Source organism: Cupriavidus taiwanensis (assembly GCF_900250115.1).
GTDB lineage: Bacteria > Pseudomonadota > Gammaproteobacteria > Burkholderiales > Burkholderiaceae > Cupriavidus > Cupriavidus taiwanensis_B.
This window is the reverse complement of the sequence record NZ_LT984804.1, coordinates 2694566-2795658: the sequence shown is the minus strand read 5'-3', so window position 1 is coordinate 2795658 and position 101093 is coordinate 2694566. Positions and strand designations below refer to the sequence as shown.

Annotated in this window: 89 protein-coding genes and 2 pseudogenes (1 of these 91 cut by a window edge); 55 read left to right on the top strand and 36 right to left on the bottom strand. The window is 69.5% G+C overall.

What is annotated here, in order from left to right; all coding sequences use genetic code 11:
* Positions 1 to 1491: 1491 nt before the first annotated feature.
* Positions 1492 to 1695, bottom strand: a complete 204-nt coding sequence (locus CBM2586_RS29200) for a cold-shock protein (protein WP_010811149.1) — start codon at positions 1693 to 1695, stop codon at positions 1492 to 1494.
* 426 nt (positions 1696 to 2121) lie between these two features.
* On the opposite strand from CBM2586_RS29200, the gene CBM2586_RS29195 reads away from it, so the two are divergent.
* The 3 genes from CBM2586_RS29195 to CBM2586_RS29185 all read left to right on the top strand — a co-directional run bounded on the left by CBM2586_RS29195 (position 2122) and on the right by CBM2586_RS29185 (position 6140).
* Entirely contained in the window at positions 2122 to 3486 is a 1365-nt protein-coding gene (locus CBM2586_RS29195) for an NCS2 family permease (RefSeq protein ID WP_115665870.1), read from the top strand.
* 690 nt (positions 3487 to 4176) lie between these two features.
* Positions 4177 to 4647 (top strand): hypothetical protein, encoded by a 471-nt coding sequence (locus CBM2586_RS29190; protein WP_115691333.1) that lies wholly within the window; start codon positions 4177 to 4179, stop codon positions 4645 to 4647.
* A gap of 125 nt (positions 4648 to 4772) precedes the next feature.
* On the top strand, positions 4773 to 6140 hold the full coding sequence (locus CBM2586_RS29185; protein WP_115665872.1) for a sigma-54 dependent transcriptional regulator: 1368 nt from the start codon (positions 4773 to 4775) through the stop codon (positions 6138 to 6140).
* A gap of 142 nt (positions 6141 to 6282) precedes the next feature.
* Here the strand turns inward: CBM2586_RS29185 and CBM2586_RS29180 are convergent, their stop codons facing one another.
* The 3 genes from CBM2586_RS29180 to CBM2586_RS29170 form a co-directional block, all read right to left on the bottom strand.
* Positions 6283 to 6690, bottom strand: coding sequence for a hypothetical protein (locus tag CBM2586_RS29180; RefSeq protein WP_240987947.1), 408 nt, complete (start codon positions 6688 to 6690; stop codon positions 6283 to 6285).
* 99 nt (positions 6691 to 6789) lie between these two features.
* Positions 6790 to 7011 (bottom strand): hypothetical protein, encoded by a 222-nt coding sequence (locus tag CBM2586_RS29175; protein WP_231942660.1) that lies wholly within the window; start codon positions 7009 to 7011, stop codon positions 6790 to 6792.
* 428 nt (positions 7012 to 7439) lie between these two features.
* The gene (locus CBM2586_RS29170) at positions 7440 to 7637 is read right to left on the bottom strand and encodes a hypothetical protein (protein ID WP_231942661.1); all 198 of its coding nucleotides are present in this window, start codon (positions 7635 to 7637) and stop codon (positions 7440 to 7442) included.
* Between the two features lie 204 nt (positions 7638 to 7841).
* Between CBM2586_RS29170 and CBM2586_RS29165 the strand changes: the two genes are divergently transcribed.
* Together CBM2586_RS29165 and CBM2586_RS29160 are read left to right on the top strand one after the other, a co-directional pair.
* Positions 7842 to 8810, top strand: coding sequence for a YihY/virulence factor BrkB family protein (locus tag CBM2586_RS29165; RefSeq protein ID WP_231942662.1), 969 nt, complete (start codon positions 7842 to 7844; stop codon positions 8808 to 8810).
* A 188-nt stretch (positions 8811 to 8998) separates the two neighbouring features.
* The gene (locus tag CBM2586_RS29160) at positions 8999 to 10600 is read left to right on the top strand and encodes a peptide chain release factor 3 (protein ID WP_115665876.1); all 1602 of its coding nucleotides are present in this window, start codon (positions 8999 to 9001) and stop codon (positions 10598 to 10600) included.
* A gap of 84 nt (positions 10601 to 10684) precedes the next feature.
* On the opposite strand, the gene CBM2586_RS29155 is transcribed toward CBM2586_RS29160, so the two are convergent.
* On the bottom strand, positions 10685 to 12865 hold the full coding sequence (locus CBM2586_RS29155; RefSeq protein WP_115691329.1) for a TonB-dependent receptor family protein: 2181 nt from the start codon (positions 12863 to 12865) through the stop codon (positions 10685 to 10687).
* Between the two features lie 320 nt (positions 12866 to 13185).
* Between CBM2586_RS29155 and CBM2586_RS29150 the strand changes: the two genes are divergently transcribed.
* From CBM2586_RS29150 to CBM2586_RS29140, 3 genes are all read left to right on the top strand, one after another.
* The gene (locus tag CBM2586_RS29150) at positions 13186 to 14433 is read left to right on the top strand and encodes an MFS transporter (RefSeq protein ID WP_115691327.1); all 1248 of its coding nucleotides are present in this window, start codon (positions 13186 to 13188) and stop codon (positions 14431 to 14433) included.
* Positions 14434 to 14635: 202 nt separating this feature from the next.
* Positions 14636 to 15514, top strand: coding sequence for a helix-turn-helix domain-containing protein (locus CBM2586_RS29145; RefSeq protein ID WP_115691325.1), 879 nt, complete (start codon positions 14636 to 14638; stop codon positions 15512 to 15514).
* A gap of 305 nt (positions 15515 to 15819) precedes the next feature.
* Positions 15820 to 16767 (top strand): mechanosensitive ion channel family protein, encoded by a 948-nt coding sequence (locus CBM2586_RS29140; protein ID WP_115665880.1) that lies wholly within the window; start codon positions 15820 to 15822, stop codon positions 16765 to 16767.
* Here CBM2586_RS29140 and edd read toward each other — a convergent pair.
* Entirely contained in the window at positions 16764 to 18611 is a 1848-nt protein-coding gene (gene edd / locus CBM2586_RS29135; protein WP_115691323.1) for a phosphogluconate dehydratase, read from the bottom strand. The genes CBM2586_RS29140 and edd overlap by 4 nt on opposite strands.
* Positions 18612 to 18827: 216 nt before the next feature.
* Between edd and zwf the strand changes: the two genes are divergently transcribed.
* The 6 genes from zwf (at position 18828) to CBM2586_RS29105 (ending at position 24906) form a co-directional block, all read left to right on the top strand.
* Positions 18828 to 20285, top strand: a complete 1458-nt coding sequence (gene zwf, locus CBM2586_RS29130; RefSeq protein WP_115665882.1) for a glucose-6-phosphate dehydrogenase — start codon at positions 18828 to 18830, stop codon at positions 20283 to 20285.
* A 34-nt stretch (positions 20286 to 20319) separates the two neighbouring features.
* Positions 20320 to 21000 (top strand): 6-phosphogluconolactonase, encoded by a 681-nt coding sequence (gene pgl / locus CBM2586_RS29125; RefSeq protein WP_115665883.1) that lies wholly within the window; start codon positions 20320 to 20322, stop codon positions 20998 to 21000.
* A gap of 46 nt (positions 21001 to 21046) precedes the next feature.
* Positions 21047 to 22060 (top strand): glucokinase, encoded by a 1014-nt coding sequence (gene glk, locus CBM2586_RS29120; protein WP_115665884.1) that lies wholly within the window; start codon positions 21047 to 21049, stop codon positions 22058 to 22060.
* A gap of 2 nt (positions 22061 to 22062) precedes the next feature.
* Positions 22063 to 22776, top strand: coding sequence for a response regulator (locus tag CBM2586_RS29115; RefSeq protein WP_115665885.1), 714 nt, complete (start codon positions 22063 to 22065; stop codon positions 22774 to 22776).
* The gene (locus tag CBM2586_RS29110) at positions 22776 to 24101 is read left to right on the top strand and encodes a sensor histidine kinase (RefSeq protein WP_115665886.1); all 1326 of its coding nucleotides are present in this window, start codon (positions 22776 to 22778) and stop codon (positions 24099 to 24101) included. Before CBM2586_RS29115 ends, CBM2586_RS29110 begins: the two co-directional genes overlap by 1 nt.
* A gap of 349 nt (positions 24102 to 24450) precedes the next feature.
* On the top strand, positions 24451 to 24906 hold the full coding sequence (locus CBM2586_RS29105) for a YccF domain-containing protein (protein ID WP_115665887.1): 456 nt from the start codon (positions 24451 to 24453) through the stop codon (positions 24904 to 24906).
* A gap of 4 nt (positions 24907 to 24910) precedes the next feature.
* Here CBM2586_RS29105 and CBM2586_RS29100 read toward each other — a convergent pair whose 3' ends face one another.
* The 3 genes from CBM2586_RS29100 to CBM2586_RS29090 are packed head-to-tail and all read right to left on the bottom strand — an operon-like array spanning position 24911 to position 27286.
* A complete protein-coding gene (locus tag CBM2586_RS29100) occupies positions 24911 to 25384 on the bottom strand; it encodes a MarR family winged helix-turn-helix transcriptional regulator (RefSeq protein WP_115665888.1) in 474 nt (157 codons plus the stop codon).
* On the bottom strand, positions 25381 to 25608 hold the full coding sequence (locus CBM2586_RS29095) for a hypothetical protein (RefSeq protein ID WP_115691321.1): 228 nt from the start codon (positions 25606 to 25608) through the stop codon (positions 25381 to 25383). Before CBM2586_RS29095 ends, CBM2586_RS29100 begins: the two co-directional genes overlap by 4 nt.
* A complete protein-coding gene (locus CBM2586_RS29090) occupies positions 25598 to 27286 on the bottom strand; it encodes an FAD-dependent oxidoreductase (RefSeq protein ID WP_115691319.1) in 1689 nt (562 codons plus the stop codon). The genes CBM2586_RS29095 and CBM2586_RS29090 overlap by 11 nt, the downstream gene beginning before the upstream one ends.
* A 180-nt stretch (positions 27287 to 27466) precedes the next feature.
* On the opposite strand from CBM2586_RS29090, the gene CBM2586_RS29085 reads away from it, so the two are divergent.
* From CBM2586_RS29085 to CBM2586_RS29075, 3 genes are all read left to right on the top strand, one after another.
* Complete coding sequence (locus tag CBM2586_RS29085; RefSeq protein WP_115665891.1) at positions 27467 to 29248, top strand: OPT/YSL family transporter; 1782 nt, start codon at positions 27467 to 27469, stop codon at positions 29246 to 29248.
* Between the two features lie 125 nt (positions 29249 to 29373).
* Positions 29374 to 30531, top strand: coding sequence for an acyl-CoA dehydrogenase family protein (locus CBM2586_RS29080; RefSeq protein WP_115665892.1), 1158 nt, complete (start codon positions 29374 to 29376; stop codon positions 30529 to 30531).
* Between the two features lie 30 nt (positions 30532 to 30561).
* Positions 30562 to 31134 carry a hypothetical protein gene (locus CBM2586_RS29075; RefSeq protein WP_115665893.1) on the top strand — a complete coding sequence of 191 codons (573 nt, stop codon included), beginning with the start codon at positions 30562 to 30564 and terminating at the stop codon, positions 31132 to 31134.
* Positions 31135 to 31213: 79 nt separating this feature from the next.
* Here CBM2586_RS29075 and CBM2586_RS29070 read toward each other — a convergent pair whose 3' ends face one another.
* Positions 31214 to 31588, bottom strand: a complete 375-nt coding sequence (locus CBM2586_RS29070) for a PHA-granule associated protein 4 (RefSeq protein WP_115665894.1) — start codon at positions 31586 to 31588, stop codon at positions 31214 to 31216.
* 141 nt (positions 31589 to 31729) lie between these two features.
* Entirely contained in the window at positions 31730 to 34567 is a 2838-nt protein-coding gene (locus tag CBM2586_RS29065) for a M16 family metallopeptidase (RefSeq protein ID WP_115691317.1), read from the bottom strand.
* A gap of 119 nt (positions 34568 to 34686) precedes the next feature.
* Here CBM2586_RS29065 and CBM2586_RS29060 point away from each other — a divergent pair, with 119 nt between their 5' ends.
* Genes CBM2586_RS29060 through thpR form a run of 3 tightly spaced genes read left to right on the top strand, consistent with a single transcriptional unit; the run spans position 34687 to position 37262 of the window.
* Positions 34687 to 36168 carry a DNA-3-methyladenine glycosylase 2 family protein gene (locus CBM2586_RS29060; RefSeq protein ID WP_115691315.1) on the top strand — a complete coding sequence of 494 codons (1482 nt, stop codon included), beginning with the start codon at positions 34687 to 34689 and terminating at the stop codon, positions 36166 to 36168.
* Positions 36165 to 36665 (top strand): methylated-DNA--[protein]-cysteine S-methyltransferase, encoded by a 501-nt coding sequence (locus CBM2586_RS29055; RefSeq protein WP_115665897.1) that lies wholly within the window; start codon positions 36165 to 36167, stop codon positions 36663 to 36665. The genes CBM2586_RS29060 and CBM2586_RS29055 overlap by 4 nt, the downstream gene beginning before the upstream one ends.
* 15 nt (positions 36666 to 36680) lie before the next feature.
* Positions 36681 to 37262: an RNA 2',3'-cyclic phosphodiesterase gene (thpR, locus tag CBM2586_RS29050; protein ID WP_115691313.1), complete on the top strand. Its 582-nt coding sequence runs from the start codon at positions 36681 to 36683 to the stop codon at positions 37260 to 37262.
* Here the strand turns inward: thpR and CBM2586_RS29045 are convergent.
* Positions 37246 to 37869: a LysE family translocator gene (locus tag CBM2586_RS29045; protein WP_115665899.1), complete on the bottom strand. Its 624-nt coding sequence runs from the start codon at positions 37867 to 37869 to the stop codon at positions 37246 to 37248. The two genes, thpR and CBM2586_RS29045, sit on opposite strands and share 17 nt — an antisense overlap.
* Positions 37870 to 38001: 132 nt before the next feature.
* Here CBM2586_RS29045 and CBM2586_RS29040 point away from each other — a divergent pair, with 132 nt between their 5' ends.
* From CBM2586_RS29040 to CBM2586_RS29030, 3 genes are all read left to right on the top strand, one after another.
* Positions 38002 to 38880 carry a LysR family transcriptional regulator gene (locus tag CBM2586_RS29040; protein WP_115691311.1) on the top strand — a complete coding sequence of 293 codons (879 nt, stop codon included), beginning with the start codon at positions 38002 to 38004 and terminating at the stop codon, positions 38878 to 38880.
* Positions 38881 to 39089: 209 nt separating this feature from the next.
* The gene (locus CBM2586_RS29035) at positions 39090 to 39854 is read left to right on the top strand and encodes a flagellar brake protein (RefSeq protein WP_373456965.1); all 765 of its coding nucleotides are present in this window, start codon (positions 39090 to 39092) and stop codon (positions 39852 to 39854) included.
* Between the two features lie 95 nt (positions 39855 to 39949).
* Complete coding sequence (locus tag CBM2586_RS29030) at positions 39950 to 41125, top strand: NAD(P)/FAD-dependent oxidoreductase (RefSeq protein ID WP_115691306.1); 1176 nt, start codon at positions 39950 to 39952, stop codon at positions 41123 to 41125.
* Positions 41126 to 41149: 24 nt separating this feature from the next.
* On the opposite strand, the gene CBM2586_RS29025 is transcribed toward CBM2586_RS29030, so the two are convergent.
* From CBM2586_RS29025 to CBM2586_RS29010, 4 genes are all read right to left on the bottom strand, one after another.
* Positions 41150 to 41998: an IclR family transcriptional regulator domain-containing protein gene (locus CBM2586_RS29025; RefSeq protein ID WP_115665903.1), complete on the bottom strand. Its 849-nt coding sequence runs from the start codon at positions 41996 to 41998 to the stop codon at positions 41150 to 41152.
* Positions 41999 to 42090: 92 nt separating this feature from the next.
* Entirely contained in the window at positions 42091 to 42516 is a 426-nt protein-coding gene (locus CBM2586_RS29020) for a DUF6691 family protein (protein WP_115691304.1), read from the bottom strand.
* Positions 42517 to 42519: 3 nt separating this feature from the next.
* Positions 42520 to 42954 carry a YeeE/YedE family protein gene (locus CBM2586_RS29015; protein WP_115691302.1) on the bottom strand — a complete coding sequence of 145 codons (435 nt, stop codon included), beginning with the start codon at positions 42952 to 42954 and terminating at the stop codon, positions 42520 to 42522.
* A 235-nt stretch (positions 42955 to 43189) separates the two neighbouring features.
* The gene (locus CBM2586_RS29010; protein ID WP_115691300.1) at positions 43190 to 45487 is read right to left on the bottom strand and encodes a patatin-like phospholipase family protein; all 2298 of its coding nucleotides are present in this window, start codon (positions 45485 to 45487) and stop codon (positions 43190 to 43192) included.
* A 246-nt stretch (positions 45488 to 45733) separates the two neighbouring features.
* Here CBM2586_RS29010 and CBM2586_RS29005 point away from each other — a divergent pair, with 246 nt between their 5' ends.
* From CBM2586_RS29005 to CBM2586_RS28995, 3 genes are all read left to right on the top strand, one after another.
* Positions 45734 to 45958 carry an oxidoreductase-like domain-containing protein gene (locus tag CBM2586_RS29005; RefSeq protein WP_115691298.1) on the top strand — a complete coding sequence of 75 codons (225 nt, stop codon included), beginning with the start codon at positions 45734 to 45736 and terminating at the stop codon, positions 45956 to 45958.
* Between the two features lie 11 nt (positions 45959 to 45969).
* The gene (locus CBM2586_RS29000) at positions 45970 to 46833 is read left to right on the top strand and encodes an NAD-dependent protein deacetylase (protein WP_172587145.1); all 864 of its coding nucleotides are present in this window, start codon (positions 45970 to 45972) and stop codon (positions 46831 to 46833) included.
* Positions 46834 to 47211: 378 nt separating this feature from the next.
* Positions 47212 to 48129, top strand: a complete 918-nt coding sequence (locus tag CBM2586_RS28995; RefSeq protein ID WP_115665909.1) for a DMT family transporter — start codon at positions 47212 to 47214, stop codon at positions 48127 to 48129.
* Positions 48130 to 48175: 46 nt separating this feature from the next.
* Here the strand turns inward: CBM2586_RS28995 and CBM2586_RS28990 are convergent, their stop codons facing one another.
* From CBM2586_RS28990 to CBM2586_RS28980, 3 genes are all read right to left on the bottom strand, one after another.
* A complete protein-coding gene (locus CBM2586_RS28990) occupies positions 48176 to 48730 on the bottom strand; it encodes a DUF1439 domain-containing protein (RefSeq protein ID WP_115666531.1) in 555 nt (184 codons plus the stop codon).
* A gap of 101 nt (positions 48731 to 48831) precedes the next feature.
* Complete coding sequence (locus CBM2586_RS28985) at positions 48832 to 49035, bottom strand: SlyX family protein (RefSeq protein ID WP_115665910.1); 204 nt, start codon at positions 49033 to 49035, stop codon at positions 48832 to 48834.
* A 95-nt stretch (positions 49036 to 49130) separates the two neighbouring features.
* Positions 49131 to 49556 carry a VOC family protein gene (locus tag CBM2586_RS28980; RefSeq protein WP_115691294.1) on the bottom strand — a complete coding sequence of 142 codons (426 nt, stop codon included), beginning with the start codon at positions 49554 to 49556 and terminating at the stop codon, positions 49131 to 49133.
* 290 nt (positions 49557 to 49846) lie between these two features.
* Between CBM2586_RS28980 and CBM2586_RS28975 the strand changes: the two genes are divergently transcribed.
* On the top strand, positions 49847 to 50794 hold the full coding sequence (locus CBM2586_RS28975; RefSeq protein ID WP_115691292.1) for a LysR family transcriptional regulator: 948 nt from the start codon (positions 49847 to 49849) through the stop codon (positions 50792 to 50794).
* 15 nt (positions 50795 to 50809) lie between these two features.
* Here the strand turns inward: CBM2586_RS28975 and CBM2586_RS28970 are convergent, their stop codons facing one another.
* From CBM2586_RS28970 to CBM2586_RS28960, 3 genes are read right to left on the bottom strand one after another with little or no spacing between them, the layout of a single operon-like run.
* Positions 50810 to 51586: an enoyl-CoA hydratase gene (locus CBM2586_RS28970; RefSeq protein WP_115691290.1), complete on the bottom strand. Its 777-nt coding sequence runs from the start codon at positions 51584 to 51586 to the stop codon at positions 50810 to 50812.
* A 15-nt stretch (positions 51587 to 51601) separates the two neighbouring features.
* Positions 51602 to 52561: a Bug family tripartite tricarboxylate transporter substrate binding protein gene (locus CBM2586_RS28965; protein ID WP_115691288.1), complete on the bottom strand. Its 960-nt coding sequence runs from the start codon at positions 52559 to 52561 to the stop codon at positions 51602 to 51604.
* Between the two features lie 44 nt (positions 52562 to 52605).
* Positions 52606 to 53769: a CaiB/BaiF CoA transferase family protein gene (locus tag CBM2586_RS28960; RefSeq protein WP_115691286.1), complete on the bottom strand. Its 1164-nt coding sequence runs from the start codon at positions 53767 to 53769 to the stop codon at positions 52606 to 52608.
* Between the two features lie 323 nt (positions 53770 to 54092).
* Here CBM2586_RS28960 and argG point away from each other — a divergent pair, with 323 nt between their 5' ends.
* From argG to CBM2586_RS28940, 4 genes are all read left to right on the top strand, one after another.
* Positions 54093 to 55418, top strand: a complete 1326-nt coding sequence (gene argG, locus CBM2586_RS28955; protein WP_112776192.1) for an argininosuccinate synthase — start codon at positions 54093 to 54095, stop codon at positions 55416 to 55418.
* A gap of 228 nt (positions 55419 to 55646) precedes the next feature.
* The gene (locus CBM2586_RS28950; RefSeq protein WP_115665916.1) at positions 55647 to 57020 is read left to right on the top strand and encodes an MFS transporter; all 1374 of its coding nucleotides are present in this window, start codon (positions 55647 to 55649) and stop codon (positions 57018 to 57020) included.
* A 19-nt stretch (positions 57021 to 57039) separates the two neighbouring features.
* A complete protein-coding gene (locus CBM2586_RS28945) occupies positions 57040 to 57633 on the top strand; it encodes an RBBP9/YdeN family alpha/beta hydrolase (protein ID WP_115691284.1) in 594 nt (197 codons plus the stop codon).
* 67 nt (positions 57634 to 57700) lie between these two features.
* Positions 57701 to 58864, top strand: a complete 1164-nt coding sequence (locus CBM2586_RS28940) for a porin (protein ID WP_115665917.1) — start codon at positions 57701 to 57703, stop codon at positions 58862 to 58864.
* Between the two features lie 50 nt (positions 58865 to 58914).
* Here the strand turns inward: CBM2586_RS28940 and CBM2586_RS28935 are convergent, their stop codons facing one another.
* Positions 58915 to 59922: an AraC family transcriptional regulator gene (locus CBM2586_RS28935; protein ID WP_115691282.1), complete on the bottom strand. Its 1008-nt coding sequence runs from the start codon at positions 59920 to 59922 to the stop codon at positions 58915 to 58917.
* A 117-nt stretch (positions 59923 to 60039) separates the two neighbouring features.
* Here CBM2586_RS28935 and CBM2586_RS28930 point away from each other — a divergent pair, with 117 nt between their 5' ends.
* From CBM2586_RS28930 to CBM2586_RS28920, 3 genes are read left to right on the top strand one after another with little or no spacing between them, the layout of a single operon-like run.
* Entirely contained in the window at positions 60040 to 61098 is a 1059-nt protein-coding gene (locus CBM2586_RS28930) for a 3-keto-5-aminohexanoate cleavage protein (protein ID WP_115691280.1), read from the top strand.
* A gap of 60 nt (positions 61099 to 61158) precedes the next feature.
* The gene (locus CBM2586_RS28925; RefSeq protein WP_115665920.1) at positions 61159 to 61350 is read left to right on the top strand and encodes a DUF1289 domain-containing protein; all 192 of its coding nucleotides are present in this window, start codon (positions 61159 to 61161) and stop codon (positions 61348 to 61350) included.
* Between the two features lie 10 nt (positions 61351 to 61360).
* A complete protein-coding gene (locus CBM2586_RS28920; RefSeq protein ID WP_115665921.1) occupies positions 61361 to 62335 on the top strand; it encodes a tripartite tricarboxylate transporter substrate binding protein in 975 nt (324 codons plus the stop codon).
* 737 nt (positions 62336 to 63072) lie between these two features.
* Here the strand turns inward: CBM2586_RS28920 and CBM2586_RS28915 are convergent.
* Together CBM2586_RS28915 and CBM2586_RS28910 are read right to left on the bottom strand one after the other, a co-directional pair.
* On the bottom strand, positions 63073 to 63921 hold the full coding sequence (locus tag CBM2586_RS28915) for a TauD/TfdA dioxygenase family protein (RefSeq protein ID WP_115665922.1): 849 nt from the start codon (positions 63919 to 63921) through the stop codon (positions 63073 to 63075).
* Between the two features lie 23 nt (positions 63922 to 63944).
* Positions 63945 to 64925: a quinone oxidoreductase family protein gene (locus tag CBM2586_RS28910; RefSeq protein ID WP_115665923.1), complete on the bottom strand. Its 981-nt coding sequence runs from the start codon at positions 64923 to 64925 to the stop codon at positions 63945 to 63947.
* Positions 64926 to 65124: 199 nt separating this feature from the next.
* Here CBM2586_RS28910 and CBM2586_RS28905 point away from each other — a divergent pair, with 199 nt between their 5' ends.
* On the top strand, positions 65125 to 66123 hold the full coding sequence (locus CBM2586_RS28905) for an AraC family transcriptional regulator (RefSeq protein ID WP_115665924.1): 999 nt from the start codon (positions 65125 to 65127) through the stop codon (positions 66121 to 66123).
* A gap of 12 nt (positions 66124 to 66135) precedes the next feature.
* Here CBM2586_RS28905 and CBM2586_RS28900 read toward each other — a convergent pair whose 3' ends face one another.
* The gene (locus tag CBM2586_RS28900) at positions 66136 to 67266 is read right to left on the bottom strand and encodes a tRNA-dihydrouridine synthase (protein WP_115691278.1); all 1131 of its coding nucleotides are present in this window, start codon (positions 67264 to 67266) and stop codon (positions 66136 to 66138) included.
* Positions 67263 to 67660 (bottom strand): annotated as a pseudogene (locus CBM2586_RS28895) (RidA family protein). Before CBM2586_RS28895 ends, CBM2586_RS28900 begins: the two are co-directional and overlap by 4 nt.
* Before the next feature lie 144 nt (positions 67661 to 67804).
* Here CBM2586_RS28895 and CBM2586_RS28890 point away from each other — a divergent pair.
* The 4 genes and pseudogenes from CBM2586_RS28890 to CBM2586_RS28880 all read left to right on the top strand — a co-directional run bounded on the left by CBM2586_RS28890 (position 67805) and on the right by CBM2586_RS28880 (position 70704).
* Complete coding sequence (locus CBM2586_RS28890; protein WP_231942663.1) at positions 67805 to 68704, top strand: LysR substrate-binding domain-containing protein; 900 nt, start codon at positions 67805 to 67807, stop codon at positions 68702 to 68704.
* A 12-nt stretch (positions 68705 to 68716) separates the two neighbouring features.
* Positions 68717 to 68970, top strand: a pseudogene (locus tag CBM2586_RS32255) (MOSC domain-containing protein); the annotation flags it as partial.
* Between the two features lie 73 nt (positions 68971 to 69043).
* Complete coding sequence (gene pip / locus CBM2586_RS28885; protein WP_115691276.1) at positions 69044 to 70000, top strand: prolyl aminopeptidase; 957 nt, start codon at positions 69044 to 69046, stop codon at positions 69998 to 70000.
* A 50-nt stretch (positions 70001 to 70050) separates the two neighbouring features.
* Positions 70051 to 70704 carry a glutathione S-transferase family protein gene (locus tag CBM2586_RS28880; RefSeq protein ID WP_115691274.1) on the top strand — a complete coding sequence of 218 codons (654 nt, stop codon included), beginning with the start codon at positions 70051 to 70053 and terminating at the stop codon, positions 70702 to 70704.
* On the opposite strand, the gene CBM2586_RS28875 is transcribed toward CBM2586_RS28880, so the two are convergent.
* Complete coding sequence (locus CBM2586_RS28875; protein WP_115691272.1) at positions 70662 to 71969, bottom strand: SGNH/GDSL hydrolase family protein; 1308 nt, start codon at positions 71967 to 71969, stop codon at positions 70662 to 70664. The genes CBM2586_RS28880 and CBM2586_RS28875 overlap by 43 nt on opposite strands.
* 133 nt (positions 71970 to 72102) lie before the next feature.
* On the opposite strand from CBM2586_RS28875, the gene CBM2586_RS28870 reads away from it, so the two are divergent.
* Positions 72103 to 73008, top strand: a complete 906-nt coding sequence (locus CBM2586_RS28870) for a LysR family transcriptional regulator (protein WP_115665930.1) — start codon at positions 72103 to 72105, stop codon at positions 73006 to 73008.
* A gap of 22 nt (positions 73009 to 73030) precedes the next feature.
* Here the strand turns inward: CBM2586_RS28870 and CBM2586_RS28865 are convergent, their stop codons facing one another.
* From CBM2586_RS28865 to CBM2586_RS28850, 4 genes are all read right to left on the bottom strand, one after another.
* On the bottom strand, positions 73031 to 74248 hold the full coding sequence (locus CBM2586_RS28865; RefSeq protein WP_115691270.1) for a cation:proton antiporter: 1218 nt from the start codon (positions 74246 to 74248) through the stop codon (positions 73031 to 73033).
* Positions 74249 to 74309: 61 nt separating this feature from the next.
* Complete coding sequence (gene fabG, locus CBM2586_RS28860; RefSeq protein ID WP_115665932.1) at positions 74310 to 75041, bottom strand: 3-oxoacyl-ACP reductase FabG; 732 nt, start codon at positions 75039 to 75041, stop codon at positions 74310 to 74312.
* A gap of 58 nt (positions 75042 to 75099) precedes the next feature.
* Complete coding sequence (locus tag CBM2586_RS28855) at positions 75100 to 76329, bottom strand: NAD(P)/FAD-dependent oxidoreductase (RefSeq protein ID WP_115691268.1); 1230 nt, start codon at positions 76327 to 76329, stop codon at positions 75100 to 75102.
* 143 nt (positions 76330 to 76472) lie between these two features.
* Complete coding sequence (locus CBM2586_RS28850) at positions 76473 to 77789, bottom strand: MFS transporter (RefSeq protein WP_115665934.1); 1317 nt, start codon at positions 77787 to 77789, stop codon at positions 76473 to 76475.
* 164 nt (positions 77790 to 77953) lie between these two features.
* On the opposite strand from CBM2586_RS28850, the gene cyoA reads away from it, so the two are divergent.
* From cyoA to CBM2586_RS28815, 7 genes are all read left to right on the top strand, one after another.
* Positions 77954 to 78958 carry a ubiquinol oxidase subunit II gene (gene cyoA / locus CBM2586_RS28845; protein WP_172583382.1) on the top strand — a complete coding sequence of 335 codons (1005 nt, stop codon included), beginning with the start codon at positions 77954 to 77956 and terminating at the stop codon, positions 78956 to 78958.
* 95 nt (positions 78959 to 79053) lie between these two features.
* Positions 79054 to 81057 carry a cytochrome o ubiquinol oxidase subunit I gene (gene cyoB, locus CBM2586_RS28840; RefSeq protein WP_115691266.1) on the top strand — a complete coding sequence of 668 codons (2004 nt, stop codon included), beginning with the start codon at positions 79054 to 79056 and terminating at the stop codon, positions 81055 to 81057.
* Positions 81050 to 81724, top strand: coding sequence for a cytochrome o ubiquinol oxidase subunit III (gene cyoC, locus CBM2586_RS28835; protein WP_231942664.1), 675 nt, complete (start codon positions 81050 to 81052; stop codon positions 81722 to 81724). The genes cyoB and cyoC overlap by 8 nt, the downstream gene beginning before the upstream one ends.
* The gene (gene cyoD, locus CBM2586_RS28830; RefSeq protein WP_115665937.1) at positions 81721 to 82110 is read left to right on the top strand and encodes a cytochrome o ubiquinol oxidase subunit IV; all 390 of its coding nucleotides are present in this window, start codon (positions 81721 to 81723) and stop codon (positions 82108 to 82110) included. The genes cyoC and cyoD overlap by 4 nt, the downstream gene beginning before the upstream one ends.
* Complete coding sequence (locus CBM2586_RS28825; protein WP_115665938.1) at positions 82107 to 82949, top strand: SURF1 family protein; 843 nt, start codon at positions 82107 to 82109, stop codon at positions 82947 to 82949. The genes cyoD and CBM2586_RS28825 overlap by 4 nt, the downstream gene beginning before the upstream one ends.
* Before the next feature lie 65 nt (positions 82950 to 83014).
* Positions 83015 to 84064: an aldo/keto reductase gene (locus CBM2586_RS28820; RefSeq protein WP_115665939.1), complete on the top strand. Its 1050-nt coding sequence runs from the start codon at positions 83015 to 83017 to the stop codon at positions 84062 to 84064.
* A 227-nt stretch (positions 84065 to 84291) separates the two neighbouring features.
* On the top strand, positions 84292 to 87567 hold the full coding sequence (locus CBM2586_RS28815; RefSeq protein ID WP_115691264.1) for a transglycosylase domain-containing protein: 3276 nt from the start codon (positions 84292 to 84294) through the stop codon (positions 87565 to 87567).
* Here CBM2586_RS28815 and CBM2586_RS28810 read toward each other — a convergent pair.
* Positions 87540 to 87791 carry a GlsB/YeaQ/YmgE family stress response membrane protein gene (locus tag CBM2586_RS28810; RefSeq protein ID WP_018005820.1) on the bottom strand — a complete coding sequence of 84 codons (252 nt, stop codon included), beginning with the start codon at positions 87789 to 87791 and terminating at the stop codon, positions 87540 to 87542. The genes CBM2586_RS28815 and CBM2586_RS28810 overlap by 28 nt on opposite strands.
* Positions 87792 to 87925: 134 nt before the next feature.
* Positions 87926 to 89479, bottom strand: coding sequence for a methyl-accepting chemotaxis protein (locus CBM2586_RS28805; protein ID WP_115691262.1), 1554 nt, complete (start codon positions 89477 to 89479; stop codon positions 87926 to 87928).
* Positions 89480 to 89821: 342 nt separating this feature from the next.
* Between CBM2586_RS28805 and chrA the strand changes: the two genes are divergently transcribed.
* From chrA to CBM2586_RS28770, 7 genes are all read left to right on the top strand, one after another.
* Complete coding sequence (gene chrA, locus CBM2586_RS28800; RefSeq protein WP_115666535.1) at positions 89822 to 91045, top strand: chromate efflux transporter; 1224 nt, start codon at positions 89822 to 89824, stop codon at positions 91043 to 91045.
* 229 nt (positions 91046 to 91274) lie between these two features.
* Complete coding sequence (locus tag CBM2586_RS28795) at positions 91275 to 91931, top strand: PepSY-associated TM helix domain-containing protein (protein WP_115691260.1); 657 nt, start codon at positions 91275 to 91277, stop codon at positions 91929 to 91931.
* Positions 91932 to 91987: 56 nt separating this feature from the next.
* Positions 91988 to 92512, top strand: a complete 525-nt coding sequence (locus CBM2586_RS28790) for a DUF2271 domain-containing protein (RefSeq protein WP_115665943.1) — start codon at positions 91988 to 91990, stop codon at positions 92510 to 92512.
* 18 nt (positions 92513 to 92530) lie between these two features.
* A complete protein-coding gene (locus CBM2586_RS28785) occupies positions 92531 to 93370 on the top strand; it encodes a DUF4198 domain-containing protein (RefSeq protein WP_115691258.1) in 840 nt (279 codons plus the stop codon).
* A gap of 14 nt (positions 93371 to 93384) precedes the next feature.
* Positions 93385 to 94392, top strand: coding sequence for an FAD:protein FMN transferase (locus CBM2586_RS28780; RefSeq protein WP_373424229.1), 1008 nt, complete (start codon positions 93385 to 93387; stop codon positions 94390 to 94392).
* Between the two features lie 11 nt (positions 94393 to 94403).
* Positions 94404 to 95987, top strand: coding sequence for a sulfite reductase subunit alpha (locus tag CBM2586_RS28775; RefSeq protein WP_115691254.1), 1584 nt, complete (start codon positions 94404 to 94406; stop codon positions 95985 to 95987).
* Positions 95988 to 96122: 135 nt separating this feature from the next.
* Positions 96123 to 98561 carry a penicillin acylase family protein gene (locus CBM2586_RS28770; protein ID WP_115691252.1) on the top strand — a complete coding sequence of 813 codons (2439 nt, stop codon included), beginning with the start codon at positions 96123 to 96125 and terminating at the stop codon, positions 98559 to 98561.
* Between the two features lie 101 nt (positions 98562 to 98662).
* Here the strand turns inward: CBM2586_RS28770 and CBM2586_RS28765 are convergent, their stop codons facing one another.
* Positions 98663 to 99340 (bottom strand): type 1 glutamine amidotransferase domain-containing protein, encoded by a 678-nt coding sequence (locus tag CBM2586_RS28765; RefSeq protein WP_115691250.1) that lies wholly within the window; start codon positions 99338 to 99340, stop codon positions 98663 to 98665.
* 116 nt (positions 99341 to 99456) lie between these two features.
* Here CBM2586_RS28765 and CBM2586_RS28760 point away from each other — a divergent pair, with 116 nt between their 5' ends.
* Entirely contained in the window at positions 99457 to 100422 is a 966-nt protein-coding gene (locus tag CBM2586_RS28760; protein ID WP_115691248.1) for a LysR family transcriptional regulator, read from the top strand.
* Here the strand turns inward: CBM2586_RS28760 and CBM2586_RS28755 are convergent.
* Positions 100409 to 101093, bottom strand: partial view of an SDR family NAD(P)-dependent oxidoreductase gene (locus tag CBM2586_RS28755; protein ID WP_115691246.1) — the 3' portion only. The gene runs 8 nt beyond the window's last position; only the last 685 of its 693 coding nucleotides appear in the window; its start codon lies beyond the right edge, outside the window; its stop codon occupies positions 100409 to 100411. The two genes, CBM2586_RS28760 and CBM2586_RS28755, sit on opposite strands and share 14 nt — an antisense overlap.

Below are 101093 nucleotides of genomic sequence, written 5' to 3'. Positions count from 1 at the left end.
CGGGGTTGTTGCCAGCCGGAAGGATCTAATGGCTGGTCGCATGGTGGCGGACGGTGGGCAACCCGCCAGGGTTGTCCACCGTCCGCCAGCCATCAGCTACCAGTAAACGATACCGATACGGGTTAACTACTTGTAAACCGTATACGTGAAGCCAAGCCCGTTGATTCGTAAGGGGAAATCATCGCCCGGCGAACCCGATTCTGCGGCCATCCGTACCCGATTCAGCGAAGGGCCGAACCCGTATCTGCGACCACCCGAACCTGTATCTGCGGCCGGCGCGAACCGGATTCTGCGGGGATAACCGCCGTCCCCCACAGGCTTCTCCACAGGCAAGACCCGGCAAAGCGTACCCGATTCTGCGAGGCCGTTGCCTGTGAGGCGTGTCGGAGCGCTGGTTCCTGGCCGAAAACGGTGGATAACTGCCGCGACAGGCGGTTATCCACGCAGAAACAAGTTCGTCCCAGCGTACGCAGCTGGCGCGCGGGACCGGGTCGCGTACCCATTTCTGCGAAAAGCTCCGCCAAAGCGTACCCGATTCTGCGTCAGCCTTGGATCGGCCGCGGCTGACTGGGCAGCGTACCTGTTTCTGCGGCGTACCCATTTCTGCGACCGGGCCTGGCGCGCGGATTTCGCCCGTGAGCGTACCTGTTTCTGCGTGCCCGGATGATCAGGCGAGCTCGCGGGGAGTACCCGTTTCTGCGTCAGTTCCGACCGTGGCATCGGCGGACCTTTCACCAAGTTTCCATTATATACCGCCATTAGCTTAAAAGCAAGTGCTTACACTCAACGTATACGTGATGAGATAACGCTCAGCTGCAGCGTACCCATTTCTGCGATCCTGGCGAGATGAGCCTTGTCGTCCCCGACTTGCCTCATGGCGATGTTTCGTCGATGCGTACCCGATTCTGCGAACGCGCGTGCCGGTCGATCGCCCCAAAGCCGTACCCGATTCTGCGCACGTACGGCACGAGCAGGCAGAAGAGGAGGGCTTCCGCGTCGCAACATGGTGCGTACCCGTTTCTGCGCTGGCTGTCGCAGGCCAGGGATGTGGATAGATCGCAGCCTGCACGGCCCGCGCGAGCGCTAACGAGCCGCAAAAAATTTTCGACGCGTACCCGTTTCTGCGTTGTCGAGCTAGGCGCGGAGCGCGGCGCGGGGCCTATGCGTACCCGTTTCTGCGTGGCAATTTGTCCAAACCCAGGTGAGCCCGGGGGATGATGCGTACCCGATTCTGCGAGCGCCGGCCAAGGGCCAGGTCGACACGCGGCGCAATATTGCGTACCCGTTTCTGCGAGTCGGGTGGCCGCGGCGACGAGCGGCTTCCGCTCAGGCGAGGAGCGCGCGGAGACGAAAAAGGGGCGGGGAGGGAGGAGGAATAGAGCAGGGAACCTGCGTCGCGCCGTGAAGCCGCGCCAGAAAACAAAAAACCCCGCCGTGGCGGGGTTTTTACGCTGTGCGGCGCACACCAGGTGCGCCGGGGCGGGTCAACGCTTACAGCGGGGTGATGTTCGCGGCCTGCAGGCCCTTCGGGCCATTCTTGACTTCGAACTGCACGCGCTGGTTTTCCTGCAGCGACTTGAAGCCGTCGGCGCGGATTTCCGAGAAGTGAGCGAAGAGGTCGTCACCACCTGCGTCCGGCTTGATGAAGCCGAAGCCCTTGGCGTCGTTGAACCACTTGACGATACCGGTTTGCATGATTTGCTTTCCAGAAAAAGGACAAAAAAGATCGCATGACGAGCACGTCATCCGACACGGGGAACTCAAGGAAAGGACACCATGGACAACCGAAGTACCAGACGGTGGCTAACGAATGAACTGTTGCCTCGTCGCTTGAATCTAGCCGCGTTTATACGGGGGATTGCCGCCAGCGTCAAGATGGGGAGGGCCCCATGGCCCTGCTAGCCGCGAGCGGGCCGGGACTGGCCCGCCCCGTGCGCATCATGGGATCATCACGCCTTTTGCATGTTGCTTATTCGTGCCCGCCGTGACGGCGCCGGGCCGCGCGGTACAGAGTACGCCTGCCGGTCGGGCATGCGCAGCCGCAGGCCCGGCCCGATCGGCAGCGCTACTGGCCCACGGGTTCCAGTTGCCGCGGACACGATAAGACACAGGAGACCATTTATGTCGATGCCGGATCCCGCTTCCAAGCCGGGCACATCCACCCCTGCAGCGTCCCACGCCGCGCCGTCGCTGCTCGAGCGGCTGTTCAGGCTGCGCGAGCACCATACCGATGTCCGTACCGAGATCCTGGCCGGCATCACCACGTTCCTGACGATGGCGTACATCATCTTCGTCAATCCCTCGATCCTCGGCGACGCGGGCATGCCCAAGGACGCGGTGTTCGTCGCCACCTGCGTGGCCGCGGCGATCGGCACGCTGATCATGGGCTTCTACGCCAACTATCCGATCGCGATGGCGCCCGGCATGGGCCTGAACGCATACTTTGCGTACACCGTGGTCAAGGGCATGGGCTTCCCGTGGGAAGCGGCGCTGGGCGCGGTCTTTATCTCCGGCTGCCTGTTCCTGCTGGTAACGCTGTTCCGCGTGCGCGAGATGATCGTCAATGGCATCCCGCATTCGATTCGCGTGGCGATCACCGCGGGCATCGGCCTGTTCCTGGCCATCGTTGCGCTGAAGAACGCCGGCATCGTCACCGCGAGCCCGGCCACGCTGGTGACCCTCGGAGACCTGCACCAGCCTGCGGCGGTGCTCGCGATCGTCGGCTTCTTCGTGATCGTGGCGCTGGACCACCTGCGCGTGAAGGGTGCCATCCTGATCGGGATCCTGCTCACCACGCTGCTGAGTTTCGCCTTTGCCGGCAACACCTTCCAAGGTGTCTTTTCCGCGCCGCCGTCGCTGAGCCCGACGCTGTTCAAGCTCGATATCTCCGCGGCCCTGTCGATCGGCATCATCAACGTGGTGCTGGTGTTCTTCCTGGTGGAGCTGTTCGATGCGACCGGCACGCTGATGGGCGTGGCCAATCGCGCGGGCCTGCTCAAGGCCGGCAAGATGGACCGTCTCAACAAGGCGCTGATGGCCGACAGCACCGCCATCATGGCGGGCTCGTTCCTGGGCACGTCGTCCACCACCGCGTATATCGAAAGCGCCTCGGGCGTGCAGGCGGGCGGACGTACCGGCCTGACCGCGGTGACGGTGGCCGTGCTGTTTCTCGCGGCACTGTTTATCGCGCCGCTTGCAGGAACGGTGCCCGCCTATGCCACCGCGCCGGCGCTGCTGTACGTGTCTTGCCTGATGTTGCGCGAACTGCTGGAAATCGACTGGAACGACGTCACCGAGGTGGTGCCCGCGGTGATGACGGCGCTGGGCATGCCCTTCACTTATTCCGTCGCCAACGGCGTGGCGTTCGGCTTTATCAGCTATGCGGCACTCAAGCTGCTGACCGGGCGCGCACGCAGCGTGCCGGTGATGGTGTGGATCATTGCCGCCGTGTTCATCTTCAAGTTCTATTACCTCCCGGGCCACTGACCGGCCCGCGCGGGCTCAGGACAAGTCTCGCTGGCAGGGCGGCCCCAGGGCCGCCCTTTTTATCGCGGTGATGGCGCGCAGCGCAGTCCGCGCGATGCTGTTGCGTACCCGTTTCTGCGCGCGTCCGATGCTGCGCGGCCGGGGAAGCGTACCCGATTCTGCGTGCCGGCCGGGGCTGCCGATACATGGCTATCCATGAGCGATCCACGGTCGCAGCGGGCGCCGTGTCCCTGCCGCGGTAGGGTGTCGGAGCGTACCCGTTTCTGCGTAGTATGTTCGAGCCAATGCACGCTCGAGCGCGCTGCGGCGTGCCGCTGCCTGCGCTCTCGCGTGTGTGCGCGAGGGCTCATACCAATGGATGAGATTGGCTGTAAGTCACCCACACGGGGCTGGACAAACCGCCGCAAATGCACTGAACTATAGGCGTGGCAAAGAGGGGCGCGGCAAGCGCCCCTTCTTGACTCCGGTGTATGCGGCAGGGTGCCGGAGCCACGAGCGGAAGCGCGTCGACGCAATGCGCCAGGACGGCAGCGCCTTCGCGACAGAGACCGTCAATATCAATGACGGCGCCGTCCACAATCCGGGAGCGTGCGGACAACATGCGCGCCACGCAGACAAGAAAATTCCAAAACCGAAAAGTGGTAAACGTAGACGTGCAGTGCCGGGGGATGTTGTTCAACGGGGATAATCATGACCGCAGGAGAGATCCGGCGACCCGTCATCGGGCCTGTCAGGGAGTCCAGTAACCGATCCATCCGATCTATGCATCCAGCCTGGGCTGCCGTGGGGGAAGCCGCAGGCGAAGTGCCCGCCAAACGGGCCGTGAGCGAGGCGGCCACCGCGGATGTTGCCGCGCTGCTTGCCGAAGACAGCGAACTCAGCGACAGCGCCCGTGCGGCGGTGTCCAACCTGCTGCGCCGCCATCGGCTGCTCGAAGGGGAACTGGCGCGCCAGCGCACGCTGCTGCAGGAATGGATCCTGAGCCAGCTGACCTACAAGGCGCTCTACTACCAATACTCCGGCCAGTCGCCCCAGGCGCCGCGCGTGGAATTGATGCGCGAGAAGGAGGCCGTACGGCGGCGTCTCCGCGAGCAACTCCAGCCGGGCACGGATTACCTCGCCGCGCCTGACGAATCCGCCCGCAGTCTGTCCAGCTCGTGACACCGACGTCGACCGCGGGCCCCTGCCCGCAGCCAGTTCTGCCCCACCGTCCGCCACGGACGCGCGCCGCTGCGGCGGCCACGGGTGCCGGCACCAAGAACAAGCCTAACGTCCGGGAGATCGTGATGGACCGACTGTGCAAGGCGTCACGCACTGCACAGCTCGTGGTCGTGTCGCGTCATGAAGATTTTGGTTTTGACCCTGCCGTGATCGGCACGGAATGGGAAATCCGCCGCGTCGCGCAGGTTCGCGACGCCGAGCGCGCGGTGCGCGCCTGCCCGCCCACGGCCGGCGTGATCGACCTGCAGTCCGACTACAGCGAGGCCGAGTTCGCACAGTTGGAACAGGCGCTGCAGTACCTGCATATCACGTGGGTGGCGATTACCTCCGATGCGATGCTGGCGGACGAGCGCGTACGGCGGATGATCCGCGACTATTGCACCGACTACGTGCGTCTGCCGTTCTCGATGCCGGAGCTGCTGTACACGCTGCGGCATGCGCGCGGCATGGCGTCGCTGCACGGCACCCGTCCGCAGGAAAGCGCGTCGCGCGGCACCATGATCGGCGAATGCGTGGCGATGCGAGCGATGTTCCGCTCGCTCGCCAAGGTCGCGCACAATGAAGCGCCGGTGTTTATCTCGGGCGAATCCGGCACCGGCAAGGAGCTGGCGGCGCAGGCGATCCACGATGCCTCGAGCCGGCGCAAGGGCCCGTTCATTGCCATCAACTGCGGCGCCATTCCCTCGCACCTGGTGCAGTCAGAGCTGTTCGGCTATGAAAAGGGCGCGTTTACCGGGGCCAACCAGCGCAAGATCGGCTGGATCGAACAGGCCGAGGGCGGCACGCTGTTTCTCGACGAAATCGGCGACCTGCCGCTGGAAAGCCAGGTGGCGCTGCTGCGCTTCCTGCAGCAGGGCACGATCACGCGGCTGGGCGGCCACCAGTCGATCCCGCTGAACCTGCGCATCATCTCGGCCACGCACGTCGACCTGGTCGCGGCGCAGGCCGACGGGCGCTTCCGTTCGGACCTGTTCCACCGGCTGTGCGTGCTGACGCTGTCCATCCCGGCGCTGCGCGAGCGCGGCGAGGACATCCTGCTGCTGGCCAATGCGGTGCTGGCCCAGCACGGCCACGAGGCACACCGGCGCATCCGCGGGTTCTCCGCGTGCGCAACGCAGGCAATGATGCAATACGCCTGGCCGGGCAATGTGCGCGAACTGATCAACCGCGTGCGCCGCGCCATCGTGATGACCGACAACCGCAAGATCACCGCCGAAGACCTGCAGCTGCACAACGGCGCCGAACTGCCGCGCAAGACCCTCGATGCGATCCGCGAAGAGGCCGAGCGCGAAGCGATCCGCACCGTGATGGCCAGCCACGGCTTTCACGTGGTGCCGGCCGCGCGCGAGCTCAACGTGTCACGCGTGACCCTGTACCGGCTCATGCACAAGCACAATATCCGTGTGGAGAGCCAGGCCTCGGCGGGCGAATAAGGGCAGCAGCGTCAGTCACGCGTCCCGGTCACCGGCATGCCCGGTACCACCACCGGGACCACGCCGGGTCGGGCGCCAGCGGGAAAGGGGAACCGGCGACGTCCGCTCGCCGGTTCCGCCTTTCCCCGTGCCGGCCGGCACGTCAGCGCACCACCCGCGGGGGCCTTGGGGCCCACTTCCCGTCCGCGAACCCGCCCGCGAACCCGCCGCCGGCCTGCGCGGGCGCGGTGGCGAGGTTCATGCTGATCTTGCCGCGCGCCCGCCGCGGCGGCTCGCAGCCATCCTGCGAAGGCCACGGCACGAGGTCGCGGCGGCGCTCGCCGTCGCGTGCGTGCCGCGTGGGCGGCGCCAGCGCTTCACCGCCCGTCGTGTCCGGATCCAGCCGCAGTTCTCCCCAGGCCCAGCCGAAGCCGCGCACATAGACATCATGACTGACCGCGGCGTGACTGTTCGGGTCGTTCGCGTCCGGACGGTCGAACCACGCGTAGCTGGCCGCCGCCGCGCTGCCCGAGCCGATCGCCAGCGCCGTGGCGAGCATTGCAGCTTTCATGGTCGGCATCTCCCTGTGGAAAAAAAGTGTCCGCCGGGGGACGGAACACTAATCGGCGCGGTCACGCTGGCTCTCGTGCCCGCTTGTTATGTCAGTCCGTCATGCGCGCCGCTTGCCCGCGTGGCGGCGGCAGGCCGGACTCGCCTGCGCCAGTCTGCGGATCGCCACGCAAGCCATGCCGTGCGCGCTGCGCGCAACTTGCACCCGGGCGCGCGGATAGGGCAGCAGCGGCGCCGACACCAGGTCCATCTCTGACGGCGGTGGGCCGGCCAGGCGGTATGCGCGCCGGCGCGCCGTCATGCGTGAAGGCGGGTGACGCATGTGGTGATCTCCAGCGCGCTACGACGGTTGTACGGAACTGGCGCAGGCATGCACCGTGCACCTTGGTCAAGCCAGAGCGACAAGTGTGCCAAGGGCCGCAAAGGCTTGTGCCACGCGGCTTTGCGAGACGGTTCGCAGGGCTTGGCGGTCACTGTGCAGTGGCGCCGGACCAATCGGTTGCGTCACTGCAACGCGCTGCGCCAGCGGCGTGGCGGCGCAGGCATGGCGCCGGCGTCCGCGGGCCGGCGCTGGCCGGCGCTTTGCCGTGCGCCCGAGGCGTGCGCCACAGCCTCGCAACCCGTTGCACGATTGAAACCGGCCTTATATCAGTCATGCACGGGAGTAACCGCGGTGCATCGCGCCGACCCGGGGCAGCGGTGGGTGTCCACGCAGAAACGGGTACGGCATGGAGTGCGGCCCGGGCGGCGTCAGCGGGGTTGGCCCGAGGTGCCAGAGGGATTGGCGGGGCCGGACGGTGTCGCAGCGGGGGCTGCCGCGGGCATGGCGCCCGATGCGGTGCCGGAGATGGGCTTGGGGCCGGGCTGGCTGCGCTCGCAGCCGGCGCAGCCCAGCGCGGCGATGATTGCCAGCACGGCCGCCAGGCGTGCGCGGAGGTTGCAGGTCACGGGTGCCTCCTTGCGCCGGCGCGCGGGCAAGGGATGCGCCGGCAGGTATGCCTGGTCTTACTGTAGCAGGTCGCCTGCGGGGCGCCGCGCCGGGCCCGCCTTGGGCAAGCGGCGCAATGCGCAGTATGATGAACGCAGCGCCCGCCGCGCGGGCGGGCGCAATCCATCCGCGGTCCCCGCGCCGGATCGCGCCAGCACCAGGCCGTGACTGACAAAACCGAACCTTCCTCCTCGCCTGCCGCCGAAGGCGTGCCGCCGCCGCGCCGGCACCGCCCGCACTGGCTGCCGGACCGCCACACCGGTGCGCGCACGCTGCGCGTCGTGGGCGCCGCCATCACCTCGTGGTTCGCGCACCGCGCCGCCAGCAAGGGCGCGGCGCTGTCTTTCTACATGCTGTTCTCGCTGGCGCCGATCCTGGTGCTGGTGATCTCGATCGCCGGCCTGTTCTTCGGCGCCGAGGCGGCGCGCGGCGAGATCTTCGCGCAGCTTGAAGGGCTGGTCGGCGACCGGGGTGCCGCCGCCATCGAGGGCATTCTGGCCGCGACGCACCGCGCCGGCGGCAGCGGCATGGCCGCGCTGATCGCGACCGGCATCCTGTTCGTCGGCGCCACCAGCGCCTTTGCCGAGCTCAAAAGCAGCCTGGACGACATCTGGCACGTGCCGGTGCCCGACACTGCCGGCTGGCGCCAGTTGCTGCGCACGCGCCTGCTGTCGTTCAGCCTGGTGCTGGTGCTGGCGTTCATGCTGCTGGTGTCGCTGATCGTCAATGCGGCGCTGGCGGTGGTCGAGCGCATCTGGGGCCAGTTGTGGACGCAGTCGTGGTTTGCGCCGGTGGCCGAAGCGATCTCCTCGCTGTTCTCGTTCGCGGTGGTGACGGCGCTGTTCGCGGTGATCTTCAAGATGCTGCCCAATGCGCGCATCGCCTGGCGCGACGTCACCATGGGCGCGGTCATCACGGCGCTGCTGTTCTCGATCGGCAAGCGCCTGATCGGCCTGTACCTGGGCAACAGCGCGGTGGCCTCATCCTACGGCGCAGCCGGGTCGGTGGTGGCGCTGATGCTGTGGGTCTATTACTCGGCACAGATCTTTTTCTTCGGCGCCGAACTGACGCGCCAGTACGCGCTCCAGTTCGGCAGCCTGCGCGGCAAGGCTGCGGACCAGCTGGCCGAATAGAGGCAGCGCCGCGACAGGGAAGGGCCGGGACAGCACAAATCCCGTAGCGGCGCCCAAACCGGTAAAATACCGCCCCATTCCCTTCGCGTGCCCGCTGGGCCCAGCCCTGCGGCCGCCCGCGGCGCTGCCGGTCCTGGTTCCGGCTACCGCCGGGCCATCCCAATATTTCCCAGTCTGATTCCGCTGCCGTGAGCTCGCTCGTTCCTGAAATTGCGCGTCGACGCACCTTCGCCATCATCTCCCACCCCGACGCGGGCAAGACCACCCTGACCGAAAAGCTGCTGTGGTTCGGCGGCGCGATCCAGGTCGCGGGCGAAGTGCGCGCGCGCAAGGCCGACCGCCATGCCACCTCGGACTGGATGGAGCTGGAAAAGCAGCGCGGCATTTCGGTGACGTCGTCGGTGATGCAGTTCCCGTACCGCCGCGACAGCGCGGACGGCAAGGCGCAGGAGAACATCGTCAACCTGCTCGACACCCCGGGCCACGAGGACTTCTCCGAAGACACCTACCGCACGCTGACAGCGGTGGACTCGGCGGTGATGGTGATCGACTCGGTCAACGGCGTGGAAGCGCAGACGATCAAGCTGCTGAACGTCTGCCGGCTGCGCGACACCCCGATCCTGACCTTCATCAACAAGCTCGACCGCGAGGGCCGCTCGCCGATCGAACTGCTCGATGAAATCGAGGACGTGCTGCAGATCCAGTGCGCGCCGATGACCTGGCCGATCGGCATGGGCAAGGCCTTCCGCGGCGTGTATCACCTGATCGACGACAAGGTGCAGCTGTTCGACCCGCACGGCGACAAGGGCACCTCCGCGATCCTGGACGGCCTGGACAATCCGGAACTGGACCGCATCCTCGGCAGCCAGGCCGAAGAGCTGCGCATCGAGATCGAGCTGGTGCGCGGGGCCTCGCACACCTTCGACAAAGAGGCCTTTCTCAACGGCAAGCAGACGCCCGTGTACTTCGGCTCGGCCATCAACAACTTCGGCGTGCAGTCGCTGCTGGATGCGCTGTGCGAGCTGTCGCCGCCGCCGCTGGCGCGCAATACGGATTCGCGCGTGGTCGAGCCGCAGGAGCCGAAGTTCACCGGTTTCGTGTTCAAGATCCAGGCCAATATGGATCCGCGCCACCGCGACCGCATTGCCTTCGTGCGCGTGTGCTCGGGCCGCTTCGAGCGTGGCATGAAGCTGCTGCATGTGTCGGCGGGCAAGACCGTGGCGATCAACAACGCCATCACCTTCATGGCGCAGGACCGCAACACCACCGAAGAGGCCTACGCCGGCGACATCATCGGCGTGCCCAACCACGGCACCATCCGCCTGGGCGATGTCTTCACCGAGGGCGAGCCGCTCAAGTTCACCGGCATCCCGTCGTTCGCGCCGGAATTCTTCCGCCGCGCGCGCCTGAACAACCCGCTCAAGGTCAAGCAGCTGCAGAAGGGCCTGCAGCAGCTGGCGGAAGAGGGCGCCACGCAGATGTTCCGCCCGCTGGCCTCCAACGACCTGGTGCTGGGTGCCGTGGGTATCCTGCAGTTCGACGTGGTGGCGCACCGGCTGGAGCATGAGTATGGCGTCGACGCCATCTTCGAATCGCACGAATGCGCCACCGCGCGCTGGCTCAAGGGCACGCCGGCGGAGATCGAGAAGCTGATCGCCAAGGCCGGGCATAACGTGGCGCTGGACGGCGCCGGCGACCATGTCTACCTGGCGCCGAGCATGGTCAACCTGCGGCTGACGCAGGAACGGTTCCCGGAGCTGCAGTTCCTGGAGACGCGCGAGATCGTCTGATCATCGCGCTCGTGCAAGCACAACGGCTCGCCATGGCGAGCCGTTGTGCTGTCCGGGGGGTTGCCTGGCGCTTTTGCCGCCGGATCAATACGCCAGCGACGCCTGGATATAAAACGTCCGCGGCATGCCCACATACTTGCCGGCATTGTTGTCGGTCGAGCGCGTGAAATAGCGCTTGTCGAACACGTTCTTCACGCCCACCGCCAGCTTCAGGTTCTGCGCCGCCTTGCCGAAGTCATAGCCCACGCGCAGGTTCATCAGCGCATAGCCCGGGATATCGCCCAGCGCGCCATTGGCGCTTTCAGCAGTCTGGTACGTCGTCGACGTGCTCGGGTCGCCCGGCGAGTGCTGCTTGGACTGCGCAAAGCCGTCAACATTGAACGACCAGCGGTTGCGCGCGTAGCGCATGCCCACCGTGGCCACATGGCGCGAATAGAACGGCAGGTCGCGCCCGGCGAAGTTGCCCTGGTTGTAGGTGGCTTCGGTGTAGGTGTAGGTGGCGTAGGCGGACAGGCCCATCAGTGCCTTGTCGAGCGCGCCGAAGTCATAGCGCAGCGACGATTCCACGCCGCGGTGGGTGGTGGCGCCCAGGTTGGTCCATGCATCCGGCGCGCCGCCGGTGCCGCCGCGCAGCTGCAGCTCGTCGTCGAAGTCGATGTTGAACAGCGTCAGTTCGCCGCCCCAGCCATTGGCGTTGAAGTGCGTGCCGATCTCGTAGGTCTTGGCCTTTTCCGGCGTCAGGCCATTGGTGGTCTGCGCGATCTGGAAATACTGCAGCGGGCCGAACGACACCCCGGCGTTGGCGAACAGCTTCCACTGGTCGCTGACGTGGTACATCACCGCCAGCGACGGCAGCGGCTCGTCGGACGACACCTCCCGGCGCACGTTGGTAAAGCGGTCGGTCACGTTCGAGCGGATGAACTCGTAGCGCAGGCCGGGCGTGATGGTCCAGTTGCCGACGTTGATGGTGTCGTCGATATAGACCGCATTGGCGGTGGTGCCGCCGGTGCGCCACTGGTAGACCGGCGAGGGCAGGGTGGTGGCATCGACCGAACCCGGCACGTAGTACGCCGTGCGCGATGCCTGCTCGTCGCTGGCTTCGCGCAGGAAGCGGTAGCCGACGCTGACCTCGTGGCTCATGCTGTCGCCGCGGAACAGCTGCGAGTAGCGCGGCTCGATCGCAAAGGTGTGGTAGTTGCGCGGGGCCGCGGTCAGGCGGCGCCGGCCGGCCTGCGCGTCGGTGCCTTCCTGCTCGATATTGCTGCCGCGGAAGCTGTCGGTGTAGTACGTCAGCACCTCGAACTTGCGGTCGGCGTCGTTGTGGCTGTATTTCAGGCTGAAATCGTGGCGTCGGCCGCTGAAATTGTCGTAAGGACGCACCGACTGGAACGGGTCGGCGGCGTATTGCGCCGGCGTCAGGCCGCCGGGCATGCCGGCCGCGCCTTCGTAGTAGTGGAACGCGGCGCTCAGCGAGTCGGTCTTCGAGATCCGGTACGCGCCCTTGAGCAGCAGGTCGTCGATATTGACGTGGTCGTTGCTGGCGCGATAGCCGTTGCCGTGGATGCCCGAGTACAGCAGCGCGCCGCCCAGCCCCTGCTCACTGGTGCCGCCGATGAACGCGGTCGGGTTGGTCTTGACGTTGCCGGTGTGGCTGTAGATGTCGGTCGAGAGCGAGGCATCGGCGGCGAAGGTCATCGGGATCGGGCGCGTCACGAAGTTGATGATGCCGCCGACGTTCTGCGGGCCGTAGCGCACCGAGCCGGCGCCGCGCACCACGTCGATGGTCTCGAGGTTGCCCAGCGACAGCGGCGCCATCGACAACTGCGGCTGGCCGTAGGGCGCCACCGCCAGCGGGACCCCATCCATCAGGATGGTCGAGCGCGGCGACAGCCGCGAGGCCAGCCCGCGCACGCCCACGTTCAGCGAGACATCGCTGCCGCCGGTGCCGTTGTTCTCCTGCACCTGCACGCCCGGAATGCGGCGCAGCACTTCCCGCACATTGTTGGCGCCGGCTTCGGCGAAGGTCTCGCGGTCGACGATGGTACGCGCGCCCGGATGCTCCAGCACCTTGGCCTCGTTGGCGTTTTCCAGCCAGTTGCCAACCACGGTGACCGTGTTCAGCGTGGCTTCGGCATTGGCGGGGGCAGGGGCGGCGGCAGGCGTGGCGGAAGCCGGTTCGGCGGCGTGGGCCGGCATGGCGGCAAGCTGGGCAAACAGCAGGGCGGCGCCGATGGCACCCCCGGTCAGGCGGAAAGCGGGCTGCAAGGTGAGGTTCCTGGGAGAGCGGCGCGTCCCGCTGCGCCGGAAGCGGTGGTCCGGACGGTCGCACCAATGGGCGGCGATTATAAATGCGAGTGATTCTCAAAGGCGAGAAGCCGGTGTCGCGCGGCGGGTGCGTGTCGCGTCTCTGCATCATTGTGCTGACAAAGAGGCAACATTGGCGCTTCATTCCGCACATTTTGGATATCCGGTGTGCAGGCGTGGGCATTTGCATGCAGCGATGAAGCGCACGCTTTAGAATCTGCCCTTTGCGCGTGGCGAGCCCGCTACCCTCTGCGCGAGCCCGCTCTCTGCCTGCCCCATCCATGTCTTCCCCTGCCATCGTTCCGGCCGCCGAGCCGGACAGCGTTTTCCGTGATGCCGTTTTTCGCCACTACTGGTTCGCGCGGCTCTGCACCACCATCGGCTATCAGATCTTTACCGTGGCGGTGGGCTGGCAGATGTACGACCTGACGCGCGACCCGCTGATGCTGGGCATGGTCGGGCTGGTGCAGTTCCTGCCGTCGGTGGCGCTGATCCTGATGTCCGGCCATGTGGCGGACCGCTTCGACCGGCGCCGCATCGTGCGCACCTGCCAGGCGCTCGAGGCGCTGCTGGCCGCCAGCATGGCCGCCGCCAGCCTGGGCGGCTGGATCGACAGCCATCACATCTTTGTCTTCGTCGCGCTGATCGGCGCCACGCGCGCGTTCGAGAACCCGACGCTGCAGGCGTTGCTGCCCAGCGTGGTCACGCCGCGCCAGTTGCCGCGCGCGGTCGCGCTGGCCAGTTCGGCGGGGCAGGCCGCCATCATCATCGGCCCGGCCATCGGCGGCTTCGCCTATGTGGCCGGCCCGGGAGTGGTGTACACGCTGAGCGCGACGCTGTTTGCCATCGCCGCGGTGCTGGTGGGCGGCATCACCCTGCGCCAGGCGGCGCAGCGGCTGACCGCGCCGGTCAGCGTGCGCACCGTCTTTGCCGGTTTCGCCTATATCCGCAGCCGCCCGGTGCTGCTGGGCGCGATTTCGCTGGACATGGTCGCGGTGCTGCTGGGCGGCGCCGCGGCGCTGTTGCCGATCTACGCGCGCGACATCCTGCATACCGGACCGTGGGGCCTGGGGCTGCTGCGTTCGTCCCCGGCCATCGGCGCGCTGGCAATGGCGCTGTGGCTGGCGCGCCATCCGCTGAACCGGCGCGCCGGGCGCGTGATGTTCGCCGCGGTGGCGGTGTTCGGCGTCGCCACGATGGTGTTCGGGGTCTCGACCTGGCTGCCGCTCTCGATGGCGGCGCTGGTGGTGCTGGGCGCTTCCGACATGATCAGCGTGGTGGTGCGTTCCACGCTGGTCCAGCTGGACACGCCCGACGACATGCGCGGACGCGTCGGCGCCGTCAATTCGGTGTTTATCGGCGCCTCCAACCAGCTGGGCGAGTTCGAATCGGGCGTCACCGCCGCGCTGTTCGGCCCGGTGGGGGCGGTGATCCTGGGCGGTGTCGGCACGCTGCTGGTGGTGGCGGTGTGGATGCGCTTGTTCCCGGCGCTGGCGGCGCGCGACAAGCTGCACGAACAGCCCGCGTGAACCGGCGTGAGCCGGCCGCATGGCGCGCGCAGGCCGGCATGGCGATGGCTGGAGCGTACCCGTTTCTGCGTGCGCGGCGGCAGCGGTGATGGGGGTATAGTGATGCCTCGCGCGCCAACTTTCGTCGCTGAAAGTCGTGCCGCCCATCCCCGCCCGCATCCCACCCGCATCCCCACCCGCATCCCACTACGCCCTGCGTCCCATGACCTTGCCGACCGATCCGCTCCAGCGCCACGCGGTGTTCGCCGCGCTCAGCGGCTCGCGCGCCTCGCTGGAGCGCGCCGCCGCGCTGGGCGATGGCCTGGGCGTGGCGCTGTGGCGCAACCGGAACGACAGCACCGGCTATGCCCGGCCCGGCCACCACACCATGTCGGTCTACCTGCAGGGTGGCCACGCCACCTACCGGCGTGACCAGCCGGCCAACAGGGGCGCGCCGGGCAGGCTGTGCCTGTTGCCGGCCGATCATGAGTCGCGCTGGCATGTCGGCGGCCCGCAGCGCTTCCTGCATCTGTACTTCCGCCCGGAAACCCTGGCCTGGCACTGCGTGCGTCTGCTCGACCGCGAACCGCGCTCGGTGGTCTTGCGCGACCTCACCTTTGCCGACGATCCGTGCCTGCATGCCCTGAGCCAGCGGCTTGCCGCGCTCGACTGGCTGTTGCCCGAGGCGCGCATGGCCGGCAATGCGCTGGCGCACGAGGCGGTCAGCCACCTGGTGCTGACCCACGCCGGCCGCGCCGCCCCGACCGACGGGCGCGGCGGCTTGTCCGCGCGGGCGCGGCGCGCCGTGCGCGACTGGATCGAAGGCCATCCCGAAAGCAACCCGACGCTGGGCGAACTGGCGGCGCTGGTGGGGCTGTCGGAATTCCACTTCGCGCGCATGTTCCGGGTGTCGTTCGGCATGCCGCCGCATGCCTGGGTGCTGCAGACCCGCCTGGAGCGGGCGCAACGGCTGCTGGCCGATCCGCGCCGGCCGCTGCGTGAAGTCGCCGCCCGCGCCGGCTTTGCCTCGGCCAGCCACCTGAACCGCCGTTTCCAGGCCGCGTTCGGCGTGACACCCGGCGCCTGGCGCGCGGGCGTGTAGCTCGCACGCGGTTCCGGGCGCTCCGGCGCCAGCCGTTGCGGCGCAATGGCTGGCGCCCACGCCCCTTGGATCTTGCGCCAGATCGCGGGAACCCCCTGCCGCTGCGCTGGTCCCCTTCTATGTGCCGTGATTCCGGCTTTGTCGGTGATCGTCTGACATCCTGCCTCTAATGCGCATCGATTTGTCAGTCTTGAACTTCCGTCGAAGGTCGCTCCGCCAGCCGCCGCGGCACGCAGAAACGGGTACGCATCGCCGTCCCAGGCCAGCACCGTCGACAAACAACAACCGCAAACGGAGCCGCTCCCATGGATCTCAACTTCATCGATGCCAACCAGCTTGAGGCGGGCTGGTCCTACCTGGTCCGCTTCGCCATCAACCAGGGCATGAACTGCCTGGCGGCCATCCTGATCCTGATGATCGGCTGGTGGCTGTCGGGCCGCGTCGGCACCACGGCGCGCGCCGCGCTGGGCCGCACCCATGTCGATGCCACCATGCGCCCGCTGCTGGCCAACGCGCTGCAGTGGATGGTGCGCGTGCTGACCATCGTGCTGGTGCTGTCACAGTTCGGCGTGCAGACCGCGAGCATCATCGCCATGCTGGGCGCCGCGGGCCTGGCGATCGGGCTGGCGCTGCAAGGCACGCTGCAGAACATTGCCGCCGGCATCATGCTGGTGCTGCTGCGCCCGTTCCGCGTGGGCCAGTACATCGATGCGCAGGGCGTGGCCGGCACCGTGCGCGAGACCGGGCTCTTCATGACCGAGCTGACCACCTTCGACGGCGTCTGCCTGCGCGTGCCCAACGGCAAGCTGTGGGGCAGCGCCATCACCAACTACAGCGAGAACGCGACGCGGCGCGCCGACATCGAGGCCACCGTGACCTTCGACAGCGACGTGCAGCGCAGCCTGGAAGCGCTGCGCGCGATGCTGGCGCGCGAGCCACGGCTGCTGGCCGAGCCCGCCGCAGAAACCATGGTGGTCAACTACACGCAGCAGGGCATTACGCTGAACGTGCGCTACTGGACCTCGAACGACGATTACTGGAACGTGCGCTTCGCCTTCTATGAGCGCATCAAGCAGGTGCTGGAGCAAGCCGGCAGCAAGCTCGCGGTGCCGATCCAGGAGCTGCACGTGCCGGGTGCGTCGTCCGTGCCGGGCGTGGTCAAGGTGGCCGACAGCGCGCCGTCGGCAGCGCCGCGGCCGGGCGCGGCGTCGTCACACCAGCCGTCGCGCCAGCCGGCGCGGCAACCGGGCTAGGCGCGCGCATCCTGCGCTTCGCCCTCGTCCGAGAACAGCGTGCAGGCACCGCTTTCGGCCGTGCTGACCTGGCGGCGGAAGGTCGCGAACAGGTCGCGGCCGACGCCATGGCGATTGGCGCTCAGGTCGGGGCGCGCCGGCGTGCGCGCCTGCCATTCGTCGTCGGCCACCAGCACCTCGAGCGTGCCCGCGGTCGCGTCCACGCGCATCATGTCGCCGCTGCGCACGCGCGCGATCGCGCCGCCGCGCAGCGCTTCGGGACAGACGTGGATCGCGGCCGGGACCTTGCCCGATGCGCCCGACATGCGTCCGTCGGTCACCAGCGCCACATGGAAGCCGCGATCCTGCAGCACCGTCAGCGTGGGCGTGAGCTTGTGCAGCTCCGGCATGCCGCACGAGGCCGGGCCCTGCCATGGCAGCACCGCAACGAAGTCGCGCTCCAGTTCGCCGCGCTTGAAGGCGTGCAGCACATCGTCCTGATGCTCGAACACGATCGCCGGCGCCTGCACCACCTGGTGCTCGGGCTTGACCGCGGAGGTCTTGATCACCGCGCGGCCGAGCCTGCCGTCGAGCAGCTTGATGCCGCCGTCCGGGGCAAAGGGCGCGTCGGCGGCGCGCACGATGCTGTCATCGAGCGGCGCGGCCGGGCCGTCGATCCACGTCAGCTGGCCGTCGCGCAGAACCGGCTCGCGCGTGTAGTCCTGCAGGCCCTGGCCGACGATGGTGGTGACGTCGTCATGCAGCAATCGGAGTGCGAGCAGGCCGCGGATCACTACCGCCAGCCCGCCGGCGGCCTGGAACTGGTTCACGTCGGCCTTGCCGTTGGGGTAGACGCGCGCCAGCAGCGGCACCACCGCCGACAGTTCGTCGAAATCGTCCCAGCTCAGCACGATGCCGGCCACGCGCGCCATCGCGATCAGGTGCAGCGTATGGTTGGTCGAGCCGCCGGTGGCCAGCAGCCCGACGATGCCGTTGACGAAGGCGCGCTCGTCCAGCACCTCGGCCACCGGTGTATAGCGCTCGCCGCCATGCACCAGCTTCAGCGCCTGGCGCGCGGCCTCGCGCGTGAGCGCTTCGCGCAGCGGCGTGTTGGGATTGACGAAGGCCGTGCCCGGCAGATGCAGGCCCATCATTTCCATCAGCATCTGGTTGGAGTTGGCGGTGCCGTAGAAGGTGCAGGTGCCCGGGCCATGGTAGGAGCGGGTCTCGGCTTCGAGCAGCTCCTTGCGGCCGATCTTGCCTTCGGCATAGAGCTGCCGCGTATGTGCCTTCTCGTCGTTGCTGATGCCGGTGGTCATCGGCCCGCCCGGCACGAATACCGCGGGCAGGTGGCCGAAGGACAGCGCGCCCATCACCAGGCCGGGCACGATCTTGTCGCACACGCCGAGGTACAGCGCGCCATCGAACATCTGGTGCGACAGCGCCACCGCCGTGGCCAGCGCGATCACGTCGCGCGAGAACAGCGACAGGTCCATGCCGTCCTGGCCCTGCGTGACGCCGTCGCACATCGCCGGCGTGCCGCCGGCAAACTGCGCGGTGGCGCCGGCTTCGAGCGCGGCTTCCTTGAGCCATTGCGGGAACGCCGCCAGCGGCTGGTGAGCCGACAGCATGTCGTTGTAGGCCGAGACGATCGCCAGGTTGGGCCGCTCGTCGGCCTTGAGCCGGATCTTGGCGGCGTCCGGCATGGCGGCCACCGCGTGGGCGAGGTTGGTACAGGAAAGCTGCGCGCGTTCGACCTTGTGCCCGGCCATGGCGCGGGTGCGGTCGAGATACGCCTGGCGCGAGGCGCTGCTGCGGGAGACGATGCGGGCGGTGACCCGCTCGAGCACTGGATGACGTGGCATGGGGTTCTCCTGCGGGGGAGCTTTCAGCCTAGCGCACTTTGCCGGGCCCTGCACGGCGCAGGGCGGTTGGTGGCCCCCCGCGGCCAACGCCAGCCACGCAGAAATGGGTACGCTTGCCTCGCCAAGCCGTAGCGACTCACGTAAACTGGCCGCAACCCGGCCGGCCATCGCGCGCCGGCCGCGACAACTCGAATCCTCAAGGAGCGCAGGGTGAGCATGCCTGATTTCGACATGGTGCTGTTCGGCGGCACCGGCGACCTGGCGCGGCGCAAGCTGCTGCCGTCCCTGTTCGATGCGCACCACGCGGGGCTGCTGCATCCGGCCGCGCGCATCCTCGCCACCGGCAGCCAGCCGATGTCGAGCGCGGACTACATCGCCTCGCTGGAACAGACCGTGCGTCCCGCGCTGGCGCATGCGCCGCCCGAGTCATGGGACAGGTTCTGCGCACGCATCGTCTACGTGCAGGCCGATGCACGCGTGCCGGCGCACTTCGATGCGCTGGCCGAACAGTTGCTGTCGCGCAAGCCCGAGGTGGTGGTGTGCTATCTCGCCACCGCGCCGCACCTGTTCGTGTCGATCTGCGAGCAGCTGGCGCGCACCGGCCTGAATACGCGCCACGCGCCCAACGTGCGCATCGTGCTGGAAAAGCCGCTGGGCCATGACCTGGAATCGAACGAGGCGATCAACTCGGCGGTGGCGAAGTTCTTTGCCGAAGAGCAGATCTACCGCATCGACCATTACCTGGGCAAGGAGTCGGTGCAGAACCTGATGGCGATCCGCTTCGGCAACGCGCTGTTCGAGCCGCTGTGGCGCCGCGAGTGGGTGCAGGACGTGCAGATCACCATCGCGGAAGAACTGGGCGTGGAAACGCGCGGCGATTTCTACGACCGCACCGGCGCGCTGCGCGACATGGTGCAGAACCACCTGCTGCAACTGCTGTGCATGGTGGCGATGGAGCCGCCGGCCAGCCTCAGCGAAGACGCCATCCGCGACGAGAAGATCAAGATCCTGAAGGCGCTCAGGCCGATCACGCCGCAGGACGTGGCCGAGAAGACCGTGCGCGGCCAGTACCGCTCCGGCGCGATCGGCGGCAAGCCGGTGCCTGGCTACCTGGAGGAAGAGGGCATCGCGGCAGACAGCCGTACCGAGACCTTTGTCGCGATCAAGGCCGAGATCGCCAACTGGCGCTGGGAAGGCGTGCCGTTCTACCTGCGCACCGGCAAGCGCATGCAGTCGCGCGTGGCCGAGATCGTGATCCACTTCCGCGACGTGCCGCATGCGATCTTCCCGCGGCCGCTGACGCAATCGCCGCAGAACCGGCTGGTGATCCAGCTGCAGCCCGAGGAAAGCATCCGCCTGTACTGCCTGGTCAAGCAGCCCGGCGATACGCTCGAACTGACGCCTACCTCGCTCGACCTGGACTTCGCCAACTCGTTCAAGGTGCGCCGCGCCGGCGCCTATGAGCGATTGCTGCTGGACGTGATCCGCGGCCGCCTGGGCCTGTTCGTGCGCCGCGACGAGCAGGTGCAGGCGTGGCGCTGGGTCGAGCCGATCATCGATACCTGGGAAGCCAGCACGGTCCCGCCCAAGCCCTATACCGCCGGCACCTGGGGGCCGGCGGCGTCGTCGGCGCTGATGTCGCGCGACGGCGGACTGTGGCACGAGGAAGCCTGAGCCATCGGCTCGCACCACTGCAAAGGAAGCCGCCATGCGCCTGTTTGAACATCCCACGCCGATGGACCAGGCCGAGGCCCTGGCGATCTCGATCGGCAATGCGCTGGAGCTCGCCGTGCGTGTCAAGGGCTGGGCGGTGCTGGCGGTTTCGGGCGGACGCTCGCCGGTGGCCATGTTCGAGCGCCTGCGCCACCGGCACGTGCGCTGGGACGCCGTCACCATCACGCTGGTCGACGAACGCGTGGTGCCGCCCGAGCACGCCGACAGCAACGCCGCGCTGGTGCGTGCCCACCTGCTGCGCGAGGCCGCGGCCAGCGCCGCCTTCGTGCCGCTGATTGCCGACGCACAGGACGCCGCCGCGCCCGCGCAGGCGGTGGCGCGCGCCAATGCCGCGTTCCGCCAGCCCGACGTGGTGGTGCTGGGCATGGGCGAGGACGGCCACACCGCCTCGCTGTTCCCGGATGCGCCCGAACTGCAGGGCGCGTTGAGCGAGCCGCAGCCGGGCTACGTTATCACCCATCCATCGGTGGCGCCGCATGCGCGCATCACGCTGAACCTGGCCGCGCTGCTGGCCGCCGAGCGCGTGTTCCTGTCCGTCTCCGGCGCGGCCAAGGCGGCGGTGCTGGAGCGCGCGCTGCAGGGCCCCACGCCGTCATTGCCGGTGAGCCTGGTGCTGTCGCGGCACCGGCACGGGTTTGACGTGTTCAGGACCTGACCGCCCCACCTGCCCCATCCTTGCGCGAGCAACGAGATCCGCTGCCATGGCCACTACCGCATCCTTCTCCGCTGACTTCCCCCGCCTGCTCGGCGACGTAGGCGGCACCAACGTGCGCTTTGCGCTGGAAACCGCGCCCATGCGGATCGGCCGGGTGACGGCGCTGAAGGTGGCGGATTTCCCGTCGCTGGAGGCGGCGCTGCGCCAGTACCTCGACGGCCTGGCCGGCGCAGGCCAGCCCCTCCCGCGCCACGCGGCGATCGGCCTGGCCAATCCGGTGACCGGCGACCAGGTCCGGCTGACCAACCACAACTGGACCTTCTCGATCGACGGCATGCGGCGCGCGCTGGGGCTGCGGACACTGGTGGCCATCAACGACTTCACCGCGCTGGCGCTGGCGCTGCCGCACCTGGCCGCCGACGGCCTGGCGCAGGTGCGCGCCGGCACTGCGGTGCGCACCGCGCCGCTGGCGCTGGTCGGGCCCGGCACCGGGCTGGGCGTTTCCGGACTGGTGCCGGCGCCGGGGGGGCAAGCCGTGGCGCTGGCCGGCGAAGGCGGCCATATCGAGCTGATGCCCGCCACCGACGATGAATGGATCGCGTGGCGCGCGGCCCATCGCAAGGTCGGCCGGGTCTCGGCCGAGCGGCTGCTGAGCGGCAGCGGCCTGTCGCATATCCATGCCGCGCTGGCCGCAGAAATGGGTACGCTTTTGCTGGCGCCACTGCAGCCGGCGCAGGTCACCGCGGGCGCCTTCGAGCGCAACGACCCGCTGTGCCAGCGTGCCATGGCGGTGTTCTTCGGGCTGCTGGGCTCGGTCGCGGCCGATGTCGCGCTGGTGATCGGCGCGCGCGGCGGGGTCTACCTGGGCGGCGGCATCCTGCCGCGCTTCGTGCCGGCGCTGCAGGCCTCGGTGTTCGCCGAGCGCTTTGTCGCCAAGGGCCGCATGCGCGGCTGGCTCGAGGCGGTGCCGGTCCATGTCATTACCGCCAGCCATCCGGCGTTGGCCGGGCTGGCGCAAGCGCTGGCCGAACGCCTCGGCGACACGGCCGGGAACGGTTAGCCATGCGCGTGCTGCTGGTCGAAGACGACGCCATGATCGGCGAGAGCGTCAAGCTGGCGCTGCGCCAGGAAGGCTTTGCAATCGATTGGGTGCGCGACGGCGAGGCGGGCCTGGCCGCAGCCAGCACCGCGGCCGACGGCCAGGCCTGCTACGACCTGATCCTGCTCGACCTGGGGCTGCCGCGCCGCCCCGGCCTGGAGGTGCTGCGCGCGCTGCGGGCGCGCGGCGTGCCCACGCCGGTGCTGGTCCTGACCGCGCGCGACGCCGTTGCCGACCGTGTCGCCGGGCTCAATGCCGGCGCCGATGATTACCTGGTCAAGCCCTTCGACCTGCAGGAGCTGGCCGCGCGCATGCATGCGCTGGCACGCCGCGCCGCCGGGCGCGCGGAACCGCTGGTCAGCTATGGCGACATCGTGCTCAATCCCGCCACGCGCGAAGCCAGCTGCCGCGGCGAACCGGTGCGGCTGTCGGCGCGCGAGTTCGCGCTGCTGTCGGCGCTGATGGCGCGCCCGGGCAAGGTGTGGTCGGTGCCGCAGCTGCAGGAGCGGCTCTATGGCTGGGACGACGAGGTCGGCAGCAATACCGTCGAGGTCTACATCCACGCGCTGCGCAAGAAGTTCGGCGCGGCGCTGATCCGCAATATCCGCGGCGTGGGTTATGTGGTGCCGCGCCTGGATAGCGACGCGGCGGCGGACGGCGAGGGGGAGGGCGGCTGATGCGCTCGATCCAGCGAACGCTGCTCGGTTGGCTGGCAGCCGGGCTGGTGGCCGGCATCGCCATCGCCACCGCGCTGATCTACGGGCAGGCGCGGCAGGAGGCCAACGCGCTGTTCGACTACCAGATGAAGCAGATGGCGGCGGCGCTGCCGAGCCAGTTCGCCAACCCGGTGGCGCCGCCCTTCGTCGGCGCGCCCGGCGACCTGGCCCATGCCGACGAGGACGTGGTGATCCATATCTGGGACGGCTCCGGGCGCAGCCTGTATTTGTCGCATTCGCACCCGGCACTGCCCGCGCGCGCCGAGCTGGGCTTTTCCAACGTCACCACGCAGCAGGGCGAATGGCGCCTGTACAGCATGCAGCTGGGGCCCGCCGTGGTACAGATCGCGCAGCCCATGAGCGCGCGCCGCGCGCTGGCCGCGCGCATGGCGCTGCGCACCGTGGCGCCGCTGCTGCTGTTGCTGCCGCTGCTGGCCTGGCTGGTGTGGATGGCGGTGGGCCGCGGCCTGCGGCCGCTGCGCGAGATCGCCACGGAGGTGCGCGCACGCGATGCCAACACGCTGGCGCCGCTGGCGGTGCGCCCGATGCCCGACGAAATCGCGCCGCTGAGCGCGGCGCTGAACCAGCTGCTGGCGCGGCTCTCGCATGCCATCGACACCCAGCGCGCCTTCGTCGCCGACGCCGCGCACGCGCTGCGCACGCCGCTGACGGCACTGCAGCTGCAGGCACAACTGGTCGAGCGGGCCGACGAGGGCGCCGCGCGCGACGAAGCCATCGGCAAGCTGCGCCAGGGGCTGGAGCGGCTGACCCACCTCGTCACCCAGCTGCTGACGCTGGCGCGGCAGGAACCCGGCGCGGCAGTGCCCCCGCACGAACCGGTGGAACTGCATCAGCTGGCCGCGGCCGTGGTCGCCGAAATGGCGCAAGCCGCGCTCGATCGAGACATCGACCTGGGACTGGACGGCAGCGCCGACGCCGCGCCCGCGGTGGTACGCGGCGACGCCGATGCCTTGCGCATCCTGCTTACCAACCTGCTGGACAACGCGCTCGCATACATCCCCGCGGGCGGGCGCATCGACGTGGCGGTGCGGCGCGGCGCCGACGGGCGCGGCGTGGAACTGGTGGTCAGCGACAACGGCCCGGGCATCCCCGCCGAAGAGCGTGCGCGCGTGTTCGACCGCTTCTACCGCGTGGCCGATGCACCGACCGGCGGCAGCGGGCTGGGCCTCGCCATCGTCGCCGAGATCGCGCAGTCGCACGGGGCGCGGGTGGTGCTGGAGGATGCGGGGCCCGGATTGCGGGTCAGGGTGGTGTTTCGGGTTTAGCCGAGGTCGGCAAAGACTGCGGCCGGGCTCGTGCTGCAATGGACGGAAGCAGGCGCGCAAATGCCGTCCGCAGTGCCGCTTGCCAACGGCGACATCCCCCTCGATGGATACGCAGAAACGGGTACGCTCTGCGTGCGCAAGCCAGCGCTGCGAGGCACCGGGAAGCGCTCGATGTGCAGGAAATAGGGCTTTATCGCGCGGGCCGCAGGCGCCGGCGCGTGTTCTTGCCAGGACCTGTCGCGGCACGCAGAAACGGGTACGCCTGGCGCCGCGGTGCGTCTCGCCGCCATGCCGGCTGCACGCCATTGCGTATCATGCGCGTTCCTCCCCTCACTGGTGAAACGACAGCATGCGCGCGATCGGCAACTTCCTCTGGTTCATCCTTGGCGGCGTGGTGATGGGCCTGGCCTGGTGGCTGGCGGGCCTGCTGGCCTTTATCTCGATCCTCGGCATACCCTGGGGCAAGGCCTGCTTCGTGATCGGCGGCTTCACCTTCTTTCCGTTCGGCAAGCAGGCCATCAGCCGGCGCGAACTGACCGGACGCGACGATGTCGGCACCGGTGCGCTGGGTCTGGTGGGCAACGTACTGTGGTTTGTCTTTGCCGGCTTGTGGCTGGCCATCGGCCATGTCATGGCGGCGGTGGCCAACTTCGTCACCATCATCGGCATCCCGTTTGCGATCCAGCACCTGAAGCTGGCCGGCATTGCGCTGGCGCCGATCGGGCAGACCGTGGTCAGCAACGAGATCGCCGACGCCGCCCGCCGCGACGGCGCGCGCGCGCAGGTGGACAACCTGCGCCGCTGAGCGCTCAGGCGTCCGTGTCGCCGGCGGGGCCGTCCCCGTCCTGCTGGCCGGCGTGCGCCACCAGCCGGTCGAGCAGGCTGCCCAGCAACACCTGTTCGGCCTCGCTCAGGCAACCGAAGATCTCGCCGTTGCGCCTGGCGATCATGGCGATTGCCTGCCGGTACAGCGGCTTGCCCTGCGCGGTCAGCGACAGCACCACGCCGCGCCCGTCGGCCGCGCTGGCTTCCTTGCTGACCAGCCCGCGCTCCACCAGCGCCTGCGCCGAGCGGCTGGCCTGGCCCTTGGTCAGGTTGGCGCGCTGCGCCAGGGCGTTGACCGACAACGGCGCGAAGGCGCCGATCGCCGCCAGGCAGCGGCCCTCGCTGAGCAGCAGCCCGCATTGCGCCAGGTAGGCGGCGGCGCTGTCCTTGTCGCTGAGCTTGTTGACCTGGTGCAGGCGGTAGGTCAGGAACTGTTCGAGGCGTGGCAGTGGCTTCATGGCGTTTCCGGGTCGGGCGTCGGCATTGTAGAGTCCCCGGTGCCGGAAGGCTGGCTGCGCGCCTCGGCCTCGTCGATCAACGCCAGCACCGGCGCCAGCGCTTGCTGCCGGCTCATCAGGCCCAGGCACACCATCGCCAGCAGCAGCGGCGCGCGGGCCTCGCCGATGCGTCCCATGGCTTCGCACAGCCGGGTATAGGCGATGTCGAGGTTTTCAGCTTGCATGGCGGGCTCCGGTTTGCAGCAAGGGGACGAGGATGGCGCGCACGGCTTCCCAGGACGGTTCGCGCCAGCGTGCCAGCACGTAGCCGTCGGGACGGATCAGGTACAGGGTGCCGGGGCGGGCGCCGTAGCGGGCGCTGGCCTGGCCGTCGACATCGGCCAGCGCGGTGGCGCCGGCCGGGGCGCCGGTGACCACCTGGTACGCGTGCAGCGCTTGTGGATGTTCCCGCGCGAGCGCGGCCAGCGGTTCGGGCAGCGCCGAGCGATCGGCGCCATGGCCGAACCAGAGCAGCGTGAAGCGCTGCCCGAAACATTGCGTCAGATGCCGGATGCCGTGCGGGCCGTCCACGCGCATCTCGGGCGCCGGCACGCCGGGCGCGGCGCGCGGGCAGTCGGCGCCGAAGTCGCTCGGACCGTTCAGCGGGGAATCGGCATACGCAACTGGCGCGGACTGCCGCGGATTGATCAGCGAGCGCACCGCCGGCTCGGACAGCGCCAGCCGCAACGTGGCCTCGCGCATCAGCTTGAAGGCGAAGTCGGGCGGCGCCATGAACTCGGTGCTCTTGGCGCCATAGGCAAGGTTCTGGCGCGTGGCGTGCAGGCGTTCGGCGGAGTAGGAATCGAGCAGGCTGTCGCCGGCCTGGCCCCGCAGCACCCAGGCCAGCTTCCACGCCAGGTTGCCGGCATCGTCCAGTCCTGAATTGAGCCCGCGCACGCCAAAGATCGGCACCAGGTGGGCGGCGTCGCCGGCGAACAGCACGCGGCCATGGCGGTAATCCTGCAGGGTCAGGCACTTGGCGTTGTACATCGAAATCCACAGCGGCCGCCACGGCTCGGTCTCGCCGATCATGTCGAGGTGGCTCTGCACGCGCGGCAGCACGTTCTCGGGCCTGACCGCCTCGTCGGGGTCTTCGTCGTCGCGGATCTGGTAGTCGATGCGCCAGACGTCGTCGGGCTGCCGGTGCATCAGCAGGGTCGAGCCGGGATTGGAGGGCGGATCGAACCAGGCCAGCCGCTCCACTTCGCGCCGCGTCTGCTGCACGATATCGACGATCACGTAGCGGCCTTCGTACTGCGTGCCTTCCATGCGCAGGCCAAGCTGCTCGCGCACCGTGCTGCGGCCGCCGTCGCAAGCCACCAGCCATTGCGCATCGACTTCCACCGCGCCGTCGCCGGTCTCGATCTCGGCCACCACGCCGCCGGGGTGCTGGCGCAGCGCCCGCAGGCGCGCACCGAAGCGCACGTCGGCGGGCACCGCGCCGCGCAGCGCGGCATCGTGGGCGAAGGCTTCCAGGTAGTACTGCTGGATATTGACCATCGGCGCAAAGCGCTCGCCCGGCTCGCTCGACATGTGGAAGTGCAGCACTTGCGTGTCACGGTAGTAGCTGCGCCCGCCGACCCAGGGCAGGCCGGTGGCGACGGTGGCCCGGTCGGCGCCCGCCCACCCCAGGATTTCCAGCGAGCGCCGCGCCATGCAGATCGCGCGGCTGCCGGCGCAGTAACCATGGTCGGCTTCGACCACCAGCGCGGCGATGCCCTGGCGCGCCAGCAGCGCGGCCAGGGTCAGGCCAACCGGGCCGCCGCCGGCGATCAGCACGGGGATGCGCTGCGGCCAGGGGCGGGAGGATTCGGGTGGTGGCGCGGGCGGCACCGGCAGTTGAGGTGCGTGGAGATGTGGCATGGGCTTGCTCATGTAGTTGTGTGCGCAACTATATCGGCGATATGGTTGCGCACGAAACTAGTGTAAACCCCGTCGGACGGCGCCGTGCCTGCGGCCACGCACAGCCGCCGCAGCCACCGCGGCCCCGGTCGTCGCCTATGCTTCGCAGCAGGCACACTGTTTCGCTCCAAGCGCCGCGCCATGCCCATCCTGCCGACCGATGCCGCGCCGCGCGCGGCCTGGCTGCCATCGCCAGGCAGCTGGCAATACCACCTGCTGCTGGGCGCGGCCGGCATGCTGGTGCTGGGTCCGCTGGGCGGGGTCGCCGCGGCGTACATGAATTTCTCGCTGGGCTTCTTTGTCGGCGGGCAGGTGCTGGCGGGCATCCTGGGCTCGGTGGTGACGGCCGGCTATGGTGCGTCCGGCCGCCATGGCGCCAACTACATCCAGACCGCGGCGGCGTCGGTGGCGGGCATGGGCGGCATGGCGGTGGTGCTGCAGGCGATGGCGTGGCTGGGCATGGCCCAGCCGCCGCTGTGGCAGCTGGTGCTGTACCTGCTGTGCATCGGCATGTTCGGGGTGGGCGTGGGCATGCTGTACACGCCGCTGCTGGTGGACCGCATGCAGCTGACCTTTCCCTCGGGGCTGGCGGTGGCCAACATCCTGCGCGCGCTGACCGATCCGACGCTGTTGCGGCGCTCGGTGGCGCGGCTTGGCGGCGGCATGGCGCTGGGCCTGGCCAGCGGGCTGGGAGCCGGGCGCGTGCCGTGGCTGGCTGCGCTGGACCTGTCGGCGGCAACCTTCGGCGCGGGCATGATCGTCGGCGCGCGCGTGGGCGTTGCCGCGCTGGTGGGCGGGCTGGCGGGCTGGGCCATGACGCCGTGGTTCGTCGACGCCGGCTGGCTCGCGCCGGGCGAGCCGTACCGCAAGGCCACCTTCCTGGTGGCGCTGGGCATGATCATGGGCGCGGCCGTGGTCGACCTGGCGCAGTTGCTGGCGCAGGCCTGGCGGCGCTGGCGGGGGCGGCGCCAGCCGCACGCGAACGCGCCGCGGCGCGGGCCGGCCATGGGCTGGGTGGCGGCCTGGGCGCTGCTGTGGGCGGTGGCCACGGTGGCGGCGGGCGTGATGTGGTTCGGGCAGCCGCTGGCGTTCCAGCTGATTGCCGTGCTGCTGGCGCTGGTGTTCGCGCTGGTCAACGGCATCTCGGTCGGCATGGTCGACCAGAATCCGATTTCATCGGCGTTCGTGCTGTCGGTGATCCTGATGGCGGCCGCCGGCCTGCGCGCGCCGCAGGTCGGGCTGATCGCCGCCACGGTGCTATTGGTGGCCACGGCCGAAGCGAGCGACATGCAGCAGGACCGCTCCACCGGCTGGCGCCTGGGCAGCGACCGCATGGTGCAGTTCGGCTACCAGGTGGCGGGCATCGTGGTCGGCGCACTGGTCGCGGTGGCGATGGCGCGGCTGTTCCTGCAGGCCTATCCGGTGCTGGCGCTGGACCAGACCAGCCTGCCGGCGGAGCAGCAGCCGGCGCGCTGGACCTCGGCCATGACCTACAAGATCGTGGGGGTGCTCCATGGCCTGTCGCAGGACCGTGCCGGCCAGTACCTGGCGGTCGCGGCGGGGCTGGTAATCGGGCTGGCCACGGCGCTGCTGCGCCGCGCCATCCTCGGCCATCCCGCGTGGCAGCGCTTTGCGCGCTCCGGACGGCGCGGGCAGGCGGCGGATTTCATGCTCGATGCCGTGCTTCTGCCTTCGCCCTATGCGTCGTCGTTCGGCGGCTTCGTCAACCTGGCGGCGGCGGCATGGATGGCGGCGGGCGGTGTGCTGGCCAGCCTGGGCGCGGTGGCCGGCGCGCGCGGGGCACGCCGGCAAGGCTTGCCGCGCGACATGAACACTGCGTCGCTGCTTGGCGGGGGGCTGATTGCGGGCGATGCGCTGGCGGCGCTGGGCATCGGCATGACGGGCTTGCTGTCCGTCACGTGAGGGCCGGGGTGCGGATTGTCAAATTTCGCTGACGCTTCTGTCCAAGATCCAATGGATTGTCAAAACGCGCCACCGGCGTACCATAGGCGGCCAGACTGACATACTGGCTTGACCGGAGAATCACCATGGCCCTAGACCAAGAATCCTTTGCCCTGCTGCGCGCCTCGGTGCAGCGCTTCATCGACGAACGCCTGAAGCCCGCCGAAGACACGCTGGAGGAAACCGACGACGTGCCCGCCGACATCGTCGCCGACATGAAGGAGATGGGGCTGTTCGGCATCTCCATCCCCGAGAACTACGGCGGCATCGGCCTGTCGATGTCGCAGGAATGCGATGTGGTCTACGACCTCGGCCATACCGCGTTCGCTTTTCGCTCGGTCTTCGGCACCAACGTCGGCATCGGCTCGCAGGGCATCCTGATGGATGGCACCGAGGAACAGAAGCAGCAGTACCTGCCGCGCATCGCCAGCGGCGAGATGATCATCTCGTTCGCGCTGACCGAGCCCAACGCAGGTTCGGATGCGGCCTCGCTGCAGACCAGGGCGGAACTGGACGGCGACCACTACGTCATCAATGGCACCAAGCGCTTCATCACCAATGCGCCGCGCGCGGGCGCCTTTACGCTGATGGCGCGCACCGGCGGCCCGGGCGCCGCCGGCATCTCGTCGTTCATCGTGCCGGCCGACACCCCGGGCATCTCGCTGGGCAAGCCCGACAAGAAGATGGGCCAGCGCGGCACCAAGACCTGCGACGTGGTGCTGGAAAACGTGCGCGTGCCGGCCGCCAACATCATCGGCGGCGTGCCGGGCGTGGGCTTCAAGACCGCCATGAAGGTGCTGGACCGCGGCCGCCTGCACCTGTCGGCGCTGGCCTGCGGCATGGCGCACCGGCTGATCACCGATGCCGTGGCGTACGCCAGGGAGCGCAAGCAGTTCGGCCGCCCGATCGGCGACTTCCAGCTGATCCAGGCGATGCTGGCCGACAGCCAGGCCGAGCTCTACGCGGGCCTGTCGATGGTGCGCGACTGCGCCCAGCGCTATGACGCCAAGCCCGCCGGCAAGAGCGATCCGGAAGTCAGCATGCTGGCCTCCTGCACCAAGATGTTCTGTACCGAGATGGTCGGCCGCGTCGCCGACCGCGCGGTGCAGATCCATGGCGGCGCCGGCTATATCGCCGAATACAAGGCCGAACGCTTCTACCGCGATGTGCGCCTGCTGCGCCTGTACGAGGGCACCACGCAGATCCAGCAGATGATCATCGCCAAGCACCTGCTGCGCGACTGACCCCGAACCGCCCGCGTGGCAGGAGTCGACATGGACACGATGCAATACCGCGGGCGCGACGGTGCGCCGCAGGCCGGACATGATGACAGCGCGCCGCACCGGCTGCGCGCGGTGGTGGCGACTTATCGCCCGACGCTGCAGGCGTACACGCTGGCGGTGTCGCCCGCCGAGCTGATGGCACTCTCCGCGCTGCCGGCACAGCTGGCGCCCAGCGCCGGCGCCACCCCGGACCCGCGCGTGCAGGGGCACCTGGCGCGGCTGCGCGCCGAGGTGCAGGGCAGCGGCGTCGCGTTGCCCGGCGCCATCGTGGTGGCGGTCAGCGGCGGCCGCATGCAATGCGAGTGCGACCACCTGTTCACGCTCACGCTGCAGCCGCGCCATGGCGACCGCCTGATCGTGATCGACGGCTATGAGCGCCTGCTGGCGCTGGCGCATGGCGAGCGCCGCCAGTGCAAGACGCTGGTGTCGGCGGTGCTGTGGCGCACCGCGCTGGAGGCCGCCGCGGCGGCGCCGGCGGACGATGCCGCCAACGCGCTCATCGACGCGCCGGTGGCGCAGTCAAGCGCGGCGCGCTGGGCCAACGCGACGCGGGTCTGGCATTGATCGGCATGACCGGCGCAACGTAACGTAATCGAAGCCGCCCGCAGGGCGGCTTCTTTATTTTCTGGTGAACGCAGGCCGCTTATTGCGGCCACACTCCATCCACCTCGCGCAGCAGGTGGCCGGCGAGAATATAGTCCCCGAGCCGCGTGGCCTTGGCTTCGAGGTCGAGCAGTTCATGGTCCGCCAGCGTGCCGAGATCGAACTGGCAATAGAGATTGCGTTGACGGAATGTGGCCTTGGGTTTGGCCAGCCCTTCGATCAGGGCTTCGCGGGAACGGACGGCGATGCTTTCTTGTCCGCGGTACTGCACCTTGATACCGCGCTTTTCTCCGAGCCTGCCGAGTTCGACGGCGTCCTGCCAGCCGGTCTCGTAGTCCAGCTCAAGCGCCAGCACGCCTTCCGAGGACAGAAGCCTGAGCGCTTCTGCCTTGCTGCCAGCTCGCACGATTGACATCCACACCTCTTGTATCGACTTATACTGTACGAATATACAGTCAACCCGGGGTCGGGGCAAGGCCCTGGCGCCGCGTTGCCTGCGCTCGCGGATGGCGCCACCGCCCGGCGAGTATGGTTGCAGATCTATGTCAGGCGCATGTCAGAGGCGCGCGGGCGGCCTGTCTGCGGCGTCGTTGCTGCCGGCTTCGTTGCCGGCGCTCGAGCCGGTCGCCGTGCTGGCGGGCGTGCCTGCCGCCGCCCCGGCGAAGTCGCCGGCATAGGCGCGTGACAGCGTGGCAGGCTGCATGTAGCGCCGGATGGCGCCGTTGACCGCCTCAGGAGTGGCGTCGCGCAGGCGTTGTTCGAGTTCCGCGGTAAAGGCCATGGTGCGGCGCAGGTAGAGCTGGGTGGCCAGCGTGCCGGCCAGCGCGGCGTCGTTGCTGCGGCTGACCATGCCCTGCTGCAGCAGGCCGCTGACGGCCTCGGCCAGTTCCTGCGCGCTGATGCCGTCGCACACCAGCCGTTCCAGTTCGTCGCTGACGGCGCGCTGCACCCGCGCCAGGCTCTGCGGCGCGTACTGTGCGCGCACGCCGAAGCGGCCGGCGCGGTCGAGCGCGCCCACCTGCACCCAGCTGTACGCGCCGTAACTCACGCCGTCGCGCTGACGCAGCCGGTCCGCCAGCCGGCTGCGCAGGCTGGCGCCGCCCAGCACGCGGTTGGCAATCATCATCAGCGCATAGTCGGGCGCATCGTTGGTCAGGTCGATCGGGGCGGTGGCCAGGTACACGGCGTTGGCCTTGCCGGGCGTGGGAAGGGTGAACTCGGCGGGCGGGATCGGCACGAACGGACGGTCGACGCGAGCATACGGCTGCGGCGCGGTCCAGTCGCCAAACCAGGCCGCGGCCTGCGCCACGGCAGCCGCGCCGTCGAAATCGCCGACCAGGCTCAGCTGCGCATCCCCCGCGCCGTAGAAGCGGGCATGGAAGTCGCGCACCTGCGCCAGCGTGGCCGCGCGCAGGTCGGCGATATTCTCGCCGATGGTGCGCGCATGGCGGGGATCGCCCGCGGGGTAGGGGTCGCCGTGCCGGCCGAGCGCATTGGAGGCCAGCACGCCGGGTTCGCGCTGCACGCTTTCGAGTTCGGCGATGCTGGTCTGGCGCAGGGTCTCGAACTCGGCCTCGGGAAAGGTCGGCGCGCGCAGCAGGTCGCGCAACAGCGCCAGCACCTCCGGCAGGTGCGCGCGGCGCGTCTCGAAACTGACCGTCACCTGCTCCGGGCCGCCCGCAATGCCGACCCGCGCGCGCAGGGCCTCGATGCGGTCGGCGATCTGCTGGCGGTCCATGCCGGCGCTGCCGCGGCGAAGCATCGCGGCGGTCAGCGCACCCACCGTGGTCAGCCCCTGCAGGCTCTGCGCATCGCCCATGCGCAGCACCAGCACGCCGTGCACCACTTCACCGCGCGCGGGCTTGGGCAGCAGCGCCAGCTGCATGCCGTTGGCGAGCGTGTGGCGGGTGGTATGGGCTTCGATATTGGCGGGACTGGGATCGAATGCCGCCACCGCGGCCAGCGCCGGCCTACCCTGGTAGCCATTGACCATCGCCGCGATGTCGGGCACCGCCGGCACCTGCGCGCGCTGCGGCTGCTCGGCCGGCAGGAATATGCCCAGGGTGCGGTTCGAGGCCTGGAAGTAGTTCAGCGCCACGCGCTGCACATCGGCCAGCGTGGTGGTCTCGATGCGGTCGCGCGCCAGGAAGAACAGGCGCCAGTCGCCCTTGGCGATGGCTTCGGACAGCGCAATCCCCAGTGCGCCGGGATCGTTCATGTACTGCTCGTAGGCATTGCGCATGCGCACGCGCGCGCGCTCCAGCTCGGCCTCGGTCACGGGCGCTTCGGCAAAGCCCTCGATCTGCGTGATCAGCCCGGCGCGCGCGGCCGCGAGCGACTGGTCTTTCGAGGCCTGTGCCATGAACAGCAGCGCGCCCGGATCCTTCATCGCATAGAACGCGCTGCCGATCGACGCCGCCTGGCCGCGCTCGACCAGCGCCTTGTACAGCCGCCCGCCGGGGGTGTCGCCCAGGATGATGGTCAGCAGCGACAGCGCGGTGGTGTCGGGGTGCGCGCCGGGGCTGACATGATATTGCGCGGCCACCAGGCGGGTGTCGCCGGGGCGCATCACTACCAGCTCGCGCGCGCCTTCCTGCGCGGGCTCGACCGTGGGTTCCGGCGGCAGGACGCGCTGCGGGCGCGGAATCGGCCCGAAGTAACGCTCGATGCGGGCCAGCGTGGCGGCGGGATCGAACTTGCCCGCCACCACCAGCACCGCGGTGTCGGGCTGGTAGTAGCGGCGGTAGAAGGCGCGCAGGTTGTCGAGGCTGACGTTCTCCACGTCGCTGCGCGCGCCGATCGGGGCCTTGCCGTAGTTGTGCCAGCGGTAGGCGGCGGCCATGGTCTGCTGCATCAGCATGCGTCCGGGGCTGTTCTCGCCCATTTCCATCTCGTTGCGCACCACCGTCATCTCGCTGTCGAGGTCGGCGCGCGCGATCACGCTGTTGACCATGCGGTCGGCCTCCATGCGCAGCGCCCAGTCGAGGTTGTCGTCGCTGGCGGTGAAGGTCTCGAAGTAGTTGGTGCGGTCCTGCGCGGTGGTGCCATTCACGCTCATGCCGCGCCGCGCGAACTCGCCCGGGATGGTCTTGCCCGGCAGCGACGGCGTGCCCTTGAACAGCAGGTGCTCGAGCAGGTGGGCCATGCCGGTCTCGCCGTAGTTTTCGTGGCGGCTGCCGACCAGGTAGGTAATGTTGACGGTGGTGGTGGGCTTGGCGGCATCGGGTGCCAGCACGATGCGCAGGCCGTTGGGCAGGCGGTGTTCGGTAATGCCTTCGACTGTCGCCACCTGCACCGCCTGCACCGCCCGCACCGGCGCTGCCGAAGGCTGCGCCAGCGCCAGCGGGCAGGCCAGCGTGGCGAGCAGTGACAGGTGCAGGGCGGTGCGGCGCATGAATTCTCCGATGGCAAGGATAAGAGCAGGGCAACTGTGCCCCAACCGATCCCCGCGCGCCAGAGGGAAATGTCCGAAACCAGCCGATGCGCGCCGGCATCTGGCGGTAGCATGCCGTCATGAACCTGGATCCCGATACCTGCTACAAGGCGGTGGCCTCGCACGACCGCCGCTTCGACGGGCGCTTCTTCGTGGGCGTCTCGTCGACGGGCGTGTACTGCCGGCCCGTGTGCGCGGTACGCACCCCCAAGCGCGAGAACTGCTCGTTCTATGAAAGCGCCGCCGCGGCCGAGAAGCATGGCTTCCGCCCGTGCCTGCGCTGCCGCCCGGAACTGGCGCCGGGGCATGGCCTGGCCGATATTTCCGGCCGGCTGGCGCAGGCTGCCGCCACGCTGATCGACGAAGGCTTCATGGCCGACGGCAGCGTGGCCGCGCTGGCGGCGCGTATCGGCGTGACCGAGCGCCACCTGCGGCGGCTGTTCGATGCGCAGTTCGGCGTATCGGTGCTGGAGTACGCGCAGACCCAGCGGCTGCTGCTGGCCAAGCGGCTGCTGGCCGACACCGCGCTGCCGGTGACGGACGTGGCGCTGGCGGCGGGCTTCGGCAGCGTGCGCCGCTTCAACGATGTGCTGAAGACCCGCTACGGCCTGACGCCGCTGGCGCTGCGCCGGCGTGCCGCCGAGGGCGTGGCCGACCAGCTGGTGTTCGAGCTTGGCTACCGCCCGCCGTTCGCCTGGGAAGCGTGGCTGCGTTTCCTCGCCACGCGCGCGGTCGACGGCATCGAGGCCATCCGCGACGGCGCCTACCTGCGCACCTTGCGCGTGGAGTCCGGCGGCACCGCCCATCTCGGCTGGGTGCGCATCGATCATGTGCCGCGCCGGCTGGTGTTGCGCGTGACGCTGTCGGCGTCGCTCGCGCGTGTGATTCCGCAAGCGCTGGGCCGGGTGCGCCGGCTGTGCGACCTGGGCTGCCGTCCCGACGTGGTGGACCGGCACCTGGGCGAACTGGCCGAAGCGATGCCGGGCGTGCGCCTGCCCGGCTGCGTCGATGGCTTCGAGATCGCGGTGCGCGCGGTGGTGGGGCAGGTGATTTCGGTGGCGCAGGCGCGGCGCATCCTGGCCGCGCTGGCGCAGCGCGCGGGGCCGGCGCTGGACGGGGCGGCGCCGGAGGGCCTGCGTTACACCTTCCCGAACGCCGCCGCGCTGGCGGCATTGCCTCAGGCTGCGCTGGGCGAGGCCGGGGTGTCGCCGGGCAAGGCCCGCACGCTGCAGGCGCTGTCCCGCCGCGTGGCCGACGGCACGCTGGTGCTCGACCCCCACACAGCGCCGGAGCAGGCGGTGGCGGCGTTGCGCGAGATCGACGGCATCGGCGACTGGACCGCGCAGTATGTCGCCATGCGCGCGCTGGGCTGGCCCGATGCCTTTCCCGGCACCGACTATGCGCTGCGCAAGGTGCTGGGCGTCAGCACCGCGCGCGCGGTGCACGAACGCACCGCGCAATGGGCGCCGTGGCGGGCCTACGCCGCGATCCATCTGTGGCATCGCTACGAAGCGATGAAGGACACGCCGCCCGCCGCGGCGCAAGCGGAGACCATCCCATGACCAGCTATCGCCATATCGACAGCCCGCTGGGCACCGTGCTGCTGCGTGCGCGCGACGGGCACCTGACCGGCCTCTTCTTCGCGGGGCAGAAGTACCATCCCGCCGGCATTGCCGACAGCCGCGACGTGCCTGCTGCCGACGCCGCGGTGCTGGACCGCGCCGCCACGGAGCTGGCCGAGTATTTCGCCGGCCGCCGCGACACCTTTACCGTGCCGGTGCGCTTTGCCGGCAGCCCGTTCCAGCAGCGGGTGTGGCAGGCGCTGCTGGACATTCCGTGCGGCGCCACCGCTTCCTATGGCGAACTGGCGCGCACGCTTGGGCTGCCGCCGACGCATGCGCGCGCGGTAGGCGGCGCGGTCGGCCGCAACCCGCTGTCGGTGATCGTGCCCTGCCATCGTGTGCTGGGCAGCGCCGGCGCGCTGACCGGGTACGCCGGCGGCATCGAGCGCAAGCGCGCCTTGCTGCGGCGCGAGGGCATCGCCGCCATGACGGGCTGAAGCGGCCGCGTAGCGATGGCACGCCTGTTCATCGCGGTGGAGGTGCCGCCCGCACAGGCGGCGGGGCTGCTGTCCACACTTCCTCCCGCGCCCGGCGTGCGCGCCGCGACGCCCGCGCAGGTCCACCTGACCCTGCACTTCCTCGGCGAAGGCCTGGGCGAGGCCGCACCGGCTGCCGACCTGCTCGATGCCGCGCTCGCGGCGTTGCGCACTCCCGCGTTCACGCTGCAGACGTATGGCACCGGGCGCTTCCGCAGTGGCCCGGGCTCGGTGCTGTGGGCCGGGCTCGCGCCCGGTCCGGGACTGGACACGCTGCGCGCCTTGCACGCCGAAGTCGGGCAGGCGCTGGCGCAGGCCGCCGGCTTCCCGCCGGAGCGGCGGCGCTTCCATCCCCACGTGACCCTGGCCCGCTGCAAGCCGATCGTGCCCGAGGGCGCGCTGCGCGCCTGGCTTGATGCGCACCGCACGCTGGCCAGCGCGCCGTGGCGTGTCGCGCGGCTGGTGTTGTTCGAAAGCCGGCTCGGTCCGCACGGCCCGCAACACCTGCTGCGCCAGGCCTGGCCGCTAACTGCGCCAGAGCCTACGCCAGGTTGCTGAAGCCCAGCGCCACGCCCAGTCCGCACAAGGCAGAGCCGATGGCACGGTCCAGCAACCGCTGGCGCCGCAGCATGGCCGCGCGCAGCGCCGGCGCGGTGAACACCCACGCCACCACGCCGAACCACGCCAGGTGCGCCACTGACATGAACCCGCCGTAGGCCCACTGCACCGGTGCCGGGGTATGGGCGTCGAGCACCTGCGTGTAAGTGCTGACGACGAACAGCGTGGTCTTCGGGTTCAACGCATTGGTCAGGAAGCCCATGCGCAGCGCGGCCAGCGGAGCCAGCGCGCGGCCGCGGTCCAGGTCCAGCGTCGGCGCGTCCCGCTTGCGCAGCGTCTGCAGGCCGATCCAGACCAGGTAGGCCGCGCCCAGCGCCTTCACCACCGTCAGCACGCCATGCGCGTGCGCCATCAGCAGCGAGACCCCGAACATCGTATAGAGCACATGGACCTGCACGCCCAGGGCGATGCCGAGCGCACTGAGCAGGCCGGCACGGCGGCCGTGCAGATAGCTGTTGCGGGTGACCATGGCGAAGTCTGGGCCGGGACTGATCACGGCCAGCACGGTCACCGTGGCGACTGCCAGGGATTCAGCGAGAGGGGGCATATTTCGGTCAGATTATGTTGTGTTTTCTGGCCGGTCCCGGCTCGCGGGACCAAAGCGTACCCAATTCTGCGAGCCGAAAGGCGCGTCAACAACCGATATATACTCGCGCGGTTCCGTGAGAAAAACTGACCGATGCACTGGCTGGGATGGATCCGATTCTTCGAGGCGGCGGCGCGCCACGAGAGCTTTGCCCGCGCGGCGGAGGAGCTGCACCTGACCCATGGCGCGGTCAGCCGGCAGATCCGCCAGCTCGAGGACACGCTCGGCGTGGCGCTGTTCGAGCGGCGCAACCGCGGCGTCTTCCTGACCGAGGCCGGGCGCGCGCTGTTCGCAGCGGCGACGCAGTCGATGGAGGGGCTGGCCGCCGCGGCCGCGCGCATCCGCACGCAGCCGCCGGGACGGGCGCTGGTGCTGTCGTGCGAGCCGACCATCGCCATGCGCTGGCTGATCCCGCGGCTGCCGCGCTTTGCCGCGCGCCATCCCGACATTCCGCTGCATCTGATGGCGGCGGGCGGGCCGATCGACTTTGCGCGCAGCGGTGCCGACCTGGCGCTGCGGCGCAACGACTTTGCCTTCGATGCGCGCTGGCATGCGCGCGAGGTGGTGCAGGAACGCGTGGGCCCGGTGTGCCGGCCCCAGGCGGCCGAGGGTGCCGCGGTGGCGCCGGTGCGGTTGCATACGCGCACGCGGCCCGAGGCCTGGCAGCGCTGGCAGGGGGCGTGCCCCGATGATGCGGCCCGTTTGCGCCTGGACGGCGACGCCTGGTACGAGCATTTCTATCTGAGCCTGCAGGCCGCGGCGGCGGGCCTGGGCTGGGCCATGGCTTCGCAGCTGATGGCCGCCGACGAGATCGCCGACGCCCGGCTGGCAGCGCCGTTCGGCTTTGCGGCCGACGGCTCGGCCTACCACCTGCTGTCGCCGGCGCCGTTCGAGCACGATACGCGCCGGCTGGCCCTGCTGGCATGGCTGCGCGAATGCGCGCAGGCCACGCTCGCGCCGCAGCAGGCCTGAAAGCCGCGCCAGCGCTACCCCCCGGAAGTCTGTCCTCAAGTTCTGCCACAGATTTGCCGAAGTGAGAGCATCGGTCTTGCCGGCCTATGGTGCAGGCGCTTAACATGCGCGCGCGGCCGGCGGGCCGGTGCCGCCGACGGGCTCCCGGCTGGACCGCGGCTGTCCATTGAATGGTCGCTACCAGCCCCCTCCAGAAGTTGCGTGAATCTATGAACCAGCACGACGCCCCCGGGCCAGCCGATCCTGGCGCCGATCCCGACGCCGAAGCCGAGCCGGCGGACGAGCGCTATCGACTGACCCACAATTCGCAGATCGGCACGGTGCTGCGCGACCTGGCGTGGCAGAAGTGCATGCTGAGCGTGCGCACCCGCAACGCGCACCAGTTCGTCACCTCGATCCTGCATGTCGACCCGGTCAACCGCACCTTCGTCTTCGACTGGTGCAACGCCGAGCCCGAACGGATGTCGCTGATGACATCCGACGAGAACGCGTTCTCAGGGCTGCTGCGCGGCGTGCCGGTCAACTTCGTGGTGGGCCAGCCGGCCGCCACGCGCTATGAAGATGGTCCCGCCTTCGTGGTCGAGTTTCCGGAAATGCTCTATCACTTCCAGCGCCGCCGCCATTTCCGCGCCCGCACGCTGGTGACCAAGGGCTACCGCTGCGAGATGCCGTTGCCGGACAAGACCGTGCTCGGCCTCGATATCGCCGACCTGTCGCTGTCCGGCGTGGGCCTGCGCTCCAGGACCGTCACCGCCGACCACCTGCCGGTCGGCACCACGGTGGCGAAGTGCCGGCTCGACTTCCGTGAGCTGGGCAAGCTGGAGCTGGACATGCAGGTGGTCGGCCACTGGCTGGTGGGCCACGACGACAGTGCCATCCACCACTTCGGCTGTGCCTTCGTCAATCCGGACGGGCGCATCGAGAACTTCCTGCAGCGGCTGGTGTTCGCGCTCGAACTGGCGCACCGCGGCTGAGACGCCGCCCCGGACCCGGCGCGGACCCGGCGCGGATCGCGCCCGGTTTACGCTACATTGCCCGCCAGTTCGCATGACACGGGAGGCGCACGGCAATGGTCCACAGCGATCCGGCTCCGGCCGGCGGCAAGCAGTTTTCGGCTGACTACCTCGTCATCGGCGCCGGCATCGCCGGGGCCTCGGTGGCGTACTGGCTGGCGCGCGCGGGCAGCGTGATCGTGCTCGAGCGCGAGGCGCAGCCGGGCTATCACGCCACCGGCCGTTCGGCGGCGCTCTACCTCGAAAGCTACGGCACGCCGCAGGTGCGCGGCCTGACCATGGCCAGCCGCGCCTTCCTCGACGCCCCGCCCGCGGGGTTTGCCGATCATCCCGTGCTGTCGCCGCGCGGCGCCATGATGCTGGCGCGCCCGGGCGAACAGGACCAGCTCGACGCGCACTGGCAGGTGCTGGCCGGGATGGGCGCACGGGCGCAGCGGCTGGACCAGGCCGGCGCATGCGCGCTGGTGCCGGTGCTGCGGCCGGAACTGGTGCTGGGCGCGGTGCTGGAGCCCGATGCCGCCGACATGGACGTGCACGCCCTGCACCAGGGCTATCTGCGCGGCGTGCGCCATCATGGCGGCGTGATCGCCTGCGGCGCCGAGGCCGGGGCGATCGAGCGGCGCGACGGACTGTGGCACGTCCATGCCGGCGCCGACATTTACCGCGCGCCGGTGCTGGTCAACGCGGCGGGCGCGTGGTGCGACGTGGTGGCGGCGCGCGCGGGCGTGGCGCCGGTGGGCCTGCAGCCATGCCGGCGTTCGGCCTTCGTCTTTGCCCCACCCGAAGGGATCGATGTGTCGCGCTGGCCGATGTTCTATGGCTTCGACGAGACCTGGTACGTCAAGCCCGATGCCGGCATGCTGCTCGGCTCGCCGGCCAACGCCGATCCGGTGCCGCCGCACGACGTGCAGCCCGAGGAGCTGGACATCGCCATGGGCATCCACCAGATCGAGGCCGCTACCACGCTGACAATCCGCCGCCCCGCGCGGACCTGGGCCGGATTGCGCTCGTTCGTCGCCGACGGCGACCTGGTGGGCGGGTTCGATGCCGAGGCGGAAGGATTCTTCTGGGTGGCCGCGCAAGGCGGCTATGGCATCCAGACTTCGGCGGCGATGGGCGAGGCCTGCGCCGCGCTGGCGCAGGGCCGGCCGTTGCCGGCGCATGTCGCCGACCACGGCGTGACCGCGGCGATGCTCAGTCCCGCGCGGCTGCGCGGGCACGCGGGCCGATAGGCCCACAGCCGGCCAGCGGCAGGATCAGGAGCCGATCATCCGGCCGATCGCGGCGGCGGCTTCGCGCATTGGCGCCAGCAGCCGCGTGATCATGTCCGCTTCGGAGACGCGCGCGGCGCGCACGCTCACGCTCAGCCCCGCCAGCACGATGCCCGAGGCCGAGCGCACCGGCACGGCCATGGCGCGCAGGCCGGGCTCCAGCTCTTCATCGACGATCACATAGTCCACTTCGCGGGCGCGTTCGAAGCAGGTTTCCAGTTCCTGGCGCGAGACCTTGGTCTGCAGCGTGCGCGGGCGCAGCTCGGCATGCTCGAAGAAGCCGTCGAGCACCGTGGCGGGCTGGTGCGCCAGCAGCAGCCGGCCGTTGGAGGTGCAGTAGGCCGGCAGGCGGCTGCCCATGCCGAGCGAATAATTGAGCACGCGCTGCACTTCGGAGCGCACCAGGTACAGGATGTCGGTGCCGTCCAGGATCGCCAGGGTGCAGGTCTCGTGGATGCGCGCGCTCAGGTTGTCCAGGATCGGCTGCGCCAGCGACACCAGCGAGGTCGACGAGAAATACGCGTGCCCCAGGTGCAGCACGCGCGGGCGCAGCGCGAACTGCCCGTCCTGCTGGCTGACATAGCCCAGCTGCTCCAGCGTATACAGGCAGCGCCGCACCGACGCGCGCGAGAGCTGGGTGCGCTGCGCCACCTGCGAGATCGTCAGCGGGCGCTTGCGCTCGGAAAACGCCTCCAGCACGGTCAGTCCACGCGCCAGCGACAGCATGAAATTGGGGTCGCCGGCAAAGCTGGCGAGCAGATCGGCCTGGGGCCGGGCAACGCGGACGGTGTCGGCCTGGGCATGGCCAAGACCGATGGGGCGGAGGACATCCATGGGAGGCTGGGAGTGGTCTACGGTCGTTCGATAATCGCGCAATGGTAAACCCCTCCGGCCCTGCGGGCCAGTTGGTTGCATGCTGCGCTGCATCATCGGCGGCGCCTGGTGACGGTTTCGGCCACCTCGAACAGCGCCATGCCCGCGAGCATGGCCACCACGAAGCCCCACGCCTTGGCATAGCCCGCAGCCAGCGCGACCAGCGCCGGTCCCGGGCAAAAGCCCGCCAGGCCCCAGCCGGCACCGAACGCGGCACTGCCCAGCAGCAGGCGCGGCGTGAGCGCTGTCAGCGCGGGCCACTGCATCGGCAGCCCGAGCCACGAGTGCCGGCGCCGGCGCGCCAGCGCAAAAGCCGCCACGCCGACCAGGATCGCCCCCGCCATGACGAAGGCAAGCGACGGATCCCACGCTCCCGCGAGGTCGAGAAAGCCCAGCACCTTGGCCGGGTTGGCCATGCCGGACAGAATCAAACCGAGGCCGAACACCAGTCCGGCCAGCAGCGCCAGCAGCGTGCCCATGGTTCAGCCTCCCACTATGTGGCGCTGCACCAGCACCGTCAGGAAACCGGCCGCCATGAAGGTCACGGTGGCGGCCAGCGAACGCACCGAACCGCGCGACAGGCCGCATACGCCGTGGCCGCTGGTGCAGCCGCCGGCGTAGCGCGTGCCCACGCCAACCAGCAACCCGGCCACCAGCACCTCGGTCCAGTCCGCGTCGATGCGCGCCGCGGGCATGGCATCGAAGGCGGCGGCCAGCCACGGCGACAGCAGCAGCCCGATGACAAAGGCGGCGCGCCATGCGCTGTCGCCTTGCGGCAGCCGCAGCAGGCCGCCGACGATGCCACTGATGCCGGCAATGCGGCCCAGGCCGAGGATCATCAGCGCCGCCGCGAGCCCGATGACGAGCCCGCCGGCCAGCGACAGCCACGGCGTGAAATGCTGGAGGTCGATCTGCATGAAAGTTGCGCGCGGAATCGGGCGCGGAGGCGGCCGCAAGTGCGGCCCAGGGCAGGGATTATAGGCGCGCCGGCGTCGGCCACGCGCCCATAAAAAAGTCGCCGCTGGGGAAGCGGCGACCGGGGAAGGCGTCATTCAAGAGGGGGTCTTGGTGACAGGAAAAGTATAGACATTTGAATTAAGACATTACATACAACTTTGGTGGGGTAAGGCGGGCGCACATTGTTGCACCGCGTCAGAACGGTTTGCCCAGGAACAGATAGAAGCTGTACACGCCCGCCGCAGCGCGGCCATAGGCCAGGTACAGCGGTCCCAGCGGACTGTCGAGTGCCAGGAACAGCGACCCGGACTTGAGCAGCCCGGTCGGGCTGCCAGGCACCAGCGGGTCGCCCACGCGCCCGGCTTCCAGCGAGAAGCCGGCGTAGACGCCCTGCAACAGGGTCTGCCGCGCCAGCTTGTTGTAGTACACCAGCCGCGCAAACTGCAGGTTGCCGCCCATCAGCTGTCCGGTGGCGTAGCCGGACTGCTGCAGGAAGCCGCCCCACTGGAACAGGTCGTAGTTCGGCAGCGGCTTGCCACCGGGATTGCCGCCGACCTTGAAGGCGAACGACAGCGTATGGTCGCCGAAAGAATGGGCATAGATGCCGTCGGCCTGCGCCTTGATATAGGTCTGGTCGGCGCCGAGCCCCGGTTGCGAGGCGTAGATCCGCAACCCGCCCGCATAGCCGAAGCGCGGAAAGTCCACGCTGTCGAGCTGGTCGAAGAACAAGCGCCCGGTGACGGCGCCGCGCCGGATACTGCCTGGCCCTGGCGCCAGCGACGCCGGGCCGGTGCTCAGCGTGGCATGCTCCGTGCCCGACTGCACCCCGACGCGCAGCTCGCCATATTTGGTGAACTGGCTGCCGACATCGAGCGCAAGGTCGAAGCGGCGCACGTCGTAGGTGGCGATGCGCGTGCTGCCCCGGAACACATTGACCGGGCGCCGCTCGAGCTCGATGCGCGGTGCGATAAAGAAGAACTGGCGCGTGTCCAGCGGCTGGTAGAACTCGCTCGCCAGTGCCGAGGTCTGGCCCACCTGCACGTCGGTGCGCCATTCGGCCCCGAGCGCATTGAGCCAGGTGCGCCGGTAGCTTCCCACCAGGTTGAAGTACGCATCGCCGCGGAAGTCCGAACTCAGGCCCAGCCCGAAGCGCAGGTAGTCGGGACCCCACGACTTTTCCACCGCATTGACCGTCAGCACGCGCCGGCCGGGCTCTTCCAGGATGCCGTAATTGACGTGCTCGAAGTCGCCGGTGCCGAACAGGCGGCGCATGTCCTGGTCCAGCGCGGCCTGGTCGATCGGCTCGCCCGGGCGGGTTTGCATCACCGCGGTGGCGTAGTCGGGATTGACGCGATGCAGCGGCGCCAGCCAGATCTCGTCGACGGGGCGGGTGTCGGGCGGTTGCACCGCCTGCTGGGCCGCGCGCAGCTCGGCATACTGCGCCGGCGGCAGCGCCAACGGCGCAAGGCGGTCGGCGACCTTGCGCGCGGCGGCCTCGCCGATCGGGATGGTGGCCGTCAGGTGGTCGAAGTCGGTCGCGGAGAAGTCGCCCAGCGCGGGCTCGATCAGCACGTCGGTGGGCCGCAGCGAGGCCAGCGACGCGCGCACGTTCTGCTCGGTCAGGATGTTCAGCATCTGGCCGGTTACGCCGATGACCGAGGTCAGTTCCTCGCGCTTCATCAGCGACGTGCCTAGGTTCACGGCGATGACGATATCGGCGCCCATGCTGCGCGCCACGCCCACCGGCAGGTTGTCGGTCAGGCCGCCGTCGACCAGCAGCCGGCCCTCGTATTCCGCCGGCGCCACCGCGCCCGGCACCGACATGCTGGCGCGCATCACGTTGGCCAGTTCGCCCTGGCTGAACACCACCGGCGTGCCCGCCACCAGATCCGTCGCCACCGCGCGGTACGGGATCGGCAAGCGGTCGAAATCGCGGTAGCCCGGCGTCCTGGCCAGTTGGCGCAGCACGGTCTCGAGCTGCACGCCGGAAACCGCGCCCTTGGGCAGCAGCAGGCCGCTCGCCTGCACGCCGATCTCGGGCGTGAGGAGGTTGGTGTAGTCGTCCTGCTTGCGGCGGATGGTCAGGTCCTGGCGCGGCGGCCGTTCCTTGAAGAGCTTGTCGGTGCTCAGGCCGGCGACCAGCCGTTCCATCTCCGCCGGACCCATGCCGGAGGCGTAGGCGCCGCCGACCAGGGACCCCATGCTGGTGCCGGCGATGCAATCGACCGGAATATGCATCGCCTCCAGCACCTTGAGCACGCCGATATGCGCGGCGCCGCGCGCGCCGCCGCCCGACAGTACCAGGCAGATGCGCGGGCGGCCCGCCGGGGCAGGCTGCGCATGGGCAGGGACCGCGGGGCTCGCGGCGGCGCCGGCGTCGTGGTCGGGCGCCGGGCGCTCCGCGGCCGTCGCGGCGCCGGCAGCCAGCGCGATGGCGGCAAGCAGGCGCTTCGCGCCGGCGTGGCGCAGGCGCTGGTGTGGGGCTGCCTTCATGGCTCGATCGGGGTCGCGGTCCGCTGCGTGGCCGGTTGCCGGGGCGGGAAGTCCGGTTATCTTCCGGCAAAACGTGGTGTGCGGGCCCCTGTGCGCGCCGCCCGCCAAAACAATTCAACACGCGTCTCGGAAGCATTCAGATCGGCTGCGGGCGCTGCCACGGCCGCGGGGCAGCGGCGGGCGCGCCGGAATATACTGGGGGCTGGTCTGCCCTGGCGCCGCGCGCGCGATCCGCAAGTGTCTCAAGTGTCCCCCGTAGTCCCCGTCGCCACTGTCGGCGATGTCACGGTTTCCCCTGACGATCCCCGCCCGGAGCCGCCGGAGCGGCCCGCCGACGGCGAGTGCTGCGGCTCCGGCTGCGATCCCTGCATCTTCGATTACTACTACCAGGAGATGGACCGCTACCGCGAAGCGCTGCGGGCCTGGGAAGCGCGGCAGGCCGCGCGCCATGCCGAGGATGCGGCCGGTTGAGCGCGCCGACGATGCCGCCGTCGCATCCTTCCCCGGCAGCCGGCGCGGCGCTGTTCGATTTCGTGCGGCGCCATCCGCGCCTGTTGGTGCTGACCGGCGCCGGCATCAGCACCGATTCCGGCATTCCCGGCTACCGCGACGCGCGTGGCCAGTGGCAGCGCTCGCCGCCGATCACGCTGCAGGCCTTTCTCGGCTCGCACGCCGGGCGCCAGCGCTACTGGGCGCGCAGCATGCTCGGCTGGCCGCTGGCTGGGCAGGCGCGGCCCAACGCTGCCCACCACGCGCTGGCGCGGCTCGGCGAACAGGGCCGGATCACGGCGCTGGTCACGCAGAATGTCGACGGCCTGCACCAGCGCGCCGGCAGCCAGGGCGTGATCGAACTGCACGGCAGCCTCGCCAGCGCCATTTGCCTGGACTGCGGCGCCAGCCACGACCGCGCCGGCCTGCAGGACTGGCTGGTGTCCCGCAACGCGGCGCTGCGCGACGTGATCGCCCCACCCGCCGCCGATGGTGACGTGCATTTCGAATCGCCGCTGTTCGCGCAGTTCCAGGTGCCCAATTGCGGCCATTGCGGCGGCATCCTCAAGCCTGACGTGGTGTTCTTCGGCGAGTCCGTGCCGCGCACGCGTGTCGACGCCGCGCGCGCGGCGCTGGCGGACGCGGATGCGATGCTGGTGGTGGGATCGTCGCTGATGGTTTATTCGGGCTACCGCTTCTGTGTCTGGGCCGGCGAGATGGGCAAGCCGGTGGCCGCGCTCAACCTGGGCACCACGCGTGCCGATGCCATGCTGGCGCTGAAGGTCGAGGCCGGCTGCGCGCCGGCGCTGCGGCAATTGGTATCGCGGCTTGAGCAAGACACTGCAGGATCTCGTTGACGCGGGCGCCATGCAGGCATAGCATCGCCACACCGCTTTGATCGACGCCGGTCGATCTTTCTTCAAGGCTTCCGATTCCCACCATGACCGCAGACCGCCAACGCCCCGTCATCGCCGCGCCTCCGGGCCGCGCGTTGCCGTGCCCGCGTCGCCAGGCTGCGTTCACATCTGTCGCGCCGCCGCCGCCATTCTCGGGCGGCGCACACCCGCCGCCGCGCGGCTGACGGGCACGCGCCCCAGCCTTTCTCGTCTCCGGTAGTCACGCCTGCGTGTGCCCGCGCGCACGGCAGCCGCACGCCCGTGCGCTGCCGCCGTGCCATTGGCCGCATGCGGATGCGCGTCGCCGGAGCCTGCCAAGCTGATGACAGATGACAAGCCATGACCCACCACGAAGACTGCGCGGCGCGCTTCGACGCCGCGCGCGACGCCCTTGCCACGCATGCCACGCGCGCCACATCCTCCGCCCTCTGGGCCACGCCGCTGTTCGTGCTGCTATGGAGCAGCGGCGCCATCGCCGCCCGGCTGGCGCTCGACCACGCCACGCCATTTGCCCTGCTGACGCTGCGCTTTGCGCTGGTCTGCGCCGTGCTGGGCGCGCTCGGCCTGGCGCGCAGGCGCCTGCTGCCGCCGCGCGGCGAGCGGCTGCACACGGCCTGCGCGGGCCTGCTGCTGATCGGCGGCTACGCCGTCTTTTATTTTCTGGCGCTGGACCACGGCATGACGCCCGGTGTGCTGGCCACGGTGCTTGGGGCGCAGCCGATGCTGACGCTGCTGCTGACCGAGCGCCGCGCCAGCGCCGCGCGCCTGGGCGGCCTGGCGCTGGCGTTTGCCGGCCTGGCCATGGTGGTGGCCGACAGCCTGCTGCTGGCCCGGCTGTCGCCGGCGGGCGTACTGTGCGCGCTGGCCGCGCTGGCCAGCATGACCGTCGGCGCCATCCTGCAAAAGCGCAGCCCGCGCGCGCCCGCCGAAGTGCTGCCGCTGCAGTACGGCGCAAGCCTCGCCGCCTGCCTGCTATGCCTGCCGTTCCAGCCCTTCGCCTTCGAGGCATCGCTGGCGTTCGCCGCGCCGCTGCTGTGGCTGGCGCTGGGGATCTCGATCGGCGCGACGCTGCTGTTCTACCGCCTGATCCACGCCGGCAACCTGGTCAACGTGACCAGCCTGTTTTACCTGGTGCCGGCGGGCACCGCGGCGCTGGATTACCTGTTGCTGGGCAACCGCATGGCGCCGCTGGCGCTGGCGGGGATGGGGGCGGTGCTGGCGGGGTTGGGGTTGGTTTTCCGCGGCACCAAGGGCTGATGATGCGGCAAGTGGAGCGGGGGAGAGGCGCGGCCCGAAGGCGCGCCTACCGCTGCTTCACCTCCACCCTGACCTCATCCTTGCCCACCGTGATCGCCCCCGGTTCCACCTCCTTGCCGCCCACGCGCAGTTCCTCCGGCTTGAAGGTATAGATCGGGTAATCCTTCAGCAGCTGCTGCGCCACCACGGCGCCGATGGCATTGAGCTGTTCGCGGTATTGCGCCATGCCGGTGACATCCACCTGTTGCACGGTCGGGTTGTCGAGCAGCACCGCGCGCCTGGCCGGGTCGTAGCGCACGCCGCTGTTCAGCGCCAGCTTGCCGTCGACGGGTGGCGCAGGCAGCAGGGTATTGGTCAGGCGTGCGTCGACATGGGTGGTGATGCGGTTGCTGGCTTCATCCAGCACCAGCCGCGGGTGGCTGAGCCGGACGCTGACGACTTCGGCGTAGCGCAGCGTGGCGGGAAAGCGCTTGTCGAGTTCGGTCTGCAGTTCCTGGCGGGTCAGGGAATATTCGCCGGTCCAGATGTTGTAGCCGGCCAGGGCCGGCGCGGTTCCGGCGACGCAGGCGGCGGCAAGCAGCAGGGAAGGTTTCAGGCGCATGTGCGGGATGGGGCGCGCCATGGGACGCCGCCTTGATGGAATCAGCCTGTCAGACCGCATCGCAGTGGGTCGCGTTCCGTCACATCGGCCAGGGTGCCGGCTCAGTAGTGCGGCGGGATTTCCTGCAGGGGATCGGCTTCGGCCGCGGTGGTGGCGGCGCTGCGCACCTGCTGGTACAGCGCGCGGAACTGCTCCTGCAGCAGATCGATCTGCCGCTGCTGGCGCGCCACGGTGCTGTTCAGGGTATCGAGCAGGTCTTCCTGGAAGGCGAGCTTGATTTCGAGTTCGTTGATGCGATCGTCCATGGCTAGGTTTCTCCGGCGGGCGGCGCGCATTGTAAACCGATCGCCGGGCTTGTCGCCCGCAGCGCGCGCCGCTGGCCGGGAACCTGCTCGCTGGCTTATTTAGGCGCGGTCAGCAGCATCCACATGATGCCGAAACGGTCGGCCACCATGCCGAACTGGTCGGCAAAGAAGGTCTTGTCCAGCGGCATCAGTACCTGGCCGCCTTCCTTCAGGCCGTTGAAGGCCTTCTCGACCCCGGCCTTGTCGGGAAAGGTGATCGCCAGGCCGAAACCCTGGAAGGCGGGCTGGTTCGAGCACTGCCCGTCGGAGGCCAGGATGATGCTGTCGCCGACCTGGAACTCCAGGTGCATGACCTTGTCCTGGGCGCCCGCGCCGGGCTGGCAGCCTTCGCCGCCCTTGCCGGCGTCGGGGTTGTCGGCGAAGGTCATGCGGGCGTTGACCTTGGCGCCAAGGGTCTGCTTGTAGAACTCGACCGCTTCATCGCAACGGCCTTCGAAAAACAGATAGGGCTGGACTTTCATGACAACTCCTGTGAAGGGGCGGCCCGTGGGGCAGCCGGGATCTCGGCATGGGGCGCCGGTTTGCAAGCCAAGAACCTCAGGCCGCCAACCGGTGCGCCGGCAATGGCGCGCACCTTTGTGTACGCCGTCCACAATACCTTAGCAAAGAAAATGGACGGCGTCCACATTAACTGCGCGAGGCGGCGCGTGGGGCGGCTGCGGGAACGCCGGCAGGGGTGCACTAAAATGGCCGGCGAGAGCGCCCGCGCGGCGCCAACCGTTTCGACTGCCGCGGCCCGAATGGAGTTGCCTTGCGTTACGAACTGACCGACCTGCGCCTGTTCCAGGCCATTGCCGATGCGCAGAGCCTGTCGGGCGGCGCGTCGGCCACTCACATCACCGCGTCGGCTGCGAGCTACCGCCTGAAGAACCTGGAGCACGCCATGGGCACGCCGTTGTTCGTGCGCAGCGCGCGCGGCATGGAGCTGACCCCGGCGGGCGAAACCCTGCTGGTCCATGTGCGCGAATTGCTGCTGGGCGTGGAGCGCATGCATGGCGAGGTCGGGCGCTTCTCTGCCGGGCTGAAGGGCAATATCCGGCTGCTGGCCAACAGCAGCTCGCTCAACGGCTTCATTATTCCCAGCCTGAGCCGCTTCCTGCTGGCCAACCCCGACGTCAACATCGACCTGGAGGAGCGTGCCAGCCAGGCTATCCTGGCCGCGGTGGCGGCGCATGAGGCCGATGTCGGCATCCTGGCCGGGGATTTCCACGCCGGCGACGACGCGGCGGGGGTGCGCTCGGTGCGCTACGCGCGCGACGAGCTGATCCTGGTGATGGCGGCGGACCACCCGCTCGCGCGCGAGCCCGAAGTGCGTTTTGGCGCGGCGCTGGCGTTCGACTTTGTCTGCATGAGCCGCACCAGCAGCAACTTCCTGTTCCTGCGCGAGATGGCGCAGCGCGCCGGCAAGGGCCCCAACGTGCGCCTGCATGCGCACAGCTTCGATGCGGTGCTGTCGCTGGCCGAGGCCGGCGTCGGCGTGGCGCTGGTGCCGCGCAGCGTGGCGGCGCAGGCCCTGCGCGAGGCGCGTGTGGCGGAGGTGCGGCTGGCCGAGCCGTGGGCGCTGCGCGAACTGAGTCTGATCGTGCGCGCCGACGGCAAGCTGCCCGCGTTTGCCGAGGCCTTTGCGCAGTTCCTGCTCAACGATCCGCGCGTGGTGGCCACGCGCGAAGGCGGCGCCGTGGCGGCGACGGCGCCGTAACTGCCGGTCGGCGCTTCAGCGCTTGCGGTTCAGGAAGGCCGCCATGTGCTGCTGCGGCTCGCCGGTGTCGAAGGCGCTGCCGAACTCGGTCACGCTGTTGCCGATCGAGACCTCAAGCGGCGCGTCTTCCCACTCGCGCAGTAGGCGCTTCTGCTGGCGCACCGCGACCGGACCGAAGCCGGCCAGCAGCGCGGCCACACGCTCGACTTCCAGGTCCAGTTCGGCCAGCGGCACCACGCGGCTGACCAGGCCCCACTGCAGCGCCTCGGCCGCGTCGGAGATCTCGCCCGTCAGCAGCATCCAGGCGGTGCGCGCATTGCCGATCAGGCGCGGCATCAGCGCGGCATGGATCACCGACGGGATGCCGACCTTCACTTCCGGCATGCCCAGTTGCGCGGTGTCGGCGGCGATGCGCAGGTCGCATGCCAGCGCCAGTTCCAGCCCGCCGCCCAGGCACCAGCCCGGCATGCGCGCGATCACCGGCACCGGCAGGTGGCGCACGGCATCGCACAGGCGGCGCAGGCCGCTGATGAAGGCCTCGGCGCTGGCGCGGTCGAGCGCGGCCATTTCCTTGATGTCGGCACCGCCGATAAAGCCCTTGTCGCCGGTGCCGCGCAGCACCAGCACGCGCAGCGCGTCATGGGCGGCCAGCGCTTCGAGCGCGCGCGTGAGCGAGGCGATCACCGGCGTGCTCAGGATATTGAGCGAGCCCGCCTCGCGGATGGTGACGGTGGCAATGCCGCGCGCGTCGATCTCGACGCCGGCGTGCGGTTCCTGCAGAAGTGTGCTCATGTTGGTCCTGATGGCTTACTGAAGCTTGGTGAAATGGATCGCCTCGACTACTTGCTGCCAGTGCGTGTTCTGCCCGCGGATCAGGTCGCCGAAGGCCTTGCGCGAGGTCGGGGCCGGGATCGCGCCCTGCTTTTCGATGGCGGAGACCACCTCGGGCTCGGCCAGCACCTTGCGCACCGCGTCGTTGAGCTGGTCGAGGATGGCGGCGGGCGTGCCCGCCGGCGCGCCGAGGCCGAACCACGACGGGTTGTTCATCGCCGGCAGACCGGCCTCGGCATAGGTCGGCACGTTGGGCAGCACCTTCAGGCGCTGCCTTGCGGCCACCGCCAGCGGCTTGAGGCGGCCGCCCTGGATCAGCCCGGACGACGACGGGATATTGTCGAACACCACCTGGATCTGGCCGGCGACGGCATCGTTGAGCGCCGGGCCCAGGCCCTTGTACGGCACGTGCAGCATGCGCGTGCCGGTGGCATTCATGAACAGCTCGCCGTTCATGTGGCTCAGGCCGCCGTTGCCCGACGAGCCGAACGAATACTTGCCGGGATTGGCCTTGAGCAGCTTGATGAACGACGCCAGGTCCGTCGCCGGGAAGGCCGGATTGACCACCAGCACGTTGGGCACGTCGGCCAGGTTGCTGATCGGCGCGAAATCCTTTACCGGGTCGTAGGCGGTCTTCAGATAGACGTTGGGGTTGACCGCGTGCGAGCTCTCGACCTCCATCACCAGCGTGTAGCCGTCGGCCGGTTGCCTGGCCGCGTAGGCGCTGCCGACCGCGCCGCCGGCGCCGGGGCGGTTCTCGATCACCACCGGCTGGCCCAGCACCGGGCCCAGGCGGGTGCCGACGATGCGGGCGATGATGTCGGTGGTGCCGCCGGCGGCGTAGGGCACGATCAGCTTGATCGGCCGCTCGGGATAGGCGGCGTGCGCGCTGCTGGCGATGCCGAGCAGGGCCATGGCGAAAAGGGCGGGCTTCATCGGGATGTCTCCGGGTCAGGGTTATGGATGTCGTGGCCTGGCGGTCAGCGCGGCGGGCTGTGTTCGCCCAGCAGCGGTGGCGCTGCCAGCGGGCCCTCGTGGCCGGCCAGCATCGGGTTGCGCACCATCGGCACGCGGCCCATCACCGGGTGCTCGGCCATCTGCATCAGCCGGCGGTGCTGTACCTGCGGATGGGCGAAGACTTCGTCCATGGTGTGGATCGGGCCCCACGGCACGCGGGCGGCATCGAAGGCCTCGGTCCAGGCGGCGCGGGTACGGGTGGGGAAGAGCGCGGTCAGCTGCGCGCGCAACCCGTCCAGGTGTTCGATGCGCGCGGAATTGGTGGCGTAGCGCGGGTCCTGCGCCAGCGCCGCGATGCCGGCCACGGCGCAGAAGCGCGCGAACTGGCTGTCGTTGCCGATCGCCAGGATCAGGTGGCCGTCGGCGCAGCGGAACACTTCATACGGCGCGCAGTTCGGATGGGCGTTGCCGCTGCGCTGCGGGTTCTGGCCCGAGACCAGGTAGTTGGCGGCCTGGTTGGCATTCATCGCCACCGCGACGTCAAGAAGCGCGATGTCCAGGTGCGCGCCCGCGCCGGTCGCCTGGCGCTGGTACAGCGCGGCCAGCACCGCGGAGGTGGCATACATGGCGGTGCTCAGGTCGACCACCGCCACGCCGGTGCGCAGCGGGCCGGCGCCGGGCGTGCCGTCGGGCTGGCCGGTGTAGCTCATGAGCCCGCCCATGCCCTGGAACACATAGTCGTAGCCGGGCTTGTCCGCCATCGGCCCGCTCTGGCCGAAGCCGGTGATCGACAGGTAGACCAGGCCCGGGTTGAGCGCCTTGAGCGCGTCGTAGTCCAGCCCGTAGCGGCGCAGCGTGCCGACCTTGTAGTTCTCGACCAGCACGTCGGCCGTGCGCGCCAGCTCGCGCACCTGCGCCGCGCCTTCGGGCGTGCCGTAGTCGATCGCGACCGAACGCTTGCCGCGGTTGCAGCAAATGAAATAGCCGGACAGGCGCGGATCGCCTTCGGTGCCGGCCGGCGCGTCGAGGTAGGGCGGCCCCCAGCCGCGGGTATCGTCGCCGCGCCCGGGGTGCTCGACCTTGGTCACCTCGGCGCCCAGGTCGGCGAGGTTCTGGGTACACCAGGGTCCGGCCAGGATGCGCGACAAATCCAGGACCCGGACGCCTTCCAGGGCGCGATGCAGCATGACGACTCCGCTTTCTGATCACAGTGCGGCGCAGTATAGGGAGGGGTATCGAGCCGAACCAGTCGAGAGTTTTGAAAGGCGCGTTCGCCGGATTTGAACGGTATCGCCGGGCCGCGGCCGGCGCGGCGGGGGTGGCGCCGGCGCCCCGCCGGGGCCCGCGTTTGGCGCGTGGGCGCTGCCGTGTCACAATTCGCGTTTGGCACTGACTCGGCACGTGACTCGGCCGGCCGCGTCGCCGTGCTTCCCGCCGCCCCCCGACCGCTTGCGGCCGACGCTGTGGAAGCCCGTCCAAGAGCCGACAAATTCACATTGATTTTCTGGCGATGACTACCATCCTGCAGCACATTCCTACCGGCCAGCGCGTCGGTATCGCCTTCTCCGGCGGCCTTGACACCAGCGCGGCACTCCTCTGGATGCGCCAGAAGGGCGCCGTCCCCTACGCCTACACCGCCAACCTGGGCCAGCCCGACGAGCCCGACTACGACGACATCCCGCGCCGCGCCAAGGCCTACGGCGCCGAGGAAGCCCGCCTGGTCGATTGCCGCACGCAGCTGGTGGCCGAGGGCATCGCCGCCCTGCAGTGCGGTGCCTTCCATATCTCCACCGCCGGCATCACCTACTTCAACACCACCCCGATCGGCCGCGCCGTCACCGGCACCATGCTGGTCGCCGCGATGAAGGAAGACGGCGTCAACATCTGGGGCGACGGCAGCACCTTCAAGGGCAACGACATCGAGCGCTTCTACCGCTACGGCCTGCTGACCAACCCCGGCCTGCAGATCTACAAGCCGTGGCTGGACCAGCAGTTCATCGACGAACTGGGCGGCCGCGCCGAGATGTCCGAGTTCATGCGCCAGAACGGCTTCGACTACAAGATGTCGGCCGAAAAGGCATACTCGACCGACTCCAACATGCTGGGCGCGACCCACGAGGCCAAGGACCTGGAGCACCTGGATTCGGGCATCCGCATCGTCCAGCCGATCATGGGCGTGCAGTTCTGGCGCGACGACGTCGAAGTCAAGCGCGAGGAAGTCACGGTGCGCTTCGAGGAAGGCCAGCCGGTGGCGCTGAACGGCCAGACCTTCGCCAACGCCGTCGACCTGTTCATGGAAGCCAACCGCATCGGCGGCCGCCATGGCCTGGGCATGAGCGACCAGATCGAGAACCGCATCATCGAAGCCAAGAGCCGCGGCATCTATGAGGCGCCGGGCCTGGCGCTGCTGTTCATCGCCTACGAGCGCCTGATCACCGGCATCCACAACGAAGACACCATCGAGCAGTACCGCGACAACGGCCGCCGCCTGGGCCGCCTGCTGTACCAGGGCCGCTGGTTCGACCCGCAAGCCATCATGCTGCGCGAAACCGCCCAGCGCTGGGTCGCCGGCGCCATCACCGGCGAGGTCACCATCGAACTGCGCCGCGGCAACGACTACTCGATCCTGAACACCACCTCGCCCAACCTGACCTACAAGCCGGAACGGCTGACGATGGAGAAGGGCGAGTCGATGTTCACGCCGCTGGACCGCATCGGCCAGCTGACCATGCGCACGCTGGATATCGTCGATACGCGCGAGAAGCTGCAGACCTATGCCAGGACCGGCCTGCTCTCGACGCAGGTCAGCGCCTCGCTGCCGAAGCTGGAAGACTGAGCTTCGCGCTGCGCCGCCTGAGGGCGGGAGCCCCGAAACCGGCACCTCAGGGTGCCGGTTTTTTTTGTCTCGGCGTTTTCCCCACCTGTCCCGTATTGTCAAGCGAACGTCCCGGAATATCAAACCGCGCGGTCCCGATCGCCAGATACTGGCTGCGCTCGCCCGCCATTTCGCGCGGGTACCGAATACCCGGCGGCCACGACCGCCGGCCGGCTTCCGGAGACTTCCATGCCCACATCCCGCCTTGCCCCTGCCGCCGCATCGGCCGCATCCGCCGCATCCGCCGCGCCGACGCCGGCTGCGCCCGCGGCTGCCGGACCGCGCTATGCGTGGCTGGTCTTTGCGCTGACCTTTGCGCTGCTGCTGTCGGACTACATGTCGCGCCAGGTGCTCAATGCCGTGTTCCCGCTGCTGAAGGCCGAATGGCAACTCGGTGATACGGAGCTGGGAGCGCTCGGCGGGGTGGTGGCGCTGATGGTCGGCGTGCTGGCGATTCCGCTGTCGCTGCTGGCCGACCGCTGGGGACGCGTGCGCAGCCTGGTGCTGATGGCGGCGCTGTGGAGCCTGGCCACGCTGGGCTGCGCGCTGGCCGGCAGCTTCGGCCAGATGTTCCTGGCGCGGCTGTGCGTCGGCATCGGCGAGGCGGCGTATGGCAGCGTGGGCATCGCGGTGGTGGTGTCGGTGTTTCCGCGCCACCTGCGCGCCGGCCTCAGCGCCGCGTTCATCGCCGGCGGCGCGTTCGGCTCGGTGCTGGGCATGGGACTGGGCGGCATCCTGTCCGCACACTTCGGCTGGCGCGTGGCCTTTGCCGGGATGGCGGCGTTCGGGCTGGCGATGGTTGCCTGCTACGCGCTGACGATCAGCGAGCGGCGCGTGCGCGGGCTGCAGCAGCGCGTTGCCGCCGCCAACGGAGACGACAACGGCGACGCGGCCGCGGCGCGCCAGCTGGCGCCGCGCCGGATCGTGCGCGAACTGCTGACCGTGCCCTCGATGCTGTGCGCCTGTGCCGGCAGCGCCTTGCAACTGCTGGTGATGGCCGCGCTGCTGGCGTGGCTGCCTAGCTTCTTGACGCGCGAGTACGGCATGGCCACGGGCCGTGCCGGCGTGGTGGCGTCACTGCTGGTGCTGGTGGCCGGCGCCGGCATGGTGGTCTGCGGCGCGCTGACCGACCGCGTGGCGCGCCACGCGCCCGGGCGCAAATGGCAGATGGCCATCGCCTACAGCCTGGCCTGCTGCGTGTTGCTGATGACGGCGTTCCGGCTGCCTGCCGGCACGGCCCAGCTGGTGCTGATCGGGGCCGGCATGCTGGTGGTGGGTGGCTGCGCCGGCCCCGCCAGCGCGATGGTGGCCAACCTGACCCGGCCCGCCATCCACGCCACCGCGTTTGCCACGCTGACGCTGATCAACAACCTGCTGGGCCTGGCGCCGGGCCCGTTCCTGACCGGCGTGCTGGCCGACCGCATCGGCCTGACCGGCGCGCTGCAATGGATTCCGCTGGCCGGCGCCGCCGCCACGCTGCTGTTCTGCATCGGCCGCCGGCACTATGCCGCGGACCTGCGGCGCCTGGATGGCCACTCCCTGCCTCGCGCTGTTTCCGCCTGACCCCCTTTCCGATCCGACCATGACTGCTACATCCACACACACTGTCCTGATGGTGCCGGGCCTGCGCGACCACGTCGCCGAGCACTGGCAGACCCTGCTGCAAGCCGAACTGCTCGCACAGGGACATGACGCCCGCTGCGTGCCGCCGCTGGAGCACGACAAGCTCAGCCGCGCCGCCCGTGTCGCCGCGCTCGATGCCGCGCTGGCGGACATCGACGGTCCGGTGGTGCTGGTCGCGCACAGCGCCGGCGTGATGATCACCGTGCACTGGGCGGCGCAGCACCGCCGCCCCATCCGCGGCGCGCTGCTGGTGACGCCGCCGGACTTCACCCAGCCGCTGCCGGACGGTTATCCGACGCAGCAAGCGCTGGCGCAGGCCGGCTGGCTGCCGACGCCGCTGGCGCCGTTGCCGTTCCCGAGCCTGGTGGCGGCCAGCCGCAACGATCCGCTGGCCAGCCATGCGCGCGTCACCGAGATGGCCGCCGCCTGGGGCAGCCGGCTGGTCGAGCTGGGCAATGTCGGCCACCTCAACCCCGCCGCCGGCTACGGTCCCTGGCCGCGCGCCCATGCCTTGCTGGCCGAGCTGGACATACTGGTCGCGCAGCAGGCGTGAGCTCGCCGCATCCGCGCCACAACAAGAGAAACCGGCCGCCAAGGCCGGGCAACCAAGGAGGAGATAGATGAACAGCAGAAACACCGTCATGGCCCTGATGCTGGGGTGCCCGCTGGCGGCCGCCGCGCAATCGTCCGTCACGCTGTATGGCGTGGCCGACGTCAACGTCGAATACGTGAACCGCGTCGGCGCCGTGCCGGTTGCCGCGAACGGCTTCAACCCGGGGCCGGGCGACAAGGTGTTCCGCATGGCGTCGGGCGGGCTGTCCGGTTCGCGCTGGGGTCTGCGCGGCATGGAGGACCTGGGTGCCGGATGGCAGGCATCGTTCGTGCTGGAAAGCGGCTTCAGCCTGGACAGTGGCACGCTGCAGCAAAGCGGTCGCCTCTTTGGCCGCCAGGCGTTTATCGCCGTGCAGCGCGCCGGCATCGGCCAGTTCAGCCTGGGCCGGCAGTACACGTCGATCTTCGAAGCGCTGGCGAATTTCTCGCCCACTGCCTATGCCACGCAATACGAACCGGTGGTGCTGCAGGCGGGCGCCAATTTCCGCGAGGACAACACCGTCAAGTACACCGGCCAGTTCGGCCCGCTGACGGCGCGTGCGCACTGGTCGTTCGGCGTCGGGCTCGCGCTGCCGCAGACCGTCGGCGTTGCCACGCCGATCGGGGGCAATGGCGAAGTGCCCGGACAGTTCCGCCGCGACACCGCCTATGGCGCCTCGCTCGCGTATGCCGCGGGACCGTTCGGCGCCACCGTCGGCTATGACCAGTGGAACCCGACCATCGGCACCAGCAGCGGCACCGTGCGCAAGGCCGTGGTGGGCGCCAGCTACACCTTTGGCCCGGCCAAGATCATGGGCGGCTATCGCTGGGGCCAGAACAAGAACGCCGCTGACGTGGTGATCCAGCGCGACGACTATTACTGGATCGGCGCCAACTATCAGGTCACCCCGGCCGTGGGTCTGACGCTCGAGTACAACTACGACAATGTCAGGAGCCTGTTCGGCGATACGCAGGTGGCCAACCCGTGGCAGATCGCCTTTGTCGCCAACTATGCGTTCTCGCGGCGCACCGACGTGTACCTGTCGACCGCCTACGCGCGCAACGCCGGCCTGATGCTGGAATCGCTGGCTACCGTCTATGCCAACAGCCTGTCGCTGGGCAACAGCTATGCCGCGGCCAACGGGCAACGCAGCATGGTTGGGGTGGCGTTGGGGATGCGGCATAAGTTCTGAGGGAACTACAGTGGGCTTGTCGCTACGCTACCGCGTAGCGACAAGCCGAATCAACTATCCCCCACCTGCCCCCGCCAAGCCGACACGCTGCCCCCGAAACGCCCGCTGAACCAGCGCGAGAACGCGCTCAGCGACGAAAATCCCAGCAGCGCGGCCACTTCCGACAGTGGCCGCTCGCGGTTTTCCAGGTAGCGGATGACGAGGTCGGCACGGGCCTCGGCCAGGATCTCGGAGTAGGTGGTCTGCGCCTGCCCGAGGCGCCGGTGTACGGTGCGGCGGTCGACACTGAGATGCTGGGCCACGCGCTCCACCGAGCACAGCCCGGTTGGCAGCAGCGCGTAGACCAGCTTGCGCACCATGTCCGGCATGGTGGCCGCGGTCGACTGCGCCAGCAGCGTGCCGAGATATTGCTTCACCTGCTGCGCCATCACCGGGTCATACGACGGCAACGGTGCTTCCAGGTCCGCGGCCTGGCAGACGATGCCGTCGAAATCCTGGTTGAACGACCCGGCCATGCCGAATACGCGCGCGAAGGTCGCGGTGCTGGCCGGCGCCGGATGCGTGAAGCAGATGCTGCGCGGCCGCCACGACGGTCCCAGGAACAGCTTCAGCATGCGAAACATCACGCCCACCGCCAGGTCGGTCGCCTGGCGCAACGTGCCCGGCGCTTCGCTGAGGACGTGCAGCCGGATCATCACCAGGTCATCGCTGTCCTCGACGCGCATCGACAGCGATTCATTCTGCAGGCCCATGTAGCGCACCATCGACTCCAGCGCGCGGCGCAGCGTCGGTTCCTCGCGCACCACGAAGGCCAGCGGACCCAGGTTGGAGAACTCGCGCAGCTCGGCCATCCGCAGGCCGAAATCATCGGCTCCGGCGGCGCGCGCCGACGCATCCAGCAGGCGGCCCACCGCTGCCGCCGGGATGCGGATGTCGGGGTCCAGCAGCACCGAGCGGTTGATCCTGGCGGCCCGGAGTTGCTGGTACGGATCCAGCCCCAGCGCACGCGCGACTTCGACGTAGTTGGTCAGGCTGGCACTGCGCAGGTAGTAGGACATGACAGCGGCTTCCGGGCTTTCCCTGAGTGTCCCGAAATGTAAATCGGTTGTCCCGGATCGTCAAATCGCCGCGGTCCGTTGACCGATACTCCAGTCACCAACCAACCGGAGCGATTTATGCAATTCCTCGACGATTCCCTGCACCCCGAGAACATGGACAAGGTGGTGATCACCGTGGCCCCGTATGGCCCCGAGTGGATGCCGCAGGACTTCCCGGAAGACATTCCGGTGACCATGGAAGAGCAGGTGCAGAAGGCGGTGGATTGCTACAACGCCGGTGCCACCGTGCTGCACCTGCACGTGCGCGAACTCGACGGCAAGGGCTCCAAGCGCCTGTCCAAGTTCAACGAACTGATCGCCGGCGTGCGCGCCGCGGTGCCGGACATGATCATCCAGGTCGGCGGCTCGATCTCGTTCGCGCCGGAGGATGACGGCCAGGAGGCCAAGTGGCTGTCGGACGACACCCGCCATATGCTGGCCGAGCTGGAGCCGAAGCCGGACCAGGTGACCGTGGCGATCAACACCACGCAGATGAACATCATGGAGCTGCTCTATCCGGAGTACCTGAAGGGGACTTCGCTGGAGCACCCGGCCTACCAGGCCGCCTACCGCGAGATGACCGTGCCGGCCGGCCCGGGCTGGGTCGAAGAGCACCTGCGCCGGCTGCAGGCCGCGGGCATCCAGCCGCATTTCCAGCTGACCGGCATGCACGCGCTGGAAACGCTGGAGCGGCTGGTCCGCGCCGGCGTCTACACCGGTCCGCTGAACCTGACCTGGATCGGCATCGGCGGCGGCTTTGACGGCCCCAACCCGTTCAACTTCTTCAACTTCGTGCACCGCGCCCCGGACGGCTGCACGCTGACCGCCGAGTCGCTGCTGAAGAATGTGCTGCCGTTCAACATGATGGCGATGGCGATGGGCCTGCATCCGCGCTGCGGCATCGAGGACACCATCATCGACCAGCACGGCAACCGCATGACCTCGGTGCAGCAGATCGAGCAGTGCGTGCGCGTGGCGAAGGAACTGGGCCGCGAGATCGCCTCGGGCAAGGAGGCCCGCGAGATCTACCGCATCGGCACCTGGTACGACAGCGCCGACGCCACGCTGCAAGCCAATGGCATGGCCCCCAACCGCAAGTCGGGGCAGAAGAACCTGCCGCTGCGCGCGGCGGCCTGACGGCTGGCCGCGGGGCCGGCGCACCAGCCGGCCCTGTGCCAGGCACCATAGGAGTCCGCGATGCATCACCCCGACGCCCTCGCCAATCCCTGCATCAACATTTGCCGAATGGATCTTGCCAACCGCTATTGCCAGGGTTGCGCCAGGACCCGGCTGGAAATCGGGCGCTGGGCGCGGATGAGCGAGGCGGAACGCGCGCAAGTCCTGGCGGCGGTGCCAGCACGCCGGGCAATCAAGATCCATACTACATAACGGAGACAACATGCCCATCCACCCTGCCTTCCTGCTGCGCATTGCCGCCGCGGCGGCCAGCCTGGCGCTGGCCGCTCCCTCTGCCATGGCCTGGACCAGCAAGCCGGTCCGGATGCTGGTGCCCGCCCCGGCCGGCGGCACCATGGACGTACTCGCCCGCCTGCTGGCGGACCAGCTGTCAGCGGACCTTGGCCACCCCGTGGTGGTTGACAACAAGCCCGGCGCCGGCGGCGGCATTGCCATCACCACCATGCTGGCGGCGCCGGCCGATGGCCAGACCATCATGGTCACCGCCAGCAATGTGCTGACCGAAGTGCCGCATGTGCTCAAGCCGGCGTTCGACCCGCTCAAGGATGTCCGCCCCATCGCCGCCGTGGCGCGTTCGCGCATGGTGATGATCGGCGCGCCCGGCCTGCCGGCCAAGGACCTGAAGAGCCTGGTCGGCTACGCGCGCGCCAATCCGGGCAAGCTCAGCTTTGCCTCGTACAGCGCCGGCACCGCCTCGCACTACGCCGGCATGATCATGAACCAGAAGGCCGGGCTGGACCTGCAGCATGTGCCCTTCGCCGGCTCGGCGCCGGCGCTGGCGCAGGTGATGGGCAACCAGATCGCGGTGATGTACGACGGCATGGTGACCTCGCTGCCAATGATCCGCGCCGGCAAGGTGCAGGTCTATGCGGTGGCGTCGAAGAGCCGCTCGCCGCTGCTGCCGCAGGTGCCGACCTTCGCCGAAATGGGCTACCCCGACATGGAGTTCAGCAACTGGGTGGGCGTGATTGCGTCGTCCAGGCTGTCGCCCGAACTGGCCGAGAAGATCCACGCGGCGGCCTACAAGGCCGCGGCTTCGGCCAAGGTGCGCGACCGGATGGAGGCGCTCGGCTATGAGCCGCTGCCGGCGCAGCCGTTGCCGCAGTTGAGCGAGTCCGTGCGCGCGGAGTTCGAGCGCAATGCCGGCATCGTCAAGGCGTTCAATATCCAGCCCTGAGTCCGTACCGGCGACAAAAAGAGGTTCATCGCCAAATTCCCGGGGATGATGGGGATGCGCAGGGATTGATGCGGTTGACTTCGTGGATGCGCCGACCCTCACCCGCCCCTCTCCCGCACGCGGGAGAGGGGAAAAAACATGCGGGCGGAGAGAGGCTGTTGGGCTCGCCCGCGACAAGGCCGTGCTAGCGCAGCGACGCACTCGGTGCCAGAGCAGTAGACCTGCGATCGGGAGCGCGCGCAGCGCAGCCGAAGGCGTCCCACCAATAACGTGATAAGCAGGTTGCCACCGACCTACAGTCGGGTTCGTCCATCCGACCCCGAACGCCAAGCACCTCCAGGTAGCGTCAGCAGACTGGAGCCCCCAAACCGCCTGAGCGCAAGTCACCACCGCCGGAGCCATCAACGCCGCCTTAGCCAGCCGCTTGGGCGACGCGCTCTTTGCCTACTTTCTGTCGCTCCGGACAGTAGGCAAAGAGCGCGCCGGCGAAACAGCCACGCCAGCCAAGCACGACAAACAAGGCAACCTCGGTACCCCAGCCCTACCAACATCCCCTACCAAGGTTCAGCCTTGAATACTCCACGGCCACAGGATACGGACAGTGCCAATCCAGCCCTGGAATTCTTCGAAAAACCACAAAAAAGGGGCAGCCTCGGAAGAGGCTGCCCCTTTTGTCCTGCTTGCCGCCGGCTCTGCAGGCACTGCAACAGGGTCGCTGCAGTGCCTGCCTGCGTCCGTCAGAACGGCACGTCGCCGATGATGCCGGCACGCTCCATCTTGCGCACCGTGGGTGCATAGTCCTGCACCGCGTAATGCTGCGTGCAGCGGTTGTCCCAGATCGCCACGCTGTGCTTCTTCCAGCGCCAGCGCACCTGGTATTCCGGGATCTCGGCCTGAGCGCACAGGTAGTGGAGCAGGTCGCCGGCGCCGGGCATGAAGTCCTTGCCGAAGCGCACCACGTCGCCGCGGTGGTAGTTGGCGAAGTGCGAGGTGAAGGCATTGACGAACAGGATCTTCTCGCCGGTTTCCGGATGGGTGCGCACCACGGGATGCTCGACCATCGGGAACTGCGCCGCCAGGGCCGCGCGCTTCTCCGGCGCCATGTTGGCGCCGAAGGTATGTTCAATGCTGTGCTTGGCGCGCAAGCCCTCGATGCGGTCCTTGATGTCCTGCGGCAGGCGCCGGTAGGCTTCGCCCATGTTGACCCAGATGGTGTCGCCGCCCACCGCCGGCGTTTCCACGCAGCGCAGCACGCAGCCCATCGGCGGCGCCTGGCGCCAGGTGGCATCGCAATGAAAGGAATTCTCGTAGTGCTCGACCTTGCTGTCGGGCGACTTGTAGATCTGCACCAGGCCCGGGTGTTCCGGATCGCTGCCCACCACGGGGTGGTCTTCCAGTTCGCCGAACCGGCGGGCAAAGGCAACGTGTTCGGCGCGGGTGATGTCCTGGTCGCGCAGGAACAGGACCTTGTGCTGCAGCAGCAGCGCCTTGATTTCAGCGAACAGGCCGGGGTCGCGCGACGCATCGGCCAGGCTGACGCCGGTCAGTTCGGCGCCGATGGTGCAGGTGAGGGGTTCCGCTTGCATGTGTTGTCTCCTCTTCCTTGTTTTCAGATGACGAAGATCGATGATCCGGTAGTGCGGCGCGCTTCCAGGTCCTGGTGCGCCTGGACCGCGTCTTCCAGCGCATAGCGCTGGTTGATGCCGATATGGATGCGGCCCGCGGCGACATGGCCGAACACCTCGTCGGCCAGCGCCTGCTTCTCGGCGGGATCGGCAATGTAGTCGGCCAGCGCGGGCCGGGTCAGGAACAGCGAGCCCTTCATGGCCAGCAGTGCCGGGTCGAACGGCGGCACCGGGCCCGACGCGGTGCCCACGCAGACCATGGTGCCGCGCCGCTTGAGCGAGTCCAGCGAACCCATGAAGGTGCTCTTGCCGACGCTGTCGAACACCACCGACACGCCCACGCCATCGGTCAGCTCGCGCACGCGTTTGGCCACGTCCTCGCGGGTGTAATAGATGATGTGGTCGCAGCCATGCGCACGCGCCACCTCGGCCTTGGCCTCGGTCGAGACCGTGCCGATCACGGTCAGGCCCAGCAGCTTAGCCCACTGCGACACGATCAGCCCGACGCCGCCCGCCGCCGCGTGCAGCAGGATGGTGTCGCCCGCGTTGAACGGATAGATGCGGCGCATCAGGTAGGCCGAGGTCAGCCCGCGCATGGTCATCGCCGCGGCGGTTTCGAAGGCGATGCTGTCGGGCAGGCGGATCAGCGGCGCCGCCGGCACCAGGCGTTCGCTGCTGTACGCGCCCAGCGTGTTGACGAAGCCGGTGTAGGTGACGCGGTCGCCCGGCGCCACATTGGTCACGCCCGCCCCCACCGACACCACCACGCCGGCGGCTTCGACGCCGATGCCACTGGGCAGCGGCACCGGGTAGGTGCCATTGCGGAAATAGGTGTCGGCGTAGTTCAGGCCCACCGCGACATGGCGGATGCGGACCTGGCCCGGGCCGGGGTCGCCGACCTCCATGTGTTCGTAGCGCAGCACTTCGGGGCCGCCGGTCTCATACATGCGGACGACATTTGCCATGATTGTGGTCTCCAGGGTTGCATGGGTGCAGGGTGTCCTGCCATGCCTGCCACTGTAGGCTTCGTGGCCCGCGCCGGCTTTGCATTGGCCACCGATGACTTTGCATTTCATGCCAGGAGGCCTATGATCCTGCTGCGGCGGGCAGGCATGTCGCCGCCACGGCGCAGGACATCGCAACGCATCGCAAGGCAAGAACGGTTTGGAAACGCTCATACGTGCCGCCGCACTGACCAACTTCCTGGAGGTAGCGCGCGACCTCGGCCTGGAGACGCAGCCGCTGCTGCGCCAGGCGCGGTTGCGCCGCGCCTGGCTCGACGATCCCGACCAGCGGGTGCCGCTCGGCGCCTGCGTGGCGCTGCTGGAAGCCGCGGCGCAGGCCTCGGACTGCATCACGTTCGGGCTGCGCATGGCGGAGTCGCGCCAGCTGTCGGACTTTGGCGTGATGAGCCTGCTGATCAGCCAGCAGCCGACGCTGCGCGCCGCGCTTGCCACCACCATCCGCTATCGGCACCTGGTCAACGACTCGGTGGCGCTGTTGCTGGAGGATGCCGGCAGCGCCGTGGTGATCCGGCAGGAGGTGCTGAGCGACGCGCCCTCGCGGCAGGCCACCGAGCTGGCCATCGGCGTCGTGTTCCGCATGTGCGCGCTGCTGCTGGGGCCGCGCTGGCAGCCGATCGGGGTCAGCTTCACGCATGCGGCGCCGGACGACCTGCGCGTGCATCGCCGGCTGTTCGCCTGCCCGCTGGAGTTCAATGCGGACTGCAATGGCATCATCTGCCGCGCCGCCGACCTCGACGCCCCCAACCCGGGCGCGGATCCGGTGATGGCGCGCTATGCGCAGCAGTTCATCGACACGCTGCCGCGCGCCAGCCCGCAATCGATCGGCCATGAAGTGCGCGCCGCCATCTACCTGATGCTGCCGATGGGCCGCGCCACCTGCGAAGCGGTGGCCGAAGGCCTGGGGCTGAGCCTGCGCACCATGCAGCGCCAGCTCGACGACGCGGGCGAGAACTTCACCGGCATCCTCAACGACGTGCGGCGCGAACTGGCGCGACGCTATGTCGAGAATCCGCGCTATTCGCTGCTGCGCGTGTCGCAGCTGCTGGGCTATGGCTCGGCCAGCGCCTTTACGCGCTGGTTCTCGGGGCAGTTCGGCACCGCGCCGGCCAACTGGCGCAGGGACCGCGCCGGGCGGTAGGGCGGCAAGGCATCAGCCCGCCCACGCCGCCGGAGCTTCGCGCAGCGCCAGTTCCGCGTCCTTGATGCCGGCCAGCGGCGCCAGCACCGCGGCATCGAACCGCCGCACCGGTCGTCCCGCGCGCACCCGCGCCGGCCAGTCCGGATTCGCCAGCGCGCCGCGTCCGAGCGCGACCAGGGTCGCACCCTGCGCCAGCATGGCGGCCGCGCGCTCCGGTTCGGCGAGGCTGCCGTTGGCGACGATGGCCAGCCCCGGCGCCGCGCGCCGGGCGTGCTGCACCAGCGACGCAGCGCCGTCGGCGAAGGCGGGCTGCCAGGCTTCATGCTCGGTCACATGGAGGTAGTCGACGCCGCTCGCCGCAATCGCGCCAAACAGCGTGGCAGCGCCATCCGCGCCTTCGGGCCACTGGTAGGTGAAGTCATTGACCTTGGCCTGCGAGATGCGCACGCCGACGATGACATCGTTCCCCGCCGCGGCGCGCACCGCGCGGATCGTCTCCAGCAGCAGGCGCATGCGCTGCGCGATGGCGCCGCCCCAGCCATCCTGGCGCAAGTTGGTATGGTTGTTGAGAAACTGGTCGAGCAGGTAGCCGTTGGCGCCGTGGATCTCCACGCCGTCGAAGCCGGCGTCGCGCGCCAGCCGCGCCGCTTGCGCAAAGCCGTCGACGGCCTGCAGGATCTCTGCCTGGTCCATCGCGCGCGGCATCCGGTATGCGCCGGTGCCGCCATACAACGTCAGCTTCCGGCCCCTGGGCTGCACCGCCGAGGGCCCGGCGGTATCGTCGCGGAAGCGGTTGGCCTGCGACAGCGCCCCCGCATGCATCAGCTGCGCGATCATGCGCCCGCCGGCATGGTGGACCGCGTCCACGATCCCGCGCCAGCCCTGCGCCTGCTGCGCGTCGGTCAGTCCCGGCTGGCCGGCATAGCCCTGCGCATAGGCGCGGTCGGTATAGATGCCCTCGCTGACGATCAGGCCAAAGCCGCCGCGGGCAAAGCCCCCGTAGTAGCGGCACATGGCCGCGGTGGGAACGCCGGCGTCGGTGGCGCTGATGCGCGTCATCGGCGCCACCACCAGGCGGTTGCGCAGCGGCACGCCGTTCAGCGCCGGGGTATCGAACAGCGAAGGCGCGGCGGGCGTGGTCATTGCGCGCCCTCCGTGGTCAGCGCGATGGCTTCGATCTCGATCATCGCGTCCGGCGCATACAGGGCCGAGACCTCGACGATGGTATCGGCCGGATAGGGTGCGGAAACCACTTGCGCCGCAGCGCGACGATTTTCGGGAAGTGTTCCATCGAGGTCAGGAAGATCGTCACCTTGGCCACCCGGTCCAGCCCCGAGCCGCCCGCCTGCAGCGCGCGCCGGAGGTTGCGGAAGGCCTGCTCGGCCTGCGCGTCGAAGTCGCCGCGGCCGACGATGGCGCCGTCGTCGCCGACCCCGGCCTGGCCGGAAACGAACAGCAGGCCGCCGGCCCGGATGGCCTGGGACAGCAGGTAGGGAGCATAGGGATCGGGTTGGGTGTGGACTTGTTCCAGGGGCATCGCTGACTCCGCTAATGATTTAGTAAAATTCATCTCGACATCTGCTGGTGGTTGTTGCCGTCCAGCCGACATGCCAAGTATCGGAGCCGGAGTCGAGGGTGACAAATGGTCGCTTCTCAGCCGATGCATGAGCCAAACTCACTCATGGGAGCCACCTTGCGCAACCTGCCGCCGCTGGGCGCCCTGCGCGCCTTCGAAGCCGCCGCCCGCCGCGCCAGCTTCAAGCTTGCCGCCGACGAACTGCACGTTACGCCGACGGCCATCAGCCACCAGATCCGCGCGCTGGAAGAGAGCCTGGGCGTGAGGCTGTTCGAGCGCCAGACCCGCAGGGTGCGGCTGACGGCGGCCGGGCAGCTGCTATTTCCAGCGGTGCGGGATGGCCTCGACGGCATCGAGCGCGCGGTGCAGGTGGTGCGGCCCAGCGGCCGCCCGCACGTGGCCTCGCTGACGTCGACGGTGGCATTCATGGCCAGGCGGCTGGCGCCGCTCGCCGGCCAGTTCCGCGCCGCGCATCCCGACTGGACCTTGCGCCTGGATGCCTCGGACCAGATCGTCGACCTGGACCGCGACGCGGACGCGGCGATCCGCTACGGCGGCGGCAGCTATCCGGGGCTGGTGGTCGAACCCTTGTTCCGCGACCGCTTTGCGCCGGTCTGCAGCCCCACCCTGAAACTGGCCACCATGCAGGACCTGAAGCACGCCACGCTGGTCCACTTCGAATGGGGCGCCGCCGCGCGCGACGAAGCGCGCGCGCCGGTATGGCGCCACTGGCTGGCGCGGGCCGGCGTCGAGGTGGCCGATGCGCAGGCTGGCCTGCGCTTTACCGACGAGATCCACGCGGTGCAGGCCACCATCGCCGGACAGGGCGTGGGCCTGCTCAGCCTGACGCTGGTGGCGGAAGAACTGGCCTCGGGCGCGCTGGTGCAGCCCTTTGACCTGGCGCTGGAGAGCTTCCGCTATGACCTGGTCTACAGCGAGCGAGCGGCGGACCGTCCGGCCACGCGGTTGCTGCGGGATTGGGTGAGAGGGGCATTTGCAGAGTAAGGCGTGATCTAGGTGCCCGTTGGCACGCGGTTGCGGCTCGGCTCCAACGCCGTGGTCGAGCTGACCGGCCTGCGCAACCCGTGTGGCCAGATCGGGCGTTTCGACCCGGTCTTCTGGCGCAGGTATTCAGCCGGACCTCCGACGGCACGCTGGTCCGCAAGGCAGGCGTCATGAGTGTCGTGATCGCGGGCGGCGTGGTGCGGCCGGGCGATGCCATTGGGATCGGTTTGCCGCCACCACCCCATCGTTTGCCCGACCGCGTCTAGCGGCGGATTGCGTGCGCCACGCCATGCCATGCCTGCGGCGTACACTGTGGCCTCGACTGTCGGAGACCCACCCATGCCCGCCCTGCGCACCCTCTACCCCGAAATCGAGCCCTACGAAACCGGCACGATTGATGTCGGCGACGGGCATGTCGTCTACTACGAGCGCGTGGGCACGCCCGGCGCCAAGCCCGCGGTGTTCCTGCATGGCGGGCCTGGCGGCGGCATCTCGCCGGACCACCGGCGGCTGTTCGATCCGGCGCGCTATGACGTGCTGCTGTTCGACCAGCGCGGCTGCGGACGCTCGACCCCGCATGCGGGGCTGGAGGCTAACACCACCTGGCACCTGGTCGACGATATCGAGCGGCTGCGCATGTTGGCGGGGGTGGAGCGCTGGCTGGTGTTCGGCGGCTCGTGGGGCTCGACGCTGGCGCTGGCCTATGCGCAGCAGCACCCGCAGCGCGTGAGCGAGCTGGTGCTGCGCGGCATTTATACGGTGTCGCAGGCGGAGCTGGACTGGTACTACCAGTACGGCGTGTCCGAGATGTTCCCCGACAAGTGGGCGCGTTTCCAGGCGCCGGTGCCCGTGGCCGAGCGCGGCAACATGATGGCGGCCTACCGCAAGCTGCTGACCGGCCCCGACCCCGACAAGCAGGTAGAGGCGGCACGCGCCTGGAGCGTGTGGGAAGGCGAGACCATTACCTTGCTGCCAGATGCAGGGAACAGCGCCAGGCATGACGACGGGCACTTCGCGCTGGCCTTCGCCCGGCTGGAAAACCACTATTTCACGCACCGCTGCTGGCTGGAAGATGGCCAGCTGCTGCGCGATGCGCACAAGCTGGCCAGCATCCCCGGCGTGATCGTGCACGGCCGCTATGACATGCCGTGTCCGGTGCGCTATGCCTACGCGCTGCACCAGGCGTGGCCGCAGGCGCAGTTCCACCTGATCGAAGGCGCCGGCCATGCGTGGACCGAGCCGGGCATCATGGACCAGCTGCTTGCCGCGACCGATTGCTTCGCCGCGCAGGGCTAGCCGCGCACTGAAGCTCCCCGGGGCATACGCCCACATCACTGGAGATCACGATGGAGCTGTACGCGCACCCGTTTTCGTCCTATTGCCAGAAGGTCCTCGTGGCGTTGTACGAGAACGCGATTCCCTTCGACTTGCGCATGCTGTCGCCCGACCACGCGCAGCACATGGACGAACTCGGCAAGCGCTGGCCGCTGCGGCGCATGCCGCTGCTGGTCGATGACGGCCGTTCGGTGTTCGAGTCCAGCATCATCGTCGAATACCTGGACCAGCATCACCGCGGCCCGGTGCGCTGGCTGCCCGAGTCGGCCGATGGCGCGCTGAAGGTGCGCCTGCTCGACCGCTTCTTCGACCAGTACGTGATGACGCCGATGCAGCGCATCGTGGCCGATTACCTGCGCCCCGCGGCGAACCGCGATCCGCATGGCGTGGCCGAATACCGCCAGCTGCTGGACTCGGCCTATGCGTGGCTCGAGACCGAGCTGGCGGCCCGGCAATGGGCCGCGGGCGATGCCTTCACGCTGGCGGACTGCGCCGCCGCGCCGTCGCTGTTCTATGCGGACTGGGTGCAGCCGATTCCGCAGTCATGCGGCAACGTGCGCGCGTATCGCGAGCGGCTGCTGGCGCGGCCGTCGTTTGCGCGCGCGGTGGACGAGGCGCGGCCCTATCGTCCGCTGTTCCCGCCGGGCGCGCCCGAGCGCGACTGACCGGCGAGCGCGGGCAGGGCCAGGTCGAACTGCGCCGCCATGGCGCGATAGCCGGCATCGCCGGGATGCAGGTGGTCGCCGCTGTCGAAGGCCGGCAGCAACGCCTGCGGCCGCGCCGGATCGCGCACCGCGGCGTCGAAGTCCACCACCGCATCGAATGCGCCGCCATGGCGGATCCAGTCGTTGACCGCCAGCCGCACGGCTTCCTTGCCCGGGCTGTCATAGCCGCGGATCGGCGTGTCGCGCAACGCGCCGGCAAACGGCGTGATGGTGGCGCCGATCACGCGCACGCCGCGTGCATGCGCACGGGCGATCAGGCGCCGGTAGCCCGCGATCAGTTCGTCGGCCCGCGGCACGGCGTCGTGCGGCGCGAAGGTCGAGCCTGGCCAGGCGATATCGTTGATGCCGATGGCCGCGATCACCGTGCGGACATGCGCCTGGCTCAGCACGTCGCGGTCCAGCCGCGCCAGCGCGGACGCGCCCATGCCGTCGCGCAGCAGCCGGCCGCCGGAGATGCCGGCGTTGAGCACGGCCACTCCGTCGGCGGCCAGCCGCTGCGCCAGCAGGTCCGGCCAGCGCCGGTTGGTGTCGGGGGTGGAGCCGTTGCCTTCGGTGATCGAATCGCCGAGCGCGACCACCGCAGCCGCGCCCGCCGGGGCTTCGACCTGCACCTCGCTCACCACGATGCGCGCGCTGAATACCTGTGGCGCAGCCAGCATGGCTTGCGCGGTCGCGTTGCCGGCTGCCAGCCATGCGCTCTGGCGGCCATCCCAGTGGAACGATTCGAGCGCGGTGCGCTGCGGCAGGTAAAGGCTGAGCGCGAGTTCACCCAGCGCAGGGGTAGCGAGCGCGATCGCGTCGCTTGCCACCGACTGGCCCGCCGGGATGGTCACGGTCGGACGGCCGCCGAAGGTTACGGCGCGGCTGCCGGCGAGTTCGATGCGGCCGCCGCCGGCATGGGGTGCGAGTTGCGCCGCGCCGACCACGAGCGGTTGCCGGCCATAGGGGTTTGACAGCACCACGCGCAGCCGCTCCCCGCCTGCGCTCAGCCGCACCACCTGGCGCACGGTCTGGTCCGCCATCTCCGCCGGCACGCCGGTGGGCAGCGGCAGGGCGTGCGCTTGCCACACCGGCTGCTGGCTGGCCATCCAGCTGGTCAGCCAGGCCCGCTCTTGCAGGGGGCTGGCGAGCGCCGCGCTGCTGGCGACGGCGGCGGCAAGGGTCGCTGCCGCGGCGCGGCGCAGGAAACGAAGATCGGAAAACATGGATAGGTCCTGTCGGGTGGACGGGCAACGTTGCCGGCATGGGGCCCACGTTAGGCCATTCCCCTCATGCCAGGTAGCGGGCAAAATGGCATATTGCTCATTCCAATCCGGAATGAAGAAAACCAGGAGCGGCATGGACACCATCCGGGCAATGCAGGTCTTCGTGCGCGCGGTGGAACTCGGCAGCCTGTCGGCGGTGGCGCGCGAGCAGCAGTCGACGCAGCCGACCGTCAGCAAGACCGTGGCCGCGCTGGAGCGCGAGCTGGGCGTGCGTCTGCTGGCGCGCAGCACCACCAGCCTGGCGCCGACCGAGGCCGGGCGGCGCTTCTACGAGCGCGCGCGGCGCGTGCTGGACGAATACGGCGAGGCGGTCAGCGACGCGCGCGGCGCAACCGGCCAGCCGGCGGGCCGCGTGCGCGTGGGCGCGCCCGCCAGCTTCGGCGTGCTGCGCCTCAATGCGCTGGTGCTGGCGTTCCAGCAGCGCTATCCGGAAGTCGAGGTGGAACTGCTGTTCGACGACCGCTTCGTCGACCTGGTCGAAGCCGGGGTCGACGTGGCGGTGCGCCTCGGCGCCACGCTGCCGCCGCATGTGGTGGCGCGCCGGATCGCGGTGTCGCAGCGCCTGCTGGTGGCGGCGCCGGACTACCTGGCGCGGCATCCGAAGATCAGGCAGCCGGCGGACCTGGCGCGCCATCGGATCCTGCGCTTTACCTGGCTCGCCGCGGGCGAAGAGATCGTGCTCGACGGCCCCGGCGGGCAGGCGCTGGTGAGCGCGCCATGCCGTTACCGCGTCAACAACTCGCTGGCGATGCGCGAGAGTTTCCTTGCCGGCGCCGGCTTTGGCATGACGCCGGCGTGGCTGGTGCAGGACCTGCTCGACAGCGGCGCGCTGCAGCGGGTGCTGCCGCGCTGGCACGGCCCGGCGCAGGAAGCGTTCCTGGTCTGCCCGACGCGGCGCTACCAGCCGGCACCGGTACGCGTGCTGCTGGAGTTCCTGGCGCGGGCGATAGCGGGCCTGCCGGGATTTACCCCGGTGTAAGGATCCGGGGGGAGGGCGGATGTCAGGGCAGGCGCTGCCGCGCTACCAGCATCGTCAACGGCCGCGCCAGCAAGGTGCTGGCCAGCGCCATCAGCAGCAGGCCGGAAAACGCCGCGGTGCTGATGATGCGCGCGTCCAGCAGCACGGTCAGCACCACCACCTCGACCAGGCCCTTGGTCTGCAGCAGCGTGCCCAGTGCCAGCGCATCGCGCCAGCCCATGCCGGCGCGGCGCGCCGGCAGCGCCACGCCGGCCATCTTGCCCGCGACCGCGACCACCAGCGACAGCGCCGCGATCCACAGCGTCATCGGATGGTCCAGCGAGATCTCGGTGCGCAGCCCCGCGGCGAGGAAGAAGAACGGCAGCAGCACCACCACCGTGACCGGTTCCAGCTGCTGGCGCACGCGCTGCGCCGCGCTAGCCGGCCATGCCAGCCCGGCGACAAAGCCACCCATCACGTGATGCAGCCCCGCCAGTTCGCCGAGGAAGGCCGAGACCAGCACCAGGCACAGCGCTATCGCCAGCAGCAGCTCGGTTTCCGGCGCGCGCCGGCGCAGCAGCCAGGCCAGCGTGGGACGCACCGCCAGCAACATGAACGCCAGGTAGGCCGCCGCGCGCAGCGCCACGGTGACGGCGCCGGCGCCGCCGTGGCCGCCGTGCTGCAACAGCACCAGCGTCAGGAACAGCCACACCCAGGCATCGTTGACGGCGGCGCAGCGCAGCGCCAGCTGGCCCAGGTGCGTGCCGGTCAGGCGCATCTCGCGCAGCAGCGCGCCCAGCACCGGCAGCGCCGTGACCGCGGTGCAGATGCCCATCGCGCCGGCGAACCACGCCGGGCTGGCCAGCTCGCCGGCGACCGGCCAGCCGGCGCCCACCATCCACCAGCCCGCCGCGGCCCCGAGCGCCAACGGCGCCGCAATGCTGCCCAGCGAGATCTGCACGGTCGCGCGCCACTGCGGCGGCACGCCGCCTTCGCGCAAGTGCAATCCGGTCAGGAAACAGAACAGCGTCACGGCCAGCCATTGCAGGCCGGACAGCATCGGCAGGCGCTCGGGCCCGAACAGCGCGGTCCAGCCGTGCGGCGCCAGCGCGCCGAACACCGACGGGCCCAGCACGATGCCGGCCAGCACCTGCACGCCGACCAGCGGAAACATCGCGCGCAGGCCGGCGCCACGCCAGAGCAGATAAGGCAGCGCGACCACCAGCATCGCCTGCAGGAAAAAAATGCTGACTCCGTTCATGGCGCCATCCGCAACAAGCCGGGGTCCCGGATGACGCCGGCTCCGGCCGTGGCGACGCATTTCATCCGAACATCCCGCCGTTGACCGAGATCACCTGGCGCGTGATATAGCCCGCGTCCGGCGACAGCAGGAAGGCCACGGTGGCGGCGACTTCGTCCGGCGTGCCCATGCGCCGCGCCGGGATCAGGCGCAGCGCTTCGTCGCGCACGTGCGGCGCGACCATGTCGGTGTCGATCAGTCCCGGCGCGACGCAGTTGACCGTGATCGCGCGCTTGGCCAGCTCGATCGCCAGCGCCTTGGTGGCGCCGATGATGCCGGCCTTGGCCGCGCTGTAGTTGGCCTGGCCGCGGTTGCCCACCAGCCCCGATACCGACGACAGCGTGACGATGCGGCCCGGCTGGCGGCGCTGCACCATCGGCATCACCACCGGGTTGAGCACGTTGTAGAAGGCATCGAGGTTGGTGTGCACCACCTCGTCCCATTCGTTGCCGGTCATGGCCGGGAAGGCGGCGTCGCGCGCCAGCCCCGCGTTGCAGACCACGCCGTAGTAGCAGCCATGCGCGGCGATATCGGTCAGCAGCGCGCTGGCGGCGTCCTCGCGGCGGGCCACGTCGAAGCACAGCACGCGCGACTTGCGCCCACACGCGCGCACGGCATCGGCGACCGAGTCGGCCTCGTCGCGGCGCGCGCGGCAGTGCACCACCACGTCATAGCCGTCGCGGGCCAGCCGCAGGGCAATGGCGCGGCCGATGCCGCGGGACGAACCCGTGACCAGCACGGTCGGATGGCTCATGGTTGTTGTCCTTGCAGAACCGCCTGCGCCCAGGCAGGCTGGCATACGGTGAGGCGCATCAGACCTTGCAGAATTCTTCCAGCACCGCCAGCCGCCGGCGCGGCTCGGTGACGAAGGGATTGTCGCGGTCCCAAGCATAGCCGGCCAGGATCGCCGCGATCATGTCGCGGATTTCCGAGGTGGCGTTGGGATGGAAGATCAGCTTCTGGAAACGGCCTTCATACCAGGCTTCGACAAAGACGCGGAAGCAATCGACGCCGGCCTTGAGCGGCCGCGCGAAGTCCTGCTCCCAGTCCACCGTGTCGCCGCGCAGCTGGCGCACCAGGCATTGCGCCGCCAGGCTGGCCGACTTGAAGGCGATGGTCACGCCTGACGAGAACACCGGGTCGAGGAACTCGCCGGCATTGCCCAGCAGCGCATAGCCGTTGCCCCACAGCGACTTCACGTTGGCCGAATAGCCCGCGATCTGGCGCGCCGGGGTGTCCCATTGCGCGTTGGCCAGCAATGCGGCCAGGCCCGGCTCTTCGGCCACCAGCGCCTGCAGCCGCCCGGTCTCGGTGCCGGTGTAGCGGTCCAGGAACGCCTTCTCGGCGACCACGCCCTGCGAGCAGCGCCCGTCCGAAAACGGGATGGTCCAGTACCAGACGTCCTGGTGCTGCGGATGCACGCTGATCAGGATCTTGTTGCGGTCGAAGGTGCCGGCGGGGATGCGGTCTTCCACGTGCGTGAAGATCGCGCTGCGCACCGGAAAGCCCGACGGCGTTTCCAGCTGCAGCAGGCGCGGCAGGATGCGGCCGAAGCCGGAAGCATCGAGCAGGAACTTCGCGCGCACCGTGTACCGGCTGCCGTCCGGCGCGCGCACGCTGACTTCCGGCTGCGCGCCGCTGACATCGACGTTCTCGACCGCATGCGAGAAGCGCACCTCGGCGCCCTGGCGCTCGGCCTCGCGGATCAGCACGTGGTCGAACTGCGCGCGCTGCACCTGGTAGGTGGTGCCCCAGCCCGGCGAGTACTTCTGGCGGAAGTCGAAGGCGGTGCGCTGCGTGCCGCGCGCGAACGCGGCGCCGTTCTTGTACTGGAAGCCGGCTTCCACCACCGCGCGCAGCATGCCCGCTTCCTCGAGATAGGCCATGCTTTGCGGCAGCAGGCTTTCGCCGATGGAGAAGCGCGGGAAGGTTTCTTTCTCGAGCACCAGCACCGGAATCCCGTGCTTGCGCAGCAGGCCGGCAGCAACCGAGCCCGCAGGCCCAGCGCCGATGATGACGACGTCCGTGGTTTCCGTTTTCATAAGCTTCGGCTCCGGAATCACATCCGGAACGACGGGATTTTGGCGGGCGTCAATTGTACTCAGAACGCTGCCCGGCGCCGGCAAAACCGGCCCCGGCGGTTTTTGCAACTCACGGCGAGAGCTGCGCGGGCGCGGCGCGCCCCTCAGACATGCGTGCCCAACGCCCGATTGATCCGCAGCGCCAGCAGCGTGCAGGCGGCGCCGGAAAGCAGGTAGCCGCTCACCGCGAACAGGCCGAATTCCGCCGACAGCCCCAGCGCCACCAGCGGCGCGAAGCCGGCGCCGAACAGCCACGCCATGTCGGTGGTCAGTGCCGCCCCGGTGTAGCGGAAGCGCCGCTCGAAGTTCGAGGTCAAGGCACCGGCGGCCTGGCCGTAGGACAAGCCCAGCAGGCCGAAGCCGAGCAGGATGAACAGGTCCTGCGCCAGCGGGCCGCCGCCCATCAGCCAGGGCGCGAACAGGCTGAAAATGCCGATCAGGATGGCCATCAGCGCCAGCGTGGTGCGCCGCCCGATCCGGTCCGCGATCACGCCCGAGGCGATGGTGCCGAGGATGCCGATGAAGGCGCCGGCGATCTGCACCGCCAGCACGTCCGTGACCGGCTGCGAGCCATTGAGCGCGACCCACGACAGCGGAAACACCGTCACCAGGTGGAACAGCGCAAAGCTCGCCAGCGCCGCGAACGCGCCCAGCAGCAGGTTGTAGCCCTGCTTCCTGACGATCTCGGTGGTGCTGATGGGCTCGAGCTCGTCCTCGTCCAGCAGTTGCGTGTATTCGTGCGTCACCACCAGCCGCAGGCGCGCGAATAGCGCCACCACGTTGATTGCGAACGCGACGTAGAACGGATAGCGCCAGCCCCACGCCAGGAACTCGTGCGGCTCCAGGCTGAGGTTGAGGAACAGGAACAGCGCGCCGGCGACGATAAAGCCGGTGGGCGCGCCCAGCTGGCCCAGCATCGCATACCAGCCGCGCCGCTGCGCGGGCGCGTTCAGCGCCAGCAATGAGGGCAGGCCGTCCCACGAGCCGCCGAAGGCCACGCCCTGCAGCGTGCGGAACACCGCCAGCAGGATGATGGAGGTCTGGCCGAGCGCGGCATAGCCGGGCAGGAAGGCGATGCCGACGGTGGCGGTGCCGAGCAGGAACAGCGATGCGGTCAGCTTGACGCCCCGGCCCCAGCGGCGCTGGATGCGCATGAACAGCGTGGTGCCGAAGGGCCGGCCGATAAAGGCCAGCGCGAAGATGGCGAAGGCGTAGAGCAGCGCGTCGAGCCGGTCGGCGAAGGGAAAGTACACCGCCGGGAACACCAGCACCGAGGCGATGCCGTAGACGAAGAAATCGAAGTACTCGGAAGCGCGGCCGATGACCACGCCGGTGGCGATTTCCGCGGGCGCGACATGCGCGGCGCCGGGCGCCGGAGGTGCTGTAGGAGACGCGCGGTGCTGGTGGGTCGCGGTGGTCATCGGCATACCTCCCGTGTCTGTGAGCGAGGGCACTGCAAATTGCACCATGAAGAATGGCACTGCAGCGCCTACACTGCCATAGTTGCTCAGACCAGTCTAAGTCACTTGCGCCGCGGCGTACAAATGGCGCGGGCCAGAAAGCTATGCGATCTTCCGGTCAGACAATGTCCATGCACCGCCCGCTGCGCTGGTTGCTGCTGCCAGTCCTGCTGTCGCTGGCCGGCTGCAATGCCGTGCTGCTGTCGCCGGCCGGCGATCTGGCGGTCCGGCAACGTGACCTGATCATCATTTCGACCGGGCTGATGCTGCTGATCATCGTGCCGGTGATCGTGCTGACGCTGGTGTTCGCGTGGCGATACCGCGCCGCCAGCGCGGATGCGCACTACAACCCCGACTGGGACCATTCCACGGTGCTGGAGCTGCTGATCTGGTCGGCGCCGCTGCTGATCATCATCGCGCTCGGGGCCATCACCTGGGTCAGCACCCACAAGCTCGATCCCTACCAGCCGCTGACCCGGCTCGACGACAGCCGCCCGCTGGCGCCGGGCACGCAGCCGCTGACGGTGGAAGTGGTGGCGCTCGACTGGAAGTGGTTGTTCGTCTACCCCGAGCAGGGCATCGCCACCGTCAATGAGCTGGCCGCCCCGGTCGACCGGCCGATCCGCTTCAAGATCACGTCTTCCACCATGATGAATTCCTTCTTCATCCCCGCGCTGGCCGGACAGGTCTACGCCATGCCGGGCATGGAAACGCGCCTGCACGCGGTGGTCAACCGGCCGGGCGTCTACGAGGGCTTCTCCGCCAACTACAGCGGCGCGGGCTTTTCGCACATGCGCTTCCGCTTCCATGGCCTGAGCGACGATGAGTTCGGCCGCTGGGTGCAGACCGTGCGCGCCGCCGGCGCGCCGTTGAGCCGCGCCGCCTACACGCAGCTGGCGCAGCCCAGCGAGCGCGAGCCGGTACGGCGCTACGGCAGCGTCGACGCGAACCTGTTCGATGCCATCGTGAACCGTTGCGTGCAGGCCGGACAGGTCTGCCAGAAAGACCTGATGGCGCGCGACGCGCAGCGCGCCGCGGGCCTGGGCGCCGCCGTCTGCACCGCCAGCAACACGCTGGCCGAACCGCTGTTCGGGACCGGCGCGGCCGGCGCCGGCGAGCTGCTGCGCTAGCGCGCCTGCGTCGGTGGCAGGCGCTGCGGCGGAGCGTGCCCGAGCCCGTGCGACAGAGCGTGACCTGGTACGCAGTTGTTGTCCTGGAGAACCACATGCCGGAGCGATCCGAACCCGCCACGCAACTCTTCGGCCGCCTGAGCTGGGAGGCAATCCCGCTGCACGAGCCCATCCTGATCGCCACCTTCGCGGTGGTGGTGCTCGGCGGGCTGGCGCTGGCCGGCGGCGTCACGTACTACGGCAAGTGGGCCTACCTGTGGCGCGAGTGGTTCACCAGCATCGACCACAAGCGCATCGGCATCATGTACATGATCCTCGGCATCGTGATGCTGCTGCGCGGCTTTGCCGATGCCATCATGATGCGCATCCAGCAGGCCATCGCCTTTGGCGACAACCTGGGCTACCTGCCGCCGCACCACTATGACCAGATCTTCACCGCGCACGGCGTCATCATGATTTTCTTCGTCGCCATGCCGCTGGTCACCGGCCTGATGAACTTTGTCGTGCCGCTGCAGATCGGCGCGCGCGACGTCGCGTTTCCGTTCCTGAACAACTTCAGCTTCTGGATGACGGTGGGGGGCGCGGTGCTGGTGATGATGTCGCTGTTCGTCGGCGAATTCGCGCGCACCGGCTGGCTCGCCTATCCGCCGCTGTCCGGCATCCTGCAGAGCCCGGACGTGGGCGTGGACTACTACCTGTGGTCGTTGCAGGTGGCGGGCGTGGGCACGCTGCTATCCGGCATCAACCTGCTGGTCACCATCGTCAAGATGCGCGCGCCCGGCATGACGCTGATGCGCATGCCGATCTTCACCTGGACCGCGCTGTGCACCAACGTGCTGATCATCGCCGCGTTCCCGGTGCTGACCGCGGCGCTGGCGATGCTGGCGGTCGATCGGTACCTGGGAATGAATTTCTTCACCAGCGATCTTGGCGGCAGCGCCATGATGTACGTGAACCTGATCTGGATCTGGGGCCACCCCGAGGTCTACATCCTGATCCTGCCGGTGTTCGGCGTGTTCTCCGAGGTGGTGGCCACCTTCTGCCGCAAGCGCCTGTTCGGCTATGCCTCGATGGTGTATGCCACGGTGGTGATCACGGTGCTGTCATACCTGGTGTGGCTGCATCACTTCTTCACGATGGGCTCGGGCGCCAGCGTGAATTCGTTCTTTGGCATCACCACCATGATCATCTCGATCCCCACGGGGGCCAAGCTGTTCAACTGGCTGTTCACCATGTACCACGGGCGCATCCGCTTCGAGGTGCCGATGCTGTGGACGGTGGGCTTCATGGTGACATTCGTGATCGGCGGCATGACCGGTGTGCTGCTGGCGGTGCCGCCGGCGGATTTCTCGCTGCACAACAGCCTGTTCCTGGTCGCGCATTTCCATAACGTGATCATCGGCGGCGTGCTGTTCGGGCTGATGGCCGGCATCACCTACTGGTTCCCGAAGGCCTTCGGCTACCAGCTGGATCCATTCTGGGGCAAGTGCTCGTTCTGGTTCTGGCTGGTCGGCTTCTACGTGGCGTTCATGCCGCTCTACGTGCTCGGGCTGATGGGGGTGACGCGGCGCGTCAGCCATTTCGAGGACCACTCGCTGCAGATCTGGTTCCAGCTGGCCGGCGTCGGCGCGCTGCTGATCGCGCTGGGCATCGGCTGCTTCCTGGTGCAGCTGGTGGTGAGCTTCCTGCGCCGCGAGTCGCTGCGCGATGTCACCGGCGATCCCTGGGACGGCCGCACCCTGGAGTGGTCGACCTCGTCGCCGCCGCCGCCGTACAACTTTGCCTTCACGCCGCTGGTGCATGACAGCGACGCCTGGTGGCAGATGAAGGCGCACGGTTACCAGCGCCCGGCGCACGGCTTCATCCCGATCCATATGCCCAGGAACACCGGCGCCGGCATCATCCTGGCCGGGCTGAGCACGCTGTGCGGCTTCGCGCTGATCTGGCATATCTGGTGGCTGGCGGCGCTGGCCTTTGCCGCCACCATCGTCACCGCGATCGGCCATACCTTCAACTACCAGCGCGATTTCTATATTCCGTCCGACGACGTCCACCGCACGGAGGCGGAGCGCAGCGCGCTGCTGGCCAGCCATGGCTGATACCTACGCTCCCTTCACCGCCGACGGCGCGCCCGCGCACGAGGCCCCGCCGCAGCGCGCGCCGGCGCAGCCGGCCGAGCTGCGCTTCTACCTCACCGAGGAATACCACGTGCCCAACGGCACGCTGCTCGGTTTCTGGCTCTACCTGATGAGCGACTGCCTGGTCTTTGCGTGCCTGTTCGCCGCCTACGGCGTGCTCGGCCGCAATTACGCGGGCGGGCCTTCCGGGGCCGAGTTGTTCGACCTGCCGCTGGTGGCGCTGAACACCTCGTTCCTGCTGCTGTCCTCGATCACCTACGGCTTCGCCATGCTGGAGACGCAGCGCGGGCGCCTTGCGCCGACCCAGGGCTGGCTCGCCGTGACCGGCCTGCTGGGCGCAGCCTTCCTCGCGGTCGAGATCTATGAGTTCGCGCACCTGGTGGGCGAGGGCGCCGGGCCGCAGCGCAGCGGCTTCCTGACCTCGTTCTTCGCGCTGGTCGGCACCCACGGCCTGCATGTGACCTTCGGCATCGTGTGGCTGGTCACGCTGGTGGTGCAACTGCGCCGCCACGGGCTGATCCCCGAAAACAAGCGCCGCCTGATGTGCCTGTCGATGTTCTGGCACTTCCTGGATGTGGTCTGGATCGGCGTCTTTACCTTTGTCTACCTGATGGGAGTGCTGCCATGAGCGCGCACGACGACACGCTGCCGGCCCATGGCCATGGCCATGACCACGGCGAAAGCGAGATTCATATCTCGCTCGGCGGCTACGTGACCGGCTTCGTGCTGTCGGTGATCCTGACCGCGATCCCGTTCTGGCTGGTGATGGGCAAGGTGTTCGCGCAGTCCAGCACCACCGCGATGGTGCTGCTGGCGCTGGGCGCGGTGCAGATCGTGGTGCACATGATCTACTTCCTGCACCTCAACGCCAGGTCCGAGGGTGGCTGGAACATGCTGGCGCTGATCTTCACGCTGGTGCTGGTGGTGATCACGCTGACCGGCACGCTGTGGGTGATGTTCCACCTGAATTCCAATATGATGCCGGGCATGCATACCACCAAGACCCTGCCTTGACCGGTTCCACCGACGACCGCGCCGCGCCGGTCGAAAATCCGCGCACCGCCAACGCCGCCCACGGCGTCCCCGCATCCTCGCGCCCGCTGTCGACCGTCTGGCTGACGGTGCTGGCGCTGTTCGCCGCGGCGGCCATCGCCGGCCTGGTGGCGCTGGGCAACTGGCAGATCGAGCGGCGCGCCTGGAAGCTCGGCCTGATCGCCCAGGTGGCCGAGCGCGTCCATGCCGCGCCGGTGGCGGCGCCCGCGCCGGCGCAATGGGCGGGGCTGACCAGGGCCAATGCCGAGTACCGGCGCGTGCGCGCCAGCGGTACCTTCCTCGACGAGCGCCAGACCCTGGTGCAGGCCGTGACCGAGCAGGGCGGCGGCTACTGGGTGATGACGCCGCTGCGGCTGGCCGACGGCAGCACCGTGCTGGTCAACCGCGGCTTCGTCGCCGAGCCTTTCCGCGCGCGCGTGGCGCCCGCCGGCAGCGGCCCCGGCGAAGTGGTCGGCCTGCTGCGCATGAGCGAGCCGGGCACCGGGCTGCTGCGCCACAACGACGCGGCACGCGACCAGTGGTTCTCGCGCGACGTGGCGGCAATCGCCGCGCATCGCGGCCTGGGTCCGGGCCCGGTCGCGCCGTATTTCATCGACGCCGCGGCGGTGCCGCCGCCGGAAGGGACGGACCCCAAGGCCTGGCCCGTGGGCGGGCTGACGGTGACAGCCTTTACCAACAACCACCTCGGCTACGCGCTCACCTGGTACGGGCTGGCGCTGATGGTGGCGGCCGCCGCCGCTTACGTGGGGCGCGAGGAATACCGCAAGCGCCGCGCCGCCCGTTCCGATCCGCGCGCCTGACAGCGCGCCGGCAAGCCTGGCCGGCTGGCGGCACAATGTGGGCTGTCCCATCCCAAGGAGCCGCCATGCCAGATCTCTCCATGCCGTACCGCCGCCTCGGCGCCAGCAACCTGCGCGTCTCGGCGCTGTGCCTGGGCACCATGATGTTCGCCGACCAGACCGACGAGGCCGAGGCCGGCCGCATCGTCGCCAGCGCGCGTGACCACGGCGTGAACTTCATCGATACCGCCGACGTGTACAGCAAGGGCGCGTCCGAGCAGATGGTCGGGCGCCTGCTGACCGCCGAGCGCCACGACTGGGTGCTGGCCACCAAGCTCGGCAACGCGATGCAGGCCGCGCCCAACCACGGCCACTACTCGCGCGTGTGGATCACGCGCGCGGTCGAGGACAGCCTGCACCGGCTGGCGACCGACTACCTCGACATCCTCTACCTGCATCGCGACTATCCCGGCGCCAACCTGGAAGAGCCGGTGCGCGCCATGGGCGACCTGGTGCGCAGCGGCAAGATCCGCTACTGGGCGGTGTCGAACTTCCGCGGCTGGCGCATCGCCGAGATCGCGCGGCTGTGCGATGCGTTGGGGGTGCCGCGCCCGGTCGCGTGCCAGCCGTACTACAACCTGCTGAACCGGCTGCCGGAGGTGGAGATCCTGCCCGCGTGCGAGCACTACGGCCTGGGCGTGGTGCCCTACAGCCCGGTGGCGCGCGGCGTGCTGACCGGCAAGTACGCGCCCGGCCAGGCGCCGGCCCAGGGCACGCGCGCGGGCCGCGCCGACCGCCGCATGATGGAAACCGAGTTCCGCGAGGAATCGCTGGTCATCGCGCAGCAGCTCAAGACCCACGCCGAGGCGCGCGGGCTGACGCCGGGCCAGTTCGCCACCGCGTGGGTGCTGGCCAACCCGGTCATCACGTCGGTGATCGCCGGCCCGCGCACGCTGGCGCAGTTCGAGGATTACTTCGGCGCGCTGGGTGCCGCGATCACGCCCGACGAAGAGGCGATGATCGATGGGCTGGTGTCGCCGGGCCATGCCTCGACGCCGGGCTACAACGATCCGGGCTATCCGCTCGTTGGGCGTCCGGTCGGGCGACCGGTCGACCGCACGGCAGCTGGCCGATAATCCGCGCGGCCTTTCGGACGCGCCGGAAGTGGCGCCGGCGCTGCCTGAGGCGACGCCCCGCGTGCAACGGCACGCGCCCCGCGCGCGTGCTTGATGCACCCGGGCGCGACTCCTACTAATATCAAGACAGGCGGGCGCGCGTGAGGCGCGCACCGCGAAAACACCGCGCTTCGAGCCGGCGCACGGAGATGTCGCGCGCTGCGCCGGCCCAACAAGGAAGCCCAAACGTGTCGCGTCGTAGCTGGATTTTCGCTGGCTTGGCGGTCGCCCTCACCGGCGGTGCCTATGTCGTGTATAGCGTTGTCGCAAGCGAGGTGCGCAACTCGCACTGGCAGGCGCGGCTGATCGGCAGCCTGGGCCAGCGGCTGACATTCGAGATCCAGCCCGGTGCCAGCGACAGCATCCGCTTCCCGCATTCCGGACCCTATGACGCCCGCATGGGCTACGGCAGGCTGCCGCTGTTCGCGCAGCGGCTGGAGCAGCGCGGCTATGTGCCCGCAGAGCAGGCACGCATGTCGCCCGACATGGTGCGGATGATCGATGAAGGCCTGTTCACGCCCTACCGCGAAAAGAACCAGGCCGGCCTGCTGCTGCGCGACTGCAATGGCCTGACGCTGGCGTTCGAGCGCTATCCGCAGCGCCAGTACCCCGACTTCGGCGCGGTGCCGCCGTTGCTGGTGAGCGCGTTGCTTTATGTCGAGAACCAGGGCCTGCTCAATCCGGAATACCCGAACATGAACCCGGCGCTGGACTGGCGCCGGCTGTCGCGCGCGGTGCTGGACCAGATGATCCGGCTGGCCGACAAGTCGCACGACGCGCCCGGCGGCAGCACGCTGGCGACGCAGATCGAGAAATACCGGCACTCGCCCGAGGGCCGCACCACCTCGATCCCGGAAAAATTCCGGCAGATGGCGTCGGCATCGCTGCGCGCCTACCTGGACGGCCCCGACACCCAGCGCGCGCGCGAGCGCATCGTGGTCGACTACCTGAATACGGTGCCGCTGTCGGCGCGCGCCGGCTTCGGCGAGATCAACGGCATCGGCGATGCGCTGTGGGTCTGGTACGGCGAGGATTTCGGCGAGGTCAACCGGCTGCTCAAGGAGATGGACCAGCGCGCTCCGGATCCGCGCCAGGCGCAGGCCTTCAAGCGGGCGCTGTCGCTGATCATCTCGCAGCGCCGCCCGTCCTACCACCTGCGCCGCGACGACACCAATCTCGATGCGCTGACCGGCAGCTACCTGCGCCTGCTGGCGGCCAACAACATCATTACGGCCGAACTGCGCGACGCGGCGCTGGCGCAGCCGCTGGACAAGGCGTCGGCGCCGCTGCGCCCGCCGCAGGAGCCCTTTGTCACGCGCAAGGCCGTCAACCGGGTCCGCGCCGACATTACGCGCCTGACCGGCGTCGAAAGTCGCTATGACATGGACCGGCTCGACCTGACCGTGGACAGCACCATCAACCGCGAGGCGCAGCGCATCGTCACCGAGACCCTGCAGCGCGTGAACAACAAGGCCGACGCGCGCGCCATGGGCCTGTATGGCCACAACCTGCTGCGCGACCAAGACGATCCGTCGAAGCTGACCACCAGCTTCACGCTGTACGAGCGCGTCGGCAATGCCAGCGTGGTGCGGATCCAGGCCGACAATATCGACCAGCCCTTCGACATCAACAGCGGCGCGCGCCTGAACCTGGGCTCCACCGCCAAGCTACGCACGCTGGTGACCTACCTGGAGATCATCAGCGAGCTGCACGCGCGCTATGCCGGCATGACGCGCGCGGAGCTGGCCGCGATACCGCTGGCGCGCCAGGATGCGCTCAGCCGCTGGGCGGTGGAGTACCTGTCCAAGGCACGCAACCCCGCCGAGCGCGAACTGATGCCAATGCTGGAAGCGGCGATGGAGCGCAAGTACTCCGGCAATGCCGGCGAGGGCTTCTACACCGGCGGCGGCCTGCAGAGCTTTACCAACTTCGAGCGCTGGGAGGGCGAGCGCATCATGACCGTGCGCATCGGGTTCCAGCATTCGGTCAACCTGGTCTTTATCCGCATGATGCGCGACATCGTGCGCTACGAGATGTTCCATGCCAAGCCTGACATGGGGGACCTGTTCGAGGACCGCAACGCACCCGGGCGGCGCGAGTACCTTGAGCGCTTCGCCGACCAGGAGGGCAGTGCCTACATGACCGGTTTCTACCAGCGCTACCGCGGCAAGAATTCCGCGCAGCGCCTGGACACGCTGCTGGGCCGCGTGCGCATGACGATACCGCACCTGAATGCGGTGCGCATGTCGGTGACGCTGCTGAGTGCGCGCCCGAACCTGGACGAGGACAGCTATATCCGCATCATGCGTGCGCGCCTGGGCGACAGGCAGCTGGCCAAGGAAGACCTGCCGGCGCTGTACCGCAAGTACGGCAAGGACAATTTCAACCTGAACGACCGTGGCTACCTGTCGCGGGTGCATCCGCTGGAACTGTGGATGGTCGAATACCTGGACCAGCACCCGGATGCGACGCTGGCGGAGATCCTGCGCGCCAGCACCGCCGAGCGCCAGGAAGTGTACAAGTGGCTGTTCAAGACGCGCAGCAAGGCCGGGCAGGACAACCGCATCCGCACGCTGCTGGAGCAGGACGCCTTTACGCGCATCGCGCGGCGCTGGCAGCGGCTGGGCTATCCGTTCGACTCGCTGACGCCGTCGTATGCCAGCGCCATCGGCGCCGCCGGCGATCGCCCCGCGGCGCTGGCCGAGCTGGCCGGCATCCTGCTTTCAGGCGGCGTGGTCACGCAGAACGCGGCGGTGCGCAGCCTGGCCTTCGCCGATGGCACTCCGTATGCCACCCGCTACGTGCTGCAGCCCGGTCCGGGCAAGCGCGTGCTGCCGGCGGAGGTGGCCGAGCTGGCGCGCCGTTCGATGCTGGATGTGGTGGAGCGCGGTACCGCCAAGTCGATCCGCGGCGCGTTCACGGTGCCGGGGCGCAATGGCGCCACCCTGACCGTGGCTGGCAAGACCGGCACCGGCGACCAGCGCTTCCAGGTCTACGGGCCGGGCGGACGGCTGATCTCGTCGCGCTCGGTGAACCGTTCCGCGACCTTCGTGTTCACGCTGGGCGAGCGCTTCTTCGGTACCGTGGTGGTCAATGTGCGCGAACCCTACGCGGCGCGCTACAGCTTTACCAGCGCGCTCGCGGTGCGGGTGCTGCGCGCGATCGCGCCGCAGGTGTCGGCGATGGCGCCGGGCGGCGACCGCGCGCTGCTGCGCTGCCGCGACGCGGCCCCGGGCCTGCGCACCCCGCGCGCGCCGACCATGGCGTCACCCGCCGACGGCGTGCCCGGCACGGTCCTGGCCGACGGGCTGGGCGCGGGGCTGGAAGCCGCACTGCCGCCGCCGGCGCGGCAGGAGGTGGCGGCGCTGCCGCCGCCGCCCGCACCCCCGGCGCCGGGCCTGGCCGACAACGACGCGGCGGGTGTGCGCCGCGCCAGTCAGGCCTTGCGGCGCACCATGCCGTAGATGATCAGCAGCACGATTGCGCCAAGCACCGAGGCGACCCAGCCCGCGGGTTCGCCGGGCTGGTACCAGCCCAGCGCGCGGCCGACATAGCCCGCGACCACCGAGCCCAGGATGCCCAGGATGATGGTCATGATCCAGCCCAGCTTGTCGTCGCCGGGCTTTACCGCCCTGGCGATCAGGCCGACGATAAGGCCGACGAACACGGTGCCAATGAATGCCATCATGGTGCGCTCCTGTCAGGGGTCTGCGGTAACGGTCTGATGCACGGGGCCGGCCGCCTGTGCGGCCGGCTTCGCTTCATCATACACGCAGGGCGCGGCCGGCGGATGGCGCGGGGCGACCGCGCCGGGCAGCCCGCTCAGGCCGCCAGGCGGAACTGGCCCACGGCGCGGTGCAGCGCGTCGGCCTGGTCTTCCAGCGACGCCGCGGCGGCGGCCGCCTGTTCCACCAGCGCGGCGTTCTGCTGCGCCATCTGGTCCATCTGCGACACCGCCTGGTTGACCTGCTCGATGCCGCCGGTCTGCTCCTCGGTGGCGGCACGCATTTCGCCCATCAGATCGGTCACGCGCCTGACCGCGTCGACGATCTCGCCCATCGCACGGCCGGCATTCTCGACCAGCACCGCGCCGTCTTCCACGCGCTGCGCCGAATTGCCGATCAGCGCCTTGATCTCCTTGGCCGCGGTGGCGCTGCGCTGCGCCAGCGTGCGCACCTCGCCGGCCACCACCGCGAAGCCGCGGCCCTGGTCGCCGGCACGGGCCGCCTCGACCGCCGCGTTGAGCGCCAGGATATTGGTCTGGAAGGCAATGCCCTCGATCACGCCGATGATGTCGACCACCTTGCCCGAGGCGCTCCTGATCTCGCCCATGGTGTCCACCACCTGGCTGACGATGGCGCCGCCGCGCACGGCGATGTCCGACGCGCCCTCGGCCAGGTGGCTGGCCTGGCGCGCGTTCTCGGCGCTCTGGCGCACGGTGCTGGTGAGCTGCTCCATGCTGGCGGCGGTTTGCTGCAGCGACGCGGCCTGCTCCTCGCTGCGGCGCGACAGGTCGGCATTGCCGGCGGCAATCTGCTTGGCGGCGCCGGCAATCGAATCGGCCGAGCCGCGGATGCTGCCGATCGCGCCGGTCAGGCGCGACTGCATGCGCTGCATGGCATGGAGCACGCTGTGCTCGTCGCCCGCGCGCAGCTCGACCTGGCCGGCGAGGTCGCCTTCGGCAATGCGCCCGGCGATCTGCGCGGTGGCGGCCGGCTCGCCGCCCAGTTGGCGCTGCAGGCTGGCCGCGACCCGCACCATCACCAGCGACATCAGCGCGCCCACCGCCAGCAGCAGGCCCAGGGCCTTCCACAGCTCCCGGCGGAACGCCGCCTCGATGTCGTCCAGGTACAGCCCGGCGATGAAGTTCCAGTCCCAGGGGCGGAAGTTGGCCACGTAGCTCAGCTTGGGCTGCGGCGCCTGCGCGCCCGGCTTCGGCCACAGGTATTCGACGAAGCCCTTGCCGGCGCCCTTGCCGATCGCGGCGATGTCGCGGAACAGGTAGACGCCGTTGGGATCCTTCATGCCCTCCATGGCCTTGCCGTTCATCTCCGGCTTGAACGGGTGCATCAGCACCACGGTGTCGGAACGCATCAGCGTGAAATAGCCGTCGGCGCCGAAGCGCATCGCGCGCACGCGCTCGATCGCCTGCTGCCTGGCCTCCTCGGCGGGCAGCTTGCCGGCCTTGGCCAGGGCCTCGTACTCGGCCACCACCGAGACCGCGGTGTCGGTGACGTGGGCCAGGTCGAGCCGGCGTTCGTCCATGCGCAGCGAGCGGATGTGCCACGCATTCCACAGCGTGATGCCGAGCAGGCAGACCCAGCTCAGCACCAGCGGCAACAGCAGTTTTTTCTTCAGGCTCAGGTTGTGCAGCATCGCTTCCACTCCTCCATCTTCTTCGCGCTTTACGCTTTTCATCGGTGATGCGCATTGCCGTGCCGCGCCGGTGGGCGCGTGGCCGCCTGCTGGGGGACAAGGGCCGACATGCGTCTGCGGCATAACGGCGCAAGACGGAGGTAACTTGATTGAGGTAGCTTCGCCACACTGCCCGTGTGGTTGTCCGGCTGCAAATGCTTCCGTACATTCGTGTGGCTTATGCGTCGCATCGGATGGCCGTTCAGCGTCCGGACGTGCTGCGGCCTGCGCTTTGCTGCCACCTCGGCGGGCAAAATCGGTCAGAATCTGCGCTGTCCTCCGCCTCCGCTGCTTGTCCGCCCCATGGCCACCTTGCCCAGCCCTTCCGACGACACCCGCGGCCCCGACGGGCCGCTGGCCGTGTTCCTGATCTTCCTGCGGCTGGGCCTGACCTCGTTCGGCGGCCCGGTGGCCCACCTGGCCTACTTCCGCGAGGAACTGGTGCGCCGGCGCGGCTGGCTCAGCGAGGCGGCCTATGCCGACGTGGTGGCACTGTGCCAGTGCCTGCCCGGACCGGCCAGCAGCCAGACCGGCATTGCGCTGGGGCTGGCGCGCGCCGGCCATGGCGGCGCACTGGCGGCATGGCTGGGCTTTACGCTGCCATCGGCGCTGGCCATGATCGTGTTCGCGCTGGGGGTGACCCGTTACGGCATGGCCGCGGTGCCGGGCGCGCTGCACGGGCTGAAGCTGGTGGCGGTAGCGGTGGTGGCGCAGGCGGTGTGGGGCATGGCGCGGACGCTGTGCGTCGGCCCGGTGCGCATTGCCATCATGCTGGTGGCCGCCGGAACCGTGCTGGCGTGGCCGGGGCCGTGGGCGCAGGTGGCCCTGATGGCCGCCGCCGCGGTCGCCGGCATGGTCCTGTTGCGGCCGGCGCTGGCCGGCGCGCATGAACCGCTGCGCCTGCCGGTGACGCATCGCGGCGGCGTGCTGGCGCTGGCGCTGTTTGCCGCGTTGCTGGCCGGCCTGCCGCTGCTGGCGCAGTGGGCCGCCGATCCGGCGGTGCGCGTGTTCGATGCCTTTTTCCGCGCCGGCGCGCTGGTGTTCGGCGGCGGTCACGTGGTGCTGCCGCTGCTGGACGCGGCCGTGGTCGGGCCCGGCTGGGTCGGCAAGGAAGCCTTCCTGGCCGGCTACGGCGCGGCGCAGGCCATGCCCGGTCCGCTGTTTTCCTTCGCCGCGTTCCTCGGCGCTGCCATGCAGAAGCCGCCCACCGGCCTTGCCGGCGGGCTGCTGTGCACGCTGGCCATCTTCCTGCCCGGCGCGCTGCTGGTGCTGGGCGCGCTGCCGTTCTGGGAAAGCCTGCGCCGCAACCAGCGCGCCCAGGCCGCGCTGGCCGGCATCAACGCCGGCGTGGTCGGTCTGCTGCTGGCGGCGCTGTGGCATCCGGTGTGGACCAGCGCGGTGCAGGGACCGTTGGACATCGTGCTGGTGGCGCTCGCGCTGGTGGCGCTGATGCGCTGGAAGCTGCCGCCATGGCTGGTGGTGGTGGCCAGCGGCGTGGCCGGCTGGGCGGTGGCGGCGTTGCTCTGAGGCGGGTTGGCGCGCGCATGGCTTGACGTTGTAATGCGCTGTAATCCGCCCCGCCCGCCGATCGTTTGCGCTTTCAAATGCGAACGATTATCCTTCTCTCTTTCGCGCCTCCTTGTGCCGGCCATGGCACATCCTGACGCCATGTGAGCATTCCAGGGGGGCGCTTCCAGCTACCCGTATCAGGAAGACCGGCGTGCACAGACCAGATTGCGCCCGCCGACTCACCGCAATGACCGACACCCAGCCGGCCGCCGGCCAGCAGCTCCGTGCCTTCTGGCTCAAGCATCTCCATCAGTGGCACTGGATCAGTTCCGCGATCTGCCTGGTCGGCATGCTGTTGTTCGCGGTCACCGGCTTCACCCTGAACCACGCCGGCCAGATCGAGGCCAGGCCCGCCGTGCAGACCCGGCACGCCACCCTGCCCACGCGCGTGCTCGACGAGGTCCGGGCGGCGGCCCCGACCGGCGCGGCGCAGGCGGGCGAGACCAGGGCGCCGGTGCCGGCGGTGCTGGCCGACTGGCTGGCGCAGGCGCTGGCTATCGACGCCAGCGGGCGCGAGGCGGAATGGTCCGCCGACGAAATCTACCTGGCGCTGCCGCGCCCGGGCGGCGACGCCTGGGTCAGCATCGCGCTCGACAGCGGCGAGGCGCAGTACGAGAACACCTCGCGCGGTGCCGTCTCGTACCTGAACGACCTGCACAAGGGCCGCCACACCGGCGCGGCCTGGAGCCTGTTCCTGGATGCGTTCGCGCTGGCGTGCCTGGTGTTCTGCGTGACCGGCCTGTTGCTGCTCAAGCTGCACGCGGGCGGGCGCGTCGCGACCTGGCCGCTGGTGGGGCTGGGGCTGGTGGTGCCGGTGCTGCTGGCGCTCCTGTTTATCCACTGATCGAACGTTACCGAGCCGATCTTCTTCCTGCATCTCACTGACAAGGTTTCCCCGATATGCGCCGACTGCTCTCCGTCTCCCTGACCGGCATGGCCGCCGTGCCGCTGGCCAGTCCCGCGCTGGCCGCGGACCTGAACGTCAAGGTCGATATCCCGCGCCTGAGCGTGGCCGAATACCACCGGCCCTACGTGGCGATGTGGGTCGAGCGCGCCGACCAGAGCCCGGTGCAGACCCTGGCGGTCTGGTACGACGGCAAGCTCAAGGACGGCGAGGGCACCAAGTGGCTCAAGGACATGCGCCAGTGGTGGCGCAAGGCCGGCCGCGACCTGCACATGCCGGCCGACGGCATCTCCGGCGCCACGCGGGCGCCGGGCGAGCACAGCGTCAGCTTCAGCGACGGCAAGGCGCCGCTGGGCAAGCTGCCCGCGGGCAACTACCAGCTGGTGGTGGAAGCCGCGCGCGAAGTGGGCGGGCGCGAACTGCTGCGCGTGCCGTTCACGTGGCCGCCGCAATCGGCACAGAGCGCCCGCGCCAGGGGCGAACACGAACTCGGCGGCGTCACCGTCGACCTGAAGCCTTAACCTTCCCGGAGCCCGACCATGAAACCTTCCCTGATCTGCGCCGCCTCTTCGCGCATGGCGGTGCGCGCCGCCGTGCTGGCCCTGGCCGCGCTCGCGCCGCTGGCCGCGCACGCGCACCGCCAGTGGCTGCTGCCGTCGGCCACGGTGCTGTCCGGCAGCGATCCGTGGGTGACCGTCGACGCCGCGGTCTCGAACGACCTGTTCTACTTCGAGCATGTGCCGATGCGGCTCGACAACCTGCAGGTGACCGCCCCCGACGGCAGCGCGGTCAAGGCCGAGAACGCGACCACCGGCAAGTACCGCAGCACCTTCGACCTGCACCTGACCCAGCCCGGCACGTATCGCGTGGCGGTGGTCAACAACGGCCTGTTCGCCAGCTACAAGGTCGACGGCCAGCCCAGGCGCTGGCGCGGCAGCGCCGAGAACTTCGCGAAGGAAGTCCCGGCCAACGCGCAGGACCTGCAGGTCACGCAGGCCGAGGGCCGCATCGAATCCTTCGTCACCGCCGGCAAGCCCAGCGACAAGGGCCTGCGCACCGTCGGCCGCGGCCTGGAGCTGGCGCCGATCACGCACCCGAACGACCTGGTCGCCGGCGATACCGCCAGCTTCCGCCTGCTGCTCGACGGCAAGCCCGCCAGCAACCTCAAGGTGGCGGTGGTGCCGGGCGGCATCCGCTACCGCGACCAGCTGCAGGAGTTCAGCGCCACCACCGACGCCGACGGCAAGTTCAGCGTCAAGTGGCCGGCCGCGGGCATGTACTGGATGGAAGCCGAAGTGAAGGACGACAAGACCACCTTCAAGCAGGCCAAGTCCCGCCGCGCCGTCTATGCGGTGACGGTGGAAGTGCTGCCGCAATAAGCGGGTTGCATGGCGTGAACCGCGTCCTGGTACCCGTTGCGCTGCGCGCGCCGCCCGAGCCGCCGCCCGCCGGGGCGCGCCTGCAGCGCTGGGGCGGGCCTGCCATGGGCACGAGCTGGTCGGTCGCGGCGCTGCTGCCGCCGGGCGCGGATGCCGGTGCCATCGGCGCGGGCATCCGCGCCGTGCTCGAGCGCGTGATCGCGCAGATGAGCAACTGGGAAGCGGATTCGGACCTGAGCCGCTTCAACCGCGCGCCGCCGGGCAGCTGGCAGGCGCTGCCGGCAGACTGCTTCGCGGTGCTGCAAGCCGCGCTGCAGGTGGCGCGCGACAGCGGGGGCGCCTACGACCCGAGCGCGGGGCCGCTGGTCGACCTGTGGGGCTTCGGCCCGGCCCGCGCGCGCCGCGCACCGCCATCGCCAGACGACGTACAGGCCGCGCGCGCGCGTTGCGGCTGGGCCCGCATCGACATCGATGCCGCGCGCGGGCGCGCTTGGCAGCCGGGCGGCGTGGCGCTGGACTTTTGCGCCATCGCCAAGGGCTTCGCCGTCGACGCGGTGGCGCACTGCCTGTGCGAACAGGGGCTGGAGCATCACCTCACCGAGATCGGCGGCGAACTGCGCGGCCATGGCGTCAAGCCCGATGGCATGCCGTGGTGGGTCGCGCTGGAAGCGCCGCCGGGGCCGGGCAGCGATGACGCGCAGCAAACGCTGGTGGCGCTGCACGGGCTGTCGGTGGCCACCTCCGGCGACTACCGTCGCTACTTCGACAGCCAAGGCCGCCGCTATGCCCATACCATCGATCCGCGCACCGGCTATCCGGCCAGCCACGCACTGGCCTCGGTCACGGTAATCCACCCGCAGTGCATGCTGGCCGATGCGCTGTCCACCGCGCTGACCGTGCTGGGCCCCGACGCCGGCATGGCGCACGCGCACCGCCACGGCATTGCCGCGCGCTTCCTGGTGCGCACCGCGGACGGCTTTCTCGAACACCATTCGCCGGCCTTTGCCGCGATGCTGGCATGAGCGGCAGCACTATGTCGTCCGCCATCGCCGGCGCTGGCTGGCTTGCCTTGGCCGGCGGCATTGCGTTGTCCGTGCTCGGGCCATCGCGCCTGGCCATGGCCGCCGGGGTGGCCGCCGCGTACGCGGGGTTCTGCGGCGCGGTGGTGGCCCATCACCGCCAGCGGCGCGCCAGGGTGGCGGCGCTGGCCGGCACCGGCGACGGCGCGACCCTGGTGGTCTATGCCAGCCAGACCGGGTTTGCCGAACAGCTGGCGCTGCAGACCGCCACCGCGCTGCAGGGCGCGGGCATGCCGGTGCAAATGCTGTCGCTGGCCGAGGTCGATGGCCGGCGCCTGCGGGCGTGCCGCCAGGCGTTGTTCGTGGTCAGCACCACCGGCGAGGGCGACGCCCCGGACAGCGCCTCGGGCTTTGCCCGCCGCCTGCTGGCTGGCGCCGATGGCCTGCACCGGCTGCGCTACGGCATCCTCGCGCTCGGCGACAGCAGCTACGCGCGCTTCTGCGCCTTCGGCCATGCGCTGGAGGGCTGGCTGCAGCGCCAGCGCGCGCAGCCGCTGTTCGACCTGATCGAAGTCGACAACGGCGACGCCGGCGCGCTGCGCCACTGGCAGAACCACCTGTCGGCGCTGAGCGGCGGCGCCGAGATCGCCGACTGGGAACGCCCGCGCTATGAGCGCTGGCGGCTGGCGCGGCGCCACCACCTGAACCCCGGCAGCCAGGGCGCGCCGGCTTTCCACCTGGTGCTGCTGCCACCGGACGGCACGGCGCCGGACTGGCAGGCCGGCGACATTGCCGAAGTCGGCCCCTGCCACGCGCCGGCCGAGGTCGAGCGCTTGCTGGCGCAGCTTGGCCTGGAGGGGGCCACCCCCGTGCGCTGCGATGGCGTCGACACCACCCTGGCCGCGGCCATGGCCACGCGCATGGCGCTGCCTGCACCGCACCTTGCCGCGATCCAGGGCGTCGCGCCGCAGCAGCTGGTGGATGCGCTGGCGCCGCTGCCGCACCGCGAGTATTCGATCGCCTCGCTGCCGGGCGACGGCCAGCTCGAGCTGCTGGTGCGCCAGGCCCGCCACGAGGATGGCCGCCTCGGCCTGGCCTCCGGCTGGCTGACCGAGCACGCCGCCGCGGGCAGCGGCATCGCGTTGCGCATCCGTGTCAATCGCAGCTTCCATCCGCCGGCGGACGAGCGGCCGCTGATCCTGGTCGGCAACGGCACCGGGCTGGCCGGGCTGCGGGCCCAGCTCAAGGCGCGCGCCGCGGCCGGACGGCGGCGCAACTGGCTGCTGTTCGGCGAGCGCTCGGCGCAGCATGACGCCTTCTTTGCCGAGGAACTCGCCGGCTGGCGCGCCGACGGTACGCTGGCGCGCGTGGACCACGCCTGGTCGCGCGACGGCGGCGCGCCGCGCTACGTGCAGGACGCGCTGCGGCTGCAGGCGGATGGCGTGCGGCAATGGGTGGCCGACGGCGCGGCGATCTATGTCTGCGGCAGCCTGCAGGGCATGGCCGGCGGCGTCCATGACGCGCTGGCCGGCATCCTGGGCGAGGATGCCCTGCGCCGCATGGCCGACGATGGCCGCTACCGGCGCGACGTCTACTGAGCAGCCCGGCCGCCGGCGCCGGCACGCCACGCGGCGTGCGGAGATCGGCCGCGGTGCTCGCGCCCCGGCCGGCCATGCACTATCTTCGGTGTGAACTGCAAGACATCTGCAGCCATCACAACACGAGGAGACCTGATGTTACGCACCCCCCGCCGCCTGGCCGCTGCGCTGGCCCTGCTCGCCACCGCCGTGCCTGCCGCCATTCCGGCCGCCATGGCCGAAGCGCCTGCGCGCCACAACACCTTTGCCGTTCCCGGCCTGGAAAAACCCGCCAGCGTGCTGGTCGACCGCTGGGGCGTGCCGCATATCTATGCCGGCACGCTCTACGACGCCTTCTATGCGCAGGGCTTCATGGCCGCGCGCGACCGCCTGTGGCAGATCGACCTGTGGCGCAAGCGCGGCCTCGGCGAGATGGCCAAAGACTTCGGCCCGGCCTATGCCGAGGGCGACCGCATGGCGCGTGCGGTGCTGTTCCGTGGCGACATGTACCGCGAATGGCTGGCCTATGGCAGCGACGCCAAGCGCGTGGCCGAGGCCTTCGTTGCCGGCGTGAACGCCTACGTCGCGCTGACCGAGCAGAAGCCCGAGCTGCTGCCGCCCGAGTTCCGCAAGCTCAACTACAGGCCGGCGCGCTGGCAGGCCGAAGACATCGTGCGCATTCGCCACCACGGCCTGACGCTGAACTTCACCGGCGAGATCGATCGCGCCCGCCTCTACTGCGAGGCCAGCGCCCATGCCGCGCGCGCCGACTGGCTGCGGCGCGAACTCGACCCGCAGATCGAACCGAAGCTCAATCCCGGCATCGATCCCTGCACCGTGCCCGCGGCCGAACTGCGCCGCGCCTACGAACTGGCCACCGCCGCCGCGCGCTTTCCCAAGGAAGCCTGGAGCGGCGCGCAGGCCGCCGGCATCCCGCTCGACCAGCTCTACGCCGTGGTCGATGCCAACAGCGATACCGGCCGCAGCCTGGGGTCGAACAACTGGGTCATCGGCGGCAAGCGCACCACCACCGGCCGGCCGATCCTGGCCAACGACCCGCACCGCTCGCACGGCGCGCCCAGCCTGCGCTACCTCAGCCACCTGAATGCGCCGGGGATGTCGGTGATCGGCGCGGGCGAGCCGTTCCTGCCGGGCATCTCGATCGGGCACAACGGCACCATCGCCTTTGGCCTGACGCGCTTCTACATGGACCAGGAAGACCTGTACGGCTACGAGCTGAACCCGGCCAACCCGCGCGAGTACAAGTACAAGGGCCGCTGGGAGCCGATCGAGACCATCACCGAAGAGATCGCGGTCAAGGGCGAGCCCGCGCCGCGCAAGGTCACGCTCGACTTCACCCGCCACGGTCCGGTGCTGGTGTCGGGGTCCGGACAGGCGTGGGCGCTGCGGGCCGCATGGCTGGACTACGGCATGGCGCCGTACTTCGGTTCGATGGACTACATGCGCGCGCGCAACTGGGACCAGTTCCGCGCCGCCATGAACCGCTGGGGCGCGCCCGGCGAGAACCAGGTCTATGCCGACACCGGCGGCAATATCGGCTGGATCCCGGGCGGGCTGACCGTCAAGCGTCCCAACTGGGACGGCCTGACGCCGGTGGCCGGCGACGGCCGCCATGAATGGGCCGGCTACCGCAACATGGACGAACTGCCGTGGGCCTACAACCCGGCGCCGGGCTATATCGTCACCGCCAACGAGAACAACATCCCGCCCGAGCACCCGGCCGCGAAGCTGGGCGTGGGCTACGAATGGAGCGACAGCTCGCGCGCGCGCCGCCTGAAGGCCGTGGTCGGCGCCAATCCGCGCAGCTCGGTGCAGGATTCGATGGCGTGGCAGAACGACACCGTGTCGCTGCCGGCGCAGCGCGTGGTCGCGCTGCTGCAGGACGTGCGCAGCGATGACCCGCAGCTGGCGCGCGGCCTCGAGCTGCTGCGCGGCTGGAACGGCAACGAACGCGCCGACAGCGCCGCTGCGGCGCTGTTCGAGGTCTGGTTCAGCAAACACCTGCGCCAGGCCGTGGTGCTTGCCGCGCTGCCGCCTGAAGCCGCACGCCTGGTCGGCGCCGGCGATGCCGCGCGCGTAGTCGCGGTGCTGGAGCAGCCCGATCCATGGATGCCGGCGGCGCGGCGCGACGCGGTGATGCTCGAGTCGCTGAAGGCCGCGCTGGCCGAGGTGGAGGGCAAGCTCGGCCCGGACCCGCGCGCCTGGCAATGGGGCAAGCTCCACACCGCCGTGTTCACGCATCCGATGGACCCGATCCTGAGCGACGCCGAACGCCAGCAGTTCAATGTCAACGCCGGCCCGATCGGCGGCTCGGCCTTCACGCCGATGAACACCAGCTACCGCAATACGGATTTCCGCCTGACCGCGGGCGCGTCGTTCCGCATGGTGCTGGACGTCGGCAACTGGGATGCCTCGCGCGTGATCAACACGCCGGGGCAGTCGGGCAATCCCGCCAGCCCGCATTACCGCGACCTCGCGCCGCTGTGGGCCAAGGGGGAATATTTCCCGCTGGTCTATACGCGCAAGGCGGTGGAGAAGGCGAGCCGGGAAAGGGTGGAGCTGGTGCCGCAGTAATTCTCGAGCTTCGCAAATCCCGCTTGTGTACTCCCTCTCCCGCACGCGGGAGAGGGAGCAAACCGGCAGCGGATCGCGAACGCCGCGGCTTGCCGCAGGCCTTACTTCAACAACCCCAACACCGCCTCGGCCCCCGCCACCGACGACGCCGGGTTCTGCCCCGTCACCAGCCGTCCGGCCACCGCCACATGGCTGGCCCAGTCATCCCCGCGCGTAAAGCGCCCGCCGCTGGCCTTGAGCACATCCTCCACCAGGAACGGCACCACCTCGGTCAATTGCACCGCCGCTTCCTCGCTGTTGGTGAAGCCCGTGACTTCCTTGCCCTGCACCAGCGGCTGACCGTCCGTCCCCTTGACGTGCCGCAGCACCCCCGGCGCATGGCACACCGCACCCACCGGCTTGCCCAGCCGGTCGAACCGCTCGATCAGCGCGATCGAACGCTTGTCCTCCGCCAGGTCCCACAGCGGACCATGGCCGCCGGGATAGAACACCGCGTCGAAGTCCTCAGCCTTCACCTGGTCCAGCGTCAGCGTGCTGGCCAGCGCCTGCTGCGCGGCGGTGTCGGCGCGGAAGCGGCGGGTCGCGTCGGTCTGCGCATCGGCATCGTCGCTCTTGGGGTCGACCGGCGGCTGGCCGCCCTTGGGCGAGGCCAGGGTGATGTCGGCGCCGGCGTCCCTGAAGACGTAGTACGGCGCGGCGAATTCTTCCAGCCAGAAGCCGGTCTTCTTGCCGGTATTGCCGAGCTGGTCGTGCGAGGTCAGCACCATCAGGATGTTCATGTGGGTTCTCCGGTTTGCGTTCACGGTCAGGCCGGGGCAGCCCCGGCATTGGCAACATCCTACGCAGCTGGCTATGATTCGAAAACCTCGAATCTTCGATGCCTGCCATCCAAAAAATGAATATCGCCGGCAAGGACCTGAACCTGCTCTACGTCTTCCACGTGCTCTACCAGGAAGGCAACGCCTCGCGCGCGGCGGCGCGCATGGCGCTGAGCCAGCCGGCGCTGAGCCACAAGCTCAACCGGCTGCGCGACGAAGTGGGCGACCCGCTGTTCGTGCGCGCGCCACGCGGCCTCACGCCGACGCCGCGGGCGCATGCGCTGGCGCCGCAGGTGCAGCGGCTGGTGGCGGACCTGGATGCGTTCTACGACGCCTGCGACGGCCGCGATTTCCTCGCCCGCAGCGAGGCCATCCACATCTACACCACCGATTACATGGAGCAGCTGCTGCTGCCGGCGCTGTTGCCGCGGCTGCGCCGCGATGCGCCGGGCGTGGTGCTGGTCACGCACAACACGCGCGGCCAGCTGCCGCGCGAGGAACTGGAGAAAGGCACCTGCGACCTGGCGATCGCGGGCTTCTATGACAACCTGCCCGACACCTTCCACCAGCAGCGGCTGGGCAGCGAGGATTTCGTGGTGCTGGCCTCGCGCACCAATCCGCGCCTCGCGGACGGCCTTGACCTGGACGCCTTCCTCGCGTGCGAACACCTGCTGACCACGCTGACCGGCGACCTGAACGGCGTGGTGGATCGCGCGCTGGCGCGGCTGGGACACCGGCGCACGGTGGTGGCGGGCTTGTCGAGCTTCCTCGCGCCGAGCCGGCTGGTGCGCGGCTCGGCGCTGTTGCTGACCTGCCTGCGCTCGGTCGCGCAGGAAGCGGTGGCGCGCGATCCAGACCTGGTGATGCTGCCGGTGCCGTTCGCGCTGCCCCGCGTCGACATGATGCAGATCTGGCATGCGCGCACCGATGCCGACCGGCTGCGGCGCTGGCTGCGCCAGCAGATCCAGGAAGCGGCCAGCGCGCTCGGCGCCGCCTCACCCGCCACACCTGCCGCGCGCCGGCCGCGCGTCAGGCGCGGTTGACCACCGGCAGCAGCGCGCCGTGCACGGCGCGTGCCGCGTCCGACGCCAGGAACAGGATCACGTCGGCCAGCGCGTCCAGGGCGACCCAGCGGGCGCTGTCCGCATCCGGCATGGCCTGGCGGTTCTCGGGGGTGTCGAGGATGCTGGGCAGCACCGCGTTGACGCGGATGCCCTGGTCGCGCAGCTCGGCCGACATCGACTCGGTCACGCGCGCCAGCGCATCCTTCGAAGCGCAGTAGGCGCCCATCTGCGCCAGCCCGCGCGCGGCCGAATTGGCGCCGACGTTGACGATGGCGCCGCCGCCCGCGGCCAGCATGTGCGGCACCACCGCGCGCGCCATGTTCAGCACCGTGCCCACGTTCAGGTCGAACAGCCGGTTCCAGTCGGCCGCGCTGGTCTCGTGGATGCCCGTGCCCATGGCAAAGCCGCCGGCGAGGTTGCACACCACGTCGATGCGCCCGCACGCTCGCACCGCTTCGCCGACGGCCTTGGCCAGGCTGTCCGCATCGAGCAGGTCGGCCTGCAGCGAGAGGTGGCCGCTGCCGGTCTCGGGCAACGGTGCGTCATGGCGGTCCAGCACCACCACGCGCGCGCCTGCCTGCGCAAAGGCGTGCGCGACCGCGCGCCCGAGGTTGCCGCGGGCGCCGGTGACCAGTACGTTCTTGCCGTTG

What these genes read in the sequence shown, in the direction of transcription:
- CBM2586_RS29200 (WP_010811149.1), bottom strand. Translation starts at nt 1,695, where the DNA reads ATGCAAACCGGTATCGTCAAGTGGTTCAACGACGCCAAGGGCTTCGGC.
- CBM2586_RS29195 (WP_115665870.1), top strand. Translation starts at nt 2,122, where the DNA reads ATGTCGATGCCGGATCCCGCTTCCAAGCCGGGCACATCCACCCCTGCA.
- CBM2586_RS29190 (WP_115691333.1), top strand. Translation starts at nt 4,177, where the DNA reads ATGACCGCAGGAGAGATCCGGCGACCCGTCATCGGGCCTGTCAGGGAG.
- CBM2586_RS29185 (WP_115665872.1), top strand. Translation starts at nt 4,773, where the DNA reads ATGGACCGACTGTGCAAGGCGTCACGCACTGCACAGCTCGTGGTCGTG.
- CBM2586_RS29180 (WP_240987947.1), bottom strand. Translation starts at nt 6,690, where the DNA reads ATGAAAGCTGCAATGCTCGCCACGGCGCTGGCGATCGGCTCGGGCAGC.
- CBM2586_RS29175 (WP_231942660.1), bottom strand. Translation starts at nt 7,011, where the DNA reads ATGCGTCACCCGCCTTCACGCATGACGGCGCGCCGGCGCGCATACCGC.
- CBM2586_RS29150 (WP_115691327.1), top strand. Translation starts at nt 13,186, where the DNA reads ATGTCTTCCCCTGCCATCGTTCCGGCCGCCGAGCCGGACAGCGTTTTC.
- CBM2586_RS29145 (WP_115691325.1), top strand. Translation starts at nt 14,636, where the DNA reads ATGACCTTGCCGACCGATCCGCTCCAGCGCCACGCGGTGTTCGCCGCG.
- CBM2586_RS29140 (WP_115665880.1), top strand. Translation starts at nt 15,820, where the DNA reads ATGGATCTCAACTTCATCGATGCCAACCAGCTTGAGGCGGGCTGGTCC.
- edd (WP_115691323.1), bottom strand. Translation starts at nt 18,611, where the DNA reads ATGCCACGTCATCCAGTGCTCGAGCGGGTCACCGCCCGCATCGTCTCC.
- zwf (WP_115665882.1), top strand. Translation starts at nt 18,828, where the DNA reads ATGCCTGATTTCGACATGGTGCTGTTCGGCGGCACCGGCGACCTGGCG.
- pgl (WP_115665883.1), top strand. Translation starts at nt 20,320, where the DNA reads ATGCGCCTGTTTGAACATCCCACGCCGATGGACCAGGCCGAGGCCCTG.
- glk (WP_115665884.1), top strand. Translation starts at nt 21,047, where the DNA reads ATGGCCACTACCGCATCCTTCTCCGCTGACTTCCCCCGCCTGCTCGGC.
- CBM2586_RS29115 (WP_115665885.1), top strand. Translation starts at nt 22,063, where the DNA reads ATGCGCGTGCTGCTGGTCGAAGACGACGCCATGATCGGCGAGAGCGTC.
- CBM2586_RS29110 (WP_115665886.1), top strand. Translation starts at nt 22,776, where the DNA reads ATGCGCTCGATCCAGCGAACGCTGCTCGGTTGGCTGGCAGCCGGGCTG.
- CBM2586_RS29105 (WP_115665887.1), top strand. Translation starts at nt 24,451, where the DNA reads ATGCGCGCGATCGGCAACTTCCTCTGGTTCATCCTTGGCGGCGTGGTG.
- CBM2586_RS29100 (WP_115665888.1), bottom strand. Translation starts at nt 25,384, where the DNA reads ATGAAGCCACTGCCACGCCTCGAACAGTTCCTGACCTACCGCCTGCAC.
- CBM2586_RS29095 (WP_115691321.1), bottom strand. Translation starts at nt 25,608, where the DNA reads ATGCAAGCTGAAAACCTCGACATCGCCTATACCCGGCTGTGCGAAGCC.
- CBM2586_RS29090 (WP_115691319.1), bottom strand. Translation starts at nt 27,286, where the DNA reads ATGCCACATCTCCACGCACCTCAACTGCCGGTGCCGCCCGCGCCACCA.
- CBM2586_RS29085 (WP_115665891.1), top strand. Translation starts at nt 27,467, where the DNA reads ATGCCCATCCTGCCGACCGATGCCGCGCCGCGCGCGGCCTGGCTGCCA.
- CBM2586_RS29080 (WP_115665892.1), top strand. Translation starts at nt 29,374, where the DNA reads ATGGCCCTAGACCAAGAATCCTTTGCCCTGCTGCGCGCCTCGGTGCAG.
- CBM2586_RS29075 (WP_115665893.1), top strand. Translation starts at nt 30,562, where the DNA reads ATGGACACGATGCAATACCGCGGGCGCGACGGTGCGCCGCAGGCCGGA.
- CBM2586_RS29070 (WP_115665894.1), bottom strand. Translation starts at nt 31,588, where the DNA reads ATGTCAATCGTGCGAGCTGGCAGCAAGGCAGAAGCGCTCAGGCTTCTG.
- CBM2586_RS29065 (WP_115691317.1), bottom strand. Translation starts at nt 34,567, where the DNA reads ATGCGCCGCACCGCCCTGCACCTGTCACTGCTCGCCACGCTGGCCTGC.
- CBM2586_RS29060 (WP_115691315.1), top strand. Translation starts at nt 34,687, where the DNA reads ATGAACCTGGATCCCGATACCTGCTACAAGGCGGTGGCCTCGCACGAC.
- CBM2586_RS29055 (WP_115665897.1), top strand. Translation starts at nt 36,165, where the DNA reads ATGACCAGCTATCGCCATATCGACAGCCCGCTGGGCACCGTGCTGCTG.
- thpR (WP_115691313.1), top strand. Translation starts at nt 36,681, where the DNA reads ATGGCACGCCTGTTCATCGCGGTGGAGGTGCCGCCCGCACAGGCGGCG.
- CBM2586_RS29045 (WP_115665899.1), bottom strand. Translation starts at nt 37,869, where the DNA reads ATGCCCCCTCTCGCTGAATCCCTGGCAGTCGCCACGGTGACCGTGCTG.
- CBM2586_RS29040 (WP_115691311.1), top strand. Translation starts at nt 38,002, where the DNA reads ATGCACTGGCTGGGATGGATCCGATTCTTCGAGGCGGCGGCGCGCCAC.
- CBM2586_RS29035 (WP_373456965.1), top strand. Translation starts at nt 39,090, where the DNA reads ATGAACCAGCACGACGCCCCCGGGCCAGCCGATCCTGGCGCCGATCCC.
- CBM2586_RS29030 (WP_115691306.1), top strand. Translation starts at nt 39,950, where the DNA reads ATGGTCCACAGCGATCCGGCTCCGGCCGGCGGCAAGCAGTTTTCGGCT.
- CBM2586_RS29025 (WP_115665903.1), bottom strand. Translation starts at nt 41,998, where the DNA reads ATGGATGTCCTCCGCCCCATCGGTCTTGGCCATGCCCAGGCCGACACC.
- CBM2586_RS29020 (WP_115691304.1), bottom strand. Translation starts at nt 42,516, where the DNA reads ATGGGCACGCTGCTGGCGCTGCTGGCCGGACTGGTGTTCGGCCTCGGT.
- CBM2586_RS29015 (WP_115691302.1), bottom strand. Translation starts at nt 42,954, where the DNA reads ATGCAGATCGACCTCCAGCATTTCACGCCGTGGCTGTCGCTGGCCGGC.
- CBM2586_RS29010 (WP_115691300.1), bottom strand. Translation starts at nt 45,487, where the DNA reads ATGAAGGCAGCCCCACACCAGCGCCTGCGCCACGCCGGCGCGAAGCGC.
- CBM2586_RS29000 (WP_172587145.1), top strand. Translation starts at nt 45,970, where the DNA reads ATGCCGCCGTCGCATCCTTCCCCGGCAGCCGGCGCGGCGCTGTTCGAT.
- CBM2586_RS28995 (WP_115665909.1), top strand. Translation starts at nt 47,212, where the DNA reads ATGACCCACCACGAAGACTGCGCGGCGCGCTTCGACGCCGCGCGCGAC.
- CBM2586_RS28990 (WP_115666531.1), bottom strand. Translation starts at nt 48,730, where the DNA reads ATGCGCCTGAAACCTTCCCTGCTGCTTGCCGCCGCCTGCGTCGCCGGA.
- CBM2586_RS28985 (WP_115665910.1), bottom strand. Translation starts at nt 49,035, where the DNA reads ATGGACGATCGCATCAACGAACTCGAAATCAAGCTCGCCTTCCAGGAA.
- CBM2586_RS28980 (WP_115691294.1), bottom strand. Translation starts at nt 49,556, where the DNA reads ATGAAAGTCCAGCCCTATCTGTTTTTCGAAGGCCGTTGCGATGAAGCG.
- CBM2586_RS28970 (WP_115691290.1), bottom strand. Translation starts at nt 51,586, where the DNA reads ATGAGCACACTTCTGCAGGAACCGCACGCCGGCGTCGAGATCGACGCG.
- CBM2586_RS28965 (WP_115691288.1), bottom strand. Translation starts at nt 52,561, where the DNA reads ATGAAGCCCGCCCTTTTCGCCATGGCCCTGCTCGGCATCGCCAGCAGC.
- CBM2586_RS28960 (WP_115691286.1), bottom strand. Translation starts at nt 53,769, where the DNA reads ATGCTGCATCGCGCCCTGGAAGGCGTCCGGGTCCTGGATTTGTCGCGC.
- argG (WP_112776192.1), top strand. Translation starts at nt 54,093, where the DNA reads ATGACTACCATCCTGCAGCACATTCCTACCGGCCAGCGCGTCGGTATC.
- CBM2586_RS28950 (WP_115665916.1), top strand. Translation starts at nt 55,647, where the DNA reads ATGCCCACATCCCGCCTTGCCCCTGCCGCCGCATCGGCCGCATCCGCC.
- CBM2586_RS28945 (WP_115691284.1), top strand. Translation starts at nt 57,040, where the DNA reads ATGACTGCTACATCCACACACACTGTCCTGATGGTGCCGGGCCTGCGC.
- CBM2586_RS28940 (WP_115665917.1), top strand. Translation starts at nt 57,701, where the DNA reads ATGAACAGCAGAAACACCGTCATGGCCCTGATGCTGGGGTGCCCGCTG.
- CBM2586_RS28935 (WP_115691282.1), bottom strand. Translation starts at nt 59,922, where the DNA reads ATGTCCTACTACCTGCGCAGTGCCAGCCTGACCAACTACGTCGAAGTC.
- CBM2586_RS28930 (WP_115691280.1), top strand. Translation starts at nt 60,040, where the DNA reads ATGCAATTCCTCGACGATTCCCTGCACCCCGAGAACATGGACAAGGTG.
- CBM2586_RS28925 (WP_115665920.1), top strand. Translation starts at nt 61,159, where the DNA reads ATGCATCACCCCGACGCCCTCGCCAATCCCTGCATCAACATTTGCCGA.
- CBM2586_RS28920 (WP_115665921.1), top strand. Translation starts at nt 61,361, where the DNA reads ATGCCCATCCACCCTGCCTTCCTGCTGCGCATTGCCGCCGCGGCGGCC.
- CBM2586_RS28915 (WP_115665922.1), bottom strand. Translation starts at nt 63,921, where the DNA reads ATGCAAGCGGAACCCCTCACCTGCACCATCGGCGCCGAACTGACCGGC.
- CBM2586_RS28910 (WP_115665923.1), bottom strand. Translation starts at nt 64,925, where the DNA reads ATGGCAAATGTCGTCCGCATGTATGAGACCGGCGGCCCCGAAGTGCTG.
- CBM2586_RS28900 (WP_115691278.1), bottom strand. Translation starts at nt 67,266, where the DNA reads ATGACCACGCCCGCCGCGCCTTCGCTGTTCGATACCCCGGCGCTGAAC.
- CBM2586_RS28890 (WP_231942663.1), top strand. Translation starts at nt 67,805, where the DNA reads ATGGGAGCCACCTTGCGCAACCTGCCGCCGCTGGGCGCCCTGCGCGCC.
- pip (WP_115691276.1), top strand. Translation starts at nt 69,044, where the DNA reads ATGCCCGCCCTGCGCACCCTCTACCCCGAAATCGAGCCCTACGAAACC.
- CBM2586_RS28880 (WP_115691274.1), top strand. Translation starts at nt 70,051, where the DNA reads ATGGAGCTGTACGCGCACCCGTTTTCGTCCTATTGCCAGAAGGTCCTC.
- CBM2586_RS28875 (WP_115691272.1), bottom strand. Translation starts at nt 71,969, where the DNA reads ATGTTTTCCGATCTTCGTTTCCTGCGCCGCGCCGCGGCAGCGACCCTT.
- CBM2586_RS28870 (WP_115665930.1), top strand. Translation starts at nt 72,103, where the DNA reads ATGGACACCATCCGGGCAATGCAGGTCTTCGTGCGCGCGGTGGAACTC.
- CBM2586_RS28865 (WP_115691270.1), bottom strand. Translation starts at nt 74,248, where the DNA reads ATGAACGGAGTCAGCATTTTTTTCCTGCAGGCGATGCTGGTGGTCGCG.
- fabG (WP_115665932.1), bottom strand. Translation starts at nt 75,041, where the DNA reads ATGAGCCATCCGACCGTGCTGGTCACGGGTTCGTCCCGCGGCATCGGC.
- CBM2586_RS28855 (WP_115691268.1), bottom strand. Translation starts at nt 76,329, where the DNA reads ATGAAAACGGAAACCACGGACGTCGTCATCATCGGCGCTGGGCCTGCG.
- CBM2586_RS28850 (WP_115665934.1), bottom strand. Translation starts at nt 77,789, where the DNA reads ATGACCACCGCGACCCACCAGCACCGCGCGTCTCCTACAGCACCTCCG.
- cyoA (WP_172583382.1), top strand. Translation starts at nt 77,954, where the DNA reads ATGTCCATGCACCGCCCGCTGCGCTGGTTGCTGCTGCCAGTCCTGCTG.
- cyoB (WP_115691266.1), top strand. Translation starts at nt 79,054, where the DNA reads ATGCCGGAGCGATCCGAACCCGCCACGCAACTCTTCGGCCGCCTGAGC.
- cyoC (WP_231942664.1), top strand. Translation starts at nt 81,050, where the DNA reads ATGGCTGATACCTACGCTCCCTTCACCGCCGACGGCGCGCCCGCGCAC.
- cyoD (WP_115665937.1), top strand. Translation starts at nt 81,721, where the DNA reads ATGAGCGCGCACGACGACACGCTGCCGGCCCATGGCCATGGCCATGAC.
- CBM2586_RS28820 (WP_115665939.1), top strand. Translation starts at nt 83,015, where the DNA reads ATGCCAGATCTCTCCATGCCGTACCGCCGCCTCGGCGCCAGCAACCTG.
- CBM2586_RS28810 (WP_018005820.1), bottom strand. Translation starts at nt 87,791, where the DNA reads ATGATGGCATTCATTGGCACCGTGTTCGTCGGCCTTATCGTCGGCCTG.
- CBM2586_RS28805 (WP_115691262.1), bottom strand. Translation starts at nt 89,479, where the DNA reads ATGCTGCACAACCTGAGCCTGAAGAAAAAACTGCTGTTGCCGCTGGTG.
- chrA (WP_115666535.1), top strand. Translation starts at nt 89,822, where the DNA reads ATGGCCACCTTGCCCAGCCCTTCCGACGACACCCGCGGCCCCGACGGG.
- CBM2586_RS28795 (WP_115691260.1), top strand. Translation starts at nt 91,275, where the DNA reads ATGACCGACACCCAGCCGGCCGCCGGCCAGCAGCTCCGTGCCTTCTGG.
- CBM2586_RS28790 (WP_115665943.1), top strand. Translation starts at nt 91,988, where the DNA reads ATGCGCCGACTGCTCTCCGTCTCCCTGACCGGCATGGCCGCCGTGCCG.
- CBM2586_RS28785 (WP_115691258.1), top strand. Translation starts at nt 92,531, where the DNA reads ATGAAACCTTCCCTGATCTGCGCCGCCTCTTCGCGCATGGCGGTGCGC.
- CBM2586_RS28775 (WP_115691254.1), top strand. Translation starts at nt 94,404, where the DNA reads ATGTCGTCCGCCATCGCCGGCGCTGGCTGGCTTGCCTTGGCCGGCGGC.
- CBM2586_RS28770 (WP_115691252.1), top strand. Translation starts at nt 96,123, where the DNA reads ATGTTACGCACCCCCCGCCGCCTGGCCGCTGCGCTGGCCCTGCTCGCC.
- CBM2586_RS28765 (WP_115691250.1), bottom strand. Translation starts at nt 99,340, where the DNA reads ATGAACATCCTGATGGTGCTGACCTCGCACGACCAGCTCGGCAATACC.
- CBM2586_RS28760 (WP_115691248.1), top strand. Translation starts at nt 99,457, where the DNA reads ATGAATATCGCCGGCAAGGACCTGAACCTGCTCTACGTCTTCCACGTG.